Source organism: Pseudoduganella sp. HUAS MS19, assembly GCF_053615455.1.
Genome location: NZ_CM132133.1, coordinates 57226 through 171866 on the forward strand (window position 1 = coordinate 57226; position 114641 = coordinate 171866).

The 114641-nt window shown below is 62.8% G+C and carries 95 protein-coding genes, 2 tRNA genes and 1 pseudogene (2 of these 98 only partly in view); 25 read left to right on the forward strand and 73 right to left on the reverse strand.

Features of this window, described 5'->3' with window-relative positions; all coding sequences use genetic code 11:
- Positions 1-562: pseudogene (locus ACWBU6_RS00265) on the forward strand (helix-turn-helix domain-containing protein); its annotated part reaches 135 nt to the left of the window's first position; the annotation flags it as partial.
- 717 nt (positions 563-1279) lie between these two features.
- Here the strand turns inward: ACWBU6_RS00265 and ACWBU6_RS00270 are convergent.
- The 14 genes from ACWBU6_RS00270 to ACWBU6_RS00335 form a co-directional block, all read right to left on the reverse strand.
- Positions 1280-2365 carry a T6SS immunity protein Tli4 family protein gene (locus tag ACWBU6_RS00270; protein WP_452646898.1) on the reverse strand — a complete coding sequence of 362 codons (1086 nt, stop codon included), beginning with the start codon at positions 2363-2365 and terminating at the stop codon, positions 1280-1282.
- A complete protein-coding gene (locus ACWBU6_RS00275) occupies positions 2362-4050 on the reverse strand; it encodes an esterase/lipase family protein (RefSeq protein ID WP_452646899.1) in 1689 nt (562 codons plus the stop codon). The genes ACWBU6_RS00270 and ACWBU6_RS00275 overlap by 4 nt, the downstream gene beginning before the upstream one ends.
- An 8-nt stretch (positions 4051-4058) precedes the next feature.
- Positions 4059-6776 carry a type VI secretion system Vgr family protein gene (locus tag ACWBU6_RS00280; RefSeq protein WP_452646900.1) on the reverse strand — a complete coding sequence of 906 codons (2718 nt, stop codon included), beginning with the start codon at positions 6774-6776 and terminating at the stop codon, positions 4059-4061.
- A gap of 102 nt (positions 6777-6878) precedes the next feature.
- A complete protein-coding gene (gene tssF, locus ACWBU6_RS00285) occupies positions 6879-8552 on the reverse strand; it encodes a type VI secretion system baseplate subunit TssF (RefSeq protein ID WP_452646901.1) in 1674 nt (557 codons plus the stop codon).
- A 2-nt stretch (positions 8553-8554) separates the two neighbouring features.
- The gene (locus ACWBU6_RS00290) at positions 8555-9310 is read right to left on the reverse strand and encodes a hypothetical protein (protein WP_452646902.1); all 756 of its coding nucleotides are present in this window, start codon (positions 9308-9310) and stop codon (positions 8555-8557) included.
- A 140-nt stretch (positions 9311-9450) separates the two neighbouring features.
- Positions 9451-10716 carry an NAD(P)/FAD-dependent oxidoreductase gene (locus tag ACWBU6_RS00295; protein ID WP_452646903.1) on the reverse strand — a complete coding sequence of 422 codons (1266 nt, stop codon included), beginning with the start codon at positions 10714-10716 and terminating at the stop codon, positions 9451-9453.
- 13 nt (positions 10717-10729) lie between these two features.
- Positions 10730-13630, reverse strand: coding sequence for a ligand-binding sensor domain-containing diguanylate cyclase (locus ACWBU6_RS00300; RefSeq protein WP_452646904.1), 2901 nt, complete (start codon positions 13628-13630; stop codon positions 10730-10732).
- A gap of 2 nt (positions 13631-13632) precedes the next feature.
- Positions 13633-13935, reverse strand: coding sequence for a c-type cytochrome (locus tag ACWBU6_RS00305; RefSeq protein ID WP_452646905.1), 303 nt, complete (start codon positions 13933-13935; stop codon positions 13633-13635).
- Positions 13932-14735 (reverse strand): sulfur oxidation c-type cytochrome SoxA, encoded by an 804-nt coding sequence (gene soxA / locus ACWBU6_RS00310; RefSeq protein WP_452646906.1) that lies wholly within the window; start codon positions 14733-14735, stop codon positions 13932-13934. Before soxA ends, ACWBU6_RS00305 begins: the two co-directional genes overlap by 4 nt.
- Positions 14732-15055, reverse strand: coding sequence for a thiosulfate oxidation carrier complex protein SoxZ (soxZ, locus tag ACWBU6_RS00315; RefSeq protein ID WP_452646907.1), 324 nt, complete (start codon positions 15053-15055; stop codon positions 14732-14734). Before soxZ ends, soxA begins: the two co-directional genes overlap by 4 nt.
- Before the next feature lies 1 nt (position 15056).
- The gene (locus tag ACWBU6_RS00320; RefSeq protein ID WP_452646908.1) at positions 15057-15500 is read right to left on the reverse strand and encodes a SoxY-related AACIE arm protein; all 444 of its coding nucleotides are present in this window, start codon (positions 15498-15500) and stop codon (positions 15057-15059) included.
- Positions 15497-15898 carry a sulfur oxidation c-type cytochrome SoxX gene (soxX, locus tag ACWBU6_RS00325; RefSeq protein ID WP_452646909.1) on the reverse strand — a complete coding sequence of 134 codons (402 nt, stop codon included), beginning with the start codon at positions 15896-15898 and terminating at the stop codon, positions 15497-15499. Before soxX ends, ACWBU6_RS00320 begins: the two co-directional genes overlap by 4 nt.
- Before the next feature lie 61 nt (positions 15899-15959).
- A complete protein-coding gene (locus ACWBU6_RS00330; protein WP_452646910.1) occupies positions 15960-18152 on the reverse strand; it encodes a molybdopterin cofactor-binding domain-containing protein in 2193 nt (730 codons plus the stop codon).
- Positions 18149-18643 carry a (2Fe-2S)-binding protein gene (locus tag ACWBU6_RS00335; RefSeq protein WP_452646911.1) on the reverse strand — a complete coding sequence of 165 codons (495 nt, stop codon included), beginning with the start codon at positions 18641-18643 and terminating at the stop codon, positions 18149-18151. The genes ACWBU6_RS00330 and ACWBU6_RS00335 overlap by 4 nt, the downstream gene beginning before the upstream one ends.
- A 167-nt stretch (positions 18644-18810) precedes the next feature.
- Between ACWBU6_RS00335 and ACWBU6_RS00340 the strand changes: the two genes are divergently transcribed.
- Positions 18811-19413 (forward strand): OmpW/AlkL family protein, encoded by a 603-nt coding sequence (locus ACWBU6_RS00340; RefSeq protein ID WP_452646912.1) that lies wholly within the window; start codon positions 18811-18813, stop codon positions 19411-19413.
- On the opposite strand, the gene ACWBU6_RS00345 is transcribed toward ACWBU6_RS00340, so the two are convergent.
- The 5 genes from ACWBU6_RS00345 to ACWBU6_RS00365 are packed head-to-tail and all read right to left on the reverse strand — an operon-like array spanning position 19410 to position 26132.
- Positions 19410-19880, reverse strand: a complete 471-nt coding sequence (locus ACWBU6_RS00345) for a DUF2244 domain-containing protein (RefSeq protein WP_452646913.1) — start codon at positions 19878-19880, stop codon at positions 19410-19412. The two genes, ACWBU6_RS00340 and ACWBU6_RS00345, sit on opposite strands and share 4 nt — an antisense overlap.
- Positions 19881-19931: 51 nt before the next feature.
- Positions 19932-21155 (reverse strand): hybrid sensor histidine kinase/response regulator, encoded by a 1224-nt coding sequence (locus tag ACWBU6_RS00350; protein ID WP_452646914.1) that lies wholly within the window; start codon positions 21153-21155, stop codon positions 19932-19934.
- Positions 21155-21760, reverse strand: coding sequence for a chemotaxis protein CheB (locus ACWBU6_RS00355; RefSeq protein ID WP_452646915.1), 606 nt, complete (start codon positions 21758-21760; stop codon positions 21155-21157). Before ACWBU6_RS00355 ends, ACWBU6_RS00350 begins: the two co-directional genes overlap by 1 nt.
- Positions 21760-22590 (reverse strand): CheR family methyltransferase, encoded by an 831-nt coding sequence (locus tag ACWBU6_RS00360; RefSeq protein WP_452646916.1) that lies wholly within the window; start codon positions 22588-22590, stop codon positions 21760-21762. The genes ACWBU6_RS00355 and ACWBU6_RS00360 overlap by 1 nt, the downstream gene beginning before the upstream one ends.
- Positions 22590-26132, reverse strand: a complete 3543-nt coding sequence (locus ACWBU6_RS00365) for a response regulator (RefSeq protein ID WP_452646917.1) — start codon at positions 26130-26132, stop codon at positions 22590-22592. Before ACWBU6_RS00365 ends, ACWBU6_RS00360 begins: the two co-directional genes overlap by 1 nt.
- Positions 26133-26246: 114 nt before the next feature.
- Between ACWBU6_RS00365 and ACWBU6_RS00370 the strand changes: the two genes are divergently transcribed.
- Positions 26247-26693 (forward strand): hypothetical protein, encoded by a 447-nt coding sequence (locus ACWBU6_RS00370; RefSeq protein ID WP_452646918.1) that lies wholly within the window; start codon positions 26247-26249, stop codon positions 26691-26693.
- Positions 26694-26695: 2 nt separating this feature from the next.
- Here the strand turns inward: ACWBU6_RS00370 and ACWBU6_RS00375 are convergent, their stop codons facing one another.
- Positions 26696-27697 carry an aldo/keto reductase gene (locus ACWBU6_RS00375; protein WP_452646919.1) on the reverse strand — a complete coding sequence of 334 codons (1002 nt, stop codon included), beginning with the start codon at positions 27695-27697 and terminating at the stop codon, positions 26696-26698.
- A gap of 101 nt (positions 27698-27798) precedes the next feature.
- On the opposite strand from ACWBU6_RS00375, the gene ACWBU6_RS00380 reads away from it, so the two are divergent.
- The gene (locus tag ACWBU6_RS00380) at positions 27799-28692 is read left to right on the forward strand and encodes a LysR family transcriptional regulator (RefSeq protein WP_452646920.1); all 894 of its coding nucleotides are present in this window, start codon (positions 27799-27801) and stop codon (positions 28690-28692) included.
- Between the two features lie 82 nt (positions 28693-28774).
- Here ACWBU6_RS00380 and ACWBU6_RS00385 read toward each other — a convergent pair whose 3' ends face one another.
- The 15 genes from ACWBU6_RS00385 to ssb all read right to left on the reverse strand — a co-directional run bounded on the left by ACWBU6_RS00385 (position 28775) and on the right by ssb (position 51751).
- Complete coding sequence (locus ACWBU6_RS00385) at positions 28775-30136, reverse strand: thioredoxin family protein (protein WP_452646921.1); 1362 nt, start codon at positions 30134-30136, stop codon at positions 28775-28777.
- Between the two features lie 3 nt (positions 30137-30139).
- Entirely contained in the window at positions 30140-30706 is a 567-nt protein-coding gene (gene folE, locus ACWBU6_RS00390) for a GTP cyclohydrolase I FolE (RefSeq protein WP_130316411.1), read from the reverse strand.
- Positions 30707-30755: 49 nt separating this feature from the next.
- Positions 30756-31568 carry an NAD(+) diphosphatase gene (gene nudC / locus ACWBU6_RS00395; protein WP_452646922.1) on the reverse strand — a complete coding sequence of 271 codons (813 nt, stop codon included), beginning with the start codon at positions 31566-31568 and terminating at the stop codon, positions 30756-30758.
- 45 nt (positions 31569-31613) lie between these two features.
- A complete protein-coding gene (locus ACWBU6_RS00400; RefSeq protein WP_452646923.1) occupies positions 31614-32375 on the reverse strand; it encodes a hypothetical protein in 762 nt (253 codons plus the stop codon).
- 67 nt (positions 32376-32442) lie between these two features.
- Positions 32443-33513, reverse strand: a complete 1071-nt coding sequence (locus ACWBU6_RS00405) for a hypothetical protein (protein WP_452646924.1) — start codon at positions 33511-33513, stop codon at positions 32443-32445.
- The gene (locus ACWBU6_RS00410) at positions 33510-36323 is read right to left on the reverse strand and encodes a DUF4132 domain-containing protein (protein ID WP_452646925.1); all 2814 of its coding nucleotides are present in this window, start codon (positions 36321-36323) and stop codon (positions 33510-33512) included. Before ACWBU6_RS00410 ends, ACWBU6_RS00405 begins: the two co-directional genes overlap by 4 nt.
- A gap of 16 nt (positions 36324-36339) precedes the next feature.
- Entirely contained in the window at positions 36340-38391 is a 2052-nt protein-coding gene (locus tag ACWBU6_RS00415) for an SWIM zinc finger family protein (protein WP_452646926.1), read from the reverse strand.
- Entirely contained in the window at positions 38388-39512 is a 1125-nt protein-coding gene (locus tag ACWBU6_RS00420; protein ID WP_452646927.1) for a vWA domain-containing protein, read from the reverse strand. Before ACWBU6_RS00420 ends, ACWBU6_RS00415 begins: the two co-directional genes overlap by 4 nt.
- Positions 39509-41860 carry a DUF5682 family protein gene (locus tag ACWBU6_RS00425; protein ID WP_452646928.1) on the reverse strand — a complete coding sequence of 784 codons (2352 nt, stop codon included), beginning with the start codon at positions 41858-41860 and terminating at the stop codon, positions 39509-39511. The genes ACWBU6_RS00420 and ACWBU6_RS00425 overlap by 4 nt, the downstream gene beginning before the upstream one ends.
- Positions 41857-42966, reverse strand: a complete 1110-nt coding sequence (locus tag ACWBU6_RS00430; RefSeq protein WP_452646929.1) for an ATP-binding protein — start codon at positions 42964-42966, stop codon at positions 41857-41859. Before ACWBU6_RS00430 ends, ACWBU6_RS00425 begins: the two co-directional genes overlap by 4 nt.
- 3 nt (positions 42967-42969) lie before the next feature.
- Entirely contained in the window at positions 42970-46452 is a 3483-nt protein-coding gene (locus ACWBU6_RS00435) for a DUF4132 domain-containing protein (protein WP_452646930.1), read from the reverse strand.
- 4 nt (positions 46453-46456) lie between these two features.
- Entirely contained in the window at positions 46457-50275 is a 3819-nt protein-coding gene (locus ACWBU6_RS00440) for a DUF4132 domain-containing protein (RefSeq protein WP_452646931.1), read from the reverse strand.
- Positions 50276-50530: 255 nt separating this feature from the next.
- Positions 50531-50956, reverse strand: a complete 426-nt coding sequence (locus ACWBU6_RS00445) for a hypothetical protein (RefSeq protein WP_452646932.1) — start codon at positions 50954-50956, stop codon at positions 50531-50533.
- The gene (locus ACWBU6_RS00450; RefSeq protein WP_452646933.1) at positions 50946-51221 is read right to left on the reverse strand and encodes a hypothetical protein; all 276 of its coding nucleotides are present in this window, start codon (positions 51219-51221) and stop codon (positions 50946-50948) included. The genes ACWBU6_RS00445 and ACWBU6_RS00450 overlap by 11 nt, the downstream gene beginning before the upstream one ends.
- 35 nt (positions 51222-51256) lie before the next feature.
- The gene (gene ssb, locus ACWBU6_RS00455; protein WP_452646934.1) at positions 51257-51751 is read right to left on the reverse strand and encodes a single-stranded DNA-binding protein; all 495 of its coding nucleotides are present in this window, start codon (positions 51749-51751) and stop codon (positions 51257-51259) included.
- 128 nt (positions 51752-51879) lie between these two features.
- Between ssb and uvrA the strand changes: the two genes are divergently transcribed.
- Together uvrA and ACWBU6_RS00465 are read left to right on the forward strand one after the other, a co-directional pair.
- Entirely contained in the window at positions 51880-54732 is a 2853-nt protein-coding gene (gene uvrA / locus ACWBU6_RS00460; protein WP_452646935.1) for an excinuclease ABC subunit UvrA, read from the forward strand.
- A complete protein-coding gene (locus ACWBU6_RS00465; RefSeq protein ID WP_452646936.1) occupies positions 54732-55199 on the forward strand; it encodes a YbaK/EbsC family protein in 468 nt (155 codons plus the stop codon). Before uvrA ends, ACWBU6_RS00465 begins: the two co-directional genes overlap by 1 nt.
- Positions 55200-55208: 9 nt before the next feature.
- On the opposite strand, the gene ACWBU6_RS00470 is transcribed toward ACWBU6_RS00465, so the two are convergent.
- The 3 genes from ACWBU6_RS00470 to ACWBU6_RS00480 form a co-directional block, all read right to left on the reverse strand.
- Entirely contained in the window at positions 55209-55949 is a 741-nt protein-coding gene (locus ACWBU6_RS00470) for a PA3715 family protein (RefSeq protein ID WP_452646937.1), read from the reverse strand.
- A 55-nt stretch (positions 55950-56004) separates the two neighbouring features.
- A complete protein-coding gene (locus tag ACWBU6_RS00475; RefSeq protein WP_452646938.1) occupies positions 56005-56610 on the reverse strand; it encodes a DsbA family protein in 606 nt (201 codons plus the stop codon).
- Positions 56611-56812: 202 nt separating this feature from the next.
- Positions 56813-57430, reverse strand: coding sequence for a TetR/AcrR family transcriptional regulator (locus ACWBU6_RS00480; protein WP_452646939.1), 618 nt, complete (start codon positions 57428-57430; stop codon positions 56813-56815).
- A gap of 120 nt (positions 57431-57550) precedes the next feature.
- Here ACWBU6_RS00480 and ACWBU6_RS00485 point away from each other — a divergent pair, with 120 nt between their 5' ends.
- Entirely contained in the window at positions 57551-59725 is a 2175-nt protein-coding gene (locus ACWBU6_RS00485; RefSeq protein ID WP_452646940.1) for a kelch repeat-containing protein, read from the forward strand.
- Between the two features lie 123 nt (positions 59726-59848).
- Entirely contained in the window at positions 59849-62380 is a 2532-nt protein-coding gene (locus ACWBU6_RS00490; protein WP_452646941.1) for a kelch repeat-containing protein, read from the forward strand.
- Here ACWBU6_RS00490 and ACWBU6_RS00495 read toward each other — a convergent pair.
- Positions 62374-62862, reverse strand: coding sequence for a GNAT family N-acetyltransferase (locus ACWBU6_RS00495; RefSeq protein WP_452646942.1), 489 nt, complete (start codon positions 62860-62862; stop codon positions 62374-62376). The genes ACWBU6_RS00490 and ACWBU6_RS00495 overlap by 7 nt on opposite strands.
- Positions 62863-62882: 20 nt before the next feature.
- Positions 62883-63329: a GNAT family N-acetyltransferase gene (locus tag ACWBU6_RS00500; RefSeq protein WP_452646943.1), complete on the reverse strand. Its 447-nt coding sequence runs from the start codon at positions 63327-63329 to the stop codon at positions 62883-62885.
- A gap of 364 nt (positions 63330-63693) precedes the next feature.
- Here ACWBU6_RS00500 and ACWBU6_RS00505 point away from each other — a divergent pair, with 364 nt between their 5' ends.
- On the forward strand, positions 63694-64410 hold the full coding sequence (locus tag ACWBU6_RS00505; protein WP_452646944.1) for a DUF6624 domain-containing protein: 717 nt from the start codon (positions 63694-63696) through the stop codon (positions 64408-64410).
- On the opposite strand, the gene ACWBU6_RS00510 is transcribed toward ACWBU6_RS00505, so the two are convergent.
- The 6 genes from ACWBU6_RS00510 to ACWBU6_RS00535 form a co-directional block, all read right to left on the reverse strand.
- Entirely contained in the window at positions 64411-66216 is a 1806-nt protein-coding gene (locus ACWBU6_RS00510) for a vWA domain-containing protein (protein ID WP_452646945.1), read from the reverse strand.
- A complete protein-coding gene (locus ACWBU6_RS00515) occupies positions 66213-67286 on the reverse strand; it encodes an AAA family ATPase (protein WP_452646946.1) in 1074 nt (357 codons plus the stop codon). The genes ACWBU6_RS00510 and ACWBU6_RS00515 overlap by 4 nt, the downstream gene beginning before the upstream one ends.
- A gap of 4 nt (positions 67287-67290) precedes the next feature.
- Positions 67291-67443, reverse strand: coding sequence for a hypothetical protein (locus tag ACWBU6_RS00520; protein WP_452646947.1), 153 nt, complete (start codon positions 67441-67443; stop codon positions 67291-67293).
- A gap of 3 nt (positions 67444-67446) precedes the next feature.
- Positions 67447-68655, reverse strand: a complete 1209-nt coding sequence (locus ACWBU6_RS00525) for an RtcB family protein (protein ID WP_452646948.1) — start codon at positions 68653-68655, stop codon at positions 67447-67449.
- Between the two features lie 255 nt (positions 68656-68910).
- A complete protein-coding gene (locus ACWBU6_RS00530) occupies positions 68911-69696 on the reverse strand; it encodes a hypothetical protein (RefSeq protein WP_452646949.1) in 786 nt (261 codons plus the stop codon).
- Positions 69697-69704: 8 nt separating this feature from the next.
- Positions 69705-70238, reverse strand: a complete 534-nt coding sequence (locus tag ACWBU6_RS00535) for a hypothetical protein (protein ID WP_452646950.1) — start codon at positions 70236-70238, stop codon at positions 69705-69707.
- Between the two features lie 78 nt (positions 70239-70316).
- Here ACWBU6_RS00535 and ACWBU6_RS00540 point away from each other — a divergent pair, with 78 nt between their 5' ends.
- Positions 70317-70802: a hypothetical protein gene (locus tag ACWBU6_RS00540; RefSeq protein ID WP_452646951.1), complete on the forward strand. Its 486-nt coding sequence runs from the start codon at positions 70317-70319 to the stop codon at positions 70800-70802.
- Between the two features lie 47 nt (positions 70803-70849).
- Here the strand turns inward: ACWBU6_RS00540 and ACWBU6_RS00545 are convergent, their stop codons facing one another.
- Entirely contained in the window at positions 70850-72712 is a 1863-nt protein-coding gene (locus ACWBU6_RS00545; protein ID WP_452646952.1) for a phosphoenolpyruvate carboxykinase (GTP), read from the reverse strand.
- A gap of 346 nt (positions 72713-73058) precedes the next feature.
- Here ACWBU6_RS00545 and ACWBU6_RS00550 point away from each other — a divergent pair, with 346 nt between their 5' ends.
- Entirely contained in the window at positions 73059-74009 is a 951-nt protein-coding gene (locus ACWBU6_RS00550) for a D-2-hydroxyacid dehydrogenase family protein (RefSeq protein WP_452646953.1), read from the forward strand.
- Between the two features lie 51 nt (positions 74010-74060).
- Here ACWBU6_RS00550 and ACWBU6_RS00555 read toward each other — a convergent pair whose 3' ends face one another.
- Positions 74061-74840 (reverse strand): L-asparaginase, encoded by a 780-nt coding sequence (locus tag ACWBU6_RS00555; protein WP_452646954.1) that lies wholly within the window; start codon positions 74838-74840, stop codon positions 74061-74063.
- Between the two features lie 115 nt (positions 74841-74955).
- Between ACWBU6_RS00555 and ACWBU6_RS00560 the strand changes: the two genes are divergently transcribed.
- On the forward strand, positions 74956-75441 hold the full coding sequence (locus tag ACWBU6_RS00560) for an asparaginase domain-containing protein (protein WP_452646955.1): 486 nt from the start codon (positions 74956-74958) through the stop codon (positions 75439-75441).
- Positions 75442-75694: 253 nt separating this feature from the next.
- Here ACWBU6_RS00560 and ACWBU6_RS00565 read toward each other — a convergent pair whose 3' ends face one another.
- From ACWBU6_RS00565 to dinB, 4 genes are all read right to left on the reverse strand, one after another.
- Positions 75695-75859 carry a hypothetical protein gene (locus ACWBU6_RS00565; protein ID WP_452646956.1) on the reverse strand — a complete coding sequence of 55 codons (165 nt, stop codon included), beginning with the start codon at positions 75857-75859 and terminating at the stop codon, positions 75695-75697.
- Between the two features lie 133 nt (positions 75860-75992).
- Complete coding sequence (locus ACWBU6_RS00570) at positions 75993-76889, reverse strand: recombination-associated protein RdgC (RefSeq protein ID WP_452646957.1); 897 nt, start codon at positions 76887-76889, stop codon at positions 75993-75995.
- Between the two features lie 56 nt (positions 76890-76945).
- On the reverse strand, positions 76946-77611 hold the full coding sequence (locus ACWBU6_RS00575; protein ID WP_452646958.1) for a hypothetical protein: 666 nt from the start codon (positions 77609-77611) through the stop codon (positions 76946-76948).
- A gap of 54 nt (positions 77612-77665) precedes the next feature.
- The gene (dinB, locus tag ACWBU6_RS00580; protein WP_452646959.1) at positions 77666-78817 is read right to left on the reverse strand and encodes a DNA polymerase IV; all 1152 of its coding nucleotides are present in this window, start codon (positions 78815-78817) and stop codon (positions 77666-77668) included.
- Positions 78818-78898: 81 nt separating this feature from the next.
- Here dinB and ACWBU6_RS00585 point away from each other — a divergent pair, with 81 nt between their 5' ends.
- Both ACWBU6_RS00585 and ACWBU6_RS00590 read left to right on the forward strand, forming a co-directional pair.
- A complete protein-coding gene (locus ACWBU6_RS00585; RefSeq protein ID WP_452646960.1) occupies positions 78899-79723 on the forward strand; it encodes a substrate-binding periplasmic protein in 825 nt (274 codons plus the stop codon).
- 84 nt (positions 79724-79807) lie between these two features.
- Positions 79808-81736, forward strand: a complete 1929-nt coding sequence (locus tag ACWBU6_RS00590) for a methyl-accepting chemotaxis protein (RefSeq protein ID WP_452646961.1) — start codon at positions 79808-79810, stop codon at positions 81734-81736.
- On the opposite strand, the gene ACWBU6_RS00595 is transcribed toward ACWBU6_RS00590, so the two are convergent.
- Positions 81733-82542, reverse strand: a complete 810-nt coding sequence (locus ACWBU6_RS00595) for a helix-turn-helix domain-containing protein (protein ID WP_452646962.1) — start codon at positions 82540-82542, stop codon at positions 81733-81735. The two genes, ACWBU6_RS00590 and ACWBU6_RS00595, sit on opposite strands and share 4 nt — an antisense overlap.
- A gap of 84 nt (positions 82543-82626) precedes the next feature.
- The gene (locus ACWBU6_RS00600) at positions 82627-82977 is read right to left on the reverse strand and encodes a nuclear transport factor 2 family protein (protein ID WP_452646963.1); all 351 of its coding nucleotides are present in this window, start codon (positions 82975-82977) and stop codon (positions 82627-82629) included.
- A gap of 91 nt (positions 82978-83068) precedes the next feature.
- Between ACWBU6_RS00600 and ACWBU6_RS00605 the strand changes: the two genes are divergently transcribed.
- On the forward strand, positions 83069-83914 hold the full coding sequence (locus ACWBU6_RS00605) for a hypothetical protein (protein WP_452646964.1): 846 nt from the start codon (positions 83069-83071) through the stop codon (positions 83912-83914).
- A gap of 45 nt (positions 83915-83959) precedes the next feature.
- A complete protein-coding gene (locus ACWBU6_RS00610) occupies positions 83960-84577 on the forward strand; it encodes a hypothetical protein (protein ID WP_452646965.1) in 618 nt (205 codons plus the stop codon).
- Here ACWBU6_RS00610 and ACWBU6_RS00615 read toward each other — a convergent pair.
- Both ACWBU6_RS00615 and ACWBU6_RS00620 read right to left on the reverse strand, forming a co-directional pair.
- Positions 84570-85829: a glycerate kinase type-2 family protein gene (locus ACWBU6_RS00615; protein WP_452646966.1), complete on the reverse strand. Its 1260-nt coding sequence runs from the start codon at positions 85827-85829 to the stop codon at positions 84570-84572. The genes ACWBU6_RS00610 and ACWBU6_RS00615 overlap by 8 nt on opposite strands.
- Positions 85826-87097, reverse strand: coding sequence for an MFS transporter (locus ACWBU6_RS00620; RefSeq protein WP_452646967.1), 1272 nt, complete (start codon positions 87095-87097; stop codon positions 85826-85828). The genes ACWBU6_RS00615 and ACWBU6_RS00620 overlap by 4 nt, the downstream gene beginning before the upstream one ends.
- 65 nt (positions 87098-87162) lie before the next feature.
- Here ACWBU6_RS00620 and ACWBU6_RS00625 point away from each other — a divergent pair, with 65 nt between their 5' ends.
- The 3 genes from ACWBU6_RS00625 (at position 87163) to ACWBU6_RS00635 (ending at position 89547) form a co-directional block, all read left to right on the forward strand.
- Positions 87163-89274 carry a S9 family peptidase gene (locus tag ACWBU6_RS00625; RefSeq protein WP_452646968.1) on the forward strand — a complete coding sequence of 704 codons (2112 nt, stop codon included), beginning with the start codon at positions 87163-87165 and terminating at the stop codon, positions 89272-89274.
- 101 nt (positions 89275-89375) lie between these two features.
- Positions 89376-89451: transfer RNA gene (locus ACWBU6_RS00630), tRNA-Val, on the forward strand.
- 19 nt (positions 89452-89470) lie between these two features.
- Positions 89471-89547, forward strand: a tRNA-Asp gene (locus tag ACWBU6_RS00635).
- A 211-nt stretch (positions 89548-89758) separates the two neighbouring features.
- Here the strand turns inward: ACWBU6_RS00635 and ahpF are convergent.
- The gene (ahpF, locus tag ACWBU6_RS00640; RefSeq protein WP_452646969.1) at positions 89759-91339 is read right to left on the reverse strand and encodes an alkyl hydroperoxide reductase subunit F; all 1581 of its coding nucleotides are present in this window, start codon (positions 91337-91339) and stop codon (positions 89759-89761) included.
- 98 nt (positions 91340-91437) lie between these two features.
- On the reverse strand, positions 91438-92001 hold the full coding sequence (ahpC, locus tag ACWBU6_RS00645) for an alkyl hydroperoxide reductase subunit C (RefSeq protein ID WP_057265746.1): 564 nt from the start codon (positions 91999-92001) through the stop codon (positions 91438-91440).
- Positions 92002-92170: 169 nt separating this feature from the next.
- Between ahpC and ACWBU6_RS00650 the strand changes: the two genes are divergently transcribed.
- A complete protein-coding gene (locus tag ACWBU6_RS00650) occupies positions 92171-93052 on the forward strand; it encodes an AAA family ATPase (protein WP_452646970.1) in 882 nt (293 codons plus the stop codon).
- 1 nt (position 93053) lies between these two features.
- Positions 93054-93614: a type I restriction-modification system subunit M N-terminal domain-containing protein gene (locus tag ACWBU6_RS00655; RefSeq protein ID WP_452646971.1), complete on the forward strand. Its 561-nt coding sequence runs from the start codon at positions 93054-93056 to the stop codon at positions 93612-93614.
- 25 nt (positions 93615-93639) lie between these two features.
- On the opposite strand, the gene ACWBU6_RS00660 is transcribed toward ACWBU6_RS00655, so the two are convergent.
- From ACWBU6_RS00660 to ACWBU6_RS00700, 9 genes are all read right to left on the reverse strand, one after another.
- Entirely contained in the window at positions 93640-94005 is a 366-nt protein-coding gene (locus tag ACWBU6_RS00660) for a putative zinc-binding protein (protein WP_452646972.1), read from the reverse strand.
- Positions 93998-94462 (reverse strand): ubiquinone anaerobic biosynthesis accessory factor UbiT, encoded by a 465-nt coding sequence (ubiT, locus tag ACWBU6_RS00665; protein WP_452649637.1) that lies wholly within the window; start codon positions 94460-94462, stop codon positions 93998-94000. The genes ACWBU6_RS00660 and ubiT overlap by 8 nt, the downstream gene beginning before the upstream one ends.
- 8 nt (positions 94463-94470) lie before the next feature.
- Positions 94471-95358 carry a U32 family peptidase gene (locus tag ACWBU6_RS00670; protein WP_452646973.1) on the reverse strand — a complete coding sequence of 296 codons (888 nt, stop codon included), beginning with the start codon at positions 95356-95358 and terminating at the stop codon, positions 94471-94473.
- A 2-nt stretch (positions 95359-95360) separates the two neighbouring features.
- Positions 95361-96359: a ubiquinone anaerobic biosynthesis protein UbiU gene (ubiU, locus tag ACWBU6_RS00675; protein ID WP_452646974.1), complete on the reverse strand. Its 999-nt coding sequence runs from the start codon at positions 96357-96359 to the stop codon at positions 95361-95363.
- A complete protein-coding gene (gene ipdC / locus ACWBU6_RS00680) occupies positions 96356-97990 on the reverse strand; it encodes an indolepyruvate/phenylpyruvate decarboxylase (RefSeq protein ID WP_452646975.1) in 1635 nt (544 codons plus the stop codon). The genes ubiU and ipdC overlap by 4 nt, the downstream gene beginning before the upstream one ends.
- An 81-nt stretch (positions 97991-98071) precedes the next feature.
- Entirely contained in the window at positions 98072-99640 is a 1569-nt protein-coding gene (locus tag ACWBU6_RS00685) for an oleate hydratase (RefSeq protein ID WP_452646976.1), read from the reverse strand.
- An 86-nt stretch (positions 99641-99726) separates the two neighbouring features.
- Positions 99727-101127, reverse strand: a complete 1401-nt coding sequence (locus ACWBU6_RS00690) for an RtcB family protein (protein ID WP_452646977.1) — start codon at positions 101125-101127, stop codon at positions 99727-99729.
- Positions 101128-101228: 101 nt separating this feature from the next.
- The gene (locus ACWBU6_RS00695; protein WP_452646978.1) at positions 101229-104018 is read right to left on the reverse strand and encodes an EAL domain-containing protein; all 2790 of its coding nucleotides are present in this window, start codon (positions 104016-104018) and stop codon (positions 101229-101231) included.
- Positions 104019-104152: 134 nt separating this feature from the next.
- Complete coding sequence (locus ACWBU6_RS00700; protein ID WP_452646979.1) at positions 104153-106387, reverse strand: YgiQ family radical SAM protein; 2235 nt, start codon at positions 106385-106387, stop codon at positions 104153-104155.
- 243 nt (positions 106388-106630) lie between these two features.
- On the opposite strand from ACWBU6_RS00700, the gene ACWBU6_RS00705 reads away from it, so the two are divergent.
- A complete protein-coding gene (locus tag ACWBU6_RS00705) occupies positions 106631-107143 on the forward strand; it encodes a DUF1269 domain-containing protein (RefSeq protein WP_452646980.1) in 513 nt (170 codons plus the stop codon).
- Between the two features lie 172 nt (positions 107144-107315).
- On the opposite strand, the gene ACWBU6_RS00710 is transcribed toward ACWBU6_RS00705, so the two are convergent.
- Positions 107316-107588, reverse strand: coding sequence for a DUF4404 family protein (locus ACWBU6_RS00710; RefSeq protein WP_452646981.1), 273 nt, complete (start codon positions 107586-107588; stop codon positions 107316-107318).
- Positions 107589-107731: 143 nt separating this feature from the next.
- Between ACWBU6_RS00710 and ACWBU6_RS00715 the strand changes: the two genes are divergently transcribed.
- Entirely contained in the window at positions 107732-107959 is a 228-nt protein-coding gene (locus tag ACWBU6_RS00715; RefSeq protein ID WP_452646982.1) for a hypothetical protein, read from the forward strand.
- A gap of 263 nt (positions 107960-108222) precedes the next feature.
- Here the strand turns inward: ACWBU6_RS00715 and ACWBU6_RS00720 are convergent, their stop codons facing one another.
- Positions 108223-110337 carry a M3 family metallopeptidase gene (locus tag ACWBU6_RS00720; RefSeq protein WP_452646983.1) on the reverse strand — a complete coding sequence of 705 codons (2115 nt, stop codon included), beginning with the start codon at positions 110335-110337 and terminating at the stop codon, positions 108223-108225.
- Positions 110338-110467: 130 nt separating this feature from the next.
- On the opposite strand from ACWBU6_RS00720, the gene ACWBU6_RS00725 reads away from it, so the two are divergent.
- Positions 110468-111133, forward strand: a complete 666-nt coding sequence (locus tag ACWBU6_RS00725) for a hypothetical protein (protein WP_452646984.1) — start codon at positions 110468-110470, stop codon at positions 111131-111133.
- On the opposite strand, the gene ACWBU6_RS00730 is transcribed toward ACWBU6_RS00725, so the two are convergent.
- From ACWBU6_RS00730 to ACWBU6_RS00740, 3 genes are read right to left on the reverse strand one after another with little or no spacing between them, the layout of a single operon-like run.
- A complete protein-coding gene (locus tag ACWBU6_RS00730) occupies positions 111108-111311 on the reverse strand; it encodes a SlyX family protein (protein ID WP_452646985.1) in 204 nt (67 codons plus the stop codon). The two genes, ACWBU6_RS00725 and ACWBU6_RS00730, sit on opposite strands and share 26 nt — an antisense overlap.
- A gap of 35 nt (positions 111312-111346) precedes the next feature.
- Positions 111347-111799: a cache domain-containing protein gene (locus ACWBU6_RS00735; RefSeq protein ID WP_452646986.1), complete on the reverse strand. Its 453-nt coding sequence runs from the start codon at positions 111797-111799 to the stop codon at positions 111347-111349.
- 43 nt (positions 111800-111842) lie between these two features.
- The gene (locus ACWBU6_RS00740; protein ID WP_452646987.1) at positions 111843-113915 is read right to left on the reverse strand and encodes a UvrD-helicase domain-containing protein; all 2073 of its coding nucleotides are present in this window, start codon (positions 113913-113915) and stop codon (positions 111843-111845) included.
- A 59-nt stretch (positions 113916-113974) separates the two neighbouring features.
- On the opposite strand from ACWBU6_RS00740, the gene ACWBU6_RS00745 reads away from it, so the two are divergent.
- Positions 113975-114457 (forward strand): SRPBCC family protein, encoded by a 483-nt coding sequence (locus ACWBU6_RS00745; RefSeq protein ID WP_452646988.1) that lies wholly within the window; start codon positions 113975-113977, stop codon positions 114455-114457.
- A 1-nt stretch (position 114458) separates the two neighbouring features.
- Here ACWBU6_RS00745 and ACWBU6_RS00750 read toward each other — a convergent pair whose 3' ends face one another.
- Positions 114459-114641, reverse strand: partial view of a dihydrolipoyl dehydrogenase gene (locus ACWBU6_RS00750; protein ID WP_452646989.1) — the end only. 1257 nt of this gene lie beyond the right edge of the window; only the last 183 of its 1440 coding nucleotides appear in the window; the start codon falls outside the window, past its right edge; its stop codon occupies positions 114459-114461.

Consider the following 114641-nt stretch of genomic DNA (forward strand, 5'->3'; position numbering starts at 1 on the left):
ATGCAGGCAGGTGGTGTCGATGCCTTGATCGACGCCAGTCGGAAGAAGCCGAATCTTAAGAACCGGGTCGATGAAGCTACCGAAAGTGCAGTGATGGCCTTTGCCCTTGAGCAGCCGGCCTATGGCCAGGTTAGAGTTTCCAACGAATTGCGCAAACGTGGCATCTTTATTTCCGGCTCTGGCGTCCGGTCGATCTGGCCTCGAAATGACTTGGAGTCCTTCAAAAAGCGCCTGGCTAACCTGGAACGGCATGTGGCCAAGAGCGGCGATGTATTGACCGAGGCCCAGGTAGCGGCGCTGGAACGAAAGCAGGATGACGATATCGAGCACGGTGAAATCGAAACCGCTCATCCTGGCTACTTGGGTAGCCAAGACACTTTCTACGTCGGTACGATAGATAAAAGGCGTCGGCAGGATCTACCAGCAGACCTTCGTCGATACGTACTCCAAATGGGCCGCAGCCAAGCTATACACGACCAAGACGCCGATCACATCGGCCGATATGCTCAACGACAAAGTCCTGCCGTTCTTCGAAGAGCAAGGCATGGGTGTGATCCGCATCAGCTTTGGCTTGAGCTGGCTTCTTGGTCACAACTTCGTAACCATCCCAGTTGGCGATCTGGGGTGCACCCCACCTAGCGGTTTTAATACGTGCATACCAGTCACCGTGTCCCAGAAGTTTAGCTTCCGCTTCCGCAGACATTAGTTTTGGCTCAAGCGCGTCTGATTCAACTAGCTCGCTCTTCAGATTCATATCGACTGGTAGGTGTACATCCTCGAGTTCTTTTAGCCGAATGCCTAGCGTTACCCTTTCATATTCGGGGACCCCATGGTCCCGCACCAGCGCTCCATCACCCTGGACGCGAAGCTGTGCCCGATCGGATGTTTCGACTTGTTCGCGCCGGCATCTCGAACCAGTTCCGCAACAATCTCGTTCAGTCTCGCTGCTTGAGACGAGAGGCGTTCGATTGGGTATGGAGCGCTAGCCGGCCCATATACAACCCTCGCACTTTCGGGAACATCCAGTAGATATCGACCCATACAGATCGTTCTTCTTTTAGAAAGTAGTGCGTCAACGCGGCTTTGTCTTTCTTCATCCACAGCCGCCCGCCCCTTCAATGGATCCAGAAGCACTAGGCTCCACTAAGCCGAGTGCGAAGAAAGAAGCAGAACAGACTGATATCGAATCCGCGTATCAATCCAATTTCATGGGAGGGCGCCGCACTCATCGAACCTCGTTTTCATTGAATGGCCGCTGGCAACGCTAAAGTATTCTTGCCTACTTTAGATTTGCGTCAAACGGCAGTATTGGCCGTATCGAGCCCAACAGCTTATCCCATAGGTAAAGGGCTTCTTCATCAGTTATACTAGTCTTAGTGGCACTAGCCATATTTCCTTTTACACCAGTATCCAAAGCGATATCAATCGTTGGAAGCATTGCGTTACCAGGCTCTCCATGAGAGAAGAACGCAAACTCATGCGAGTCCATCACGCGGCCGATCATTGGTTTCCTCGCCAAGTACTCATAACCTTCCCATTTTCCAACGTTCCGGAAGCCACGCCGAAACACTCGGACCTGGTTATACCAATCGCCAGCGCCCGAGTCCTTCGTGATCTTTTCTGCATCGGCTATGCGGGCCTCCAAAGAATCTGAGCTAACCTTGCGCTCTTTCTTAATCATCTCTAGAGAGAAGCTAACGTCAGGGTATTGGCGCAAGCGTATACCAAGTGCCACCGCTTCATACATTGGGAAAGCCGGCTCCTTGATAAACGCGCCGTCCAGGCAAATGCCAGAACCGGATGGCAGTTCATCAGTCGCGCGGGATCTGATATTCGAAGCAACCGCATTTATCTGTTCCAACACGCCGCGGTACTCATCACCAGGAGAAGCGGTCTGTTGCACATACAAATCTCCGCCTATCCGTTGAAAGGACTCAATACTATAAAAACTTCCAGATGACTTACTAGCACCGAAAACGATCCATTGGTCCGTTACTACTCCGTTCACAACCTTCCCAAACATCGATCCCGGCTTCAGCAAATTTCCGCGCGCTCGAGACGCGTCGTCAGCTACAAGCTCCGCCTTTCTATCCGCCAAAACCTCGTCCAACCTTCTACCTGCTCCTGGCAACCTCTCAATCAGATAGGGTAACCTTGCAGGTCCATAAATGACATCAGAGTCAACCGGAACGTCAAAAAGGAACCGTCCCAAGCAGACCACCTTGGTAGTCTTGAACAGATTAGTAAGCCTGTTGATTTCTGGTGTCATTGGATCCCCCCGTTGCGCAAAACCCTCGACCGGAATTGCGGCTAACGTTAGTGAAAGCGATGTCATCATGACCCGCCCAGCAAAGATAAGTTTCATCCCTTCCACCACATTTTCTGCGCAATCCTCACCACGCAATACAATGTACTGTCCAATGCCCGTTCGTCCTGATAGCTCGCCTGATGTTCGTACCCAGTTTGACGAAATACTCCCCTTAGGCGCCCTTTCAATAGTTGATGTTCGGCTGATCGAAGCGGAACGGTTTGATCACCTGAGCCACTTGGCGCTCCCAGTGCTATACGTGTCTTTAGCTTTCTACCAACTGATATACGTTCCACTGCAACCAGGGTTCCCTGCGTATCGTCGTCGTCGATAGCTAGTTCATGCCAATTTCTTCCGACGTAATCCCGATGGATCTCCCAAACAACCTTATCGAAAGTCACACGATCTGGATCTGCACCATAGTGAGCAAAGGTACGTGGGTGGTAATAGTCGCCAAGTGTGTCGTGGAGCTCTCGCGCATCATCTAAAAAGGTGCAAGTTCTCGCGAATGTAGCTTCCGGCAGTTCAGCAGGATTCAGCCACTCCTCTCTGATCAGTCCATACCATCGATTGCGCAACTTGTAAATTTCTTCGTAAGGATCGCCGTTCTTCGGAAAGCTATCAAACAGAACTCCGTTCTGTCGAACTTCTAGCCAATTGTTTCCATAAGCCCGGCAGGGTAAGAGTTGAAGGCCACCAGGAGAATTTCCGAGAACCGCAGTCACTTCGCTGCCCTTGTTGCCGACTATCTTTGGCCTTGGGTCAGCCCCACCCAAGTTCTCTTCAAATCCACACCTCATACGCTTATAAGCAGCAGGCGCCCCAATTGCCGGCAAGACCCCGTGAACCACTCCAAGGATTTTGTCGCTCAAATTGCCGATATCTGGATGAGCTAGCGCTCGCGCGACAAGTCCCCCCATTGAATGGGTAAGAATAATTACTTTCTCACATTGAAAACCGGCGCCTTGATAGTCTTCCAGAAGTTTCAGAACTCGCCTACGAATTTGCAAAGCTGACTCGCGGTTTGATCGAAGCCAGTTGTAGCCCATTGCATGTACCGGAAATAGGGTTCCGCTAAGTGAGCTATCAAGTTCTTCCGCTGTCAGCGGCTTTAATCGTGGTTCCGGGTGCGCCTGCCATACATTTGGATCAATGCCGATGATTTGACTCCATCGGTCACGCTGATCAGTTGCGTTGAGCGCACCCTCCAGGCGCTCCAAAACGACCCTATAGCTGGCAAAAAAGACTTCACCCCAGCCTCTACGACGCGCCTTCTCTTCAATGGAGAGGAAATTGCATCCGTGCCTTGGATCATTCACAAGTAGCGGCGAGTCACTAGTGTAACGAAGTGCAACATTATCAATATCTTCAACGTTACTATTGCGCTCATCAGAAGTTTCTCTCGCTGAGCCAGTTGGGTTGTTTTTCGGATCATAGCTGTCGACCTCGGTTGTAGCATGGTCAAGCTGAAGTTGCCTACGCGTAGGTCCGTAAATGGAAAGTGAACCGACTTCTTTTACTTTGTCTGGGCGCCAAACAGCGTTGTTCGCGTTATTTAGCAGGCGCTGTCGCTGGGATGTCACACGCAGATTAGAACCCATTATTCCGGGCAGGAAAACTACCGGGATAACCTTCCTCGGGGGGACCCGTACATGCTGAGGTGATTTATCTTCCGAAGGCGTCGCGAAACCTTTTGCCTTCAGAGTGCCGGACTGCATTTCAGTCAATAAACTGGTGGCCATGTTCTTTCCTAGTCTGTTAATTCGATCTCATATCGGGCGAAAGCTGCCGTTGTCTTGAACCTCTCTGTAAGTCCTTCGCTATCCGTTCTTCCTTCATAGACTTTTCCATCCTCGACGGTTATTCGGTACCGTTGATTCACCAATGGTTTGTCAGAACGTAAGTCAGTCACGAGAACCTGCTGGTCATGCTCAACATCTGTATCGTCGACTTTGAGACTTTGCGGCGTTCCATCCCCTCCCGATAAATGGTCAAACTTTGAAGACTTGATAGTGTGCTTGCCACTACACTGTTGAATGATCTGCCCACCATTGCATTCGATCTGAGTCCCCTGCGCAACGAACTTGATCGCTGGAGCATGCAGTTCGATCTTCTCGTTCGCAATCAGCTTAATCTTCTTGGATGTAGAGATCTCAATGCTTCCGTCCTGCGACTGGATCTTGATGTCCCCACCCGCAGCGATAAGCTTTATTCCGAGTTTGCAAGCGAGAACACTAACTCCTTTCGCAGCACGGGCAAAAAGGTTCCCACCTGCCCCGACATTTGTGTCCTGTCCACTATTCGAATGGATTTCAGTTTGTGAGGCCAGTGCGATTGGCCCAGCCGTTCCATGCAAGATCCCATTGCGCGCTGCGATTGCCACTACAGGTTTTCCACCTGCACCATTCCACCCCTCGACGCACTCAATTAAATCACCCAACAAATCTGCGGCTTCGGCGTCTTCTGATGCCTTGGAAGCGACTTCGGCCAAATGCCGATGCACTCCATGCGCAAGACTTGCGGCGCTAAGGCATGGCTCTCGGTCCAACATTTCACGGCCTTGACCTGAGCAGGATGCGGCAGAAATCAGGACACCAGTCTCGCCTCGAATCGAAGCAGCGAAACTCGTTGTTAACTCCGCGCCTTCGCCGCGTTTCGCGCCTGCCCCTTCGCTCTTTTCGTGCGTGATAAATCCCAGATTCAGCTGCGCTGAAGCGTGATCGCTTGCCAGTTGGGCGCTAATTTGGTTTGGCGTGTCATCGAATCGTAAATGATTCGCCTTGCTGCCACCGACCTCACGGCTTTTCAACCCGGACAAATATCTATTACCGGGCAGACCTCCAGCTTGGCTTAGCGCTGGAGGTTGTGCATCCTGGTTGTAAGTTTGACCAACAATGATCGGCTTATCGGGGTCACCACCCAGAAATGCGACCAACACTTCACTGCCAACCCGGGGCAGGTGTAGGCCTCCACATTGATTTGTGCTGCCGGGCCCATTGCCCGCCCAGCTACTGGCAACGCGCACCCAAGCGGAGTCATAGTCCCTTTCGGCCGCACCTGCCCCTTGCGCGTGCTCGTGGTCTTTCGTTCGCGTGGTTCGAAAGCGAACTTTCACACGGCCCAATTCATCACAGTGCACTTCTTCACCTTCTGGGCCAACGACAATTCCACTTTGCATTGGGACATTTGGTATATCAGCTCGTGCGTCATATGCTGGCACGATGGGAATCCCGCGGCGAACGGCTGTAAAGCAAATCTTTACGCGCGTTTCCGGTAGCTCGCTGTCTGCGCCGGGCACCCATCGACTTCGAAAAAACAGGCGTTCTACCCGCGCAGCGACGTCCTTGGACAGATTGTTCGATACGGCTATTTGCAGTGCGCTGATGACGAACTCACGCTCGCCTTTTGCGTGTGCGTCGATTTCTGGGTGCCCCTCAAGCTCAAAGTACTCGCCAACGCAGAAGTCACGCACACTACCTTCGCCGTGGAAGCACTTTGAATCGAGGTCGTGGCGATTCATGGCCAGCTGGCCAAGCTGGCACAGGTCTTCGTGATCGTCACCCGCATGCGGCGAAAGAACCAGGTAGTCATCCAGTGTGGCGGACATTTCATTGCCGTTCGGTCCCTGGTCGGAGCGGCCATCGACTCTCGCGGTCATGAATTCCGAGTCCTGGGGATTCTTATAGTTCCAGCTAAACCGCGACACACTTCCCGGCTGCAGGGTGCGCACTGCACACCACGAGGTAATAGTGTCTCGCTCTTCGGCCGCATCATCACGGTGATAGCGAACGATGTCAGCGGTATTTGGTGGAAGCGTGTCGGCGTTGTCGAACAAGACCATCGTATGCGATGGCCAGTCGGATTGGTCGGCGCGGAAGTACCAGGCGATACCGCGGCGCTTCAGCAGGCGTCGGATGAAAGCGGCATCCGATTCGTTGTACTGCATGGTGAATTCGCGCTGGGGATAGGCATCGATCCGGAACGATTCATCCATCTCGTAGCGAAAGCAGGTGCCGATAATGGGGTTGGTCTGCAGCCATTCATCCAGGATCACCTGCACTATCTCCACTTCATTCTTGTTGCGGAAAACACGGGTGTTGTTGCGCTTCTCCATGATGGAGAGCGCGTCGCGCAGGAGCAGTTGGTAGCTGGCCAAGCCGCCGTCGCTGTCGCCCGCACGCGCTTCGGTGACGATGCCGCACACGCTGCGCAAGTCGCCGCGATCGGTCACGATGTCGACTGCGACAGGAAGCGCGATCAACTCTTTCAACGGAATGAACGCGTCGAGAGAGACGCACAGGATGCGGTACTCGATGCTGCCGCAGATTGATTCGCTGCCCTGCACGCGCTGTGGTAAGAGAACATCTTCCAGCATTTGCGTCGGGTGGGCCAGGCGCAGGCGCAAAGGACGGTTTTCTGTAACCAGGTCCTTGTCTTGCCGGAAGAAGCTGAGTAGTGCGTTGTCCACTTGAGGCTCCTATCGTCTGGTTGACGCAGGTGCCTATGGTTGCACGCGTAAAATTTGTCGACGTTGATCTTGAGCAAACCAAGGGTGCAACATCCCTCACAATCAGACTATTCCTCGGCATCCGATTTGCGCGTTACCGTGATAGAGCCGACGGCCGTCACCTGCGATAAGGCTTAGCTGAATGAAGCGGTTTCTGCGCGTCTTTGCCGCGATCACATGCTCGAGAATTCCCGCCATGACACTCAGACTTCGGCCGTGCAGCATCTCTTCGTCAATCGTGAGCGAGAACTCTGTTCCGAGCATGTGCACTCTGCCTATGGGAAAATCCATCCAGGCCGATGCTGCCTTATCCGAAAAGTCCTTGAAAGCGTCGCTTGCCGTGAGCTGATGGACCAGTAGAACCGTTCGTATGGACTCCAGCGAAATGTCGTTGGACTGTATTGCTTCGAGCAGCGCTCGCGGCTGGCTAGCTTTTGTGTGCGGCGTAGGCGGAACCAGGAAATGAATAGGGAACCCGCCTGTTCCGACCTCCGTTTTCAAGGCTCGCGCCACTTTGCTTGTTTCACTGTTGGTGCAGGTTATTTCGACCAGTGCCGTTCCATTATCGAGCTTCCCCTGATGTTGACGCTTGTCGATGAAGCTGATTGCGGCGCCCTCCTCTTCTTCCACTTTCCAGAACACTCCGTCCGTATCATGGCACGCTCCATGGAAAGGCAGGAATATTTTGGCTCCCGTGCGGTGCATCAGCGCGACGCTGTCTACGCTATAGATCTCACAGCCGGGACTGGATAGCGTCAGGGGGTAGGACCTCGTCCTTCCGTCCAGGCGGACCTGCAACGCCGGGCCGCGGAAGAGATTAATCAATGGTGTACACGAGAGCTGAAAGTTCTCTGCGCTCGCCTGGCGCAGGGACGTGGCGCTATGCGGCAGGCTCGGAAGCACAACGTGCAGCGTGATGCGACGGCATTGAGGTGGAGCGGATAACAGTTCAATGTCGACGAAGTCGAACTTCTGCGGCAACTGCGAATACTCGCTCAGGATACGTGGAGCTTGTTCACCGATGGTGGCTGGCAGGAGGGATTCGGCTTGCTCGAAACCGACTTTGGCGAAAGGGTTACGCGGCAGAACCTTCCAGCTTCCGTCAACTTCAAGGCAGGTACAAAGACCGTGCAGGAGCAGTGCGTCAACCAGGCAGGCTCGCTGATCGGGATCTCCCGTAATGCAAACGCGAAGCTTGGCCAGGAGCGCCCCGTCGAGCGAAGCGCCGTCAGAGGTGGCTTCTATCGTAACGGATAGCGCCGAAGTGGATTCCGAGGGCAATCTCAATGTGACCGGTGCGTCGATAGTGGAATGGAATTTGACTTGGGAGATGGCGACTGGTGCGATGCAGACTTCGTATGCCGTGGTGAACTTGCAGCTTCCGGAAGACATGATGGTTCCGCGCGGCAGGCGCGTGACAGTGCTGATTCCGTTGTAACCGGCAGCGGAAGTGTCCACCTGGGCGATTCCGCAAGCGGGAATCGGCCGCAGGTAGTGCGGCTGAAGCGTTTGCAGCAGCGCCTTGTGAAAGTCGCTTCGTCCGTCTTCGATCAGTTTTTGGGTCGCGGCGTTGAGCAAGGCCACCGATTGCAGGAGGCGCTCCACTTCCGGGTCGGTGCTGGCGTCAGGTCCCAGCTCCAGGGCAGCGGCCGTATCGGGATGGGCTTCCGCAAAGTCTCTCGTGGCTCGGCGCAGGCGGCCAAGTTCCTGCTCGTAGAAGTACAGGAGCTTGTCCATGCTTAGCTCCCGCTGCGCAGGTTGACTACGATCCTGAGACCCGTTTCGCGTTCAAACCTCCGCAGGCGGAATATCCACAGGTAGGCATGCACCACCAGCCGGGAAAATGCGTGCATGACCATTGGCGTGGTGGCCAGGGCACAGATGGCGAGGCTGCTGCTGGCATGGTCGTAGGCGATGTCACTTGTCAGGATCGGCAGGCCGGTGGCGATTGCGGCGGCCATTGACCAGCCGTCGATGCGGCTTGGTTCTATGGCGTGGCGTCCCACGTGGTTCAAGAGCATGGCAATCGAACTGGTCCTGAGTGTGTCGCCTTTCAACTCCTCCGCGAGCCATACTTCGAAGCGGTGGCCGGTATTCTTGTCGGTTGCGGTGCTCCAGAGCCGCACCATGGCGAGGATGCCTGCGCAGAACGACATGATCGCGATGACTGTCAGCCACGCTCGCGCCGGCATGGCGTAAGCCGTGAGGACGATCACGGGTGCAGCGAACATGCAGAGTGGTACGAGGTAGATGAAGACCAGCGTGATGATGGCGATGTCAATCAGGCGCTCGGGATTGCCACGCTTGGTGGCGATCCGCCACAGGTAGAACACGCCTCCGAGATGGGCGGCAGTCAGGCAGAGTTGCAGGCGTATGCCTAGCGGGTTGAAGCTGATTGGCATCGCAAACAGCGATATCAGCAGAAGGGATGTGCCCCAGACCAGGGCGGATAGGTGCCAGAGGTTGGGGCCTTGCTGCGCGGCGGATTGTGGCATGTGGTCACCATTAGGCAGGGGATAAGCCTGCTAATGGTGGCACTCAAGAGTCCGGCGCTCCTTGAGGTGAGACAAAGGTGCAGTGACCTGCGTTGGGGAAAATGTCCGCTTCCGTTCCTGACCCCGAGGTGGACATTTTTTTAGGATAGTATGTCGTTCCAGATGTTTTGCGCCCAGCTGTCGGCGTAGTGGCCTTCGAGTGCCGAGGGGGCGGGGCTGACGCCGCCGCTGCCGGGGACGACCAGCAGCATTTTCTTTTCGGCGTTGTAGGCGTGCACGCTGGCGACGTGGATCACGTCTTTGTCGCTTACGTAGCTGTAGCAGGTGTTGGTGAGCAGGGGCGATTGTTCGGGCAGGCGGCCATTCAGCAGGTCGACCACGGCGGCGGCGCAGACCTTGGCGTGCTGGTTAGCCATGTGGCCGGATTTGGGCATCAGCGGAGAGACCTGGATCGCGTCGCCGATCACGTGGATGTTTTTCGCTTGCGTGGATTCGAAGGTGATGAAGTCGACTTCGCACCAGCGCTTGTTCATGTTGGCCAGGCCGGTCTGCGCTACTATGGCGCCGGCGCGGTGGGGAGGCACCACGTTCAGCACGTCGGCCTTGACCTTGTCGCCCAGTTCGGAAATCGCGGTGCGGGCGCCTACGTCCACGTCCACCGTCTTGAAGCTGGGGCGGTACTCGATGATGTTGGCGTAGCGTTCCTTCCAGACTTTCTTGAACAGCGGCCCTTTGCTGACCACGTCCTCGTTGGCGTCGAGCAGGAGGACCCTGGATTTCGGCTTGTGCTGGCTGAAGTAGTGGGCCACCTGGCAGACCCGTTCATACGGGCCGGGCGGGCAGCGGTATGGCGCGGGGGGCACGGTCATCACGAACACTCCGCCATCGGGCATGGCTTCGAGCTGGGCGCGCAGGGCTGTCGTTTGCGGGCCGGCTTTCCACGCGTGCAGGATGCGGTCCTGTGCGCCTTCCACGCCCATGCCGGGCAGTTCGCTCCAGAGGAATTCTATGCCGGGGCTGAGGATCAGGCGGTCGTAGCTGAGCACTTCGCCGCTGAGCAGCTTGATCGTGCGCTTCCCGGGATCGATGCTGGAGGCGCTGTCGTGCAGGACTTTTACGCCGTGCTTGCGTTGCAGGTCGTCGTAGCTGCGGGTCAGGTCTTGCAGTTTGCGTGAGCCGCCCAGCACCAGGTTGGAGAGCGGGCAGCTGACGAAGCTGGCGTTCGGTTCGACCAGCGTGACGTCGATGCTGCCATGGCTCCACATGCGCACGTACTTGGCGGCGGTGGTGCCGCCGTAGCCGCCGCCAACGACTACCACGTGGGCCTGGGTGCGGCCGCCTATGCTGGCGCAGCCGGTGCCGGCTGCGAGGATTGCCGCTGCTTGCACAAATGTTCGACGATCCATGGTGCCTCCTCAATCAGGTTTGCATTGTCTCTTCCGCGTAGCTGATACGATCGCGGCCTTCGCGCTTCGACCGGTACAGGGCTTCGTCTGCACGATGCAGCAAGTCGGTGGCCGTTAATTGTTTGTGCGGCTTGAAGGCCGCTACGCCGAAGCTGGCCGTCACTGCCAGGCCGGCGTCGGCGCCGATGTCCATCGGCGCACTGCGGATTGCGTGGTGCAGGGCTTCGATGCGGGCGGCACCGGCCGGCAGTGACAGGCCTGGCAGCAGCACGAGGAATTCTTCGCCGCCGTAGCGGCCAACCGAGTCGTAGGTGCGCACGGTGGCGGTGAGGCGGCGCGCGGCCTCGACCAGGACCGCGTCGCCGGCCAGGTGACCCCAGCTGTCGTTGATGGCCTTGAATTTGTCCAGGTCGAGCAGGACCAGTACGAAGCTCTCGCCTGTGCGCTGGCTCTTGCCGATTTCGCGGTCGAGGATCTCCATCATTGCGCCGCGGTTCCAGGTGCGCGTGAGGGCGTCTTTCAGTGCGCGCACTTTCAGGGCTTCCTGCGCTTCTTCCAGTGCCCGGGTACGTTCCTGCACCATGACTTCCAGCTCTGCTTCGCGGCGCTTGTGGACCAGCAGGCGCATGCGGTGGAACAGCAGGAAGCCAAGCGTTACGCCTGCGGCGCACAGCACGTAGAAGGGGTAGCTGCGCCACCATGGCGGTGCGATGGTGAACGCGAGTTCGGCGGGCTTTGAGCGGGTGCCGCTATCGCTGTCTACTGCCACCGCCTGGAAGCGGTAGTCGCCGGCAGGCAGTGCGGCGTAGCGCATCTCGGGCAGGGCCGATTCGTTCCATTGGTCTTCCATACCGGCCAGGCGGTAGCGGTAGTGCAGTCCCTGGCGGCCTTCAAATTGCAGGCTGGCCAGGCGGAATACCAGCGGTTCCTGCGACCATGGCAGGCGGGAGGCTCCGCCCGCCAGGGGCGTGCTGCCACGCTTGGCTTCTTCGATCACGACGGGTGGCACACTGGGGTCGAACAGCGTTTTAGGATGCAGCAGGTGCGACAGGCCGTTGCTGGTGGTGATCCACATTGAGCCGTCCCGGTCCTCATAGAAGCCTACGCCGTTCAAATCGTTCCATGCCAGGCCGTGCGTCTGGTTCAGCATGCGCCAGCGTTCGCGGTTCCATACCGCCATGCCGGCGCCTGTGGCGACCCAGAGCCAGCCACGGCTGTCTTCGAGCATGGCGTAGACGCTGCGCTCGCGCAGCACCGGCGTTTCGATGCGGGTGGCCTTTGGTTTGTCTTGCCCCTCTATCTTCCACAGTGCGCTGCCGGCAGCCGCCCACAGGCGGCCGTCACGCGAACAGGCGATGCCGTCGAACGTGGCTTTGCCTACCGCTTCGGCCAGGGGCATTACCTTCCATGCCTTGCCGTCGTAGTGCAGCAGGTCGGTCACGCTGGGGAGCCACAGGCGGCCTTGCTGGTCCATGCAGCCGGCGCCGACCGGGTTTTCCCGATGGCGCCCGGCCGTTTCGGGCATCTTTACCAATTGCGGCGCCGTGCCGGCAGGCGCATTGGCCGGCAGGACATAGACGCCTTTCCAGGTTGCGATCCACATCCGGTCATTGCGGTCGGCCAGCACTTGCGTGATGAAGGGCAGCGTGGCGACCAGTTCTGTCTTTCCGCTGTCCGGCAGGTAGCGCATCAGCATGCCGGAGTAGCTGCCAGCCCACAGCCTGCCGCTGCGGTCCAGGTCCATGCTGGCCCATTGCTGGCTCGCCAGTGCCGGCTGCGTGGGCGGCGTAGTGAACCTGTTGGCGCCGGGTGCCATCATGGCGTGCCCGTTTCGGGTTCCGATATGCAGTGTGCCCTGGCGGTCGCGCTGCGCGGAGATGATGACATCGTCCGGCAAGCCTTGCTGCGTGGTCCAGTTTTCCCAGTTGCCATAACCCAGCCAGTGCTGCAGGCCGCGGCCGCGCGTAGCAAGCCAGGTGCCATGGCCGCGGTCGTGCAGGATGGCGGTCACGCCGCCGGCGGCGACCAGGCCATTCTCCTTGCCGTAGCTTTCCCAGCGGCCCTGGCGCCAGCGCAGCAGGCCGGGGTCGGCGTTGGTGAGCACGTTGCCCTGGTCGTCGATGTGCAGTTCACTGCGCAGCATGTGTTTGCGCATCAGTGCTTGCGGGGGTGTCCGGTCTTCGAAGCGGGCGGCGCCTTTGGGTAGAGTGAAGATGCGCAGGGCGCTGCGGGTCCACAGGTTGCCGTCCCTGTCGGTGGCGATGCTGCTCCATTCGTCGCGCGGCAAGCCTTCATTCCCGCCGAGGACGCGTAAGCGGCCTTGGCTGGCCTGGCATAACGATTCCTTGCATGCCATCCAGAGTGTGCCCTTATTGTCGGCGTGGATGCTGCGGACTTCTTGCAACTCCGGGTGGGCCTTCAACGTGGCCTGGTCAAAGTAGTGGCGAATGCTGGTCTTCCCGTCTGTTGCGGCAAGGGCGAGCAGCCTGCCTTCGCTTGCCAGCAGCAGCTCTCCGTTGGGGCCTTCGGCCATGGGCTGGAATGGCCAGACTGGGATCCTCTGTCCTTCCCATAGCACGGGGGCTAGGCGGCCCTGGTCCAGGCGGTACAGGTTTTCGTGGTTGCCGACCCAGAGCGTGCCTGTGCTGCTGCTGTGCAGGGCGGTGACGAAGGGGTCCGTCATGCCTTGCCTGATGCCGTAGCGGCGGAAGTCGGCGCCGTTGTAGCGGAACAGCCCATTCTCCGTGCCGACCCAGAGATAGCCGCTGGCATCCTGGATCAGTGCCGTGACGGAGAGATTGCCGAGGCCTTCATTCTGTCCAAAGTGCTGTAAAGGGATGTGCTGGGGGCTGGCGTCATGCGCCGCCAGCGGCAGTGCGGCAGCCAGCAAGCCTGTGAGCAGGTTGAATCGCATTTCTATTTTTTCTGGGCGGCGAAGTACGCCGCCATGATTTCCAATTGTTCATCAGTGTACCCTTTCGCGAGCTGGGTCATGATAGTGGCGGGGCGTTTGCCGGCCTTGAAATCCTTTAACGCCGCCATGAGCTGGTCTTTGGACTGGCCGGCCAATGGCGGTATTGCGTTGCCCTGCGTGGCGCCGTTGGTGCCGTGGCAGCCGGTGCAGCTTGCGGCCAGGCGGGCGCCTGGCTGGATAGTGTCGGCGGCAATGGCGGCCTGCGCGGCGGAAAGGGCAAGCGTCAGTACGGCGATCGTCTTCATGGTCTTACTCCGGGGGTTTCCAGGGGCATGCCCTGGGCGCGCTGGGCAAGGTAGGCTTCCAGGTCTACCAGGTCGGGCGCGCCGTAGGGCGGGACTTCCGCTCGTACGCCGCTCATGCAATTGCGCAGGCGGCGCTGCAGGCTGCCTGCGCCTTGCCATTCAAGGCGGTAGATCGGGTAGGCGTTGGCGTGGCCTTGGGGGATCGGGGCGCCGGCCAGGCGCTTGCCGGCATTGTGGTCGTGGCATTGGGCGCAGCTCAGGTTCAGTTGGCCGATGCGGGTGGTGAAGAGCTTTTGGCCGCGGGCTGCGGATTGCCTTGTCTGCTCGTCAGTTGCGCGGGCGAGCGGCATTCCGCGGCTTTGCAGGGCGGTGTAGGTCTCGAGGGCAAGCAGGTCGGGGGATTCGGGCTTCAGGGGTTCGGCTTGCTGGGCGGAGGTGCGGCATTGGTTGATCTGGCCGGAGAGGGTGATGACCTTGCCGGCGGCCTTGCTGAAGCGGGGGAATTTTGTGGCGGCGCCACGCATGCTGGTTTTGGCGTCGCCATGGCAGGTGGCGCAGGATTTGCCGTTGCCGCCAACCGGGACGGTGTTCCAGAGGGTTTGGCCGTTGGCGACCCAGAGCATGGCGGGGTTTTGGGTGTCGTCGCGCTGCATTGATTGGGTGGCGAGGGACATGTATTCGGTGCCGGACTTGCGCTCCGAAACCGGTAAACCTGGGTCGGACCCGTAGGGTCTGACCCTGTCTGCGCTGGCTGCGGTGGCGGTGATCAGGGCTAGCAGGAGCGCAAATGCCGGTTTCATGGTTGCACCCGCAGGTGCTTTTGTTCGGTTTGGGTGAAGGCGTTGTCGCCGCTCCAGGTGAATTCCAATGGGCCGCTGCTGGTCGCCTTGATGAAGAAGGCGATGTAGGGGTTGGCGCTCATGGCGGGGTGCAGCTCGGCGCTGATGACCTGTTGGCCGTTGTAACGGCATTCGAACTTGCGGATGATGTCGCGCGGCAGGAGCTTGCCGTCGGGGCCGGGACGGAAGCCGGTTTCCATCGTGTGGGCGATCAGGGCGCGCACTTCGATGATTTCGCCTCGCTTGGCGGTGGCTGGCATGTGGATCAGGGCGCTGGCCATGTCAGATTGCCTCGCCTTCTATGCACGCGGCCAGGGCAACGATGACGTCGACCGTCTGTTGCCACCATTGGCCGTCGCTGGTGCGGGCGATTGCGGTGAGCGTCTGGCTGGTGGCAAGCCGGATGCGGGTGCTGATTTCGGGCTTGCCGGCCAGTGGCGTCAGCTTGAAGCGGATTATGTCGGGCAGCGGGTTCTTCTCGTTGAAGATTGCGATGTCGGTGACGTGGGCTTGTTCCGTCATGGGGCTGTCGACACGCACGGTGATGGGGACTGCATTGCCGTTGTCGATCAGGGTTGCGATGTCGATCTGCACGCGGCCACGCTGCATGCTGGCGTTGCCGGTGTAGGCGGAGATGGCGGCGGCTTGTTCCTGGGGTGTTGCGGCTGCCGGGCGGACCAGGGCCAAGAGCGGCAGCGCGGCGAGTACTTGGCGGCGGGTGGTCATTTGGCTGTCTCCCGCAGCGTAGCGAGGTAGGCAACGACGTCTTCGACTTGCTGTGCGGTGAGGATGGGCTTGCCGCGGTATGCGGGGGCTACGCGCGTCAGGCCGGTGGTTTTGTGGTACGAGGGCATGATGGTGCTGGGGTTCAGGGTGCTGCTGTCTGCTATCCGCTGGCGGAGCTGTGCGGGGGTGTAGCGGGTGCCGACGCCTGCCAAGTCGGGGGCCAGGTTGCCCTGGAAGCGTTCCTCGGGGATGGGGGCCGGATGGCAGAGGAGGCAGAGGCCGAGCTGGCGGTTGGCGACTATTTCGCGGCCGCGTTCCGGGTTGCCTTGCTGGGCTTGGGCGGGGCCGGTTGTCAGGGCTAGTGCCAGCAAAAACCGGCAAACCTGGGTCAGACCCAAGGGTCCGACCCTGTCTGCTCCGGGGGCGCGGGGTGGCGGCATTTTTGGCGCCCTGCCTCGTTTATGCCTTTTTCAGGCTGTGGTTCTTCAACGGGAGGTCGCGGATCCGTTTTCCTGTGGCGGCGAAGATGGCATTCAGGACCGCGGGGGCGGCGACTGCAATCGTCGGTTCCCCTACCCCGCCCCAGAAGCCGCCGCTTGGCATGACGACGGTTTCGACCTTGGGCATTTCGTCCATCTTCAGCACGTTGTAGGTGTCGAAGTTGGTTTGCTCCACGGCGCCGTCCTTGATGGTGATCTCGCCGTATAGCGCTGCGCTCAGGCCGTAGACGAAGCTGCCTTCGACCTGGGCTTCGATCTGCTGCGGGTTCACCGCGTGGCCCGGGTCGGTGGCGGCGACGATGCGGTGGATCTTCAGCTTGCCGTCTTTGCTGACCGACACCTCCGCTACGGCGGCGACGTAGCTGCCAAAGCCCATTGTCTGCGCGATGCCGCGGTAGATGCCTTTCTTCGGTGGCTTGCTCCAGCCGGCTTTCTCGGCTACGGCGTTGAGGACGGCCAGGTGTTTCGGGCTGTCTTTCATCAGCTTGCGGCGCAGGGCCAGCGGGTCCTGTTTCGTGGCGTGGGCGATTTCGTCGAGGAAGCATTCGACGTAGATCGCATTCTGGTTCAGGTTCACGCCGCGCCAGAAGCCAGGCGGCACGGCGGGGTTGCGCATGGCGTGGTCGATCAACAGGTTCGGGATGGTGTAGCCGAACGAGGCTTCAGGGCCGGGCGGGTTCAGTCCCTGGAAGACTGCGGGGTCCTTGCCGTCCTTGATGTTCTGCGGGAATAGCGCGGCGAGGATCGATTGGCCGGCAATGCGCATGTGCAGTGCGGTCAGCTCGCCTTTTGCGTCCAGGCCTGCGGTCAGTTTGCATTGGCTGACCGGGTGGTAGCGGCCATGCTGCATGTCTTCTTCGCGGGTCCAGATCAGTTTGACCGGAATGCCTGGCATTTCCCTGGCGATCTTCACGACCTGGGTCACCCAGTCGTGGGTGGCGCCGCGGCGGCCGAAGCCGCCGCCGAGGTGCAGCTTGGTCACTTCGCATTTGGCCAGCGGCAGGCCGGCAGCTTCGCTGGTGGCGGCCAGGGCGGCTTCGCCGTTCTGGGTCGGGGTCCAGACCTCGCAGCGCTCGGGCGTCCACACGGCGGTGGCGTTCATCACCTCCATCGTGGCGTGGTTCTGGTGCGGGTAGCTGTAGACGGCTTCGATCCTGCGGTGGGCGCTGGCCAGGGCTGCTTTGGCGTCGCCGTTCTTGTTGCCGACGGCGGCTTCCGGTGCATCCAGGCCGGTCTTGATCCAGGCGGCGGTGTCCTTGCTGTTCATGCCGGCGTTGGGGCCCTTGTCCCATTCGATCGGCAGGGCGTCGAGGGCGCTGCGGGCGCGCCACCAGGTATCGGCCACCACGGCCACTGCGCTGTCGCCTACCTGCAGCACTTTCTTCACGCCGGGCTTGCCGGCGACGGCGGCGGCGTCGAAGCTCTTTACCTTGCCGCCGAAGACCGGGCAGTCCTTGATGGCTGCGTTGAGCATGCCGGGCAGCGTAAGGTCCATGCCATAGACCTGCTTGCCGGTGGTCTTGTCGACCGTGTCCAGGCGCGCCATGCGCTTGCCGGCCAGCTTCCAGTCTTTCGGGTCTTTCAGCTTGATGTCGGCGGCTGCGGGCGCCTGCAGCCTGCCGGCAGCGTCGGCGACCTTGCCGTAGGTGAGTGTGCGTCCGCTTGGGGTATGGGTGATCACGCTCCTGGCGGCCACGCATTCGGCGGCGGGCACGCCCCATTGCGCGGCTGCGGCCTGCACCAGCATCATGCGGGCTGCGGCGCCGCCCTTGCGCACGTATTCGTGCGATTCGCGCACGCCGCGGCTGCCACCTGTGGAGAAGCTGCCCCACACGCGGTTGCGCGCAAGCTGGCGGCCGGGCGACGGGTACTCGGTGCTAACCCTGCTCCAGTCGCCGTCCAGTTCTTCCACCACCAGTTGCGCCAGGCCGGTCAGCGTGCCCTGGCCCATTTCGGAACGGGCGATGCGGACCACGATCGTGTCGTCCGGCTTGACGACGACCCAGGCGTTGATTTCGGGCGCATCCGGGGCTGCTGCGGCTGCAGGAGCGGCCTGCTGCGCCTCCGCGAACGGGATGTGAAAGCCGAACATCAGGCCTGCGGTGGCGCCCAGCGAGCGGCCAATGAAGCTGCGGCGGGTGATGGCGCTCATGCATTGCCCCCTTCCACGATGTCCAGGCCTGCGGTCTTCACGTCGCCACCCCTGGCAATCACGTGGATCGCCTTGCGCACGCGGTTATAGGTGCCGCAGCGGCAGATATTGGTCATGGCGGCGTCGATATCGGCGTCGGTCGGGTTCTTCTTCTGTTTCAGCAGCGCGGCAGCGGCCATGATCATGCCGGACTGGCAGAAGCCGCATTGCGGCACGTCCAGCGCGGCCCAGGCTTTTTGCACGGGGTGCTTGCCGTCCGGGCTCAAGCCCTCGATGGTGACGATCTTCTGGGCGGCCGTCACGGTGGAGAGCGGGCGCACGCAGCTGCGCGTCGGTTCGCCGTCAATGTGCACGGTGCAGGCGCCGCATTGCGCCACGCCGCAGCCATACTTGGTGCCGGTCAGTCCCAGCTGTTCGCGGATCACCCACAGCAGCGGGGTATCTTCTTCGGCCTCGAACTCGCGTACCTGGCCATTGACGTGCAATTTCATTCCTGCCTCCTGGGATTAGGTGGGATGTGAATTCGCGAAATATTACTCCCGTTTTAGCTATCTCGTGTTCGTTCGGACAATTTTGACTTAGGTCAAAGATTTTGCTGCGTCGCATCAATAGACTTTCACTTAGTAAATCTCAATGACCGAACGAAAGAGGTAGTGAAATGAAGAAAGCGATTCTGGCAGTTATCCTGGGTGGCGTGGCGCTTGGTGCAATGGCACAGGAAACGCCCTGGCAGGTGCGCGCGCGGGCAGTGCACATCAACACCGCGGACAAGTCCGACCCGATTGCCGGCGTGGCCGCCGCCGACAGCATCGGCGTCAGCAACAAGACCATTCCAGAGGTGGACATCTCCTATTTCTTCACCCCCAACATCGCCGCCGAGCTGGTGCTGACCTATCCGCAAAAGCATGACGTCATCCTGGACGGCGAGAAGATCGGTACCTTCAAGCACCTGCCGCCGACCCTGCTGGCGCAGTACCACTTCACCCCATCCGCGCAATTCAGCCCTTACGTGGGCGTGGGCGTGAACTGGACCACCTTCTCCAAGAACAAGATCCTGGACGGCGCTGCCAGCCTGGAGCATGACAGCTTCGGCCTGGCCCTGCAGGCTGGCGTGGACTACAAGCTGGACAAGAACTGGTCGCTCAACCTGGACATCAAGAAGGTGCAGATCCGCAGCGACGTGATGATTGCCGGCGTGAAAGTCAGCAAGGTGAAGGTCGATCCGGTGCTGCTGGGCGTGGGCGTAGGCTACCGCTTCTAATCGCTGAACAAGCCGCCCTGCACTTCCGCGCGCAGCTCCCGCGCCAGCGCGCGGCGGTGCGGGTCGGTGGCGAAGTAGCCGATGTCGACGGCCACGCCTTTCGACTCAAGGTGGATCAGGTCGCCGTAGTGCGATGGCATCTGCAGGCGCAGGAAATAGAGTTCGAGTTGCGTCACACTCGTTTTGCCGGCGGAGACCTGCTCCACCAGCAGCTTGCCGTTGGCGAGCACGATGTGTTCATAGTCCGTGGCATGGCGGGCGAAGTAGAGGAAGGCGGCGGCCACGGCCGTCATCTCCAGCACGGTGAACAGCAGCACCTGCCACAGGCCGGCCATGACAAAGCCCGTTGCGACCGCAAACGAGAGCAGGCACATCAAGGCATAAGCCATGCCCATCTGCTGGGGCGACAATGAGCAATTGCGCCGCAGAAGCCATTCCCTGCGTTCCCTGAGCAAGTCCCGGTTCATGGGACATTTTATGCACAACTTGCGGGCAAAGGCAAAATGTCCACCTTGGGGTCAGGAACAGATGTGGACATTTTCGATACAAATGTCCACATTCGTTCCTGACCCCAAGGTGGACATTTCGTCGGCGCGGGGCAAGGTGAAGATGAAGGTGGCGCCTTCATTGGGCTTGCTGCGGGCAGTCAGGCTGCCACCATGCGCCTCTGCCAGCTGGCGCGAGATGTAGAGGCCCAGGCCAAGGCCGGCGGGAACGTTGTCCATCTTGCCGCGTTCGAAGGGCTCGAAGATCTTCGGCAGCACTTCTTCGGGAATGCCGACGCCCTGGTCGATCACTTCGATGCGCGCATTCTGGCTGTCGGCGTGCAGGCGTACGTCGACCGGCTTGCCGCCGCCATAGCGCAGCGCATTGTTGATCAGGTTGACGATCACCTGCTCCACGCGGAATTCGTCCCAGCACCCTGCCACGGGCTGCAAGATCGACAGGCGCAGTTCGCTGCGCATGTCGGCGGCGTGGTGCGACAGGTCGCCGACGATGCGCTGCAGGAGCGCTTCCAGGTCGACGCGCGCGGGGCGGATCGAGAGCTTGCCGGCGCGGATGCGCGATACATCGAGCATGTCGTCGATCAGGCGCACCATGGCGTGGATCTGGCGCATGTCGCGCGCCACCATGCGTTCCAGCTGCTCCGGCGCGAAGTGGGCCATGTTGCCGCGCTCGAGCTGCAGCTTGCGCATCTGCGCTTCCAGGTAAAGGGTGTTGAGCGGCGTGCGCAATTCGTGCGCCACCATCGACATGAACTGGTCGCGCATTTCCAGCGCGCGTTCCAGCTCCTGCTGCACTGCGTTCAGCTCGCGTACCGTGGCTTCGCGCTGCTCCACGATCTGCCGCACTTCCTGCTTCTGGCGGAACAGGTCAACGAAGACGTTGACCTTGCTCTTTACCGCGTCCGAATCGAGCGGTTTGTAGAGGAAATCCACCGCGCCCGCCTCATAGCCCTTAAAGGCGTAGTTCAGCTCCTTGCCGGCGGCGCTGACGAAGACGATCGGGATGTGGCGGGTCTTGCCGGTGCCGCGCATCAGCTCCGCCAGTTCGAAGCCGTCCATGCCGGGCATCTGCACGTCCACGATGGCCAGCGCGAATTCGTGTTCCAGCAGCAGGGCGAGCGCTTCTTCGCCGGTGCGGGCCTGGTAGATCACGCGGTCGTCGGCGCGCACCAGGGCGTTCAGGGCGCGCAGGTTTTCCGGCAGGTCGTCTACCAGCAGGACATTGGTCGGTTCCATCAGTGCATCTCCAGCATCAGCAATAGCTGCTTGATTTGTTCCAGCGGCAGCACCAGGTCCGGCGGGCGGACGCGGATCGCCTCCAGCGGCATGACGCCGACATTGGCTTCTTCCGGGTCCTGCACCACCGTCAGGCCATCCGCCCTGCCGATGGCGGCCATGCCTTCCGCGCCGTCTTCATTGGCGCCCGTGAGCAGGATGCCCACCAGGCGGGTTCCGTAAACATCCGCCGCCGTTTCCATCGTAATGTCGATGGCGGGGCGTGCAAAGTGCAGTGGTGCGTCGCAACTGAGCGAAAAACTGCGGTCGTTTTCAAGCAGCAGGTGGTAACCGGCTGGCGCAAAGTACAGGGTACCCGCAATGATGTCTTCCTTGTCGCCCGCTTCGCGCACCGGCAGCTGCACCCTTTGCTGGAACACGTCCACCAGCTGGTTATGCCTACCACTTCTTACATGCAGAACGACGACTATCGGTAAGCGATAACCGCGAGGCAGTGCCGGCAGGATCTGCATCAATGCATTCACACCGCCGGCCGACGCGCCGATGACGACCGCCTCCGTGGTGCGGCCTTCTACAGCCATTTCCAGCGAAGGGACGGTTTGCATTATCTTTTCCTGAACAGGCGATCGCGCTTGGCGAGTACTTCGAACCTTGGGCCGTAGGAGGAGAAGTCGATGCTCTCCTTGGTCCCCAGGCCAAGGAAGCCGCGGTGGCACAGCGACTCGTGGAACAGACCGAGCGCCCTTTCCTGCAGCTTCTTGTTGAAGTAGATCATCACGTTGCGACAGCTGATGAATTGGGTTTCGGCGAACACCGAATCGGTGGCAAGGCTGTGGTCGGCGAATGTCACGTTCTCGCACAGCGAACGGTCGAACAGCGCCGCGTTGTAGGCGGCCGTGTAGTAGTCGGAAAAAGCGCGCTTGCCGCCGGCAGCCTGGTAGTTGGCGGTGTACGTGCGCATATTCTCCAGCGGGAATACGCCTTTCTTGGCTTTTTCCAGCGATTGCGGGTTGATGTCGGTGGCGTAGATGATGCTGCGTTCCAGCAGCCCTTCTTCTTTCAGCAGGATGGCGAGCGAATACACTTCTTCGCCGGTGCTGCAGCCGGCTACCCAGATTTTCAGCGAGGGATAGGTGCCCAGCACCGGCATCACGTGCTCGCGCAAGGCGATGTAATAAGTCGGGTCGCGGAACATTTCCGTGACGGGGATGGTGAGATACTGCAGCAGCTGGCTGAAGGCGCCCGGTTCGTGCAGCACGCGCGATTGCAATTGCGAGATGGTAGCGCAGCCCATTTCGCTCATGGCGTGCAGCACGCGGCGCTTCTGCGAGGCGCCAGTGTAGTCGCGGAAGTCGTAGCTGTAGCGCAGGAAGATCGCTTCCATCAACATGCGCAGCTCGATTTCCACGCTGCTGATCGGGGCGCCGTCGTTCATCACACCGTGTCCATGGCTGGCATCCACACCCGCAGCAGGGAGTACAGGCGGGACAGGTCGATTGGCTTGGCCAGGTAGTCGTTGGCGCCGGCGGCCAGGCATTGCTCCTGGTCGTCCTTCATGGCCTTGGCGGTGATGGCGATTACCGGCAGGCGAGCGAAGCGCGGGTCGGCGCGCAGGCGGCGCGTGGCTTCCAGGCCGTCCATGCCGGGCATCATGATGTCCATCAGCACCAGGTCGATGTCGGGTACCGCATCGAGCTTGTCGAGGGCTTCCCGGCCATTGCGGGCAATTTCCACCAATGCTCCCTTTTGCTCAATGGCGCTGGTGAGGGCGAAGATGTTGCGCACGTCGTCGTCCACCAGCAGGATGCGGCGGCCTTCGAATACGCGGTCGCGGCTGCGCACTGCCCTCAGCATGGTCTGCCGTTCGCTGGAGAGCTGGGACTCGACCTTGTGCAGGAACAGGGTCACTTCGTCCAGCAGGCGCTCCGGCGAGCGGGCGCCCTTGATGATGATGGAGCGCGAGTATTTCGACAGCTCGGCTTCTTCGGCGCGCGTCATGCTACGTCCAGTATAGACAATCACGGGCGGGAAGCTGGCGATCTCCTGCTGCGACATTTGCTGCAGCAGTTCGCTGCCCTGCATGTCGGGCAGCTTCAGGTCCATGATCATGCAGTCGAAGATAGTGGAACGCAGCTGTTCCAGGGCCTCCGCCCCACTGGCAACCGCGGTGATGGCGATGTCTTCGTCTTCGATCAGCCTGACCATGCTTTCGCGCTGGCGCGTGTCGTCTTCCACCAGCAGGATATGCTTGATCTTTTGCGTGAAGCGGCGTTCCAAGCGCTCGAACACGGCCAGCAACTGGTTGCGCTCGGCGGGCTTGCGCACGAAGCCGATGGCGCCGAGGTGCAGGGCCGCTTCGCCGCTGTCGGCGGCGCTGATCACGTGCACGGGAATGTGGCGGGTTTGCGGATTGTCCTTCAGTACCTGCAGCACCGACAGGCCGGAACGGTCCGGCAGGCGGATGTCGAGCATCACGGCTTGCGGCTGGTGTTCTTCAGCCAGTTGCAGGCCTTCTTCGGCAGTGAAGGCGACCAGGGCGCGGTAGTTCGCTTCGTGCGCCAGGTCGTACAGGATGCGGGCGAAGTCGGGGTCGTCCTCAACGATCAGGACCTTGCGCTCCGGCGGCGGGGCGGCGGCGCGGTCGTCGACGAAGGGGCGCAGCGTGGCGCCGGCATCGCCGGCTCCGGTGGGCGCAGCCGACCGGCCTGCCGCTGCCGGCAAGCCGGGCATGGCCTGGGCGGCGCCTGGCTGCGCGCCGGGGCAAGCGTCGGCTTGTGCTTGCGGCGCGGCGGCGGCCGGCGCGATGGACGGCGCCTCGTCCTGCGGTGCTGCGGCGGCCCACTGGGTTGGCAGCAGCAGTGTGAAGGTGCTGCCCTGCCCTTCCACGCTGGACACTTCGACTTCGCCGCCCAGCAGGCGCGCCAGGTCGCGCGAGATCGACAATCCCAAGCCGGTGCCGCCAAAGCGCCTGCTTGGCGTGCCATCGCCCTGCTGGAAGGCGTCGAAGATCGCGCCCTGCTGCTCCGCCCGGACGCCAACGCCGGTATCGATCACCGCAAAGCGCAGCATTCCCGCTTCTCCTGGCGACACGCGCAGGATCACCTTGCCGCGATCGGTAAACTTGACTGCGTTGGACAGCAGGTTCTTGAGGATCTGCTCCAGGCGCTGCCGGTCGGTATAGACCTTCGCCGGCAAGCCGGGCAGGAGATCGATCACGAATTCGAGCTGCTTGTGCTGTGCCAGCGGCGCGAAGGCGGCTTGCAGGTTGTCGATCACGGACTGCAGGACCACATCTTCCGGCGCCAGTTCCAGCTTACCCGCCTCCACCTTGGAGATGTCGAGGATATCGTTGATCAGCGCCAGAAGATCATTGCCCGCGTTGTAGATAGTCTGTGCAAACCGCACCTGCTCCTCATTGAGGTTGCCTTGCGCGTTATCGGCAAGCAGCTTGGCCAGGATCAGGGAACTGTTCAAGGGCGTGCGCAGTTCGTGCGACATATTTGCCAGGAATTGCGACTTGTACTCGCTGGCGCGCTCCAGGTCGCGCGCCCGCGCTTCGACATCGGCCCGCGCCGCGGCCAGGGCCGCGTTGCGCTGGTCCAGCAGTTCCGCCTGGGTCGCCAGCTTTTCGTTGCTCTGCTCCAGCTCCAGCTTCTGCGTTTCCAGGCTGGCCTGCGAGCGCTCCAGCACGCGCGACTGCTCTTCCAGTTCTTCATTGGCAGTGCGCAGTTCCTCCTGCTGCACCTGCAGTTCTTCGTTCAGCGACTGCGTTTCCGCCAGCACCTCAGCCAGGCGCTGGCGCGCCACCGTCGCCTCGATCGCCATGCCGACATTGCCCGCCACCAGCTCGAGGAAATCCAGCTCGCGCCGCCCCACATCGCGCAGGAAGCCCAGTTCCACCACGCCATTGACGCGGCCATCGCTATGCACCGGCAGCAGCACAAGCTGTTGCGGCACGCCATCGCCCAGCGACGACGACACCTTGATATAGCCGGCCGGCAGTTGCGCCAGGTGCATTGCGCGCCTTGTGCGCGCGGCCTGGCCGACCAGGCCCTCGCCGGGCATCAACTGCTGCCCCCTTGCTTCATCTTCATGGTCGAAGCCGTAGGCTGCCGTGCGGTCCAGCGAGCCATCCTGCTTCACCACGTAGAACGAAGCCACCGCCACATCCAGGTGGCGCGCCATGAACTCCAGCAACGTCGACGACAGCAGCGGCAGCGCCATCTGTCCGATGCCCTGCTCGGCGAGCTGGCTCTGGCCCTCGCGCAGCCAGGCCTGGTGCTGCAGCTGGTAGGCGTGCGTGTGCTGCTCCTGCAACGCATCGCGGTAGACGTCCGACAACCGCAGCAGGTCGCGCCGCCCAAGCCACGCCAGCAGGCTGCTCACAGCCAGGCTGACTGCAAGGAAGATCGCCACCGTCCAGAAGCCCACCACGCGCACCGCCTCGCCGCGATTGGCGCGCTGCCGCTCCTCATGCGCGATGAAGGCGCGGAACTGTTCGCGCAGGTCTTCCAGCGCCACCTTGGCGACGCCTGCACGCATCAGGCCGAGGTAGTCGCCCTGCTGGCGGCGGGCTGCGATCATCTGTTCCGCAGCCTGGCGCCATGCCTGATGCTGGGTGTTGATCTGGCGCAGGCGTTCGACCTGGGTAGTGTCGCCCTCCACCAGTTCGCGCAGCGAGGCCGTGGCGGCGTCGAAGCGCGGGCGCGCGGCGATGTAGGGGGTGAGGTAGGCTTCTTCGCCCGTCAGCAGGAAGCCGCGCATGCCGCTTTCCATGTCGACCGCCAGCTTGCGCAGTTCCTGCGCATTGCCGATCGCCCGTTCCGTGGATTCGACATCGCTCCAGGTACTCATCAGGTAGGCAAACAGCACCACGAAAATACCGGCAGCAACAATGCCGCCAAGCAGCGGTATTTTGACGTTGCGGTTCAGGATACGGCGAAAGCCCTGGTCATCGATGGTCGAACTTCTTGGCATGGAAATTGTCGGACTGTCATCGGGAATATCCCAGTGTACCCTTACGGCGGAGCTTGCGCGGCAATCGTGCGCGGGGGCTATAATTGCTTTCAAACCAATCACGCCCTATCGCCCATGCGCAAGATCCTGACTGTCGTGCCGCTGTTCCTGTTGGCTGGCTGCGTTAATGATTCCGCAAGCTTCTATGCGGACGGCACGCGCGAACACACGCTGACCGTGCGGCGGCAGCAGGAGTTCTTCTGGAAGGAAGATGCGCAGTACACACTGATGGCTGCGCGCCTGCCGGAATGCCAGCGTGCGATTCCCCTGGGCGAGATGCCGCTGGAAGACCTGGAGTTTGAACTGTTCGCCAGCGGCGATAACGTCTGGAGCCTGCGCGCCGGGAAGTACGTCTGGCAGGTGGAGACACAGGGCTGCACCCTGGTCTCCGAAGGCGGCAGCACCACCGCCACCGGCACAAAGCTGGGGACCTATGTGGCAGAGGGCAAAAAGACCAGAATGCGTTTCGATGCGGAGGCGGCGCCAGCGCCAGCACCCGCCGCCCCACCGCCCGGCCAATAGGCTTACGCCGCCTTTTCGCTGTCGAGATGGGATAGCTGGTAGTCGTTGTAGCGGCCACCGGCGGCGGCGCCTTGCGGCACGATCAGTTCCAGCGCTTCCAGGTCGGATTGCGGCAGCACCGCATCGAGCGCGCCCAGCGCTTCCTGCAGTCGGGTGCGCGTGCGGGCGCCGACCAGGGGCACGATGTCGGTGCCCTGCGCCATCACCCATGCGATCGCCAGCTGCGCCACGCTGATGCCCCGGGCCTGCGCCACGGCGCGCATGCGCTCCACCAGCTCCAGGTTGTGCTTCAGGTTCTCGCCTTGGAAGCGCGGGCTGTAGAGGCCACGGAAATCCTGCTCTCCTTCCCGCTGCGCATTCCAATGGCCGCTGATCAGGCCGCGCGACAGCACACCATACGCGGTAATGCCTACGCCCAGCTCGCGCGCCGTTTGCAGCAAACCGTTTTCGATACCGCGCGAGATCATCGAATACTCGATCTGCACGTCGGCAATCGGGTGTACGGCATGGGCACGGCGCAAGGTGTCGGCATTCACCTCAGACAGGCCGATGTGGCGCACATGGCCCTTGCGCACCTGTTCCGCGATGGCGCCGACGGTGTCCTCTATCGGTGTGGCGGGGTCGAGACGGGAGGGGCGGTAGATGTCGATATAGTCGGTGCCGAGGCGGCGCAGCGAATAGGCCAGGAAGTTGGCCACGGCCTGCGGGCGCGAATCGTAGCCGGTAAAGCCGCCGTCCGGATCGCGCAGGGCGCCGAACTTCACGCTGAGCTGCACCTCCTCGCGGCGGCGGCCCTGCAGCGCCTCGCCCAGCAGCATTTCATTGTGGCCCATGCCGTAGAAGTCGCCGGTGTCGAGCAGGCTGACGCCGGCGTCCAGCGCGGCGTGGATGGTGGCCACGCTTTCGGCGCGGTCGGCCGGGCCGTACAGGTCGGACATGCCCATCAGGCCCAGGCCGAGCTGGGAGGTATGCGGGCCGGTGCTGCCAAGTTCGCGGGTTTCCATTGTGGTCTCCAAGGTGGGGTTTCGATGGAAGCCATTGTGCTATTATCGAATCCAACAATAAATGCGGCGTTTGCTACATCTTTATTTAGCGATAGATAACAATGGACCAGCTAAAGGCCATGCAGGTCTTCCTGGCGGTGGCTGACAGCAAGAGCTTCACCCAGGCCGCCGAACAGCTCGACCTGCCCCGCCCCAGCGTCACCAATGCCGTGCAGGCCATCGAGCAGCAGCTCGGCGTGCGGCTGCTCCAGCGCACCACGCGCAAGGTGAGCCTGACGGTTGAAGGGCAGCTTTACGTGGAGCGTTGCCGTGCACTGCTCAATGAGCTGGAAGACATCAATGCCCTGTTCCTGTCCGATGGGCGCAAGCCGTCCGGCACGATCCGGGTCGACCTGCCGGAACGCATCGCGCGCCTGAGCGTGATTCCCGCACTGCCGGATTTCTTCGCGCGCTACCCGGAGATCAGGCTTCGCGTCGGGGCCAATGACCGCATGGTGGACCTGGTGGGGGAAGGGATTGATTGCGCGGTGCGGGCGGGGGTGCTGCGGGATTCGACTTTGGTGGCCAGGCCGCTGGGGGCGATGATGCAGCTGAATGTGGCGTCGCCTTCCTACCTTGCCGCGCATGGAACGCCCCGTACCCTGGAGGATTTGCGCGAGCATTGGGCGGTCAATTACTTCTCCAGCCAGACGGGACGCGATTTGCCGTGGGAGTATGTGGTGGATGGGGAGGTGAGGACGCTGCCGGTGCGCAGCCGCGTGTCGGTGGGGAGCTCGGAGGCTTACCTGGGGGCCTGCCTGGCGGGCATCGGCTTGGTGCAGATTCCGCTGCCGGGGATTGAAGCCTTGCTGGAACGGGGGGAGCTGGTGGAAGTGCTGCCTGGTTGGCGGCCGGCGCCGATGCCCGTGTCGATTATCTATTCGCACAACCGGCATTTGTCGCCGCGGGTGCGGGTCTTCGTGGATTGGCTGGCGGAGGTGCTGCGGCTGGGCTGAGGAAAGCGGTAGACCGGTGTCCGACCCTCAGGGTCAGACACCTGGCGTGCTGCGGCCACCGGGGTTTGCCCCTTTCAGCGGTTTAGATGCCGGCGCGAAGGACGTCACCCAACGGCAACCCCGCCGGCAACTTCGGCAACAACTTCTGCGCCTGCGCCAGGTTGCGCTGCCTGAACCCATCCGGCGCATTGGCAAAATCCTGCGCCAGCGCCGCGGCGGCAGCTTCGATCCGCGTGCCATCGCCCGGCGTGGTGTCGATCAGCGCCGACAGGTACGTCGCGCCCCACTGGATCCGCGTCGCCGGCCCCACAGCCGAACGCCACGCCTTCTCGTACCAATCCAGCATGCCCGGCAGGTCCGCCCGGCGCTTGGCCGCTGACGCGAGGCTCAGCTTGAAATAGTACGGCGCATGCGACTCCGTCAGCACCGACTGCAGCAAGGCTTCCGCCTCCGCATGCAGCCCGGCGTCATTCAACGCGCTCACCGCCGTATTGACCAACGTATGGCGGCCATACTTGTCGTCCACCAGCGCCAGCGCCTGCTCCACGCGCGTACGCACAAGCTGCGGCAAGCCTTCCGCCGCATAACCCATGCGCGACATGCGCACCTGCAAGCGCACCGCAGTCAAACGGTCCGGCGCCGACAGCCACATATCCTCAGCCCACACTTGCGCAGCCGCCGCCATGGCAGCGGCCAGTTCGGCATGCCGCGCCGGCGCAGCGCGCACCAGCTGGTGGCCGCTATTGCCGAAAATGTCCATATTGGCGCGCGCCACGCGCGCATCGCCCAGCACCTTCAACAGGAACTCCGGCGACGCAGCATCCGCCACGCGGCCAGCCTGCGCCACCATCGCGTGCAGGCGCAGGCGGATTGCAGCGTCTTCGACCTGGCGCGCTGCAGCCGGCGCTTCACCGGTCACCGCAGCAGCGGCCAGTTGCGACAGGGTGGTCAAGGTCACGCCCAGGTCGCGGCCGTGCAGCAGCACGCCTTCGTCGGTATCCCACGAGTAGTTCGACAACAGGGTCCATTCGGACGGCGACAGGGGGCGCGTGCCATCCAGCGCGGCAGTCATCGATTCGCCCGCGGTATGGCCGGCAAAACGGGCCGCCATCAGGGCCTCGCCAAACAGTTCGCCATCGAGCTCGCACGGCAGGCGCGTGATCTCGCTGCCGTCCGGGCGGTACAACACCATGGTTGGATAGCTGCGCAGCTTCAGGCGCTCCGCCATCGCCTGGGCATTCGGGCTGTCGCCATCGAGCTGCATCGCGACCATGCTTTGCAGCCTGGCCGGAAAGTCTTCGCGGCCGAAGATTTCATACTTGACCCGGTTGCACGGCGGGCACCATACGGCGCCCCAGTACAGGAACAGCGGCCGGCCGGCAGCGCGGCCTGCTTCCAGTGCGGCGTCGAAACCGCCTTCGAACCATTCGATAGCGTTAGCCATGGATCAGGACTCGCGTGCCAGTGCCAGGAATTCGGTGCGCATTGCCAGGTTAGGCTGCAGTTCGCCCAGCATGGCGGAAGTCACGGTTTCTTCGCCGGCGGTGCGGATGCCGCGCGATTCCATGCAAAGGTGGCGGCACTTGACCACCACGCCCACGGCCTTCGGTTCCAGCACGGTCATCAGCGCTTCGGCGATCTGCATGGTCATGCGCTCCTGCACCTGCAGGCGCTTGGAGAACACGTCCACCAGGCGGGTCAGCTTGGACAAACCGACAATCTTGCCATTTGGGACATAGCCTACGGTAGCCTTGCCGAAGAACGGCGCCAGGTGGTGCTCGCAATGGCTGTACACCGGGATGTTCTTCACCACGATCAGTTCGTTGTACTGCTCGGCGCCATCCTCGAAAGCCTTCAGCACTTCCGCCGGATCCTGGCCGTAGCCCGACACCCAGTGCTTCCACGCCTTGTGCACGCGGTGCGGGGTTTCGATCAGGCCTGGGCGGTCCGGGTCTTCGCCCAGGTGCTCCAGCAGGCGGCGCCAGTCGGCTTCGGTGAATACTTCTTTAGTCATGATTGCAAGAACCGTGGAATGTGGAATCTAATCCACCAGTATACAGCGTTCAGGGTCGGTTCGCTGCCAGCAGCTCACTGGCGATGGAAACCGTATGCGTCAATGCCGGCCACTCGTCATCGGGGCCGAACCAGCGCGCATCGCTGATCTCATTGGGGTCGGTGACGATCTCGCCGTCCAGGTATTCGGCGGTGAAGGCGATCATCAGCGAATGCGGGAAAGGCCAGGACTGGCTGCCGAAATACTTCAGGTTGTGCACGCGCAGGCCGACTTCTTCAAACACTTCGCGGTGCACCGCCTCTTCCACCGATTCGCCGGCCTCGAGGAAGCCCGCCAGCGCCGTGTAGCGCTTGTACGGCGAGTTGGCATGCGCCGCCAGCAGCCGCTGGCTGCCTTTCCTGATCAGCACCATCATGGCCGGCGAAATGCGCGGATAGGCGAGGTGGCCGCAGGAGGTGCAGCGCATGGCGCGCTCGCCTGGCGCCAGCAGCATCGGCGAGCCGCACGCGCCGCAGAAGCGGTGGGTGCGCGCCCATTCGGCGATCTGGAAAGCGCGTCCTGCGACGCCGAGCAGGCCATCGTCGACGGCGCCGAACAATGCGCGCAAGCCGACGTAGGCATGGCCTTCCAGCGGCGGCGTGTCATGCGGCGCCTGCGCCACTTGCCAGAAGCGCCCTTCCCAGGTACCGAGCGGCATGGCGCCGGCCAGTTCCAGCCCGGCGGCAAGCAGTTCCGCATGCGGCGGCAGGGCCAGGCTTTCCTCCCGCAGCAGCAGCCGGTCCTTGTGAAAGACCAGGGTCTGGATATGTGCAGCGGGGGCGGATTGGATCAGGGGCAGGAAACCGGCAGGGGTCTGTAGCATGGCGTTCAATATAGTCCTGGCAACAGGCCGATCATACTTGAACTTCTATCGGGGCGAGCGGATGGCTTCGATTACCTGCGCCGCCTTCAGTTTCTTGCCGATCTTGTGGCCGGCCTGCTTGAATTCACGCAAGGCACGGTCGATCTCGGCCTCGCTCGGTTTCAGCGGCGCCAGCGATTTCGCCAGCAGCGGGAGGATCTCCTTGCGCATAAAACGCGGCCCCGAGGCGATGAGCTGCCAGATCAGCAAGCCAAAGCCGGCCACCATGCCGGCCAGGAAGCCCGGCGGGCCGTATTCCGGCGATATGGCGGCGCCGATGGCGGGAACCATGAAGCATAAGCCGATGCCGCCGGCAATTGCCAGCGCAACACCGCCATCCATGCGCGTCGTTGCGAAGTGGTGTTCCACTTTGGGCGACAGCAGGTTGATCGGTGAGAAAACCAGCCCCATTCTTTCTTCCGCCGACAGCAGGTGCGGCGCGGTCTTGACGCGCACTTCAAGCGCCAGGCGCGCTTCCAGGTCCGCATCCAGGCCGGGGTAGGTTTCCCGCTTCAGGCTTTCCAGGGATGCCGAGCTTTTCGAGATGCCGTTGTAGGCCTTCACGTCGGCGTCGCTGAACGCGCCGCAACCGGTGCAGGTGCGCTGGTGCCCGACCAGTTTGCCTTCACCAAAGCTGATGTAATAAACATGGCCGACCGAACCGATACGGGTCATGCGGAAGGCGCGTGGCACCCGGCATACACCGCAGAAGTCGGCCACATATCCCAGTGGACGGCGCGTAATCTTGCGACCCCAGACAATGAACATGATATTTTCTTGTAGGAAATAAATATCAAATCATGAACGGTCGTGTATTTTATGTCAATTAGGACTATTACTTGTGTCGCATATACAGCACCCAGGGCAAGCCAACCAGGACGGCCAGCCACGGGAAGCGGGCAATGATGTTGGCGCAGGCGACAACCAGCAGGCTGAGTGCCGCGATCGCGATGGCGAGGCCGATGCGTTCCGTCCATTTGCCGCCGATGCGAGGCTGCGCCTCGGTGGCCGGGACCAGGACGGCTGGCGCAAGCTGGGCGGGGACCGGGGCCGGTACCGGCTGCAGCGGCGGCGGTGGACTGGCCAGGCGTTCTGCCGAATGCCGCGTGGCCGTGCCTGCGCCGATATTTGCGGCACGTAGCAGGACTTCCCCGACCCAGCCCTCGAGCCGCCTGCCCCAATGCTCGACAGCCGCCGCACCCGCTTCGTCCAGGTGCTGGTAGTAGCTGCTGTCGTTCTTGGGGTGGCTGTCGTTGTCGAATTTTCCCTGCTCCCGGTCCAGCGTCGCCAGCACCCGGTGCGCCAGCGAGTCGGCGCCCGTAGCGACGAACAGCGGCATCGTCGACCATGCTGCGCCCTCCCTGACGTCAACGCAATAGGGTTCGGGGGGCACGGAAGCCGAAGGCACCGGCCTGTCCAGGTCTGCGGCAATCGCGGCGGCCAGCTGCCTCCAGTCCGTGTGCGGCACATCGGGCTGGCCCGGCCGCTCGCCAAGGTAGAGATAGCAATCGATGTCGCCGGCATAATTGGCCGCGTTGGGGATATGCTGGCCGCCGGCATTCCACGCGGCCCGCTCTTCGCCGATAGCCCAGAGCTGGTAGCGGCCAGGGTAGTGGACCGCCACCACCTGGCTGCCGTTCCCCAGGGCCTGCGGCGCCTCCACGGCAAGGGCCGCAGCCGGGTGCAGCGACAGGCCCGTAGCCCCGCCTTGCGCCAGGATGGCCAGCCACTGGGTGAAATCATCCGCCAGCAAGGCATTTCCCGCGCGGTCCCTGAACTGCAGCCGCGCGCCGAGGAAAATCCCGTGCCGGTACCAGTCCTCGAGCGCATTCTCCTTGCGCAGGAACCTGCTGCCATAGCTGACCAGGGCGACCTGGCGCTGCATCGACTCCCGTTCGCGCCTCATCTGGTCCAGTTCATTTGATACAGGTCGCGCTGGATCTCGCTCGCCAGCAGGGGCGACAGGGAACGCCACTGCGCCCCGGCCAGGCCGCAGCGCCTGATCGTATGGATCGCCGCCGGGTCGGCGCGTTCACCTACAAACCATTCGCCTTCCAGGGAGAGGAAGACCGTCTGGCCGCCATCGAGCGTCTTGACGAAGGAATCGATGTTGCCGCCGTCCCCCACTTCGCGCTCCCAGCCGCGGTTTTCCAGGCCCAGCAAAGCGCCGGTGCTGACTTTGCGGTCCTGCCATTCGGGCAGGGTGCTGCCGTCGAGCGTCGGTTCGTCGAGGCGGTAGGTAGCGCGGCCCAGTTGTTCGAAGGGCTGCAGGATTTCATAATCCGCAAACAGCTGTGCAAACGCCAGCGCATCGGCATCGGCCAGTTCGAGGCGGTGCGGGATGCCTATCTTCGCATCCGGCGCCAGTTGCAAGCCACTGTCCTCAACGTCGGCGTAGCACAGGTCTTCAGCGACGCGAAACGGGGCGGCAAGCTTGCCGTTCGCGTCGTAGCTGCCCCAAGCCAGGCGCAGCACCAGGTGACGCAGCAGCGGATGGCGCACCAGCAGGGATTCGAATTCCTCCACCGTCCAGCGGCGCTGGCTGCACATCGCGTCCTCCAGGCGGCAGACCTGGGCACTGGCCACGTTCCTGGCCTGCTTCCTGAGGTCCTTGTAGCGCTGGGACGACGCCTTGGCGATCGCTTCGTCGTCCTTGCTGTTCGGCTTGGGCAGGTCCTTGATCCGCTTGCCGTCGCTGCCGCACACATAGGGCAGCAAATGCTCGTCGAAACGCACGGTGAAGGCGCGCGGCCCGAAGTCGAGCAGCAGGCGGCCATCCCCGTCCAGGCCCAGGTCGGGTACCGTGCGGTCGGCCAGTTGCTCCATGCTGAGGCCACGCTGCTCCGCGAGGTCCTCCATCATTTCTTCCGCACGCTCCCGCAGATCGTTGTAGCGTGTCTGCTCGCTCAGCTGGTGCAGGTACATCAAGGCTACGTCGGAGCCGATCTGCACCAGCATTTCCATCGCATCGTAGGCACGCACGCGGATCTGCGCGGCGCGCCACTGCTTCAATGCGACATTCAGCTGGCGCGCGGTTTCGTCGTTTCCGATCACGCCCTGCATCCAGAAGATCCAGCGCTCCTTGGGCGGTGTATCGCTGTCGCGCCACCATTCGAATAAGGCCTGGCCGAATTTGGCCAGCGATTCCGGCGTCAATGCGTCCCGCAGTGCGAGCAAGCCGCTGAACGGGGCGTCCTGCTTGCACAGCGCCATCATGGTCAGCACGTGCGGCAAGGTGTCGAGCGGCAGCGCCTTGCCGTTCGATTTCAGGTACATGCGTGGAAGCCCGGCGATGTGCAGGCTCTTTGGCGGCGCCGGGAGCTTGTCAGGCAACCACTCGCGCTGCGGTTCGGACAGCATGGCCTGCAGCGCTTCCGCGGCGGCGCTTCCGTAGCGTGCGGCCTGCCCTGCCACAGCCGCCTCGTGGCCGTTACCGGCCAAATGTCGCAGGGCGTTCTGGGCGATGAATCGTTGGGCGGGATCTGCGCCGAATGCTGCAGGGAGCAGTCCCCGCGCCGCAGCGGCCGGATAGGCGAGCAGCCAGTCGCCCGCCTCCTCCTTGAGCCAACGGTTGGCGTAGAAGCCGCTTGCGATGGACATCGCGAGTGCGTCGCATTCGATGCATGCGGCCAGCGCCATCGAATACCGCGATGCCGTCGGGTAGACCCGCAGGAAGGCGGGCAAGCCCGCCGTGCCCAGCCAGGCAAACAAGGCCGCCAGCTTGTAGGCGTGGCGCAGGCTCGCGCCCGGCATCCGGCAGAAGACCTCGCCGGCCAGTTTTCTTGGCAGAACGCGCAGGAAACTTGCGGTGTACCATCCAGAAACAGGCGGCGTCCCGAAGTCATCCTCGCTGACGGTGCCGGCCGCGATAACGCGTCCGATCGCCGCCGGTTCAATACCGACAGCCCACAGCACTTTCCGCGACAAGTCCCAGCTTGCGCCTTCCGGCGGCAAAGCGGTATGCAGGTATTTGAGCTCGTACTGCTCCGGCTCCCTCATTTCCAGGCTTTCGCTGCCGTTCCATTTCGTCCAATCCAGCATGGGCACATCGTGGATCGGCTCCAGCGCCAGCACGGGAACGCGTGAGGGCTCGCGGTGCGCCCAGGGGAGCTCGCGCAGCACCAGCGGGAGCTCCGCCGGTGTGGCTTCTTCCGCGGCATCGGCAACTTCCAGCAAGCGTTCCAGCGTGTTCGCCTGCGCTTCGCTGGCATGCGACCGTAACAGCGGCAGGCAGGCAGGGTCCTGGCCCAGGATCTCCTGGATCAGCAGAGCCGCCGGCTGCTTTTTCGAAGGATTCGCATCGAGCAGCTTGCGCAGCACGACAATCGGCCATTTCTTTGCCTGCTTCAGGACCAGCGGGCGGAACTCGGCGCTGCGGTGCCGCTCGACCACCGCGTCGACCGCTTGCTCGCTGTGGATGTTCAGCAGCGCCGTCTGCACCGCGGGCGGACTGTAATGCTTCGATTCGATCCAGTGCACGAAGAGCGGCAAGGCCTCAGCGCCATGCACGTCGAGCAAGTGGAAGGCTGACGGCACCCAGTTGTCCCTGCCCAGCAGGGCCTTGTGCCGCGCATGATGGTCTTCGAATCCGGCACCGGCCGGGAACAGGCCCGGCTCGTCGACGAAGAGATCAAGCCATTCCTGCATGCCCTTGGTCCACTGGACTTTGCCGTCAGGCGCCGCCAGCAGGGGGTCCGCTTTCGTTTGTCGTGCCATCAAATAACTCCTGGTTTCAAGCCGAACGTGAGACTTCGGCAAGTAAAAGGTATAGCGTTGCCAGTTTTCCCGGCAATGGCTGCTTGTCGGGCGCCTGCATCAGGGCCACTGACTCACGCAGCAATCTGGCTGCGGCGGGGAGCCCGTTGCCCTCCAGGATCGCGGCAAGTTCCGCCGCCTCTTGCAGGGCTCCGGCCGCCTGGTGACGCAGGCCTTGCCGCATCCAGCGGCTGATCAGCGCATTCACCTTGTTGGCCAGTTCCACCAGCGCCGGCGGCTGGTGCAGCAGCGCAGCAGGAGCAAGGTCGCGCGCTGCCGCCGATTCAACATCCGGCACCACGGCGCGCTGTTCGGTCAGGATGGCAAATGGTTCGATGACCGCCAGCCCGGCTTCCAGCATGACTGTTCCCGAAACTGCAAGCGGCGCGCCGAACTCCCCGGACAAGGCGCCTGCCAGTGCATCGATGGCATGCGGTGCGGCCGGGTTGTGGTGTTTCCGCAGGAGCAAACGCTGCCCCGGCTCATCCTCGGCAATGCGCTGGCCGATCTCGATCCAGGCCGAGAGTGTCTGGCGCGCAGCATTCCACTCGCAGTCGCCAACCTGCGCCACCGGCACGATGTGCATGTGCTCAATCGCCTGCAGCGGCCGGGCGAAGTCCGGCACGGCATTCAGCAGGTAGTCGCGCAAGCCTTCCGCTGAAGATTGGCGAAGCGGCGCTGCCAAGTCATCCCATGCCTTGGGCGACAAAGGCAGGACATTGGTCTGGCGCGCACCCGCCGCAATCTCCAACGCACCATTGGCACGGCGTCGCGCGCCGCTGGTGACGACTTGGCTGGCAGCCAGCCTTTCCACCGCCTGGCCAGCAGTCCTGCGCGACCTGACGGCGATGCCCGGTTCCCCGGCCTTCGGCTTGGGCCAGCTGCGCTCGACCACCGTCACCGCAAGGGTATCGGGGTCGGCGAATACCAGCAGCGCGCCTTCCATTTCGTCGTCGGCCCAGAGCTGTGCACCGAGCGACACCAGGCGCAAATGATCCAGCGCCACTTCGCCCTTGACCCCGATGCCGAGCAACTGGTTCACCGGCACTGCCGGCAACTGCCCCGCGGCAGCCTGGCCATCCGCCAGCACCGCGGCGGCCAGGCGCGCATGCAGGGCCGCCAGCGCCGACAGCAGCATCTTCGGATCGAAGCGGCTCGAGCGCGCGTGCTGTGCCAGCATCAGGTCCTTGATGCCGTGCACGGCCTCGCCAATCCAGCACCACCCCAATTGCGCGGCCAATGCCAGGAGTTCTTCGAAGCGCGCCTCCAGTGCCAGCACCGGCTGGCTGGAACCGTCAAGCCAGACCTGCAGCGCCAGGGCATGCGTCCGTTCCAGCAGGGTTGCGGCGGCCGGCGTACCGAGCTGGCGCACAGGCGCAGCCTCACCCCCGGACTGTGCACTGGCCAGGGTCACGCTGGCTTCGGCAAATCCCGGCGACTTCAGCTCCGCCTGCGCAAAAGCCCACACCGCCAGGATGATGTGGGCGCACCCACTGCCTTCCTTGCAATCGCAGCGGGCGTGCGTCAGGCTGCTGCGCGAAAAGAAGCGCACATTGCACATCGGCAGGCCGGCACTCGGAACGGGCGCCGCTTCCTGCCATGCAATGAGCTTGACCACCGGCTGCGCCACCGCCAGCTTCATGGCTTGCGCCAGCGTCGAGGCAGGAATAGTTTCGGCCATCGTGGCTGCGAAATGCGATGGCGACCATGAACCGGCATTGTCAACAGGTCCGCTCTCCTGCTGGCCCTGGGCCTGCGCCTGGTACGCCAGTACCAGCGTCACGCGGTGGCGGCACAAGCCGCTGGCCGGGCAGGTGCAGCTGGCGTCGCGCAGCGTGCTGTTGGGGCCGAGCACCGTGCTATGGCCGTCGGCATAGGCGGCGCGGATCGAGCCGTCCTCCAGCTCCTCGAGCGCCGGCAGCTTGCCTTCGGCGACATCCTTCTGCGCGCGCTTGACGAAGCCCGCGTTGGCCAGGGCGGTCAGCGCCTCGGGCGTCAGCTCCAGCAGGTCGGTCCGGCGAGCGTTCATCCGCGCACCTTCTCGGCCAGCCAGGCTGCCAGTTGTCCGGGCGTCATCGCGCCGACGTGCGCACCTTCGCGCACCAGGCGGGCCGCCATATCGCGGTCGTAGCAGGGATCGGCGTGCGAGTCCAGTGCTGCCAGCCCTAGCACCGTCACGCCGGATTGCACCAGCGCCTTGATGCGGCGTACCAGTTCGTTCTCGGGACCGCCTTCGAAGAAGTCGCTGACCAGCACCACCACCGTGCGCTGCGGATTCTCGACCAGCGACTGCGCATAGCCCACCGCCCTCGCAATATCAGTGCCTCCGCCCAGTTGCACCTTCATCAGCAGCTCAACCGGGTCGGACACGTCCGAGCTCAGGTCGACCACCTCGGTATCGAAGGCCACCAGGCGCGTGCGCATGCCCGGCAGGTTCCACAGGCAGGACGCCATCACTGCGGAATGGATTACCGAGTCGACCATCGATCCGCTCTGGTCGATCAGCAGGCAGATATCCCAGCGTTCGGTGTGGCGCCGCACGCGGCTCATGAAGATCGGCGTCTCCATGAACAGTTTGTTGCGCTGCGGGTCCCACCGGTGCAGGTTGCCTTGCACCGTGCGCTTGAAATCGAAATTGCGCGCCACCTTCAGCATGGAGCGGCGGCGCCGGTCGCGCGCGCCGGAAAACGCCTGCCGCACCTCAGTTGCCAACTTCTCCATGATCTGCCGCACCACCTCTGCCACCAGCCTGCGCGCCGCCGCCAGCACCTCGGGATTCATCAGGTGTTTGGTGTGCAGTACCGCGCGCAGCAGCGATTCCGACGGCTCGATGCGCTCCAGCACCTCCAGGTTGGTGACCACTTCATCGATGCCGTACAGTTCAACCGCGTCGCTCTCCAGGCGTTCGATCACTTCTTTCGGGAACAGCTCATGGATTGTGTTGATCCAGTCCGGCGTGGAAAGCTGCGACGGGCCCAGCCCTGCGCGGCGTTCACCGCGCGCGGCGATGTCGTCATCGCGCCCGTAAAGCCAGTCCAGGGCCATGTCCGCCGAGCGGGCCTCGCCGGACAAGCCACCCAGTGCAGGTGCCGCCGCTTCGCCGAGCAGCAGGCGCCAACGGGTCAGTGAATTGGGAATCTTCAAACTCATGTTGCCAATCCCCAGGAGGCAAGTTTGCTCAGCGCGGCCTGTTCCATAAGCGCCGCCTTGGCCAGTGCTTCCGCGTCGGCGCCAGGGAAGTGCGCGGTCAGCGCCCGCCGCGGCAGATGCCCGGCATGATGCTGGGCGAGCACGGCGTCGGCCAGCATGCCGCGTTCCTGTGGCGGCAGCCAGCCAAAAGCATTGCGCATGGCCGGCAAGGCGAGTACGAAATCGATGTCGTCCATCGACGTTACCATGGCGTCGAGTCCGGCAACGAAATGCGGCTCCTGTACCAGTTCATCGCGCGCCAAGGCCAGCATGCCAGCCAGCGCATCCCCCGCCTGGCCGGGCGGAATTTCCCCAAGCAAGGCCAAGGCCTGTGCGATCGCTTCGCCGCCGACGGCGGAGCGCCCGGCATGCAGGCTGGCCACTCCTCCCAGCGCCGCGCCGCGGCTGACCGGAGCGCAGCGCGGGTCCGCAAGCTTGCGCTTCCATACAGCCAGTGCACGTTCAGGTTCCACCTGCAAAGGCAGCGCGGCATCCCCGGCCAGCGCATCGCGTGCCACCTGGCGCAAGGCGAGGTAGCCCTGGATATGCGCACTGAGTTCGGCCGGCGGCACGGGGCCCATGACTTCCAGCAGCCACAAGGCGCGGTCGTAGGCGGCCGCTATGACGGTGCACAGGATGGGTGCGCCCGCCATGCCGAGCGGCTGCCCATGGCGCAACAGGGAATGCAGCACCGGCAGCGCAGTGCCGAAGGCTTCAAAGCGGGGCTCGCCGCCGACCGCAACTTCGAGTTCTGCCAGGATGCTGCCGCTCATGCTGGCCAGGCCGGCAAAGGCAGCCTTGTTCAGGGCTTCGGCCAGTTGCGTGAAACGGCTTTCGCCATTGGCGCGTCCCGCAGCGCGAAGGCGTTCTTCCAGCTTCATGCGCGCCGCGTCTTCCAGCGTGGCGCCATAGGCAGCAGCTTCGATCAGCGCCGCGCGCTGCTCCAGCGGCGCCCGCAGCGACCATTCTTCGCGCCGCTCGCCGGACAGCGCCAGGCCGGGGCCGGAGCGCCGGTCGATACCAGGAATGTCCAGCAGCAGCAAGCGGTGCAGCACCCGGCTCTTGGCGCGGTCAGCAGAGGCGAACAGGTCGAGCTCCAGGTCGCATGGAAGCTTGATGCCCCGCGCTTCGAGTTCCGTCTCGACCGCCAGCACCAGCGGCGGCTGCGGCGTGCCGGGAGCCAGCTTGCCTGCAACATCGCCCGCCAGCACGTCCATGACTTCGACCAGGACCGGGTCGGTGCCGAAGCGCAGCGGCCCGCGATAGGTCCACGGCAGGGGCGCCTCCAGCGCATCCTTGACCAGCGAGCCAGCCAGCGCATCGAGCCAGTCGCAGCGTGCCGGCACCGCGTGGCCGCGCAGGCGTGCCAGGGCGTCGGCCCGGGCGTGCACGGCAATCAGGTCGGCGGTCGATGCCGCCAGCTTCCTGTTGCGCAGGCGCTGTATCACGCGCTGCAACAATGCGGTGCCGGCGCCCTGCATGCCCTCCTCCCATGCCAGCTGGTAGAAGTAAGGGGAAGGCATTCCCGATGCGTAGCCGGTGAAGGAATCGAGCCGCTTGAAGGTATAGGGAACCAGGTAGGAGCCGTAACGCATCGCCCCGGCAGCGTCGTCCGGCGGCAGCGGCAGCTCGGGCGGCTGAGCGCCGTCCTCGATGCGCCATGCGCGTTGCAGTGCCGGCGCATGGTAGCCGCCGCACACGACCAGCACTGGTCCTTCGCCGCGCGCCATCGCCCAGGCGATCCAGCGCGCCATCATGCGTTCGCGGGCCTGGTTGCCGATGGAACCGGCGTCACCGGCCCGCAGGTGCTCGAAATGGGTGGACAGGCTTTGCTCCAGCAGCTCCAGGGAATCCTGTTGCTCGAACAGCGTGTCCCACAGCGCATCCCGGCTATCGACCGCCATCCTGCTGCGCAGCGCGTCCTCATAGGCTGCGGCGCGTTCAGCCTCCTCTTCATCGCCCACGTCGGCATAGCGATTGAGCACGTCGGCAAACGCGTCGTCCCAGGCCGGCAGGTCGATGAAGCGCACCTGCGCGCCGCTTTCACGTCCGGCGGCCAGCGCCTGCCATTCCGGCGAATGCTCGGCAAACGGCGACCAGGACGCGCGGTGCCCGGCCTCCGAGGACAGGAAACTGTAGATCGCCAGCGGCAGCTTGTGCGGCAGGTACAACTGCTCCAGCTTGTCGTTGAAGTCGGCCGGGCCTTCGATCAGCACGTAGGCCGGCCGCACGCAGCGGATCTTGTGCGCCACCAGCCGCGCGCAAGCGGGGCTGTGATGGCGCACGCCGATGATGACTGGCTCCGTCACGGCAAACGATGCCTTGCCTCGAAATAGGCCTGCCAGTGGACGCCGCTCTTCCGCGCCACCTTCTGCTCGAAGTAGCGGCGCAGCTTGGCGCGGTCGTCGGCATTGTCCTTGACTACGGTGCCGGCAATGCAGTCGACCAGGTCGGCCGGGCTGCCGTCGCGCTGCTCAAGGAACCAGGCGCGCACGCCGACAGCATGGGCGACGTTGACTGCTTCGGCGGTCGACATGACAGCCGTCAGCCGGTCCATGGCGGCATCGCCGGCATGCGCGTGCGCAGCGCCGCGCAGGTCGCGGAAGGTGGTCACCAGCAGTTCCAGCACCGGTGCCGGCAAGCTGCGCGGGATGGCGCTCTTCTCCAGCAGGCGGGCGGAAGCCTCTTTCACCAGCGCCAGCTCATGCTCGAAGTCGAGGATCGGGAATACCGTCTCAAAATCGAAACGGCGCTTGAGCGCCGCGCTCATTTCATTCACGCCGCGATCGCGCGTGTTGGCGGTGGCGATGATATTGAAGCCGTCGCGCGCATATAGCATGCCGTCCTCGCCCGCCAGTTCCGGCACGCTCATGACACGGTCCGACAGCATGCCAAGCAGGCAGTCCTGCACTTCCAGCGGGGCGCGCGTGATTTCTTCGAAGCGCACGACTTGGCCGTCGCGCATGCCCTGGTACAGCGGAGCCGGCACCAGTGCGCGCGGGCTCGGTCCCTCGTTGATCAGCAGGGCGTAGTTCCAGGAATACTTGATCTGGTCCTCGGTGATCGACGCGCCGCCCTGGATGGTCAAGGTCGATTTGCCGCAGATGGCGGTGGCCAGCAGCTCGGACAGCAGCGACTTCGCCGTGCCCGGCTCCCCCACCAGCATCAGGCCGCGGCCGGTGGCCAACGTGACCAGCATGCGCTCGATCGATGCGGCAGGCGCCACGATCTTGCGTTCCACATTCAGCTCGGCGTCGCCCAGGATGAATTTGCGCGCGGCGGTCAGGCTCAGCGCCCAGCCGGGCGGGCGCGGGCCAGTCTCGTTCTCGCGCAGGCGTTGCAGTTCCTGCGCGTGGAGGATTTCGGCTGGCGGGCGCTGCAATGCCGGCGCCGCGGCGTTCTTGTTCTTCGTCATGGTTTATGCCCGTAAGGATTCGATGTCGCGTATCAGCTCACTGATCGTGACGGGGTCCAGTCGCGCTGGCAGCACAACAGAACCGAGCGCTTGTTCCGGGTACTCGTCGACCAGGCCGACGATGATTCCGGGCTCAAACGTGAGCTGGATCTCTTTTCCCCCCGCCACAGGCTTGGAGAAGTAGACCACCATGCCGCCATCCAGCGCCGGACCACGCCGCCACCCCTTGTTGGCCAGGCCCAGCACCCGGCCGGTGGGAACGACTGCGCCTTTCCAGCGTTCGAGGACCGCCGCGGACTGTTCTTCGGCGCACAGCGTATAGGTGTCGCGCCCGAGCTGAACGAACGGTTGCAGCAGTTCGTAATCGGCAAACAGCTGGCCGAATTCCACGGCGTCTTTCGCCGGCAGTTCGAGTGGATGCGGCAGGCCCACCCGGATCTCGCCTTCCGGCAGCAACAGGTCATCATCATTCCACCCCGTGAAGCGGCCCTCTGCGCTCACCCGGAAGCAGGCCAGCAAGCGCTCGCCATCGCCCGCATCGTCGGCCGCCGCGTAGACGCCCCAGACCAGGCGCTGCACCAGGTGCCGCAGCAACGGATGCCCGGCAAGGAACTGGCGGAACTGCGGGAGTTGCCAGCGCCGGCGGTTGCACATTGCCCACTCCAGGCGCATGAGCTGCTGGCTGGCGACGGTGCGGGCATCCTTCTTGAGCAGCTTGTAACGTTCCAGCGCGGACTGGGCCTGCGCTGCATCGTCGTTCTTCTTCGGCTTGGGTAGATCGGAAAGGCGCGCGCCCTCACTGTCTCGCACAAACGGCTTCAGCGCTTCATCGAAACCAACGAGGAACCGGCGCGGCCCGAAGTCCAGTACCATGGTGCCGTCCTGGTCCAAGCCCAGGTCCGGCGCCAACCGGTCTTCCAGTTCCTCGGTCGTCAGGCCGCGCATCTCGGCGATGCAGTCGATCTTTTCAGCCGCCTTGTCTTGCAGCGGCTTGTTTTTCGCCTTCTGTGCAATGCCGTTCAACAGCATCATCGCAACATCGGTGCCGATATTGGCCAGCACGTCAAGCGCGGAGACGGCACGCGCATGCAGGCCCTCGCTCGGCCAGCTGCGGATGTAGGGCGTGAGCTTGCGCGCCGTGCTGTCCGTGCCCAGCCAACCGAGTGCCGACATGGCCCAGGCCTCCTTCGAAGGGCCGCCGGCGTTCAGCCAGGCCATGAAACAATCCCAGGCAAAGTCCGCCAGCGGTTCCGGCGCACAGGCTTGCTTGAGCTGCGTGATGCCCGCATACACGCCATCGGCGGTAGGGAACATCAGCATGGTGCCGATGTGGTCCACCACCTCGCCCGGCAACGCCCGGCCGTCCTTGAGCACTGGCCGGCACCATCCCTCCGTCGCCCAGAAAGCCGGGAGAGCGGGTACCTTGGCCGGCAAACGCGTCAGTGGATCCTCGTCAAGCATTGCGCGCACTGCTTCGGCAACCACTGGGTCTTCGTAGCGTGCCGCGACGTCGAGGATCAGCGCTTCGTGCCCATGGGTACGCAGGATGCGCAAGGCGGCCAGCGCGCAAGTCCGGTCTTCGCCCGCCTTGCCGATCGCAGGCGCGATCAGGCCGCAAAGCGCATGCTCGGGGAAGCGCAACAGCCAGCGGCGGGCGTCGGACTGCACGGACTTCAGTTTGCTCGCTGCGCGCGCCACCGGCAGCGCCAGCCCCACGGAACCAAAACAGCGGGCCAGCGGAACCAGGTCAACCGGGCTGCGTCGTATCATGACCTCGAAGCCGGGCAGCGCCGCCAAGCCGAACTTGACCAGCAAGCCGGAGACGCATTCCGCCTCCACGTCGCCCGCCAGGGCATTCCAGGCTTCGATGCCCATCCCGCGCGGCAACAGCGTCAGCATGTGCGGGTCGATGTCGCGCCCTTTGCCGCCCGGCCGATACAGGTTCCAGGCCGCGACCAGGGCCTTGGCATCGCCAGCCGCGATGGCCTGGTGCGCCAGTTGACGCGCTTCGGTATCCGATGGCGAATTTTCCCGGTCCAGACCGAGCGTGCCGACAAACGCCAGCGGATCCTTGAGCGCACGGTCGTAGTATGGCTCGCGCCAATAGTTCACGCGCCGCCACACTTCGAGGTCGATGCCGTCCCAGCGCTCGACCGGCGCCAGGGGCAAAGGCTGCACGGCCAGCGCAGGCGCGGATTTCTTGCGTGGCTTCAGCCACGGCGGATCGGCCAGGACGCCCGGTAAGTCTTGCGCCGCGGCCTCGGGTGCCGGCGCTTCGCTTCGCTCATGCAGGCGAAGCAGCACCTCGCGCGCGGCAGGGCCGACCCAAGGCAGGACCTGGGACATGTGCCCGCTGTTGGCGCGCACCAGCTTCGCCAGTTCCGCCTGCAGCATGTCGCCGTCCTTGCCGCGCCGCCCGCCCAGTTCGGCGAGGGCTGCGATGCCTGCCAACGGCCATTGCTTCAGCGCAGCCGACAGGTATTTGAGGGCTGTCTTGCGTTCCGCGATCCACCACATCATGTAGTCGGTCATGCCGGCACGCGACGGTGTGGCGCAGTAGACTTCCGCCAGCAGCCTGATGGCCTCCGGCGTGCCAAGCTGGCTCAGGGCGTCCGTCGCCGCGGCGCTGCGCGCGATCAGCTTCAGGACCGGCACCGCTTCCACGCGGCGTTCAAGCAAGGCGGTAGCGGCCAGCATGTCGCTTGCTGACCAACGCCCGTCCTCGGCCAGGTCCTCATCGAGCAAGCCATACAGTTCGGAATCGCTGGCAGTCAGCAACAGCACCGGCAAAGTCGAAGATGCGTGTCCTTTGGCGAGTTCGCGCACCAGCCGGTTGGACACTTCCGGCCGTTCCGGCAATTGCGCGGCGAGGCCGGCCCGGCGCATGGCGGGAACGCCCGGGATCGCGCGTTCGATCTTATCCGCACAGGCCTGCCAGACTGCTTCCGGCGCACACGAAAGCTGGCGCCGCATGGCTACTTCGGCGGGGGAAAGGGGATGGGAATCGCCAAGTTCCCCGGTGACGTTGCGCGTGACGCTGGCTTGCCAGTACCCATACTCGTCCTGTACCAGGTTCACTTGCAGGTTCTGCATTTCGATGAAGGCGTCGACGCAGTACTCCAGGCCTTTGTGCCTGGCGATGACATCGACCATCCGTCCGCCGAGCGGCACCTCGTTGCGCTCCAATACGCCATCGGCCGTTTTGTTCGCCAGCGCCAGCAGGATCGCATGCGACAGCGGCGAACCTTCAACGGCTCCGCAGAGCGCATGCATCCAGGCATCCGAAAAGTCCGGGCGCAGGTCGGCATCCGTGGCGCTGAGCCCAGGCTTTTCGACCTGGCCAAGACGCGTCAGCGTGGCCACGTCGTCCACTTCGGGCACCGGTTTGGGGAAGCGGCGCGACGGCAGGGCCGCCGCCGCCAATCCTTCGGAAATCGAAAGGGGTTCGCCTTGCGCCAACCAGGGTGGTGTAGTCAGGTTCGTCATTGCCTTACGCCCGCAGGGATTCCAGGTCGCGAATCAGTTCGCTGGTGGCGATTGGGTCAAGGGTAGACAGGCTTTCCGCCGAACGGATCCCGCCCCAGGCTGCCGGCGAACCCACCGTGATCACTTGCAGCGTTTGCTCCGGATATTCATCGACCAGGCCGACGATGATGCCCGGATCGAGCGTCAGCTCGATCACCTTGGTGCCGGAGAGCGGCTTCTGGAAATACCAGATGCCGCCGCCGTCCTGCGCCTGGCCGCGCCGCCAGCCCTTGTTCACAAGTCCCAGCACCCGGCCGGTAGGCACCACGGCGCCTTTCCAGCGTTCCAGCCTGGTCCCGGATTGCTCGTCGGCGCCTAGCGTGTAGGTGTCGCGGCCCAGTTGGGCAAACGGTTGCAGTAACTCGTAGTCCGCGAACAGTTGGCCGAACTGCGCAGCGGCTCCCTGCAGCAGCTCGAGCGCGTGCGGCAGGCCGACGCGGATGTCCGCACCTTCCGGGATCGTGAAGACATCATCCTCGCCCGTGGTGAAGCTGCCATCTTCCGACACGCGGAAGCAACTGATCAAATTGCCGTCTTGCACGGCATAGGCACCCCACACCAAGCGCTGCACCAGGTGGCGCACCAGCGGATGCTCGACCAGGAATTGGCGGAAGTGTTCAGGCAGCCAGCGGCGCCGGCTGCACATGGCCCATTCCAGCCGCAGTACCTGCTGGCTGGCGATGGTGCGCGCATCCTTCTTGAGCAGCTTGAAGCGCTCCACCGCGGCCGGCGCCAGCGTCTCATCGTCGGTCTTCTTCGGCTTGGGCAGGTCAGGCAGGCGCCTGCCTTCGCTGTCTCGCACATAAGGCTTCAGCGCTTCGTCGAAGCCAACGCGGAATTGGCGCGGGCCGAAGTCCAGCAGCACGCTGCCGTTGTCGTCCAGCCCGAGGTCGGGTGCCAGGCGGTCTTCCAGTTCCTCGGTGGTCAGTTCACGCGTCTCGGCGATCTTGTCGATCTTTTCGCGCGCCTTGTCCTGCAGTCCTTTGAACTTTACTTTCTGCGCGATACCGTTCAGCAGCATCAGCGCCACGTCGGTGCCGATGTCGGCAAGCACGTCCAGAGCGCTGACGGCGCGCGCGTGCGCCGACTCACCCGGCCAGGTGCGGATGTAGGGCGTGAGCTTGCGCGCCGTATCGTCCGTTCCCAGGAAGCCCAGCGCTGTCATGGCCCAGCCTTCCTTGGAATTGCCGCCCGCACCCAGCCAGGCAGTAAAACAATCCCAGCCGAAGCTGGCGAGGGACTCGGGGGTGCAAGCCTCCTTCAGCTGCGTGATACCGGGATACAGGCCGTCCACGGTCGGGAACATCAGCATGGTGCCGATGTGGTCCAGCGCATCGCCGGGCAGCGCCATGCCGGCACTGGCGCCGCCGGTTTCGTTCAGCACTGGGCGGCGCCAGCTTTGCGGCGCCCAGAAGTCGGGCAGTTTGGGCAGCTTGGCCGGCACCACTTCCAGCGGATCCTCATCAAGCAGCGCACGTACCGCCGTGGTAACGGCCGCATCCCCATAGCGCGCGGCTACGTCGAGCACCAGGGCTTCATGGCCGTGTGCGCGCAGGAGGAACAATGCCGACCGTGCACATGCCTGTTCTTCGCCAGCCTTGCCCAAGGCTGGCGCGATCAGTGCGCAAGCTGCATGCTCCGGGAAGCGCAGCAGCCAGTGGCGCGCCTCATGCTGGACTTTCTTGAGCTTCACCGCGGCGCGCGCCGCCACTTCCGCCAGTTGCACCGAGCCATAGCATTTGGCCAGCGCCAGCACTTCGCTGGGGCGGCGTGTTGCCATGGCCTCGAAACCCGGCAGCGCCGGCAATCCGTACTTGGCGACGAAATAGGCAACACCGGCGCCCTCCACCTCCACTTCCCCGGCCAGCGCATTCCAGGTTTCGATTCCCATTTCTCCCGGAAGGAGCGAAAGAATCTCCAGCGAAATGGTGCGCCAATTGCCAACCTGCCAGTATTGGCGGCAAGCCGCAGCCAGGCCCTTTGCATCGGCGTTCTCGATTGCCTGCACTGCAAGCCTGCGCGCCTCGACGTCCGCCTGCGAAGTATTCCAGCGTAAGCCAAGCTCGGTAGCCAGCGCATCCGCGCTCTTGGCTGCGCGGCTCAACGGTCCCTGATACCAGCTCTCCCCCGCAGCCCACGCCTCGCGGTCGACGCCATCCCATCGCTCGACCGGAGCAAGCGGCAAGGCCTGCAGCGCCAAGGCCGCTGCCGCCTTCCTGCGCGGCCGCAGCCACGGCGGATTTGCCAGCACGCTTGGCAGGTCGGCATGGGCCGCCGCCTCGACCGGCGTGCTGGCCTGGTCGCACAGGCGCTGCAGGAGCTCCCGGGCAGCCGAGCTGACCCACGGCAGGATGCGTGGAATGTGCTCGGCATTTTCATGGACCAGTTTCGTGAGCGCCGGCCGCGTCATTTCGCCCACTTTGCCGCGCAGTTCTCCCAGTTCGGCCAGGCCGGCAATGCCTGCCAGCGGCCACTGTTTGAGCGCGGCCAGCAAACGGGTGGCCGCCGTTTTGAAGTTGATTCCGTACCAGTTGACGGAGTCCGTTTTCAAGGTCGCTGCCTCGACAAGGACCTTGATGGCTTCGGGGGTACCGATCTGCGTCAGAGCCTCGTTGGAAAGGTCATCAAGCGGGATTTCTTTCAGGATGGCGCAAGCATCGATGCCGCGCTCCTGCAGCGCGGTTGCGGCAAGCATTGGCGCGACACGGTGCGTGCTCAGCTTGGCCGGCAATTCCGGATCGTTAGCGGACAGCAGCAGCACTTCCACCGTAGCTTGCGTCACGCGCAAATCGAGTTCGCGCGCCAGCCGGTTGGCCACCTCGGGCCGTTCGGGCAGTTGCGCAGACAACGCAGCCTGTCGTACGGCAGGCATGGTCGCGATTGCGTTCTCGATCTTGTCAGCGCACAGGCGCCATATGGCTTCAGGAGCTGCCGACAGTTGCCGGCGCATGGCCACTTCAACTGGCGAGAGCAGGTAGTAGCCGCCCAGGTCTTCAGTGACGTTGCGGGTAATGATAATCCTTGCCTTATGCCCGATCCCTCCCGAAATGAGCTGCATCCGCTGCATCTCGATGAAGGCATCGACGCAATGTTCCAGTCCCTTCAGCTTGGCGATGGCATCGAGGACCCGTTCCCCGATCGGCGCCTCGTTGCTGCCCTGGAAGTCAATCGATGGATCGCTGGCCATGGACAGCAAAATGGCATCCGACAGCAGCGAACCTTCCGTTCTTTGTGAATGCACGCGCTCCCATGCTTCCTCCAACGCGGGACGCAGCTCGACATCGCTTGCATCGGCGTTCGGTGCCCCGCATGCACTCAGATGGCGGAATACCGCCTGCACGTCGACCTCGGGAATCGGTTTCGGGAATCGGCGCGAAGCCAAGGCTGCCAATGCAATTTTCCTGGGGAGCGCCACCGGCGCGCCGTGCGCCAGCCAGGGAGGCGTAGTTGCCGGGTCGGCGGCGATCTCCGATGGCGCTGCCGGCGGCGTCTCGGCTACCGGAGTAGGCGTTTCCGTCTTGGGCTTGGGTTCCACCGCCGGCTTGGCAGCGGATCTTCCGATCGAGGCGGTGGGCGCCGCCCCTACTTCGACATAGCCCTTGCCAGTCTTCTCGGCAATGAGCTTGTCCATCGCCGCCGTACATTTGGCATCGTCCGCATAGGACTTGGTCTGGCTCTGGCCCTGGGTGCCGATCTTGCCCCAGCGTACGTTCAGATCAGAGCCTTCTTGCTCAACTTCCCAGAATTTGTTCGAGCTGCTGTCAGCGAATTCAAAACGGCGCATCGGAGTTCCATTACTCAAAAGAAATATTATCTTTTTAACTTTATCATAGGGGCAATAGACTGGTAAGCCCGTTTCAGCAGCCCCCTGCTACTGCTTTCAGTCAGGTCCTTATTCTTGGGCAATTCAGGCACCAGTTGCCTGAATCCGGCGCGCTTCAGTTCCATGGATAGCTCAGCAAGGAATTCATCAAGCGTATGTGGAATCGCCGCGTCGCCTACGAAAACCCTGGCCAACGGCGCCTCCCTGCTAAAGTAGTCAGATCATTCCGCCACCCTGGGAATCCTTGGCAACCCGGGCACTCCAGCCCGGATGCTGGCGAATAGTCGTATCCAGCAGCCAGTCGAACCGTTCCAGCGGTGTACCGGCATGGCGGCATTCATCCTGCAACGTTTGCCATGGCGGAGCCGTCAACGGCGTTCTCGCGGAAGAGCAATATGAGATCGAAGATGTCCTTGAAGCGCGGCCGCACCAGGCACTGATGTATTTCCACGCGAGCTGCAGCTCCAGCGGACATACCAGCGGGACAGTGAAGGGAGAGCCGAACTGGGGACGATAGTCGAGTTGGTGCGGCGACGACACCAGTTTCAGACCGAAGCTGACGTCCATGCAGCTGATCCGGCACTCTTCGTCGCCGACCCAGGCCAGGATGTCCGTATTTACGGTCGGGAAGTCATCGTCCATCGACCTGGTAACCGGACTGGGATAGATCGTTGGGTAGCGTTTGCGCAAATCGGAGGACTTCATCGAGTTCGCCCGGACTTCCAATGGTCAACATCGGCTGCAGCGGAGTGTGGCCGCGCGCGAGCTCGATCACCATTGCCTTTCCGCCCAATGAAGTGACGCACTGCTCAAATGCATCCCAGGCCGAGGTGGCAATGGCGGCGACGGTAAGGTGAATTTCGTACATGAACAAAATGGCAAAGAAAAACCCTGACAGCCAAGGCATGTCAGGGTTCCGAATACGCCAGCTAAGTAGCTGAATCAGAAGGGAATATCGTCATCCATATCCGAGAAGTTCGGCGCCGGGCGCGGTGCCGGGCGTGGTGCCGGCGCCGGAGCAGCCTGTGGGCGTGGAGCTGGACGTGCCGGAGGCGCGTCGTAGCCCATGTCGTCGCCGCCACCCATGCCGCCGCCGGAATCGCCACGGCCGCCCAGCATCTGCATGTTTTCAGCAATGATGTCGGTAGCGTACTTCTCGATACCGTCTTTGTCGGTATATTTACGGGTTTGCAGGCGGCCTTCCACGTAAACGGAAGAGCCCTTTTTCAGGTACTGGCCCACGATCTCGGCCAGGCGGCCGAAGAAGGAGATGCGGTGCCATTCGGTCAGTTCTTTTTGCTCGCCGGTATTGCGGTCCTTGCTGCGGTACGAAGTCGCAACTGCAATGTTGGCGATTGCATCACCGCTTGGCATGTAACGGATTTCCGGGTCACGGCCCAGGTTGCCGACGATGATGACTTTGTTAACAGATGCCATGTGTAACTCCCACGGTGAAATTTTGCTAAACGGCGATTATATTTTCTTTTCGCGGCTGCGAGCAGACAATCTTGATCACTGGTATTATATACAGTATTTGCCCTCACTGAGACTGATCTAGCTCAAACATGGAAGAAATCCGCATCCGCGGTGCGCGCACGCACAACCTGAAAAACATCAACCTCGACCTGCCACGCAATAAGCTGATCGTGATCACCGGCCTGTCCGGCTCCGGCAAGTCGTCGCTGGCGTTCGACACCCTGTACGCCGAAGGCCAGCGCCGCTACGTCGAGTCGCTGTCGGCCTACGCGCGCCAGTTCCTGCAACTGATGGAAAAGCCGGATGTGGACATGATCGAAGGCCTGTCGCCGGCGATTTCCATCGAACAGAAGGCCACCTCGCACAACCCGCGTTCCACCGTGGGCACCGTGACCGAGATCCACGACTACCTGCGTCTGCTGTACGCCCGCGTCGGTACCCCCTACTGCATCAACCACCCGGACCATGCGCTGGCCGCGCAGTCGGTGTCGCAGATGGTGGATGCCGTGCTGGCCATGCCCGAAGGCACCAAGCTGATGATCATGGCCCCGGTGGTGGCCAACCGCAAGGGCGAACACGCCGACCTGTTCGAAGCCATGCAGGCGCAGGGCTTCGTGCGCTTCCGCGTGCAGAGCGGCACCCACGACGCCAAGATCTATGAAGTGGACGACCTGCCGAAGCTGAAGAAAACCGAGAAGCACACCATCGACGTGGTCATCGACCGCGTGAAGGTGAATGCCGAGATCAAGCAGCGCCTGGCCGAATCCTTCGAGACTGCGCTGCGCCTGGCCGACGGCCGCGCCGTGGCTTATGAGATGGATACCGGCGCCGAGCATGTGTACTCGAACAAGTTCGCCTGCACCACCTGCGGCTACTCGCTGCAGGAACTGGAGCCGCGCCTTTTCTCATTCAACAACCCGATGGGCGCCTGCCCGGAGTGCGATGGCCTGGGCCATATCGAATTCTTCGACCCGCGCCGCATCGTCGCCTTCCCTAATCTGTCGCTGGCTTCCGGCGCGGTGAAGGGCTGGGACCGCCGCAACCAGTTCTATTACTCGATGCTGGCCGCGCTGGGAGCTTACTACGATTTCGACCTCGACACTCCGTTCGAACAACTGCCAGCGAAGGCGCAGGACGTGGTGCTGCACGGTTCCGGCAAGACGGCCATTCCGTTCACCTACATGAATGAGCGCGGCAAGGCCGTGGTGAAGGAGCACACTTTTGAAGGCATCGTCAACAACCTGCAGCGCCGCTACCGCGAAACCGACTCGATGGCCGTGAAGGAAGAACTGGCGAAGTTCATCAACGAGAAGAAGTGCCCGAGCTGCGAGGGCGCGCGCCTGCGCGTGGAAGCGCGCCACGTGAAGATCGGCACCGGCAAGCAGGAACGCGCGATCTACCAGATCGCCGAGAAGCCGCTGCGCGATACCCTGTCCTTCTTCGAGCAGCTCAAACTGAAGGGCGCCAAGAAGGACATCGCCGACCGTGTGATCAAGGAAATCGTGTCGCGCCTGACCTTCCTGAACAACGTGGGCCTGGACTACCTGTCGCTGGACCGCAGCGCCGACACCCTGTCCGGCGGCGAAGCCCAGCGTATCCGCCTCGCTTCGCAGATCGGCTCCGGCCTGACGGGTGTGATGTACGTGCTGGACGAGCCGTCCATCGGCCTGCACCAGCGCGACAACGACCGCCTGATCGACACCCTGAAGCACCTGCGCGACATCGGCAACTCGGTGCTGGTGGTGGAGCACGATGAAGATGCCATCCGCACTGCCGACTACGTGGTCGACATGGGCAAGGGCGCCGGCGTGCATGGCGGCGATGTGATCGCTGCCGGACCGCTGAAGGACATCCTGAAATCGAAGGAATCGCTGACCGCCCAGTACCTGAGCGGCAAGCTGAAGATCGACGTGCCGAAGAAGCGCGTCAAGTCCGACCCGGCACGCCAACTCACCGTGACCGGCGCCACCGGCAACAACCTGAAGAAGGTCAACCTGTCGCTGCCGGTGGGCTTGCTGACCTGCGTGACCGGCGTTTCCGGTTCCGGCAAATCGACCCTGGTCAATGACACCTTGTACCCGGCCCTGTCGCGCCACCTGTTCGGCTCCCAGACCGAACCGGCGCCGCACGAATCGATCAGCGGCCTGGAACACTTCGACAAGGTGATCTCGGTCGACCAGGCGCCGATCGGCCGCACCCCGCGTTCCAACCCGGCTACCTACACTGGCCTGTTCACGCCGATCCGCGACCTGTTCGCTACCGTGCCAGTCGCGAAAGAGCGCGGCTATTCAGCCGGCCGCTTCTCCTTCAACGTGAAGGGCGGCCGCTGCGAAGCCTGCCAGGGCGACGGCGTGATCAAGGTCGAAATGCACTTCCTGCCGGACGTGTACGTGCCTTGCGACGTCTGCCACGGCAAGCGCTATAACCGCGAAACGCTGGAAGTCCACTACAAGGGCAAGAGCATCACCGAAGTGCTGGACATGACGGTGGAAGACGCGCACGAATTCTTCAAGGCCGTGCCGGTCATTGCGCGCAAGCTGCAAACCCTGCTCGACGTGGGCCTGGGCTACATCAAGCTGGGGCAGAGCGCCACCACCCTGTCGGGCGGCGAGGCGCAGCGCGTCAAGCTGTCGCTGGAACTGTCCAAGCGCGATACCGGCCGTACGCTGTATATCCTGGACGAGCCGACCACCGGCCTGCACTTCCACGATATCGACCTGCTGCTGAAGGTGATCCACCGCCTGCGCGACCACGGCAATACCCTGGTCATCATCGAACACAACCTCGACGTGATCAAGACGGCCGACTGGATCGTCGACCTCGGCCCGGAAGGCGGTGCCGGAGGCGGCCAGATCATCGCCAGCGGCACGCCGGAAGACGTGGCGGCCAACCCGGCCAGCGTGACCGGCAAATACCTCGGCCCACTGCTCAAGAAGAAATAATGAGCCTGCATTCCGTCAAAAGCTTCCTGGCGCAACACGCGCCGGACCTGGAAGTGATCGAACTGGCGGAAAGCACGGCCACCGTGGCCCTGGCTGCGGCTGCGCACGGCGTCGAGCCGGGCCAGATCGCCAAGACGCTTTCCTTGCGCATGAAAGAAGGCATTGTGCTGGTTGTCACGCGCGGCGATGCGCGGCTGGACAACAAGAAGTTCAAGGCCCGTTTCGGCGCAACAGCACGCATGCTGGGCGCGGATGAAGTGGAAGCGCTGACCGGCCACCCTGTCGGCGGCGTCTGCCCCTTCGGGCTGCCGGCGTCGATTCCGGTCTACTGCGATGTTTCATTGCGCGCGTATAAGGAAGTGCTGCCGGCCGGCGGCGCGGTCAATGCCGCCGTGCGCATCTGCCCTGAGCGCATGGCGGCACTCACCGGCGCGCAATGGGTTGATGTCGCTCTGGCGCCCGCCTAGCTGCCTCGCCTACTCCTGCGGCAGGGGATAGCGCTTGCCGTCGTAACGCAGCAACTGGATGGTGGGCTTCACATCCTGCTGGCTGGATTTGCGCGTGATGAGAAGGTCCGCAAATCCCTTGCTGCGCGTGGCAGCAATGCTGATGGTGTACTCGAAACGCTCGATGTCAGGTTCCGGCGCGGGCTCCTCATCGTTTCCTGCCGCCCACTGCATTTCGCCCAGATAGCTCCAGCGCGAAACCGGCATATCGGAAAGGACAGGCCGGATCGCCGAGCCTTCGCGCACGTATAAAGTGCGCATCGGGCCGTAGCCCCCTTCCGCATAACGCGGCGAATGCGTGTTGAAATCGAGGCCGAATGCGCGCAGGCCGGGCTGCAATTGATAGCGTGCCGTATCGATCCGCATGCCGTCGACGTATCGCATGATGGCGTCTTCCCCGGCCGGAGTCCAATAGCTGGCCACTACCCTCTCCCGCGATCGGTCAAGCAGCGCAACCAGCAGCCATTTGCCGTGTTGATTCTCATCATCGTAGACAAAGGCGCCGATGGTATATGGTTCCTTGCCAGGCCATGGTTTGCAGGCGCTGTCAATGGCCGCCCACTCGCTTTCACTGGCCTTGCGCTTTCCGCCCTCCTTCAGGAAAGCAGCAGCCAGTTCAAGCTGCTGTTCGCTGCAGGCCTGGGATTCCGCCAGGGCCGGCAGCGCAATGATGGCCAGTACCGCCGTGCACGCGGCGCGCTTCAGGTTCATGTTTATCCTTGTAACAAAGTGCCTGCAAGGATAGACAATGCGCAGCCGGCTGTCACTAGGCGGCCCGGCGCGCCGCCGCCAGCCAGCGCTCCAGGTGCGGGAAGCGGTCGTAGCCCCAGAACGGCTCGCCGTCCGCCAGTACGAAGGGCACGCCGAACACGCCATTGGCCAGCGCATCCTCATTGCCCTGCTTGAACTGCGCCTTGATTGCCGGGTCTTCCATGCCGGCCAGGAAGGCCGAGCCGTCGATACCCTGGCCCTCGGCGATCCCCAGCAGCACCGCCTTAACCGCGATATCCACGCCATCGGCGTAATAAGCCTGGAAGCAGGTGCGCGCAAACGACACCGCTGCATCGTCGCCATGGTTGGCGCGCACCCACAGCATGGCGCGTCCCGGCGCCATCAGCATCTGCGGGAAGGCGCTCGATGGATTGAAGGGAATCGCCTCCTCCTGCGCCGTACGCTGCATATCGCGCGTCACGTATTTCCATTTGAGGGGCACCACCGGCGAGTGCAGCACGCCTGTCGCCTGGGTCAGCGCCGGCAGCAATACAGGATGCCAGCGCACGGTTGCCCCATTCGCTGCGGCCAGCCATTCGATGCGGCGCGCGGCGAAGTAAGAATAGCCCGAGGCGAAATCGAAGTAGAAGTCGAGGACCATGGCCGCTCCTTAGTAGTTCTCGCCGAAATCGCTATTGTTCTTCGGCAGTCCGCGCAGGATGCCCCAAAAGCTGCTCTGGCTCACGAAGTAGATGCCGACCGGCACCAGCAAAAGTAGGAATCGCATTTTCTCTCTCCAATTTCGCACACCCGTGCGAAGCTTGCTTAAAAAAAGGCCGCAGGCGAACCTGCGGCAACCCAAATCACAAGTCGTTGAAACTCTTGTACGTCGAAATCAGGCGGTTGAAGGCGCGCTGCGCATGGCGCGGCGACTGCTCGTCACGCAGGAAGCGGGCGTCGTGCAACAGGCCCACCACCAGGCTGTAAATCTCGAACACCAGTTGCTCGGGTTCGGTGTCCGGCCGTAGCTGGCCGGCTTCCATCGCCTGCAAGATGGTCTTGCGCAGCGAAGCGCGCCAGGCCAGCGCGCCTTGTGCCAGGCGGTCGCGCACTGCGCTGCCCTGGTAATCGTCAAACTCGAAGGCGCCCGCCGTGTACAGGCAGGAAGTGCGCAGCGCCTCGTCGGCGGCGCGCTGAAACCAGGCCGCCACTTGCGCCTGCAGCCGCGGCAAGCCGCGCGGCAGCGACAGCGACGGCATGAACACTTCCGCCGCGAAGCGGCGGTCGTATTCGTCCAACACCGCGCATTGCAGTTGTTCCAGCGAGCCCACGCGCGAAAACACCCCGCTCTTGCTGATGCCGGTGCGCTTGGCGATCTCGCCCAGCGACAGCTTGCCGATGCCTTCCGCTGCTGCCATTTCCATGGCGGCGTCGAGGATGGTGGCGAAGGTCGCTTCACTTTTTGCGGTCAGGGTGTCCATGGCCAGCACTTTAGCACACCTGTGCGAAATAACAAGCGCAATCTGCTTGGCATTTTGAGTTGACTATTTTGCAAACACGATTAGAGTTGCGGACTGGAAATTTCAACTACTGGAGAAATCATGCAACATCCCCGCCTGCGCCACATTGCCGCAGCCTCGATTCTGGCCTGTGCCAGCATGGCCGTTCAAGCCCAGGTCACGACCGGCGCCATGACTACCCCGCGCATATTCCATCAGGCCAGCACCCTGGCCGATGGCCGGATCCTGGTCACCGGTGGAGCAAGCGGAGCGTCCGCAACCGCGCTTGCGAGTACAGAGCTCTATGATCCATCCACCGGCATCTTCATGCCGATGACCCCGATGCTGGTCGCCAAACGCGAACACGCCACGGTCACGCTGAAGGATGGACGCGTTCTGGCGGCGGGCGGCAAGACCGCCAACAGCACCGTTTCCAGTTTCGCGGAGATCTTCGATCCCGCCACGGGAAAATGGACCGCCACCGCGCAGATGAACACGGCCTACTCGCGCACCATGGCGCGCCTGCTGCCCGACGGCCGCGTCATGGTCGCCGCCGGCGACACAACGGGGCACCATGCCGAGATTTTCGATCCGGCCAAAGGCAGCTTCAGCAAGTCGGGCAATATGGTCGAGACGACCAGCGGTCATGGCCTGGTGGTGCTGGCCGACGGCCGCGTGTTGAAAATGGGTGGCTATACCTGGGACGGCAAGTTCACCCGCAATGCCGAAGTCTGGGATCCCGCCACCAACGAATGGAGCGCCGTGGGACAGATGGCAACGGAACGCCAGGATATCCAGCCGGTGCTGCTGCCCGACGGTAAAGTCCTGGTCGCAGGCGGCCGCAATTCGATGCAGCTCGACACCTCTGAGATCTTCGATCCCGCCACCAATGAATTCAGCCCTGGCACCGTCATGCCGATCGCATTCGCGCCGGACAGCAGTACCGTTCTGGGCAACGGCAATATCGTTTTCACCGACCCGAACGCACGCCATCTGCTGCAATACCAGCCGGCCAGCGGCAACTGGAACATCGCCGGCCCAAAACGTAGCGCTGCGCGTGAAGCCATTGCAACCCGCCTGCCCGACGGCAGCCTGTTGCTGGCGGGCGGCGCAGAGCAGAACGACGCGACCAGCTATGCGGCAGTGCTCGACCAGGCTTGCACCGGGCAGGAACTCACGCTGGAGCTCACCTCCGGAAAGGTACACGCGGACGGCGGTTCGGCCGGCATAGCCGTGCGCGGTGCAACCGGTTGCCGTTTTGAAGCGGCCAACCTGCCAAGCTGGCTGGCGCCGCCTCCGGCAAACACCCTTTACATCACGGAAAAGGGCACGACCGCCGTCGCTCTGACGGCTGGCGCCAATATGAGCGGCACCGAGCGCACCGCTGCCTTCTACCTGGCCAACTGGCGCGTGGAACTGACGCAAGAGGCCTCGACCAGTTGCCCAAGCATGCCATACGTGTCGCCATACAGCATCAAGGTCGGCTATCTGGGCGGTACCGGCACAGCCTATGTAACGGCGCCCGCGACCTGCCACTGGAGCATCGGCAACCTGCCAAGCTTCGCCACCATCACCTCGGCCTCCAGCGGCACGGGTAATGGCGCCTTCACCTGGTCGGTCCCATCCAACAGCCCGAACAGCATGTCGCGCAGCGGCTCCGGCCAGCTCATTGCCCTCGGCCAGTCCAGCAGCTTCACCATTACCCAGGATGGCTCCGCACAGTGCCCGACCGCGCCGGCGATCAGCTTGAGCAGCAGCTCCTTCCCGTCTAGCGGGGGCACGATCACTGTCACCGTCAGCGCCGCTCCAGGCTGCCCTTGGAGCGTCGGCACGCTACCTCCGTTCGTCCGGCTTACCGCAGGCGGCGCAAGCACCGGCAACGGCGTGTTTTCGATCAGCGCCACCGCCAATAGCGGCACATTCCGCGGCGGCAATGGCCAGCTTAACGGACCAGGCTTTTCCACCAGCTTCTACCTGGGGCAGTCGGCAAACCCTTGCGTGAACTGGAGAATCAGCCCGGCTGTCGTGAACGCGCCCGCCGGCGGTGCGACCGGCAGCTTTACCATTACTGCCCCCACAAGCTGCAACTGGCGCCTTGCGGGCTTGCCGGGCTGGCTCACGCTAACCAGCGCCAACAGCGGCAGCGGCAACGGCGCCATCAGCTATTCGATCGCACGAAATATTGGTTCTGCGCGCAGCGCCATGTTCTCCATGATCGGCTCAGGGCCGACTCAGTCCATCAGGGTGAACCAGGAAGGCGTGCCGCCTTCAATCTGATCTCTCCTGCGGCCGGACGATAGCGGCGCCGGCCGCGCGAAATACCAATACTGAATATTTCGTTAGTTTTTTGAATTGACTATTTCACAAACGACGTTACAGTTGTGCACCGGCAATATCGAAATGGAGAATCTCTTGCACCTGCCCCCACTAAGTCATCTTGCAGCCGCTACCCTGCTGGCCTGCGCCACCCTGTCCGCACAGGCCCAGGTCTCGACCGGCAGCATGAGCGCGCCGCGCATGCTGCACAAGGCAAGCGTGCTGCCTGACGGCCGCATCCTGCTGACTGGCGGCACATCCAAGCCCGGCAATCCCATCCATGCCAGCACCGAGATCTACGATCCGGCCACCGCTCAATTCACGCCGGCGGCCCCGATGCTGACCGCGCGCCGGCAGCATGCGGCGGTCACGCTGCAGGATGGACGTATCCTGGTTGCGGGCGGCATGACGCCGGCCAGCACCTTTACCAACACCGCCGAAATCTACGACCCGGCCACCGGCCAGTGGACTGCCACCGGCAATATGAACGTATCGCGTTACGACACCGTGGGATTGCGGCTGTCGGACGGCCGCGTCATGATCACCGACAAGAGGAACGCCAGCGCATACCAGGCGGACATCTATGATCCAGCCACCGGTTTGTTCACCAAGACCGGCAACATGCTGGAACGTCCGAACGACTCCGGACTGGTGCTGCTGCCTGACGGCCGGGTCCTGAAGATGGGCGGTTTTGCCAACAACGGCTACAGCCGCAATGCCGAGCTGTGGGATCCCGCCACCAACCAGTGGACCGCCACCGGCCAGATGAACGAGCAGCGCCAAAACATCCAGCCCGTGGTGCTGGCGGACGGCAAGGTCCTGGTTGCGGGCGGGCGTCGGGAATGGTCGCATAACACTACGGAGCTGTACGATCCGGCCACCGGCGTCTTTACGCCTGCCGCCAACATGCCGACTGCATTCGAGCCTACCAACGTCAGCGTGCTGCCAAGTGGCGATATCGTCTTCACCGCGGACTACAACCGCCAGCTGCTGCGCTACCAGGCAGCCAGCGGGACCTGGAACATGAGCGGCCCGCAGCGCAGCACCGCGCGCGACAGCACCCTGTCGCGCTTACCGGACGGCAATGTGCTGATCGCCGGCGGCGCCGCCCAGAATGACGCGACGACCTACGCCGCGATCTGGGAGCAGGCTTGCGCCGGACAGCTCACCACCGTGCCGGTCCGCACGCAAACCGCAGGCGGCGATGCCGGCACCGTCAGCTTCACAGTGAACGCGGCCCCCGGCTGCCGCTTCGAAGCTGCCAACCTGCCCGACTGGCTCACCCTCGCCGGCACCAACCCGCAGCAAATGCCGGCCAGCGGCAGCGCCACCGTAACGTTCAACACCAGCACCAACCTGAGCGGCGCCTCGCGCAGCGCGTCGTTCCTGCTGGGGAATGAATCGGTCACCGTCACGCAGGTGGCTTCCGCCAACTGCCCATCGGCGCCGGTGGTATCGCCGACCACCACCACTGTCAGCGGCTCCGGCGGCAGCGGCTCCCTCAGCGTTTTCGCAGCCGCCAGCTGCCCGTGGAACGTGGCTTCCATGCCAAGCTTTGTCACCGCCACCGGCGCGACCAGCGGCAGCGGCAACGGCAGCATTCCTTATTCGGTTGCCGCCAACCCGGACACGACTGCCTCGCGCAGCGGCTCCGGCCAAGTGACTTCGATGGGATACGCCACCACGTTCACCTTTACCCAGGATGCGCGCAAGCTTTGCCCAACCGCGCCGGTCATCAGCTTGAGCAACGCATCGTTCACTGCTGCCGGCGGCAGCACGACGGGCACGATTACCGCTGCGCCAACCTGCAAGTGGGCCCTGGCCGTTCCCGTCACCTGGGTCAGCGTCACATCCGGGGCCTCCGGCACCGGCAACGGCAGCTTCAGCCTCAACATCGCGCCGAATACCGGCGCCGATCGCAGCGACTACATGTTGGCGTCCAACCCGGACGCGGTGGGCATGGCAAAACTGAGCCAGACCGGTTCCGCTTGCGCCACCTGGAGCGTGACGCCTGCCAGCACCAACTTCCCGGCTGCCGGCACCAGCGGCAACTTCACCGTGTCGGCGCCGGCCAGCTGCAACTGGAACCTGGCCGGCGTGCCAAGCTGGATGAACATCACCAGTGCCATGAGCGGCACCGGAAACGGCAGCATCACCTACTCGGTAAGCGCCAACTCCGGTACGGCCCGCAATGCCACCGCAACCCTCAGCGGCAGCGGCCTGACCTTGCCATTGAGCCTGAACCAGCAAGGCACCACCCAGCCCACCGTCTGCAGCAAGTCGATCATCAGTGGTGAAACGGTAAGCGGCAACTTGCAGTCGTCGGCCTGCCCGGCGGGCGCGCGCGGCAGCGGCTATTACACCGACCGCTACATCTTCAGCGTGCTGCCGGGCCGCGTAGTGACCATCACCCTGGCTTCGTCGAGCTTTGATGCCTATCTCTACCTGCGCGACGGTTCCGGCAATGTGATCAGCTCCAACGACGACGGCGGTGGCGGCACCAACTCGCGCATCAGCTATACGCTGCCGGCGGGCGCATGGGGCAACTACACCATCGAAGCGACCAGCTACTACTCGGGGCGCTCCGGCGCCTACACCCTGACCTTCACTCAGTAAGGGTCGGGACTCCAGACGGCGTACATCTCGCCGTCTTGCTCTACGCCCGCCTCGATGAAACTGCAGGCGGCGTAGAGTTCTTTCGCCACGGTGTTGTCGGGACGGTAGCTGGTCCAGATACGCTGCACATTCCCATGTTTCTGGATCTCGGCCAGCGCCAGGTCGACCGCGCGCCGGCCATGGCCGCGGCCTTGGAAACGTTTGTCAACCATCAGGTGGTAGATCGCGTAGTCGCCAGGTTCATCCTCGGCGCCGGGCGCGGCGTACATCAGGAAGCCGACCACGCCATCCTTGTCGGCGATGGCGCGGCAATGGTAGTTGGGGTGGAAGCTGGCTTCCGCAATCGCGTACATGGTGGCTGCCGCGTGGTCCTGCTGGTGCTCGTGCAGTTCCAGTTCGGCGATGTCGGCAAAATTCTCCTTGTTGACCACATGCAGGTTGGTCGTGATCCACTTCCTCAGGAAGCGTTGGTATGGCCTCATTCTTGACTCCTTCTTCTTCGTTACAGCTCTAGTACCGCATTCATCTCGCCATCCTCGTCGATCTCCGTTTCGACGAAGCCCATGCTGGCGTATAGATCCCTGGCCCTGGTGTTGTCCGGCTGGTAGCTGATCCAGACCTTGCGCACGCCGCCGCGCGCGCGGATCTCGGTCAGCGCCATTCGCAGCGCACTGCGGCCGTAGCCCTTGCCCTGGTGGAGGACGTCCACCATCAGGCGCCACACGCCGAACTCGCCGGGGAGGCCTTCCAGCGCCATGTCGACGTACATCAGGAAGCCAACCAGCAGGTCGCCGGCGTAGACGGCGCGGGTCTGCATCTCCGGGTAGAAGCTGGCTTGTGCAATCGAGTAGGCGTTGCTGGCAACGTAGTCGCGCTGGTGGTCCAGCAGCCGCAAGTCGGTGATGTCGTCGAAGTTCTGCCGGGTGACAGCTTTGAGTTGGATCTCCATGATTCCTTTCCTCCTTGCGCCGGGGGCCAAAAAACAAAAACCCCGGCAAGTATCCTTACCGGGGTTTTTTGTCGTGGGACGTCCGGCTCGGGGGTGGCAAATCTGCCAGCAGCCCCGAGCGCACGCGCATCAGGGCTATCTGGTGTGCTGAATGCAGTTGATAGCGGAAATACGCATGACTGTCCTTTCTTAATCTGGGTTATGAAAAACTAACGAGCGCTGATTCTGCGCTCTTCACGAATGTAGTGTCAAGAAAAACTTTGTATAAATACTCACCCAGCTTTCTTGTTCAGGACATCGATGCCTGCGCGCCCGCGCAACCATCCGTGCTCCCCAGTTCCGGCAGGTTTGCTACCGTAAGTCCATGATGAGCGTCTACAAGCTTGCGTTAGCGCTGCTGCTGGCGTGCCATGGGCTGGCCAGCGCGGCTGAGCCAAGCCGCATCAGCGTCCAGACGCTGGCGGCAGGCAAGGAAGTCGCGCGTATCATGCTGCCGATCGGCCAGCGGCATACCGTGCAGGTGGAGGCGAACCAGGTGGAGCAGGACCAGCGCGGCACCACCCATGCGCGCGGCAACGTGCGCGTGACCATCCGCACCGGCGGCGCCGCCACCACCATCGTCGGTGATGAGATCATCATCAAGCGCAAGGTGCTCGATACCCGCGAGCTGGCCGCCATCCGCGCACTGGAAGGCATGGGCGCGCCTGGCAAGCGCGATGCGGCACGCGACCGCAAGGAACTGGCGCGGCTGAAGACCATCGTCGCCTCCCACGGCTGGCCGGGCACCCGCTTCGCCGGGCCCGACCTGTCGCTGAATGCCTTTACGGTCCTGATGCGAACGCCCGAGAAGGACCTGGAAGCCCTGCTGCCGGCCCTGCGCGAAGCCCAGGCCCAGAACGACGTGCCGGGTTCGCAGCTGGCGCAGGCCGAGGACCGTCTGCGCGTTGCCAAGGGCCTGCCGCAACGCTACGGCACCCAGCTCGCCAGCGGCAAACCGGTCGTCATCGAAGACGAAAGCGGACTCGATATCCGCCGCAAGATGATGGGGCTGCCGCCCATGCCCGCCACTTCGGGCCAATAGCTATTCCGTGATGTAGAAGACTTCCCCGCGCGGGGTGAACGGCAGGCGGCGCCCGTCGGCCAGGAGGTAGGCGTGGTCCATGCGGGTCTCGAGCCCGTCCTCGCACCAGCCGTCCGTCACGACCAGTACCGGGCCATGCGCCGGCATCTCTCCATTGTGCGCCAGTTCGCGCAGCTGGTCGAAACCCGGCTGCAGCACGGTCCCGCCGCGCCCGCGCAGGGTGAAACGGTCCAGCAGGTTTTCCGGCTCCACCCAGCCGCAGTCGTAGGCCATGGCATCGCAGCACACCAGGCGTACGGCGATGACGTCGCGGGCCATCGCATAGCTGGCGATTGCGCCGAGCGCCTTGCCCAGCATGGCAGGCTCCATCGAGCCCGAAGTATCGAGCAGCACGCCGAAAACCCGGCTCTTGCGCTCTTCCTCGGGAGGCTTGCACAGCATTGGCCGAGGGATATCGGGCGTCGCCCCCTGCCGGCGCGAAGGCCGCGCATAGCTGCGCCGCATTTCAAGCGGTGGAAAGCGTTCGTCGAACCAGTGCGCCAGCCGCGCGTCCCAGGGGATGGGCGGCTGCGCCAGGCTGCGGATTTCTTCCAGCAAGCCGGCCGGCACGGTGCCACGGCGGCCGTCGTACTCCCAGCGGTCCATGCCTTGTGCGAGCGCACGCCGGCAATACTCCTCCGCGTCGGTGAACTGTGCGCCGCTATCCTCGCCCAGCAAGTCGGGCTGTCCGGCGCCGCGCAATGTGGCCAGCTTGCGTGCACGGCGCATGTCGCGTGCCAGGCCGTCGTAGATTTCGTCTGCGGATTGCCCTGCCAGGCCGGCGTCATGCAGCATGCCGATGGCGGGCGGCGAACCAACCTGCATCTCCAGCAGCCAGCTGTTGATGGCGAAATCGCAGGCGACATTCCACAGCACAGGATCGCGTCCACGCCGACGCGAAGCGTGGTTCAAGCCAGCGTGCAGCAATTCGTGGGCTAGCACGAATAGCGTTTCATCGTCGTTCAGGCCTGCCGCAGGGTTGATCCAGATGCGACGGGCGCCGACATCGATGGCGGCGACCCGGATATCGTACTGCTGGCAGATGCGGATATCGTTTTCCAGGTCGAAGCTCGCCGCCAGTGCGCCCAGCAAGGGATAGCGATCCATCAGGCGGCGCCGCGCGCGGTGCTCGCGGCTTTGCGGCCTGGCCGCCTGCCCGACTGGTGCACCGCCGGCGATGGCAAGCGCCCTGCCGACGCCGCGTGCGATGCCGTCTGCCAGCAGTTCGTGCCAGGGGGTGGGCGTCTGGCGCCGCCATGACACCGGCCTTTCGCCGAGCGCCACGAACAGCGATTCACCGCCGGCAATGTCGGCGTGCCACGTCAGCAGCGGCGCCGGACAGCCATCGGTGCAAAAGCGCTGCAGCAAGGTCTCCACGCTGGCATCCGGGCACTCCGGCAAACGCCATTCTTCCGGCAGTTCGCCGAGCTTCAGTTCAGCGCAAAAACGCGATGCGGTCACCAGCGCGGCCACTTCCCACAGGCCAGCGGGCTCACGGCGCCGCACCAGTCCAAGTCCAAGACAGGAAAGGACGATGCCCACGACACGCGCCCATTCCTCCGGCTGCGCGCGCCGTTTCGGGTGCAGCCAAACCGTGCCGCCCGGCGACAGGGCGAGCCAGCCCCTGGCAGGCACCATCTGGTGCGCTGTATCGGCGCGGAACTCGACCTGCGCTGCGACAGCACCCAGCACGGGATGCGCCAGCACCTGGGCAATCCCGGCCTGGCGTGCGGCGGCCGCAGGATCGGGTTTCTTGTCCTTGCTCATGCAGTTTCCTTCTGGCTGCGGCCGGCCAGACGCGGCAGGTCACGCGCCACTTCCACCAGGAACCACGCAGGCAGGCGCCTTCCTTGCGCATCTTCGCCGAGCAGCGATTGTGCGATTTCGACGCTGATGCGGGCCAGGTCGCGCAACATATCCTTGGCACGGATCGACAAGGCATGGTGGGCGCTGCGCACGGCCGATTCTTCTTGCGGCAGCTCTTTCAACAAGTGCGCGCGGAACGATTGCGCGAGGAAGTACAGCACGTCGCGGTCCACCGGCGCGTCCGGCCAGTGCTGGTCTCCTTTGATGATTGCATGCAGGCCGTGCTTGTGCCGCAGCTGCTTGAGGAAGCCCTTGAAGTTGCCGGCATGGTTCGGCGACAGCAAGCCATAGGCCAGGGCATCGACCATATCCTCGCCGGCATCCTCGCCGAACGAATGCAACGCATCGGACAGCATATGCCAGCTGCGCGGCGTAGAAAACGGCTCCTCATGTTTCGGCGGCTCGCTCCACAGATGGTCGGGACGCAACTGGATATACTCCAGCACCCATGGGTGGATACCGCCTTCGCCGCTCGCCCACTCCAGCCACTGGCGATGATCGGAGCGCAAATGGATATGCGTCATGCGGTTCACCAATGCCGACGGCATCGGCTTGACGATGGCCGCATCCCTGGCGCGGTTGCCGGCGCCAATCACGATGGTTCCTTTCGGCAGGTTGTACTCGCCGATGCGCTGGTCCAGGATCAGCGAATAGAACGCCTTCTGGATCTCATGCGACGACGCATTCAGCTCGTCCAGGAACAACACGAACGGCTCATCGCGCACAATGTTCGCCGGCGGGAAAAAGCGCGAGCAGTTGCCGTCGATCTGCGGGATGCCCAGCAGGTCTTCCGGCGCCAGCTGGCTGCCGAGCAGGGAGACGCACTCCATGCCCACAGCCTCCGCGAAGCGGCGCACCAGCGCGCTCTTGCCGATGCCCGGTGGGCCCCACATGAATACCGGGCGCGTAATCGCCACGTGCAGCAGGAAGTCGATCGCCTGCTGCTGGTTCAACATGATTGCCGATTGCATAGTCTCACTCCTCCGGCTGCGCCAGTTGGCGGCGCAATTGCTGCTTCAATGCGCGGCGCGATGTTTGTTCGTCGCGCTGGTGGCTGCCGGCCTTGCGCTGGCGCGCCAGCACGGCCAGCGGGTTGCGCGGCTTCGGTACTTTGATGATTACCTTCATTGCTTATCCTTTCACGCACACGACTTGCTTCAGCGTGTGCACGATTTCGACGAGATCCGACTGGTGCGCCATGACCTGGTCAATGTCTTTGTAGGCAGCGGGGATTTCATCCACCACCCCACCATCCTTGCGGCATTCGATGCCTTGCGTCTGTTCGGCCAGGTCGAAGCGGTTGAACTTGCGTTTTGCTTCGCTGCGGCTCATGCGTCGTCCGGCGCCGTGCGAGCAGGAGCAGAACGATTCCTCGTTGCCCTTGCCGCGCACGATGTAGCTGCGGGCACCCATGCTGCCGGGGATGATTCCCAGTTCACCTTCACGCGCCGAGATGGCGCCCTTGCGGGTGACGTACAGCTTGTGGCCGAAGTGCGATTCCTGCGCCACGTAGTTGTGGTGGCAGTTGATCGCCTCGCCATCGAGCTTGAACGGCGGGACGTGCGGCTCCAGGGCAGCCACGACGCGGCGCATCATTTCGCGCCGGTTCAGCATGGCGTAGTCCTGGGCCCAGTCCACTGCTTCCACATAGTCGTCGAACAGTTCCGAACCTTCGCTGAAGTAGGACAGGTCGCGGTCCGGCAGGTTCACCTTGTGCCGCATCATCTCCTTGCGTGCAGCGGAAATGAAGTAGCGGCCGATGACATTGCCGATGCCGCGCGAGCCCGAATGCAGCATGATCCAGACGCGCTGCGCTTCATCGATGCACAGCTCGATGAAGTGATTGCCGCCGCCCAGGGTGCCCAGCTGGCAGATCCAGGTCTGCGCGAACTTGTGCTGCATCTTCATGATGCCCTTGTGGCGCGCCACGATGCGGTCCAGGCGGTCGTTCAACGGACGGCCGACGCGGGCGTGGGCGGAACCGCGCACCTTGTCGAAGGCGTGCTGCTCAAAGCCGACCGGCACCAGCGTTTCGATCGCGCTGCGCACGCGCGCCAGGTTGTCGGGCAACTGGCTCGCGGTCAGCGTGGTGCGCACGGCATTCATGCCGCAGCCGATGTCGACGCCGACTGCGGCGGGAATGATGGCGCCGCGCGTCGGGATCACGCTGCCGACGGTTGCGCCGATGCCGGCATGGACGTCGGGCATGGCTGCCACGTGCGGGTGCACGATAGGCAGGTTCGAAATATTCAGCAGTTGCTGGATGGCCGAATGATCAATGTCATCCGTATAGATGTGCACAGGCACCAGGCCTTTGTGCAGGCTTTGCTTAATTGGCATAACGTCTTTCGTTATGCCGGGGCTGTAGAAACAAAAACCCCGGCGAGTTTCCTGGCCGGGGTTCGTGTTGGAAGAACGACCGGCTCGGGTGGCTAGATTGCCTGCCCCGAGCGCGCGCGCTGCGGGGCTATCGAAGTTGCTGCGATGTGATAGCCGTACGTGGCATGGTCGTCCTTTCAAAAATTCGGGTTAATAAAAAATCAGTGGACGCGATTCTGCGCCCATTTGATTTTCAGTGTCAAGAAAAATTTTTGATTACCTTGCGCCTTCAACTTTTCCGGCGTAGCTGATCCGGCCTTTTTCAATCTGCCAAGTAAGACCATTCGGCACAGTCACGACGCGCCATTGCTGCCGGCTCCAAAGCTGCCAGAAAACATGTGCTTCCGTCGGCTGCGGATCCAGCAGATGTGACACGACGATAGCTACCGGCGTTTCTGTTGCCTTTTCCTGGTATGAAAGCGTCAAGCAGGATTTGGTGAAGCCTCGGCCTGTGACGATGCGGCCCGCCGGATCGGTATCGACTCGATATGTCCCTCCAAACGGCACTACGTGATTTTCCGTCGTGCCCGGAATCAGAAATACCTGCCACCCCTCAGGTTTAGGCAGTACGACAGAGTTGTAGTTCTGCGCGCATGGACGAAAGTCGTAAGCCATGCCGGTCTCGCGTGCGGCGGCAGCGCGCTCCTCGAACTCGCTCAGCGCTTGCGGAGTTTCGTACTGGGAGATGGTGCCGAGCAGGCGCCCGTCGGGACCAACCGCGGCGCGGTACCATGCAAGCATGCGCTCGCCGTCGTCCTTGCCGTAGTAGGTGACGACAATCGCCCCGCCCTTTTCTTCCGTGATGTAGCCACGCAGCTGCTGGCGCGCCTTTTCGGTGAACAGTGGCGTGACGGCATCGCTAACAACGGCAACAGCATGATCGTGAATGTAAATCTGGAGACCGCGCTTTTCGGCGGATTTCAATGCAGCGTGGTCTGGCTCTTGGGCGTGCGCGGCGACGGAGACGATCACGCCCATTAAAGCGATGTGCAATTTTCTCATGGCTTGGCTCAATTGTCGTGCAGCTGCTTCCATTCAGTCATGTCGCGCGGTGTGAAGTCGTCCTTCGACTTTCGCAAGACCGATTTCTCTTTTCCGACCGTCGCGTATGGTGGGTAGCCATCCTGTTCGATGAATTCACCTTGCAGCCCGCTGGCTTTCAGCTTTCCGGAGAAAGTCAAAATTCTCTTTGCATCCCGGCCCTCGCGTGGGAGGCCTTTGCGATGTTCAGCGCCTCGTGAATACCTTGCCTTGAATGAGATCTTTCCTTCTTTCTCGTTCAAGGCAATATCGTAAAGCTTGGCACCCACTGGCTCCGAGGAGCCAATGGCGATTCCGATGTTTCCGAAAACGGCGTTCCCTTGTTTGTATAGGCTCACTGCGTATCCGGATAATGCATGTGGGTCTTCGCCATCGTCCCATACTTGGTTCGAGTAATGGCCAACCAGTGACAACGGCGCGGTGTCGGCATGGGCCAGTCCAGCCATCCCCAAGAACAGGGCTGCGGCGAACAGAAACGCCGGCGATGTATTTTTTGCCTTCATATTGATGTTGCAGTTTTGATAAAGTTCACCGAAGCTTATTTCGAACCCGGCATCGGGTCAACTATTCAGGAGATAGAAATGATGTGTCGTCGCCTCGCTGTCGCGTTCGTACTTGTTGCGGCATGCGCCAATGCCAGCGCGGGAAGCCTGGCCAAGGCTTATGCCGACAAGGCCAGGAATGTTCATGTCGTTACTGCGTCCGGCAAGGACATCAGGTTGACCACGGATCGCCGCGCGGACGAAGTGCGGCTATCGCCCGATGGTGAATCTGCCGCGTGGCTCGCGCTCTCGTATTTCGCTGCGGATGGCAGAAAGTGGCCCACCGAATTGCATGTCTACCGCAACGGCCGCACGCGCTCCATCAAGTGCGGCGGGATCATCCGCGAGTACTGGTTCTGGAAGGGCGGCACGCATGTCGCCACCGATTGCGGCGGCCTGCATTTCGCCGGGATCGAAACGCTGTATGAGGTGCGCTCGATGAAAGAAGTCGACAGCTTCGACCAGGCGGAGGTGCCGGTCGAGAAGCGCCCGGAATGGTCGACCGCGGAGCGGCAGGCCGAATAAAAAAACGCGTCCCATGGGACGCGCTTTTTTTGCGGAAGCGATAAAGCTTAGCCGTTCAGGCGCTGCTCCAGCTTGGCCATATTGTCCTTCAGCTCTTGCGGCAGGTGGTATGCCAGCTTTTCGAACAGTTCAGCATGCAGCTTCAGTTCCGCGCGCCATGCATCCTTGTCGATCGAAGTGATGGTCTCGAACTCTTCGGCGGTGAATGGCAGGCCGTCCCAGGTGATGTCGCCGTAGCGCGGGGTGGTGCCGAAGATGTTCTCCACGCCGCCGCCGGTGCCTTCAACACGTTCCAGCATCCACTTCAGCACGCGCATATTGTCGCCGAAGCCTGGCCATACGAAGTGGCCGTTTTCGTCCGTGCGGAACCAGTTGACGCAGAAGATCTTAGGCAGGGTGGCGCCTTTGCCTTCCAGGCGCTTGCCCATGTCCAGCCAGTGCTGGAAGTAGTCGCTCATGTTGTAGCCCATGAACGGCAGCATGGCAAACGGGTCGCGGCGCACCACGCCCTGCTGGCCGGCGGCTGCAGCAGTAGTTTCGGAGCCCATGGTCGCAGCCATGTACACACCTTCGATCCAGTTGCGTGCTTCGGTCACCAGAGGAACGGTGGTGGAGCGGCGGCCGCCGAAGATGAAGGCGGAGATTGGCACGCCCGCCGGATCATCCCATGCCGGGTCGATCACAGGGTTCTGGGTAGCGGCCACGGTGAAGCGCGCGTTCGGGTGCGAAGCCTTGGTGCCGGACGCAGGGGTCCAGTCCTTGCCCTGCCAATCGACCAGGTGCGCAGGCGCTTCCTTGGTCAGGCCTTCCCACCAGATATCGCCATCGTCGGTCAGCGCGACGTTGGTGAAGATGGTGTTCTCGTTCAGGCAGGACATGCAGTTCGAGTTGGTCTTGGTGTTGGTGCCAGGAGCCACGCCGAAATAACCCGCTTCCGGGTTGATCGCGTACAGGCGGCCATCCTTGCCCGGCTTGATCCAGGCGATGTCGTCGCCGATGGTGGTGACTTTCCAGCCGTCGAAGGTCTTCGGCGGGATCAGCATTGCGAAGTTGGTCTTGCCGCAAGCCGATGGGAAAGCGGCGGCGACGTAGTGCTTCTTGCCCTCTGGCGACTCGACGCCCAGGATCAGCATGTGTTCTGCCAGCCAGCCCTCGCCGCCGTTCTTGGCGTCGTTATAGCCCATGGTGGAAGCGATGCGCAGAGCAAAGCACTTCTTGCCCAGCAGCGCGTTGCCGCCATAGCCGGAACCATAGGACCAGATTTCACGGGTTTCCGGGAAGTGCACAATGTACTTGGTAGCGTTGCATGGCCATGGCACATCCTTCTCGCCGGCGGCCAGCGGCTTGCCGACGGTGTGGATCGCAGGCACAAACTCGCCATCGGTGCCCAGCACGTCGTACACGGCCTTGCCCATGCGCGTCATGGTGCGCATGTTGACGGCGACGTATGGGGAGTCGGACAGTTCCACGCCGATGTGGGCGATCGGCGAACCCAGTGGGCCCATCGAGAACGGCACCACGTACATGGTGCGGCCAGCCATGCAGCCGTCGAACAGGCCGTTCAGGGTGCCGCGCATTTCCTGCGGGTCCATCCAGTTGTTGGTCGGGCCGGCCGCTTCCTTGGTCTGCGAGCAGATGAAAGTGCGGTCTTCAACGCGGGCGACGTCGGTTGGGTCGGAGCAAGCCAGGTAGGAGTTTGGACGCTTTGCTTCGTTCAGCTTTTTCATGGTGCCGGCGGCAACCATTTCAGCACACAGGCGGTCGTATTCTTCCTGCGAGCCGTCGCACCAGTAGATGCGGGCCGGCTTGGTCAATGCGGCGACTTCCGCCACCCAATTGATCAGTTTTTGCTGTTTGATGTAAGCTGGTGCGTTCATAGTTGCAACGCCTCCCATAACGGGCTGATTCATAGTACCTCCAATGCCAATAAAGAATTCTGTCTTGTCCCGGCACGGCAGGAATCGTCGTCAGCTTTTAGCTTGCGCGGAAGAATTGATACTTCGGCGAGATACGGCGGTTCTGTCGATGCGCCCGATTACTCGAGGGCGCGAGCGCCAGGCGGGGGTGTGCCCGGTCGCTGGAACATATGCTGCTGGAGCCTGGTCGGGCTCCTTGAATTGGGCCGATTGTACACCTGCGATCCCGCGCTTCCGACAAAAATGTAGGAATATTGCCCGACTAATGTAGTAGGCTATTCCAGATATTCACAAACCTGTTATTTCCCTACCATTTTCATCACAAAATCTGCTAACTGACATGAAAATTGCGATTCTCGATGATTACCAGGATGCAAGTCGTGGCCTGGAATGCTTCACGCTCCTGGAAGGCCATGAGGTCAAGGTTTTCAACAATTCCGTGCGCGGCATGGGGCAACTGGTGGCGCGCCTGGCGCCCTTCGAAGCGCTGGTATTGATCCGCGAGCGCACCGCATTCAACCGCGCCTTGCTGGCGAAGTTGCCGAACCTGAAGGTGATTTCGCAGACCGGCAAGGTGAGCGGGCACGTCGACATGGATGCGTGCCGCGAGCTTGGCATCACCGTGCTGGAAGGCGTCGGCTCGCCGACGGCGCCGGCCGAACTGACCTGGGCGCTGGTAATGGCCGCGCGGCGCAAGCTGTTCCAGTACGCCGGCAAGCTGCGCGATGGACAGTGGCAGCAGGTGTCGATCAGCCACGAGCACAATACGCTCGGCCTGGTACTGGCGGGGAGCACGATGGCGATCTGGGGCTACGGCAAGATCGGCAAGCTGGTAGCGGCTTATGCCAAGGCATTTGGCATGCGCGTGGTCGTGTGGGGCAGCGAGTCGAGCCGCGCTGCAGCGGTAGCGGATGGATACGAAGCAGCCGCCTCCCGCGAGGCATTTTTTGCGGAGGCCGATGTGCTGTCGCTGCACTTGCGCCTGGCCGACGGCACGCGCGGCATCGTCACGGCGGAAGACCTGGCGCGTATGAAGCGCGATGCGCTGTTCGTCAATGTCAGCCGCGCCGAGCTGGTTGCGACAGGTGCGCTGGAAGAAGCGTTAAAGTCCGGCCATCCCGGCTATGCAGCGCTGGACGTCTTCGAAACCGAACCGCTGCCGGAAAACTCCCCCCTGCTGCGCATGCCGAACGTGCTGTGCACCCCGCACCTTGGCTACGTCGAGAAAGCCAGCTACGAGCTCTACTTCCGCCACGCCTTCCAGAACCTGGTCAACCACATCAACGGCTGAGCCTGTGTCACACCATGGGGTCACACCCTGAGTGTGACACGAGCTGAAGCACTACACGGCTGTGTCCGTGTCACAGTTGGGGTGTGACCCCAGGGTGTGACACAGGCTGGGCTGTGAGGGCATGGCGTGGACTTTGCTCCAGAGGCCGGCCCAGCCGGGGGGCCAGGTGATGGCGGCGCCGCTATACGCGGAGAGGTTGGCGCGGACGGGCACGACCGGCACCGGCGGCATTTCCGTGAGCGCGGCGCCGTGCGGGCGCTGCATGTCGAGGCTGTACATGTAGCCGGGAAGCAGGGCGTCGCACACCTGGGCGAACCAGTTCGTATGGTCTTCGTCGCGGCCGAGCGCTTGCGCTAACCCTTGCGGGTCGAATCTGGCCAGGGCGTGCACCAGTTCTTCCGTCGTGGCGCCAGGCTGGTCGCCCCAGCCCATCACGGGGTTGAAAATGTAGTCGGCGCCGGAACCGTACCAGCCTTCGCGCCAGGAGCGCTGCATCCAGTCGCGCGGTCCGGTAAACAGGTGCCAGCGCCAGTGCAGCCCGGATGGCTTGGGCCAGGAGTACAGGTATAACTTCTGGTAGCCCGCCTTGTGCAACTCGCGTACCACGGCCATCAGCCTGGCGTGCGGCATGCGGTCGGGCGGGGCGCGGCGGAACAGGATCGCTTCGCCGTCGGCAAACTGCACTTCGTCGGTGGAGAGGTTCAGGTCGAGCGTGCGCGACTCATTGCCAAACCGGGCTGAAATCCAGCCGGTGAGCAAGTTGACAGCCGTGATCACTCCATAGCCGCGGTAGCGGTGGAAAATCACGGTTCCTGGTGCGAGCGCTTTCATGGTCTGGCCGGGCAAAAAACCCAGTGTAGTCAACTGTTCGGCGGAATGCCAGCCGGAAGCGGCAAACGTTTTCGGCTATCATGCACGCCATTCATTGATTTCATTTTAATTCATCATGACCCTGCGCATCATCGCTACCGGCGGCACTTTCGACAAGCACTATAACGAATTGAACGGTACGCTGGCTTTCGCCGACAGCCACCTGCCTGCCGCAATCAAGCGCGCCCGTATCACCACTCCTTGCGAGCTGGAAGTCGTGTCGCTGCTCGATTCGCTGGACATGGTCGACGCTGACCGCCAGCGCGTACTGGCCGCCTGCCAGGCCGCAGCAGAGAAAGCCATCGTGATCGTGCACGGCACCGATACCATGCCGCAAACCGCGGCTGTCCTGGGCCCGGCGATCAAGGACAAGACCATTGTTTTCACCGGCGCCATGATTCCTTACGAGATCGATAACTCGGATGCGTTCTTCAACATGGGGTTTGCCTGCGGCGTGGCGCAAGTGCTGCCGCCTGGCGTCTACGTGGCGATGAATGGCCAGATCTTCGCATGGGATAACGTGCAGAAGAACAAAGCTGCCGGCGTGTTCCAGCCGCTCTGAGTCATCTGAATTTCGCCAGCGTTTGCTGGAAGCGCGTGGCGTCCCGGTAGCCAATTACGCGCGCTTTTTCCTTGCCAGCGCCATCGAACAGGATGATGGCGGGCGGTCCAAAACAGGCCATAGCGTTTCAGCAGGGCCTTGTCTTTTTTCGCTGTTGGCCGTTACCTCGGCCTGCAGCAGCACACTCCCTTCCAGCGCCGCTTTCACAGGTGGCGCTGAAGGTGAACTTCTCCATTTCCTTGCACGCGAGGCATCAGTCGGCGTAGAAGTCGAGCATGACGGGGCGGCCCTGCGCGGCGCCTGCCTGCGCCATTTGCGCCACATGAAACGGCTGTACCAGGAACGCGCTGGGCGCGCTGCTGCAATTGCCGCCGGGTGTCAGTGATGTGCTGGCAGCGCGGGCGCGCCGTAGTGGCATGGCGCCACGGGATGGTATGCCGGGACAGCACCCGCCGCCGGCGGGCTGCTGCCAGGTGTGACCAACGTGCCCGAGGACTTGGCCCCGGGCTATTGTGAGCGCCTGCTGGCGTTCACGCGGGCGTAGCGGGAACTTAAGCTTTCGCTTCGCCGCCGAGGGCGTCGACCACGTCCTGCAGCAGCTTGGCCAGCTCGCCGGTCATCAGCATGAAATCGCCGTCGAAGCGTTCGTCATCGTTGCGGGTGACGGCGTCGTTTTCCTTCATCACGTCCAGCGGCTTGACGCCCTTGATGGCCAGCGCTTCGGTCAGCACGAAGCTGATCTTGCTGTCCCAGGTCATGGCCAGTCGGGTGCACTGCTTGCCGGCAGCGATGTGGCGGCGTACTTCTTCCGGCTCCAGGGTGTGGCGCACGTAGCGCACGGCCGCCTTGCTTTCGCCGGTGGCGCGCAGTTCGGTGTCCATGTCGACGGTGAAGCCGGCCGGCGCTTCGTCATCCTGCAGCCAGGCGGTCATCACGCCAACCGGGGAACGCTGCACGCGCAGGCTTTCGATCGGCATGCGGTCGACGGCTTTGAGCAGCATCTTGATGATGTCGTCGGCCTTGGCCGGGCTGGCGGCATCGACCACCAGCCAGCCATTGACCGGGTCGATCCAGCACCAGGTATTGCTGCGGATGGTGAAGGCGCGCGGCAGCAGTTCATCGTGCACGCGTTCCTTGAGTTCTTTCATGGCTTTCTTGCCAGGAGCAAAGCCTTGCTGCTCTTCCAGCTCGGCGGCGCGCGCCTTGGCAACCTGATTGACCACGGTCGATGGCAACAGCTTCTTCTCGGTGCCCAGTACCATCAGCATCTGTTTGTTGACAACGTGCACCAGGCCGCCGTTCGGGCGCGGCTTGTCCCAGCCCTGGCGCATCAGCTCATTGCTGCTGGCGGGAGAGAAGGACTGCGACTGGAGGGCTTCTTCGAGTTGTTCTGGAGTAAATGCCCAAGGGGCAGGCAGGCGGTAAACCTGGAGATTCTTGAACCACATAAACGTTATCGACCTTGATCAGCTTTTTCCACGGGAACGACATTTTACATGGCTACTCACGGGCAAGTCATGACCTTTGTCTTGTTCCAGTCACGGCGGGGGTCTTGCCCACGGGCGCCGACCAGGTTGGTGTACTCGCAATACTCCTGGTTGCCCTTGCGATAGCGCTTCATCGTCACGCCGTCGCCCAGGTCGGAAGTCTGTTCCAGCACCCAATCCTTGGTCTGCGACCTGGCGATGGCCATGCCGAGCTTGGTGTCCGGCAGGATGATGGTTGCAAACTTGTTCAGGCTCTCCTTGCGGAGCTGGCGGTCCACGCCGGCCGCCAGCCTGCGGTTTTTTTCCAGCAGGGTTTCCGTCGGCGCCGCCGGCTTGGCAAACGGGTCGTCGTTGGCAGTAGCCGGCACGGTGACGGCGTCTGCCACTGGCGTTGCAGTGGCGGAAGCTGCCGGCGCCGCCGCGGTGACGGCCACCGGCGGCGGTGGCGCGCTGCGCCGGGCGGCACGGGCGCCAGCGTTGGGCGCAGCTGGGGCAAGGGCTGCCGCTGGTTGTTTCGGCCGCTCCCTGGGCGCTTGCAGGTAGACCAATTCGCTTTCGCGCTGGACTTCGGCCTGGCGCACATAAGGCGTGCCACGCCAGCACAGGAAAAGTGCAGCATGCATCAGGGCGACTGCTGCCAGCCAGGCGCACCGGGCCGGGCGGAGTTCAGCATTGGCTTGCATAGGTGATCCGGGTTTGCAGCCGGACTCAGCTTGCCGGCTCGCGCCGGAAAGTTATCACAAATTAGCAAAAAGATCACCCTGCGCCGGCTGTGACTTACCTGCTTCTTCCAGCGAGCAGAGCGCCGACATGCGCACGCCGAGCAGGCGCAGCCGGTCGTCCAGCGGCACCCTGCGCAGGCACTCGCCGGCAGCGCGGCGGATGGCGGCCGCATCCGCCGTCGGCGAAGGCAGGGTCAGGTCGCGCGTCACCGTGCGAAAGTCGGCATAGCGCAGCTTGATGCCCACCGTACGGCCGGCGTAGCGCTTGCGCGCCAGGTCGTCCGCCACCTTCTGGCACAGGCGGGTGAAGATTTCGGACAGCTCGGCGCGGTCGCGCTTGACATGCAGGTCGCGCGAAAAGGTGGTTTCGCGGCTGACGCCTTTCGGCTCGCTGCGCGTGGCGACGGCGCGCTCGTCGCGGCCATGGGAAATGCGCTGCAGCCATTCGGCGTAGTTGAGGCCGAAGTGCTCCTGCAGCAGGGCGGGATCGGCTGCCGCCAGTTGGCCGACGGTGTCGATGCCCAGCGCGACCAGCTTCTTCTCGGCCTTGGGGCCGATGCCGTTCACCTTGCGCACCGGCAGCGGCCAGATGCGCGCCGGCACGTCGCCATAGCCGACCACGGTCAGGCCGTTGGGCTTTTCCAGGTCGGAGCAGATCTTGGCCAGCAGCTTGTTGGGGGCGACGCCGATCGAGCACGACAGCCCGGTGGCGGCGCGCACCGCGTCCTTGATGCGCTGGGCCAGTTCGCGGGTTTCGCCTTCCACCTCGCTCAGGTCGATGTAGATTTCGTCAATGCCGCGGTCTTCGATCTGCGGCGCGATGCTGGCCACGGCAGCCTTGAACAGGCGCGAATACTTGCGGTAGGAATCGAAATCCACCGGCAGCAGGATGGCGTCCGGTGCCAGGGCGGCCGCCTTCATGGTGCCCATGGCGGAAAATACCCCCAGCGCCCGCGCCTCATAGGTGGACGTGGTGATCACGCCGCGCCCCACGTAATCGCGCAGGCGGGAGAATTCGCGGCTGCCGTCCGGCAATTCACGCGGCTGGTGGCGCGCGCCGCCGCCGATCACCACGGGCAGGCCGCGCAACTCCGGATAGCGCAACAGCTCCACGGACGCGTAAAAGGCGTCCATGTCGAGGTGGGCAATGCGGCGGGGCCAGTCCATAACAAATAGTCGAGTTCGCTTGTGATACTGTAATTATATACAGCATTTTAAGCAAGGTGCCTGCTGGCTATACTGCTGGGCATGACGATACTGCCCCTGCTGCTCGCTCTTGCCGCCGCCCCGGCGCTTGCCGCCCCCGCCTGCCCGGCTCCCTTGCATGCCGGCGCCAGCGACCTTGGCATGGCATCGTTCCGCGAGGACGAGCGGGTCGGCGGGGCAGCCATTGACGTGCTGCGGGAGCTGGCGCGCCGCACCAACTGTTCGCTCAGTATCAGCTGGTACCCGCGGGCGCGCCTGTGGGCCGAATATGCAAGCGGCCGCATCAACGTGACCGCCAGCTCCGCACGCAGCCCCGAGCGCGACCGCCTAGGCCAGTTCGTGCCCTTTGTCACCACGCGCTTTGACCTGGTGCTGTCGCACCGCGTGGCCGGCAGCTACAAGTCGCTGGCCGACCTGGTTGAACATGGCAGCGCGCGCCTGAACCTGGTGCGCGGCATCCTCTATTCCCCCGCAGTCGAAGCCCAGGTCGAACGGCTGCGCAGGCAGGGGCGGGTCGAAGTGGTCAACGACTTTGATATCGCCTTCCGGAAAATGGCCTCGAAGCGCGCCGAGGCAACACTGGCGCCGCTGACCATTTACTCACGCTACCTGGAAAGCGCCGGCCTGCAGGACCAGGTCGACGTCGTGCCGGTGGCGGAATCGGCGCCTGTGCTGGCCGGCGCCTATTTGTCGCGCAACGGCCTCACACCGGCTGCACGCAAGCTGTTTGCCGCTGCCTTGCTTGGCATGGTGGCCGATGGCAGCGTGGCGCGCATCTATGGCAAGTACGTGGGCGAAACCAATGGCCGTGCCCTGGTGACGGAGCACGGGCGCGCCATCATTTCGGCCTACCAGCAACTGCCCTGACATTGCTGTGGCAATGATCGCCGCGCCGCGTTACCATGCCAGTGCGATCATCGAACAAAAACCACAACTTCTGGCGAGGCTGGCATGAGCTTTTCGAACATGAATATCGGTGTGAAGCTGGCGATCGGATTTGCGCTGGCAATTGCGATCCAGCTTGCAATGTCGCTGACAGGAATCAGCCGCTTGAGCCACAATGCGGGCCTGACCGATCGCCTGATCAGCGACCGCTACCTGAAGGTGCAGCTGACCAACGAAATGCGCAGCTATTCCAACCGTTCGGCCCAGGCCTTGCGCAACGCCATGCTGGCGCCGGACAAGATCAGCAGCGATGCTTTCCTGGCCAGCATGGCGGAGGCGGACAAGGCTGGCGCCGCCGCGGCGGAAAAGCTGCAGAAGATCCTGGTGCTGGAAGAAGCCAAAAAGCTGTTTGCCGAGGAAACACAGGCGTTCGAAGCCTTCCGCGCCAAGCGCGACGAGGTAGTAACGCTGTTCAAGGAAGGTGACCAGGATAGCGCAGTGCAAACGCTGTTCAAGCAGGCCATTCCGCTGCAGAACGCTTACTTCGGCAAACTCGATGCCATCCTCGCGCTGCAAAGCAGGCTGATGACGCAGGATGGCGACGAAGCAACGCGCACCGCATCGAATGCGACGATGCTGATGCTTGGCCTGCTGGTGCTGGCAACGGTGTTGTCGGTCCTGGCGGGCTACCTGATCACCCGCTCGGTGACCCGACCGCTGCTGCAGGCGGTGGCGGTGGCGGAGACCGTGGCGCAGGGCGACCTGACCGCCGACATCGACGCCAGCCGCAAGGATGAAACCGGGCGCCTGCTGAACGCCCTGCAGGACATGGTGGCTTCGCTCAAGCGCACCGTAGGTTCGGTGCGCGCTTCCACCGATACGATCAATACCGCCGCGGCCGAAATCGCGGCGGGCAATCTCGACCTGTCGCGCCGCACCGAGCAGCAGGCAGCCAGCCTGGAGGAAACCGCTTCTTCGATGGAGGAGTTGACTTCGACCGTCCGGCAGAATGCGGACAATGCACGCCAGGCCAACCAGCTGGTGGTATCGGCCGCCAGCCATGCCAGCGAAGGCGGGCAGGTGGTGGGCGAAGTGGTCGATACCATGGGCGCGATCAAGGCCAGTTCCGCGCGCATGGCTGACATCATCAGCGTTATCGATGGGATCGCCTTCCAGACCAATATCCTGGCGTTGAATGCCGCCGTCGAAGCGGCCCGCGCCGGCGAACAGGGGCGCGGTTTCGCGGTGGTGGCGTCGGAAGTGCGCAACCTTGCGCAGCGCAGCGCGGCAGCAGCCAAGGAAATCAAGGAGCTGATCGATGATTCGATCGCCAAGGTTGATGCAGGCGGCGCCCTGGTCGACCGCGCCGGAACGACCATGCAGCAGATCGTCTCTTCCGTGCAGCAGGTGACCGATATCATGAATGAGATAACGTCGGCCAGCCAGGAACAGTCTTCCGGCATCGAGCAAGTGAATATTGCCATCGTGGAGATGGATAATGCCACCCAGCAGAATGCGGCGCTGGTGGAGCAGGCGGCGGCCGCGGCGCGCAGCATGCAGGAGCAGTCGGAGCGGCTGGTCGAGGCTGTGGCGGTGTTCAGGATGGAGGATCCGGCCGCGGGGTACGCGGCTGCGCGCGCGCCGGAAACGCGTGCGTCCGCCGCGCCAGGCGCGCCGGCACGGGCCACCATGCCGGCGTTGAGGGCCGCACGCGGCTCCGCCAGCGCAGCGCGGAGAGTGCCGCCGACAGCGCGCGAGGAGACGGTGCAGGATGTAGCGGAGGAACTTGTGGAGGCACAGGCTGCCGACGCGCAGGACGCTTCGGCCGAGCCGGATGAGGCAACGCGGGCTGCCGGTGCGGCGCGGGCCGGGACGGCACGAAGCGGCGCAGCGCGTGCAGCAGGACGGGCAAGCACTGCGCAAGGCGCTTCGGCCAAGCCGGCAGCGTCGCCGGCGCGCGCAACGCCGCCGGGCGACGACTGGGAAGAGTTTTAAGCCGCCTGCTTGCGGAACCACTCCGCCGTCGCTTGGTCGGCGGGGAAGAACGCTTCCATGCGCAGCTCATGTACTGTCACGTCATGCGGCGTGCCAAGCGTGGCGATCGTGGTGAACAGGTTGAGTTCCACGCCGTGTTTGCGCACCGTAAACGGCAGGAAAGGCAGCGCGCGGCGGTCGAGATTGGCCGTCGTCGACGCAGCCCGGATGCCAGGCATCGCCAGCAACTCTTCCAGCAGCAAGGTCGCTTCGCTGCCCGGCCCGTCGCCCATGGCTTCGCGCTGGATCCATTGCAGCAGGTCGGCGCTGACATCCTCCCAGTTGACAATGTACTTGCGCAAGCCCTCCGGGTCCAGCGTCAGCTTGATGATATTGCCGGTAGTGGGCGGGCCATCGAGCAGCCACTCGATCATGCTGGCGGCCGGGCCATTGCTCATGACCAGGTTCCACAAGCGGTCCACCACCAGCGCGGGGTACGGCGCCTGCTGCTGCAGCATGAAGTCCAGCGCCTGCTTGACTGCCATCATCTCCGGATCGGACAGGCTGCGCTCCTGGTAAGCCGGCGCATAACCGGCCGCCAGCAGCATCACATTGCGCTCACGGAGCGGGATATCGAGGACGATGCCGAGCTTCAGGATCATTTCCCGGCTGGGCTGCGAACGCCCGCTTTCCAGGAAGCTGATGTGCCGCTGCGAAATGCCGCTCTCGGTCGACAGCCGCAATTGGCTGAAACCGCGCTTGCCGCGCCAATAACGCATCGCTGCCGCATAGTCGCTGAAGTATTGCCCTGATGCTGCCGCTCCCATATCGCTCCTATCAAGACAGGATGAAGTCCAACACACCGCTGTTCACGCTTTCCGTGTGGGTGATGAACATAGCATGCGCCCGTGTTACCGTGCAAAATAGTCGATAAAACCGGTGACGCTACCCAGGCGGCCATCTGCCGCGATCACTGCGAAGTCCGTGCCTTTGGCGACCGGTTCGCTGCCAGGCGCGGCCAGCGTCCACGAGAAGCGCAATACGTCGTTGTGGGCCTCCGGGGTGCCCGCCAGTTCGAAACGATGCCCTGGAAAATGGCCTTGGGCACCGGCGATCATCTCATCGATGGCAGCGTGGCCGGCGCCTTGCATCAAGGGGTCCTTGTAGCTGGCTTGCGGGGCGAATGCGGCGGCTACCCGGGCCAGGCGCTGTCCGGCGTCGCGTTCATTCCAGGCGGCGAGGTATTGTTCTACGATTTGCATGGTGTTCTCCTTTCATTGATTGGGTGACCCTATTGTCAACAAATGCGCGCCGTGGGACGATTACCTCCCAGGTAATCGAACAGGATTTCGTATGACGCTCCATCGCGCACTAGCCTTGCTTTCCCTGCTGGCCGCCTGCACTGGCGTGCAGGCAGACTGCCCGGCGGCATTGCCGCTGAAGGGCGTACTCAGTGTCGATAACTGCTATCCGATGCGCGAAGGTTGCGTACCCGCCGCGGAGGCCCTGTACCAATACACCACCGCCATGCCGGATGTGGGCGACGAGGTTCTCAGGATCAGCATGCATGGCAGTCCCTGGCATCTGTACGGCCCCGACTCCCGCATCATGACCATCGAGGACCTGGCCGGGATCGTCAGGCAGCAAGGCAGCAAGATCCGCGAGGTGGTCCTGATGTCGTCATGGAGCGGCGCCGCCCCTGGCAAGAAACACAAATCGTTGGCGCAGCAGCTGTCCAATGCGCTGGGCGCCATGAAGGTGCGCGGGGCCGATGGTTTCCTCTGGTACGACAAGGACGGCAAGGTCACCGTCACGCAGCAGGCATTCACCGTCTTCGCCACGGGACCCTATGCCGTCAAAAAAGAGGAAAAAGTGATGGCGTCGCTCGCCGCAGGCTGGCATGCGCAGTTTGAGGAAGCGTATGCAAAGCAAGGCAACGCCGACGGCTTGCTGCGCGCCGGTGTCGGCCACGAAGCGTTCAGCCTTTGCCCCGAGCGCGCCTGGAAGGCATTTGACGCCGCTGCCGCCCTGGGCAATCAGGTCGCAGCCTATAACGCCGCCGTCCTGAGGCTTGAGCGCGGCGCGCGCGGCGACCGCGAGGCGGCGCTGCAGCTGCTCAGGAAAGCCGCCGCAGCCGGCGACCAGCCGTCTGCCGCCCTGCTTGATCAAACAACATTGCACCGCAACGTGAAGCCGTGAGAGGATTGCCGTTCCAGAAGCAGAAATGAAGAACAGGAGTTCCAGTTGAAATCGATTTTGTTTGCGGCCAGCCTGGCCCTTACGACCGCTGCAGCTGCAGCGCCATCGGCATCGGAGAAGGCGGCCAAGCCTGCCGCTGCCCCGAGCCCTGCAGCCGTGCAGGTCCAGACGCGCGATGTGCCGGTCAACCAGTTCATGCAGGGCCGCCTGCCATTCGTGATTCCATTGAATGTGCCGGTACCGGTGGAATACGGACAGGCCAAGATCAAGAAAATTGGCTACTCTTACTGGATGCGCCCGGCCGATGCCGCGACCGCGACTGCAGAGAACCTGCCGACGCGCAATGGCTATATGTACGGCTCGACCGCGACCGACGTCACTTACGATGCCCGTCACCGCATGTTTTACGGCATCGACGATCCGGGCTCGCTGAACAAGCTGCGTGGCGTGGCGAGCAATGTCCAGGTCAAGCAGTTCAAGGAAGGCAAGAATCCGGCTGTGCTGATTTCCATGGTCAGCGGCACGACCGGCCAGCCGGCTTATTTCATGTACATGGCGACTGGCAGGAAGAACGAGACTTTCTTCCTCTCCTTCCGCGCCCCGGACGGACGTCCCGATATCGGCGATGCCGTGTGGGCCAAACTGGCGGCCAGCATCAAATAAGCAGGATCGCGCGGAAGTCGTTCACATTGGTGCGCGTGGGGCCGGTGACCACCAGGTCGCCCAGGGCAGAGAAGAAGGTGTAGCCGTCGTTGTTGTCAAGCAGGGCTTGTGCGTCAAGGCCTTGCGCGGCTGCGCGCTGCAGCGTATCCGGCCCCAGCACGGCACCGGCATTGTCTTCGGTGCCGTCTATTCCATCCGTATCGCAGGCGATGGCCTGTACGCCCGGCGTGCCTTGCAGCGCAACGGCCAGCGCCAGCAGGTATTCCGCATTGCGTCCGCCACGTCCGGTGCCGCGCACGGTGACGCTGGTTTCCCCGCCTGACAGGATGACACAGGGCGGCCGCAAAGGACTGCCATGCTCGATCACACTCTGCACCAGGGCAGCATGCGAAACGGCCACGGTACGCGCTTCCCCTTCCAGCCGGTCGCTCAGTATGAGCGGGCGCAGGCCTTCGGCGCGAGCGGCATCGGCGGCCGCCTGCAAGGCATGCCGGGCAGACGCGATGACGGCCACGCTGTTGTGTTCCAGGCGAGGGTCGCCGGGCTTGGGCGTTTCCTGCGCCGCGTCTTCCAGCACGGCGCGCACAGAGGGAGCGATTTCGATGCCGTACCGTTGCAGGATGCGCAGCGCGTCCTGCGCGGTAGACGGATCGGCCAGCGTTGGGCCGCTGGCCACCACGGCCGGATCGTCGCCCGGCACGTCCGACAGCACCAGCGTCACGACGCGCGCTGCTCCGCAGGCCAGCGCCAGCCGGCCGCCCTTGATCGCCGACAGGTGCTTGCGCACGATATTGATGTCGCTGATCGGCGCGCCGCTGTGCAGCAGGGCTTTGTTGATGTCGCGTTTCTGCTCCAGCGTAATGCCGGGAGCCGGCAGCGACATCAGCGCCGAGCCGCCGCCCGACATCAGGCACAGCACCATATCGTCCGGTCCCAGGCCGCGCACTGCAGCCAGCATGCGCCGCGCGGCAGCCTGGCTGGCGTCATCCGGCACCGGATGGCCGGCCTCGATCACCTCCACCTGTTTGGTCGGCGCGCCGTGGCCGTAGCGGGTCACCACCACGCCGCTGAGGGGACCTTGCCAGCGCCGCTCAACGCCCAGCGCCATGCGCGCCGAAGCCTTGCCGGCACCGATGACGACGGTGCGGCCTTTGGGCGGCGGCGGCAGATGGGCCGCGATGGTTTCCAGCGGGTCGGCCGCGCGCAGGGCCGCGTTGAACAGTTCGGACAGCAGCTCACGCCCAGTCTTCACAACATTTCTCCTTTGCGGCCAACGCACAGCAGCAGCAGCGCGCCGCCCGCCGCCAGGCTGGCCGCCACCAGCAGCATGCCGTTGGCCGTGCTGTGCGTGGCATCCCTGATCGCGCCCACCAGGTAAGGGCTGACAAAGCCGGCCAGGTTGCCCAGCGAATTGATCATGGCAATGCCCGCCGCTGCCGCAGTGCCGCCCAGCATGGCTGTCGGAATACTCCAGAACACCGGGAAGGTGCTGAGAATGCCGGCCGTTGCCACGCTCAAGGCGGCCAGCGCCAGCACCGGATTGCCGGCATAGAAGGTCGACGCCAGCAGCGCCGCTGCGCCGATGAAAGCTGCCAGCCCGGCGTGCCAGCGCCGTTCGCCGGTGCGGTCGGAATGGCGCGCGACCAGGACCATCGCCACCGCAGCGATGCCGTAAGGGATGGCCGTCAGCAGTCCGATATTGAGCACATCCTGCACGCCACTGTTGCGTATCAATTGCGGCAGCCAGAAGCCGACACCGTACAGGCCCATCACGAGCAGGAAGTACACCAGCGCCAGTATCCACACCCGGCCGCTGCCAAACACATGGCGCAAGCGCCACTGCGCCCGTGGCGCGCCGTCGCTTGCCAGCTCCTGTTTCAGCAGCGCCTTTTCCTCGTCGTCCAACCAGGCCGCATCGTCGATGCCGTCGTCCAGCAGTGCGAGTGTCAATACGCCCAGTGCCACCGCCGGCAATCCCTCCAGCAGGAACAGCCATTGCCAGCCGGCCAAGCCGCCGTAGCCGGCGAACTGCGACATGATCCAGCCCGACAGCGGACCGCCAATGACGCCTGCCACCGCGACGCCGCTCATGAAGATGGCGACAATGCGGGCGCGCCGCTGCGCCGGGTACCAGTAGGTCAGGTACAGGATCACGCCGGGAAAGAAGCCCGCCTCCGCCACGCCCAGCAGGAAGCGCATCACGTAGAAACTGGCCGGGCTGCTGGTGAACATCATGGCAGCCGACAGCAGTCCCCAACTGGCCATGATGCGCGCGATCCAGCGCCTTGCGCCGACGCGCAGCATCAGCAGGTTGGAAGGCACCTCGAACAGAAAGTAGCCAACGAAAAAGATACCGGCGCCCAGCCCGTACACTGTGTCCGAAAACCGCAGGTCCGCCTGCATCTGCAGCTTGGCAAAGCCGACATTCACCCGGTCCAGGTAGGCCACCACGTAGCACAGGAACAGGAAGGGCAGCAGGCGCTTGCCGACGCGTGCATACAGCTTTTCGGTAGTGTTCATTCTTGTTGTATTTCCAACTATGGCACCCTAGAATCATTGCACATTTTCCCCTTGGAGCCGAAGAAGTGAGCAAACGCCTTATCACCAGATTGTTGCTGCCCCTGCTGGCCGCACCAGCTTTTGCTGCGGACCTGCCGCAGCCCCCGATCGCCGAAAAAACACAGTGGATGGAAACCCGTCACGGTGAGCAGGTCACCGACGATTACCGCTGGCTGCAGGAAAAAACCAATCCTGCCGTCATTGAATACCTGAACGCGGAAAATAGCTATACCGCGGCCATGACCGAAAGTATCAAGCCTTTTGCCGATACTTTGTACAAGGAGTTCAAGGACCGCACGCAGCCGGTCGACCTGTCGGTGCCGGCGCGCCGCGGCGACTACTACTATTACACCCGCATCGAAGCGGGCAAGCAGTACCAGCTCAATTGCCGCCGCAAGGCCGCAGCCGACGGCAGCTACAACGCCGCCGCGCCGGAAGAAATCATGCTGGACCAGAACGCCATGGCCGAAGGCTTGAAGTTCTTTGCGCTCGGCATGGTGCTGCCCAGCCCGGACGGCAAGCTGCTGGCCTACACCACCGACAATAACGGCTTCCGCCAGTATGAACTGCATGTGAAGGACCTCGCTACCGGCAAGGTCCTGTCGACCACCATGCCGCGTGCCACCACCATCGCCTGGGCCGCCGACAACAAGACCCTGTTCGTGGTGCAGGAAGACCCCACCACCAAGCGCTCCGACCGCGTGTTCCGGCTGCCGCTGGATGGCCAGCCGGAACAGGTTTTCCACGAGCCGGTCGAGCAATTCGCCCTGCAGGTATCCGCCGGCCCGGACAACAAGCATATCTTCCTCGTGTCCGCTGCGACCGACACCACCGAGGTATTCATGCTGCCGGCCAACCAGCCGAAGGGCAGCTTCAAGTCGGTTCTGGGGCGGACCAAAGGCCACCGCTACTTCGCGAGCCACCGCGACGGCAAGCTGTACATCCGCACCAACAAGGATGCCAAGAACTTCCGCCTGGTGACGGCGCCCCTGGCCAATCCGAAAAAGTGGACCGAGATCGTCCCGCACGACAAGGACACCCTGCTGCAGAACGCCATGCTGTTCAAAGGCTTCCTGGCGCTGCACGAGAAATCGCGTGCGCTGAACCGCACCCGCATCTACGATTTCGCCACCAGGAAGTGGCAGACCGTGAAATTCGACGATGAAGTCTATGTCTCGCTGCCGGGCGGCCAGATGGATTACAACGTGACCAAATACCGCATCAGCTACCAGTCGCCATTGTCGCCGCCGGCCATCATCGACGTCGACATGAAGACCGGCGAACGCACCGTGCTGAAAAAACAGGAGGTGGCGGGCGGCTTCGATTTCAGCCGGTACGAGACCAAACGCCTGTGGGCAACCGCGCGCGATGGTGTGAAGGTGCCGCTGTGGGTGGCCTACAAGAAGGGCGTGAAGCTGGATGGCTCGGCGCCGCTGGTGCTGTACTCCTACGGTTCGTACGGCATTCCGCAGGAAGCGACTTTCTCGCTGGTCCGGCTAAGCATGCTGGAACGTGGCGTGATCTACGCGGCGGCGCATATCCGCGGCGGCAACGACATGGGCGAACAATGGCATGACGACGGCATGCTGATGAAGAAGATGAACACTTTCAATGACTTCATCGACAGCGCCGAGTACCTGGTCAAGGAAAAATGGACTTCGCGCGACCGCCTGGCGATCCAGGGCGGCAGCGCCGGCGGCCTGCTGATGGGGGCCGTGGTGAATATGCGCCCGGACCTGTTCAAGGCCGTGCATGCGGCCGTGCCGTTCGTGGATGTGATGAACACCATGATGGACGCCAGCCTGCCGCTGACCACCGGCGAGTACCTGGAGTGGGGCAATCCGAACGAGAAGGCGGCTTACGACTACATGCGCAGCTATTCCCCGTACGACAACATCTTGTTGAAAGATTATCCGGCCATGCTGGTGACCACCGGCCTGAATGACAGCCAGGTGATGTACTGGGAGCCCGCCAAGTACGTGGCCAAGCTGCGCCGCAACAAGACCGACAGCAACCCGCTGCTGCTGAAAGTGAACATGGGGGCGGGGCATGGCGGCTCGTCCGGCCGCTATAACGCGCTGGGCGAGAAGGCCTTCGAAATGGCCTGGCTGCTGGCGCAAATCGGGGTTTCCAAATAATTTTTGAGGTTTTTCGGAAAAAGGCTTGCGCGGCTTTCAAAATCCATCCTATAATGCGGCCTCTTCTGAACGTTGTGACAAACGTTCGACAGTGAAGGCAGGGGCGTTTAGCTCAGTTGGTAGAGCGGATCCCTTACAAGGATTAGGTCGGGAGTTCGACCCTCTCAACGCCCACCAGTCACACTGATGAAGAATTGGAGCGGTAGTTCAGTTGGTTAGAATACCGGCCTGTCACGCCGGGGGTCGCGGGTTCGAGCCCCGTCCGCTCCGCCAATATTCAGAGAGAAGCCCCGAAGAAATTCGGGGCTTTTTTCATTTCTGCTTTCCAAAAACCGGTAAACAGTGTCTGACCCACGGGTCGGACACTGTCAGATCATCCGCCGGGGTTGGGTTGCGCGCTGTTGATCTTCGACGAAAATCAAAGGCTTAGCGCCGTTCGCACACCTGGGGTCAGACCCTTGGGTCTGACCCGGAATTACCGGTTTTAAGCAGCGATCGCCGCCGGCTCATCATCCGCCGAAGAGCGGATCAAGTAATCGAACGAGCCGAGCGCTGCCTTGGCGCCCTCGCCCACGGCAATCACGATCTGCTTGTACGGCACGGTGGTCACGTCGCCCGCCGCAAACACGCCTGTCTCCGAAGTCTGGCCCTTGGCATCCACTTCGATCTCGCCATGCTTGGACAGGTCGATGGTGCCCTTCAGCCACTCGGTATTCGGCACCAGGCCGATCTGCACGAACACGCCTTCCAGGTCGACACGGTGCGACTGGCCGGTCTCGCGGTCGGTGTAGCTCAGGCCATTGACCTTCTTGCCGTCGCCGTGGATCTCGTTGGTCTGCGCCGACTTGATCACCTTCACATTACGCAGGGTCGTCAGCTTGCGCTGCAGCACCGCATCGGCGCGCAGTTCGGCGCCGAATTCGATCAGGGTCACGTGCTCGACGATGCCTGCCAGGTCGATCGCGGCTTCCACACCGGAGTTGCCGCCGCCGATCACCGCCACGCGCTTGCCCTTGAACAGCGGGCCATCGCAGTGCGGGCAGTAGGCAACACCATGGTTGCGGTATTCCTTCTCGCCCGGCACGTTGATTTCGCGCCAGCGGGCGCCGGTCGAAATGATCACGGACCTGGCCTTCAGCACAGCGCCGCTTTCGGTATGGACTTCCTTGATCTTGCCCGGCACGATTTTCGATGCGCGCTGGGTATTCATGATGTCCACGTCGTATTCCTTGACGTGCTGCTCCAGTGCGACCGCGAATTTCTGACCGTCGGTTTCCTTCACGGAGACGAAGTTCTCGATCGAGAGGGTATCCAGCACCTGGCCGCCAAAGCGGTCGGCGATCACGCCGGTGCGGATGCCTTTGCGCGCCGTGTAGATGGCCGCAGCAGCGCCTGCAGGGCCGCCGCCGACGATCAGCACGTCGAACACGTCTTTCTTGCTCAGTTCAGCCGCAGCGCGGGCCGAGGCGCCGGTATCGAGCTTGGCGAGGATTTCCTCGACGTTGGTGCGGCCCTGGCCGAAGTGCTGGCCATTCAGGTACATCATCGGCACGGCCATCACCTGGCGTTCCTCGACTTCTTGCGGGAACACGCCGCCGTCCACCGCCACCACCTTGATGCGCGGGTTGATCACGGACATGGCGTTGAGCGCCTGCACCACTTCAGGGCAGTTATGGCAGCTCAGCGAGATGAAGGTTTCGAAGACGTAATCGCCGTCCAAGTTACGGATCTGCTCGATGACTTTTTCATCCAGCTTGATCGGGTGGCCGCCCACTTGCAGCAGCGCCAGCACCAGGGAGGTGAACTCGTGGCCCATCGGGATGCCGGCGAAGCTCACGCCGATATCGGTGCCTTTGCGGTTGATGTCGAAGGAAGGCTTGCGGGCCTTGTCGTCGCTGCCTGCCACCACGGTGATCTTGCCGTGGCCGGCGGATACGATGTCCTGCAGCAGGGCCGACATTTCCTGCGATTTGGCGGAGGCGTCCGTGTGCGCCACGATCTCGATTGGGTGTACAACGCGCTCCAGGTAGGAGGAGAGTTGGGCTTTCAGGTCTGCGTCCAGCATGGCTATTCCTTTCTGATTAGTCGCTTGCGGTAGGTACCGCTTCAACGCCTCAAGGCGGCCCCGCAGGGCCGCCGGTTGCCTTCAGCAGTGCTGAATGCTTAGATCTTGCCGACCAGGTCCAGCGATGGCTTCAGGGTCGCTGCGCCTTCGGTCCACTTGGCTGGGCAAACTTCGCCTGGGTGGGAAGCAACGTACTGGGCTGCCTTCACTTTGCGCAGCAGTTCAGCTGCGTCGCGGCCGATACCGTTGTCGTGCACTTCCATCACCTTGATGAAGCCTTCCGGATTGATCACGAAGGTGCCGCGCAGCGCCAGGCCTTCTTCTTCGATCATGACTTCGAAGTTGCGGGACAGGGTGCCGGTCGGGTCGCCGATCAGGGCATACTGCACTTTCTTGATCGCGTCGGAGGTGTCGTGCCATGCCTTGTGAGCGAAGTGGGTGTCGGTCGAGATGCCGTACACGTCCACGCCCAGCTTGGCGAATTCTGCGTGGTGGTCTGCCAGGTCTTCCAGTTCGGTTGGGCACACGAAGGTGAAGTCGGCTGGGTAGAACACGAATACGGACCACTTGCCTTTCAGGGATTCTTCGCTCAGGTCAACGAACTTGCCGTTGTGGTATGCGGTGGCCTTGAATGGTTTTACTTGGGTGTTAATCAGGGACATTGTGGTTTCCTCGTGGGTTTGTGAATCAATGAGACGCCAGTTTAAGGCTTCCCCTGGGATTTGGAAATTTGATTGTTCAAATAGACTCAATAGTCTTTGCCTATTGGAACCGCGAAACGCGATCGTTATTATCGCCGTTTGGCCGTAAAACAGGTTGTCTGACCGTCACGTGCTGGCGGTAGCACGGCGTGCAACTGATAGGCAAGCACATGGCGATGGCAGCGTCACGTTCCGCGAGTTGAGCGAGGGTGAACAGCAATTGCTGACCGTTCTGGGCCTGTTGCGTTTTACCGCTGAAGATGAAAGTCTGTTCCTGCTAGACGAACCGGACACCCATCTGAATCCACGCTGGAGTGTGGATTACATCTCGTACCTGAAGCAATTCATCGCCAGCGGTAAGAGACAGGAGGAAACCAGTCACATCCTGCTAACCACTCATAATCCGTTGGCCATTGCCGAACTGGACCGCGAACAGGTGCAGATTCTGCGCATGACCAAGCAGGATGAACATCGGCGAATTGTAGCTTGTTATCCCGAAATGGCGCCAAGAGGAATGGGCTATGCCGCCATTGTGACCAGTGATATGTTCGGCATATCTTCATCGCTGGATCTGCCGACCCAATTGCTATTGGAAACGCAGCGTGCATTCGCAGCCAAGGAGAGACTGACCGGCGAAGAGCAGCTCGAGTTGGATGGCATCAACGCCCAGTTGGATCGACTTGGCTTCCGTTTCTTCCACCCGGATGACGAGTACTCGCGCTACCTACGGTTGCGCAATGAGCTGCTTGTCCAGAAATTTGAGACGGCACAGCCCACCGAGCTAGCAAAGCTTGCGGTGCAAATGCCTCGGGAGGAGCGTGAGGCGCTGGCCAAACGCCTGTTCGAACTCGTCACACACGATTCGAGCCGCGCCCCCGACTTCAAGGCCGTTGCCGAAAGGCTGCGCCGTGCGATAGATCGTGATTCGCCATACAGCGGTGAAATGCACTTTCTGCTCCGTGGACAACGCAGCGATGCACACCCTTGGATACAAGAACTACTAGAGGTCTGAAATGAATGCAAATACCCTTGTCCAGAAAGTTTGGAATTTCTGCCACACACTGCGCGACGACGGCGTGGGCTACGGCGATTACCTGGAACAGCTCACTTACCTGCTGTTTCTGAAGCTCGCACACGAATACGCCCAAGAACCGTATAACCGCGACACCCACATCCCGAAGGACTATGACTGGGCCAGCCTTACCTCGAAGGTAGGCGAGCCACTAGAGTCGCACTACCTCGCCACGCTGCATAAGCTAAGTCAGGAACCGGGTAAGCATTTCACCTTGAAGACGCGTACACTCAAGCTAGATGATTTGAAGGATTTCATTACTTGCTACAATCCAGAAAACCGCCATGAGCGGGTTGCCACGGATCGCTTCAAATTCTTCAATTACGAGGAACTGATGGCACGTGACAAGGCCAGCCTCGACATCTTCTGGTTGAAAGATGACAGCCTCGATAAACTCGAGGACCTGCCGCCGCCGGATGTGTTGCAGCAGGAAATCATTGAGCATCTGGAAGCTGCATTGGCATCATTCCGCGATGTGGCAATCGGATTGCGGAGCAACTGACTACTACTGAGCCAACTGCCAGATTTCATCGAAAAAGCGACCCCTGCTCTTCCCGCGAACGTTGGCGGTGCTTCAGCAACTCGGTAGCGTGGACGGCCAGGATATCGAGGTCGGCGGGATCGCAGTCGGTGTGCATCTTCTGGTCGGGCGTGACGCCCTGCTTCGCCAAGTATTCGCGGGTGCAGGCCAGCGGGCAGCCGTCAATGGCGATAATGGTGTGGCCTGACCGGGCCAGTTTGATCAACGGGGCGACGACGCCGCCCACGCCGACAATACCGGCCATTTCCGCGGTACCGTCGCGGTCAAGACAGATTGCGACGGCGTTGGCCAGTTGCGCCGCGCTGCTGTAGCCGGAGAACGAATACGCCAGCGGCAGCTTCTTGTCAGCCATGGCGGGCGCCGGGCGGGGCCGGAATCCTCGGCAGCAGCTTGCGCCAGTCGAAGGCGCTGGCGTCCAGGCTGTCCAGCGTGTTCTTGAACAGCAGGCCCAGTTCCGTGTCGCCTTCCAGGATCAGGCGGCGGCTGAAGAACAGGGTGTCCGGGTCTTCCTGGCGGCGCGCCATCAACACCAGGTCGTGCGCGCAGGCGCCGATGGTGAGGTCAGGCTCGCTGCCGTGGCGGGCCATTTCGAAGGCCTTGCCCTGCCAGCTGAAGTCGATCGCCAGGCCGGCATCCTCCACCCTTAATCGCAGCCGGCGGGCAAATAGGGCCTGGCGCACGTCTTCAGGCAATTGCGGCGCCAGGATTCGGTTCAGCCCTTGCACAAACAGCCAGGCCGGTGGCTGTGGCGGCAGGCGGCCCAGCAAACGGCCTATGACAGGCGGGATGCGGAAGGGGGCGGTGTTCATTGCAGTATTCATGCTACGCGCTCCATGCCGGGCTGACCGAACCAGAAGCCATCGCAGCTGCCGCCGGGAGCCAGCGGTTCCAGCATCACGGCGGCATGCGGCGCCTGCCATTCGCCGCGGCGCACCTTGTCGAAGGCCGCCACGACTTCCAGCGTATCGCGCGACTGCGGTGAAATGCGCAGCACATTAATGCCCATGTCGGCCATCTCGGGCATCACGCGCACCAGGTTGCAGCACAGGGCGGACTGGGTCTGGATGCCATTCAGCACCAGGAAGGCTTTCTGTTCTCGGGTGTCCATGATCAGGCCATCGGGATAATCGATGCAGCTGAACTGGCAGTCGTCCTTCGGCAGGTTACGGTTGCGGGCGGTCATGCAGCGGGCGGAGAAGGCCAGCGGCATGCGCCCCCAGGCGAACACTTCGCTTTCCATGCCGGCCGGTTGTGTCTTGAGCAGGGTGCCGATGGCGCTGCGGTCCATTTCCAGCGGCGCCACCCAGCGGCGCGCGCCCTGGCGGGCCAGCACGGCCAGCGTCGGCTCGCTGTAGATATTCAGGTGCGGGCCGGCGATAAAGCCGGCGCCTTCCAGGTTGCGCACAGCACCAAAGTCATTGGCTTCCACCAGGAGGTCGCGGTGCTCGCACAGCTTGCGCATGGTGGTCAGCTCGGCACCCGATTCGATCAGGGCTTGCGTGGACAGCACCACTTCCTTGCCCGCGTCACGCAGCAGGGCGGCGATATCGAGCCAGTCCGGCAGGCGCAGTTCGTGGCGGCGCGAGCATACGACTTCGCCGAGGTAGACAATATCGACCGGGCTTTCCGCTATCTGCTGGTAGAACTCGAACATGGTCAGGCGCGGCCAGTAGTACAGCACCGGGCCCAGGGCTAGTTTCAACATACTCATTTCCATTTGCGGTGATAGGCGCCCAGCGTGTGCTGCTGGCCCTCCGCCACGCGGTCCAGGGCGGCGCTCCAGCTTGGGTGGATGGCGAAGCGGCGCTTGCCATCGCCGCAGGCGTCTATGGCGGAGCGCCAGGCTTGCGTCACCTGGGCCACGTAGGCTGGACTGCGCTGGCGGCCTTCGATCTTGATCGCCTTGACGCCCATCTGCACCAGCTGCGGCAGCAGTTCCATGGTGTTCAGGCTGGCGGGTTCTTCGATGGCGTAGTAGGTTTCGCCTTCGACCTCGAAGCGGCCCTTGCACAGCGTGGGATAGCTGGCGTTCTCGTCCGGCTGGTAACGATCGATCAGCACGCCGTTCAGGCGCGACTCCAGGCCTTTCGGTGTCTGCTGCCAGCGCACGGCCTTGGCGGGCGAGCACACGCCGGCCGTATTGGGCGATTCGCCGGTAGCATAGGACGACAACGCGCAGCGGCCCTCCACCATCACGCACAGGCTGCCGAAGCCGAATACTTCGATCTCGGTCTTCACCTGGCGCAGCAGGTGCTCAACCTGCTGCATCGACAGCACGCGGGGCAGCACGGCGCGCGAGATGCCGAACTGCTCGTGGTAGAAGTTGATGGCCTCGTAGTTGGTGGCGGAGCCCTGGACGGACAGGTGCAGGCGCAGGCCGGGATGCTTGCTGCGGGCATACTCCATCAGGCCTGGGTCGGCCAGGATGATGGTGTCGATGCCGGCGCCGGCGGCACGGTCGACTGCCTCGCGCCAGAGCTGCCAGTTGGCCGCTTGCGGATAGGTGTTCAGCGCCAGCAGTACTTTTCTGCCGCGCTGGTGGGCATAGCGGATGCCTTCTGCGATCGCGGCCTCATCGAAATTCAGGCCGGCGAAGTTGCGTGCATTGGTGGCGTCGCGGAAGCCGAGGTAGACGCTGTCGGCGCCATTGTCGACTGCAGCTTTCAGCGCCGGCAGGCTGCCGGCGGGGCATACGAGTTCGATCATGCTTTGGTTCCCTGCAGGCGGCGTACGCCGTTGACGAAGCGGGCCAGGGTGTCCGATTGGCTGCCGCGCGGCAGCATGACTTCCACCAGCTGGAAGCGGCCGCGCTGCTGTAGGGCGATTTCCAGTGCCGCCAGCAGCTCGGCGCGCGTGGTGACGCGATAGCCGTCCCCGCCCAGCGCCTGGGCCATGTCGGCAAAGCGCCAGTCGCTCAGGTCGCAGAAGGCTGATTGTGGCTGGAAGGCGCGCAGCATCTCCCAGCTGCAGTTGTTGAAGATGACCACGATCGGGTCCAGGCCGTAGCGCTGGCAGTTGCCCAGCTCCCAGCCAGTCATCTGGAAAGCGCCGTCCCCCACCAGTACCAGCGGGCGTTCGCCACCGGCTGCTTGCAAACCGAAGGCGGCAGGCACGCCGTAGCCCATCGTCGCGTAGTATCCGGGCGCCAGCAAATCTGTGTTCTCGATATCGAGCGCGGTGAATAGGCAGTCGCCGATGTCGGAAGCGATGGTCATGCGGCCATGCTTGCGCATCATGTCGTTGATCGCGCTGGCCACGTCGCGCGGAACCAGGGGGTTTTCGTCCGCGGGAAGATCGCAAGGATAGGCGGTGCGTTCGCCGCGCAGGGCAGCATCGGCGCGCAGCGGTTTCGCGCGGGCCAGCAGGCCGTTCACCAGTGCTTCCAGCGGAATATCGTGGTAGGTGTGGTAGCCGAGGGTAACGTCGCCGTCCAGCGCCAGCATGCACTTGCGCAGGTCGATGCGTTCGCGCTGCACACCGAAGTTGGTATCGGACAGGATCACGCCCAGCATCAGCAGGGCGTCCGAGCTCTCCACGGCTTCGGTGACTTCCCGCGCACCGGCGACGCCGAGATAGGTGCCGAGCAACGGTGCTTCCGGCTCGCTGGCCAGCAGGCCGCGGCCCATGAAGCAGGTCACCACCGGCACCTGCAGCCTGGTGGCAAGCTGCGCCACCTTGCTCTCCAGGCCGAACCGGCGGATTTCGATATCGACCATCAGCACCGGGCGCACGGCACGCTCCAGGCGGGCCAGCACTTCTTCCACGCAGGCCGCCAGTGCGTCGGCATCATGGACCGGCGCCGGCAATGCGCGCACCCTTGCACATGGCGCGTGCACCATGTCGCGCGGCAGTTCGATGTAGACCGGCCGCGAATGCGTGATCGCACTGCGCAGCACGCGAGCGATATCTTCCGGCGCGCGCTGCGGGTCGTCCAGCACGCACTGGTCGCAGGTGATCTCGCGGAAAATCGCCATTTGCGAATCCAGGTGCTTGACCTGGTGGTGCAGCAGGAAGCCGTTGCGGCGTTCATTGGTGCCCGGCGCGCCGGAGATCACCACCATCGGCACCTTTTCCGCGTAAGCGCCCGCGACGGCGTTGACCATATTTAGTGCCCCCGCACCATAGGTCACCGCCGCCACGCTTATGCGCCCGTGATAGCGTGCCGCCCCATCGGCTGCAAAGCCTACACCCGGCTCGTGGCTCAGCGTATAGAGGGGCAGGACGCCAGATTTCTCAATTTGCTCGAAAAAGGCAATGACGAAGTCTCCTGGGATACCAAAGACTTCACGCGCGCCGTGATCAGCCAGCGCGTGCAAGAGTGAGTTTGCGAGATTCATAGCCGGCATCTTGCGCGGGCGCGACTGAAAAATCCTTGAGCCAGGTCAAGGATTCCCCAATCGGCACAGCGCTTCACTTTGTCAGGCTGCCTTGACCAGCGCAGCCAGCATCACTTCCAGCGTCTTGTCATGGCGCTTGATCGGCGGGATCCCGCGTTCGATCCCGAGCAGCTGGTAGACCGCCATCTGCGCGGCGCGCACGGAGTATTCAACCGTGAACACCACGTCGTCCGGCACTTCGACGAACTGGCTGACCAGGGCCAGGTTGCGCGAGCCCGGCGGTACGGGCAGCGGACGGTCGCTGTAGTGGCGCGGCATGAACATGCTGGTGATGTAAGGCATGCGGCATGGAATGCAGTTAGCCTGCGCGAAGACCTCCGGTTCGAAGTTCAGGTGCCCTGCCAGTTCGCGCAGGATTTCCTCGCCGCTGCAATCGGCCATCGGCTTGGCGACGAAATTGCCGACACGGTCCGGGTGCAGGGCATAGCCCCAGAAGACCTTGACGTTGGCAGGCTGCCCGGCGAAGTGCGGCTGGTGTGCCAGCACGACTGACATCAGCCAGTTGGAATCCTTGAAAGTCACCAGCCCGCCGGTCCCCGCCACGTTGCCGCTGAACGCCTCCATCTGGTCAAAGAAGGCCGTATCGTGCAACGTGACCGTGAACGATTCCCACCATGACTGCTGGATGTTGCGGTTGAACGCCGCCGGGTTGCCAAGCTCGGGGCGGCCTTCGGCCAGCCGTTCCCACAGCTTCCATCCGCCGCTCTGGTGACGGTCGAGCCGTGGCGGTGCCGAAGTCATGCTGCCGAAGCTGGAAGCGTCGGTCATGGAACCGTTCTGGAAGAACACCAGGTCGTCGGGAGACACTGGCAGCAGTTCGCGCTGGCCGTTGCGTTCGAGCTCGATGGCATGCACCAGCAGTCCTTCGCTGGCATCGGCCAGCTTGATGTCCGTTACGGTGCAGCCGGTCTCGATGCGCACGCCCTGCTGCGCCAGCCAAGCCTGCAAAGGCCGAACCAGCGAATCGTACTGGTTGTACACGGTGCGCTTGACGCCAGCCAGCGTTTCAATGCGCGAAAACTCCTTCATGAAGCGATGCAGGTAGCGCTTGAACTCCACCGCGCTGTGCCACGGCTGGAAGGCGAAGGTCGTAGCCCACATGTACCAGAACGGCGTTTCAAAGAACGCCGGAGAGAGGTGATCGGTGATGGGGGAATTGCCCAGCGCAGCTTCGTCGGCTTCGTGCAGCTTGAGCAGCTCCATCCGGTCACGCAGGCTGAAGCCCATCGACGTCACATCGACCCTGTGGCGATTGCGGTCAACCAGGCGCGCCTGCGAGTGCGATCTGTGCAGCTGGTTAAAGGCAAGTGTTTCGTCCAGCACCGTCTGGCCGGAATGGACCAGCGATGGAATGGATGCGAACAAGTCCCATGTACACTCATAATTGTCGGTAGTCAGCATGCGGCCGCCGCGCAGGCGGTAACCGTCTTTCGCATTGCCCGCTCCATCCAGGCTGCCGCCGGCGACACCGAGCGATTCGTAAATGTGAATCCGCTCACCGCGCATATTCCCATCACGGATCATGAAAGCCGCTGCCGCCAGGTTGCCAATGCCGGCGCCGGCCATATACACCTGTTTTTCTTTTTCCATTTGATTACTCCTTGGTTGGTTCGGGAGTAACTATAGGTTTTCATCGTGCGGCTTGACTTTGACCTGGGTCAAGAACGCCGCAAACGTCAGGCTTTGAACGTGACCCAGGGCCGCAGCCGGGCTGCTGCCCGGATCAAGCCGGCTTCCTCCTGCGCGCTGATCACCGGGCCAATCGGCTTGTAGGCACTCGGCGCTTCTTCGATGCGCCGCTCTTCGCGCAGGGTGATGCATTGCCACGATTGCTCGCCTGGCGCGCCGGTTGGGCGCAGGGCGCGCGTCTCCTGCCTGCGCAGGCGCCGGCCTGCACCGTGGCTGCAAGACCATAACCAGTCGGCATGGCCCAGGCCGCTGGCAAGGAATGAGCTGTCGCCCATGGAACCGGGGATCAGTGCGAACTGGCCATCGTGCGCCGGCGTCGCGCCCTTGCGGTGGATATTCAGGCCTTGCTCGGCCAGGACGACGTTGTGCGGTACATCGACCACCAGCCGCGATGCGGATGCGCCAACGGTGGCTTCCAGGTCCTTCCGGACCAGCTCCGCCAGGACCAGGCGGTTGGCCCAGGCATAACGCGCTGCCACGCCCATCGCTTCGAGATACTCCAGGGCGAGCGGCCCCGAAAGGCCGTACAAGCCGCTTTCAGGATGGCGCACCCCGGCAGGCCACTCGGCGCGGGCACGATCCATCCAGGCCTGGCCTACGAAGAAGCCGAGATCACGCGAGCCGCTGTGAATCATCACAACGACGTCGCCGGCCTTGAGGCCGGCGCGATAGGCGGCATGGCGGTCCAGCACCTCTTCCACCACCTGCAATTCAACGAAGTGATTGCCACCGCCAGGCGTTCCGAGATTGGGGTCCCGGAATACCGCATGGCGCCGGCCGGTGAACGCCTCCGGCGCATGCCTCGCGGCGCCGCCAAAGCTTTGCAGGCCAACGCAATGGGCCAGTTCCTCCTGCAGGCGAACGTGATCCATTTCGCCCCACAGGCCGGCGCGAGGCATCTCCTGCAGGAAGGCTTGAGGACCTTGGTCGAACAGGGCACGGAAGGCTGCCGTACTTGCCGGCACATCGCGGCCGTTATCGAGCAGGCTGCGCGTCAGCCGCTGCACCAGACGATCCTTGTGTGGCTCGAGCTGCTGCAGCGTATGCCCCGTAGTCAGCAAACGCATGCCGCAATTGATGTCGGTGCCGATGGCGGCTGGAATCACGAAATCGCTGCCGGTCGCAACGACGCTCCCCACCGGCGCGATCGAACCGGGATGGAAATCGGGCGTGGCGCACGCCTTGCAAACCCCGCGTTCATCGTCATGACTGCGCACGGAGGCGAATTCAAGCAACTGGCGCACGGCCTTTTCTTCCAGGGGAAGGCTGGCTGGCAGGAGGATCTGCGCCTGGGCCTTCTCGTTGTGGATCTGGTAGACACCATCGCGATAGTTGACGATGATGCCGGAACGGGCAAAGGCCCGTTGAAGTCGAGTGTAATTGTTCATGGCTGCTACGGACGTAATGAGAACCCGCGACGTTCGCGGTAGACGTCCTCTCTTGCAGCAGCGCATTCAAGGAAGGAAAACGGCGCTAGTCTAGCACGGTTTCAGGCGGCAGTGGCTTGCGGCGTTGCCGAGGTGGGGATGGATTGCTGGTGCAGCATGGCGTCGAAGTCGGCGGCGGGGAGCGGACGGGCGAACAGGTAGCCCTGGCCGTAGTCGCAGCCGGCGCCGGCCAGCAGGTCGCGCTGTTCGGTGGTTTCCACGCCTTCGGCGATCACGCTCAGGCCAAGCTTGTGGGCCATCACGATGATTGCGTCCGACAGCGCCATGTCGCTCGAGTCGGGCGCCAGGTTGCGGGTGAAGCTGCGGTCGATTTTCAGGTAGTCGATGTCGAACTTCTTCAGGTAGGACAGCGAGGAATAGCCGGTGCCGAAATCGTCCAGCGCCACCTGGATGCCGGCGTCGCGCAGCTGCAGCAGCTTGTCGGTGACATTGGCATTGGCGTCCAGCAGCAGGCCTTCCGTAATTTCCACCACGATGCCTTCACCGGGTACGCCCAGCTGCTGCAGGTAGGCCAGCCAGTCGGCATAACTGCCGCGCTCGCGCTGGAATTCCAGAGGCGACTGGTTCAGGCTGACCTGGAAGCCGGGGTGCACTTCCTCGCGCCAGCGCTTGACCCACTGCGCGGATTCGCGGAACACCCATTCGCCGATATCGACAATCAGGCCGCTCGCTTCGGCCAGCGGGATGAATTCCAGCGGGCTGACCATGCCGCGTTGCGGGTGCTCCCAGCGGATCAGGGCTTCTGCCTTGTGCACCTTGCCGCTCTGGAGGTGGACGATAGGCTGGAAATACAGTTTGAGCTGGTTGCCTTTCAGGGCGCCGCGCAGGTCGTTGGTGAGGCGCATGCGGTTCAGCGCAGCGACCTGCAGGGCAGGCGTGAAGTAACTGAAGCGGTTGCGGCCCGCGCCCTTCGCTGCATACATGGCCTGGTCGGCGTGCTTCAGCAGGTCTTCCATATTGCCGGCGTCGTCGGGATAAATGGTGATGCCGATCGAGGCCGATACGAAGGCCTGCTCCTGTCCCAGCTGGAACGGCATGCGCAGGCTGTCGATGATGTTCTGGGCAATGTCTTCCACCCGGTCCACCTCCGACAGCTCGGGCAGGATCACGGTGAACTCGTCGCCGCCCAGGCGCGACACCGTATCCGACTGGCGCACGCAGGCGCCGATGCGGCGCGCAGCCTCCACCAGCAGCACGTCGCCCTGATGGTGGCCCAGGGTATCGTTGACTTCCTTGAAGTGGTCAAGGTCGATGAACAGGATGGCGATGCGGGTGCCGTCGCGGCGCGATTTCAGGATGTCGTGCTGCAGGCGGTCGAGGAACATGCGCCGGTTCGGCAGCTGGGTCAGGGTGTCGAAATTGGCTTGCTGCCAGATCAGGGCTTCGGTTTCCTTTTTCTCTGTGATGTCTTCGATCATGCACAGGTGGTGGGGCTGGCTTTCCGTTTCCACGGCATTGATCGAGGCTTCCACCCACACGATGCGGCCGTCGGGACGCATCAGGCGCGTCTCCATCTTGAAGCCGGAAATCTGCTGCGACGCCAGCTGCGCCATTTTTTCCTGCTCGGGCGCCACGTCGTCCGGGTGGCAGATCTCCAGCCAGCGGCTATGGCGCATTTCCTGCGCCGAGCGGCCCGCAATCTCCGCAAAGCGCTGGTTGACGTCGCGGAACTGGCCGCCGCTCGAATCGATCAGGGCAATGCCCATCGGCGCTGCTTCGAACATGGTGCGGAAGCGCTGCTCGCCCTTGCGTATGGTTTCCTCGGCACGCGTGCGTTCGCGCGTGAGCAGCGAGAAGTGGATCACGGCACCCAGCACCAGCAAGCCGGCCGCTACGCCGAGCACGCGATACAGCCAGGTCAGGTCGGAGCCGGGGTCGGCGTTGTACAGGAAGCCGGTCCAGGTCGCCCCTTTCGGCATCATGCCCAGTTCCGTGTAAATGTCGGCGATGTGCTGCCAGCGGTCGGGGTTCATGTAGCCGATTTCCACCAGCACCGGTTGCACCAGGGGCACCATCTGGCGCGCTTCGTACAGCAGGTGCATGCGGTCGTGCTGGCGCGAATATTTGTTGAGGATCAGGTCGACGATTTCTTCCTGGTGGCTCATCGCATACTGCCAGCCGCGCATGCTGGCGGCGCGGAAAGCGCGTACGCGCTCCGGGTGGTTCTTGATTTCCGCTTCGCTGGTGAACAGGTTGTCGCCGTAGAAGTCGATGCCGGCGGCGCGCGGACTGTAGATGTCGTAGGGGAAGCCGAGGCGGTCAAGGTAATCCGGCTCATTGCTGACGAAGATGGACATGGCGTCGACCTTGCCCTTCACCAGGTCGTCCGGATTGAAGCTGTGCTCGACGCGCACGAGCTGGTTGGTGGCAATGCCTTCCTTGCGCAGGTAGGCCATGATCTCGTCGGCCTGGGTCAGCTCATCGGTCAGGGAACCGATCATCACGCGCTTGCCGATGATGCTGCGGATATCCGGCGCCGGGCCGGTCTGGCGCATCGCCAGCGCATACGGGGAATGCTGGAAAACCACTGCCAGCACGACCAGCGGCTTGCCGGACAGGCGCGCCAGCAGCAGGCTGCTGCTGCCAACACCGTACTGGGCGCGGCCATCGAGCACGGCACGTTCCGGCTCGTTGCCGTCGCTGCCTTCCAGCAGTTGCACATCGAGCCCGGCATCGCGGTAGTAACCCTTTTCCAGCGCAGCGTAATAGCCGGCGAACTGGAACTGGTGGCTGTGCTTGAGCTGCAGCGTGACGCGTTCCTGCGCCTGGACCCAGGGCGCAGGTGCCGACAGCAACAGAAATATGAACAGGCCAGCCAGGAATTGGGGCACGTTTTCGTCCGGATACAGAGTTGGCAGAGTCTACAAGCCGATTGTATCCGCTTCATCGCAGCTGGCGCGCCGAAGTGTGGCTTTCCTGCTGCAAAATCCTATGGAATTGCAGCAGGCGATAGCACGTTAGCGTTTTACTTACGGCCCGGGCGGCCGCCCGTCTTGGCCGGGGCGGGCTTTGCTTTGACTTTGATGGTGTCGAGGATGGATGGACGGGCCTTGGTTTCCACCGTGGCGCGCGCCGTCATCGAGCCGGTCAAGGCGTTCGGCTTGCCGCCGCGGCCGATGTGGGCCGGCGGCGGCAGGCCGGCGCCGCGCTTCTGCTGGCCCGGGGCCAGGGTCGGCATGGCGCGCTTGCCTTGCGATGGCTTGAAATGCTCTTCGCCGACGCGGTATGGCGGGATCAGGTGGCGTTCGCCATCGCCGATCAAGTCGCCGCGGCCCATGCGGCGCAAGGTCTCGCGCAGGATCGGCCAGTTTTTCGGATCGTAGTAGCGTAGGAAGGCCTTGTGCGCCTGGCGCTGCTTGAGCGTGCGCGGCGTTTCCACGGTTTCCGAGGTGTCGGTGACCTTGTGCAGCGGGTTCTTGCGCGAGTGGTACATGGCGCTGGCCATGGCCATCGGGGTCGGCATGAAGGTCTGCACCTGGTCCAGGCGGAAATTGTTCTTCTTCAGCCACAGGGCCAGGTTCAGCATGTCCTCGTCCGTCGTGCCCGGGTGGGCCGCGATGAAGTATGGGATCAGGTACTGCTTCTTGCCCGCTTCCAGCGAGTACTTCTCGAACATCGCCTTGAATTCGTCGTAGGCGCCGATGCCCGGCTTCATCATCTTGCTCAGCACATTGGTTTCGGTGTGCTCGGGCGCGATCTTCAGCAGGCCGCCCACGTGGTGGGTCACCAGCTCTTTCACGTATTCCGGCGAACGCACAGCCAGGTCGTAGCGCAGGCCGGACTGGATCAGGATCTTCTTCACGCCCTTGATCTCGCGCGCCTTGCGGTACAGCTGGATCAGTTTGCTGTGGTCGGTGCCCAGGTTGACGCAGATCGACGGGTAGACGCAGGACAGGCGGCGGCAGGTTTCCTCGATCGACTTGTCCTTGCAGGACAGGCGGTACATATTGGCGGTCGGGCCGCCCAGGTCGGAGATGATGCCGGTGAAGCCCTTGGTCTTGTCGCGGATATGCTCGATCTCGCGCAGGATGGACGGCTCGGAACGGCTCTGGATGATGCGGCCTTCGTGCTCGGTGATCGAGCAGAAGGTGCAGCCGCCGAAGCAGCCGCGCATGATATTGACCGAGAAGCGGATCATTTCCCAGGCCGGAATATTGGCATTGCCGTAGCTTGGGTGCGGGGCGCGCGAGTACTCCATGTCGTACACGCCGTCCATTTCATCCATGGCCAGCGGCAGCGGCGGCGGATTCATCCACACGTCGCGGTCGCCGTGCTGCTGCACCAGCGCGCGCGCATTGCCCGGGTTGGATTCGAGGTGGAACACGCGCGAGGCGTGGGCGTACATCACCGGGTCTTCCTTCACCACCTCATAGGATGGCAGGCGCACCACGGTCTTGTTGTGCTTTTCCTTGGCGGCGGCCAAGCGCTCTTCGCGCGTCATGATGATGACCGGCTTGACCACCGGTTCCGGCGCGGCGTTCTCGGTGGCGCATTCCTTCTTGTCCTCCTTCGCCATGGCGTAAGGATCGGGATGCGGGTCGACGCGGCCCGGCACGTCGACGCGGTTCGAGTTGTGCACCGCCCATTCGCCGGACGGCAGCCAGCCGTGCGGCACCAGGAAGGCGGTGCCGCGCAGGTCTTTGATCTCCTTGATCTTTTCGCCCATGTCCAGGCGGCGGGTCAGGTCGACCAGGGCCCGTTCGGCGTTGCCGAAGATCAGCAGGTCGGCCTTGGACTCGGTCAGCACCGACTTGCGCACCTTGTCCGACCAGTAGTCGTAGTGAGCGATGCGCCGCAGCGAGGCTTCGATGGAGCCGATCACGATCGGCGTGCCGGGGAAGGCTTCGCGCGCCTTTTGCGCGTACACGGTCACGGCGCGGTCAGGGCGCTTGTTGGGCTCGGCGTTCGGGGTGTAGGCATCGTCGGAGCGGATCTTGCGGTCGGCAGTGTAGCGGTTGACCATCGAGTCCATATTGCCGGCGGTGATACCGTAGTACAGGCGCGGCTTGCCCAGCACGCGGAACGATTCCACGTTGTGCCAGTCCGGCTGGGCGATGATGCCCACGCGGTAGCCTTGCGATTCCAGCAGGCGGCCGACCAGGGCCATGCCGAAGCTCGGGTGGTCGATATAGGCGTCGCCGGTCACCAGGATGACGTCGCACTGGTCCCAGCCCAGGGCGTCCATTTCGGCGCGGGACATGGGAAGGAAAGGCGCAGCGGAAGCACGCGCAGACCGCTTGGCGACGGCCGCGAAAAGATTGGTTGGGGGATTCATCCCGGCATTGTACCGGAAATCGCCTGTTTTCGCCCACTGCCGCGCACAAAAAACCTTTAGATTTCAGTAACTTGTGACGTTCCAGCAAGGCGTTTCGGGCAAATACACATTGAACATCGTGCCATTTTTGCTATAACGGGTATACAACGTCTTCCATGGAGTGTAATCATGCGACGCAGACTGTACTACATGCTTCCCAATGTCAAAGCCGCCCGCGCAGAACTGGACGAACTGCTGCTGGCACGCATCGAAGAACGGCATATCCACTTCATGGCAAAAGAGGGCACCCTGCCCGATGACATGCCAGATTGCAATTTCCTGCTCAAAACGGACCTGATCCACGGCGCCAAGCTGGGGATCGCCATTGGCGGGATCGTGGGGCTGTGTGCCGGCATCTTCCTGGTCGTTTTCCCACCTGAAGGGCTGACCCTGCGCACCATGACCATCCTGCTGGTCACGCTGGGCGGTGCACTGTTCGGCGGTTGGGCCAGCGGCATGAATGCGGCGGCCGTCCCCAACAAGAAGCTGGAACAGTTTTCAGAGCGTATTGAACAAGGTCAGGTTTTGATGATGGTAGACGTGCCAGTGCGGCGCATGAAGGAGATCGAGGAAATGATCGCCAAACGTCATCCTGACTTCAACTTTGGCGGTGAAGAACCGCCCATGCTGGCCTTCCCATAAGGCTAGCCTCCCGGGGGCCGGCCGGACAGCCGGTAAAACCCCGGGTTCCATACCGGAGGCGGGCTGCGGCCCGCCTTCTTTTTGCTCAGTTTGATCTGTTTGATCAGTTGGTGCCCGGGCCGGATACGCAACACGCTGCGCGTGGCGCGTCTCCGGCGCTGGCATCAATTCGTTAAATTCCCATATTCCCCAGGATGCGCGTAAGTTCGCGCAAAGTTGGCTCCAATGCCGGGTGTTTGGCGGCAAATTTGGCGGTGATTTCTTGCGTGCGTTCGGCCAGGCCGTAGGTGGAGGTGCCGCCTTCGGGCTCCGGCGGCTGGTCGAGGATCAGCTTGATGTCGCCATCGAGCTGGCGCAACAGGCTTTGCAATTCCTCATCGACCGGGCCGTGGTGGGCCAGCGTGGCGTGCAATTGGCGCAGAGTCTCCTTCAGCTTGGTGTCCATGATCCCTTTCCCCGGTGAAGTGGCTACCCCTCTTTATACACCCATCCGCCGCGACCAGCTACGGATGTGCTCAATTTCGGGCCGGCCCGAGGGGAACGCAGGAAAGCTTGGTGCGCTTGCGGGGCTTGCTGCTGGAACAGGGCATGCCAGCGTTCCATCGCGGCATCATCGAGGCCGGCGCCGCGCAAGAGGGCAGTCCAGCCGGCTCTATCGATGCCGGCCGTGGCTGCTTCGCCAGCGCGCAGCGGGGCCGCCGTCCCGAGCACGCGCAGCAGCAGCGCCTGTTGTTCGCGCGCGCGTGCAGCAGGCGCACCAGGGCGACCGTGATGGTGGCGTGGTACTTGTTTGCCGCGCCGAGATGGCTGGCGTAGGCGCGAAGGGTGGCGCAGGTGTGCGCGATCACCTCGTCGAGCGGATAGCGGGAGAGGTAGAGGCACGCCAGCCTTAATGGCCGGCGTGGCTGAAGTGCCGCGGAGGGAGCGTGCAGCCTTCGAGGCCGCGCAAGAAGTCTGGATCGTCCATGGCTCAAGCTTAAAGCTCTCTACCATGGACGGCTCAACTTTATCCGGTGGCGTCATGGCCCAACGCGCAACACGCCGCGCGTGGCGCATGCCGGGACTGACCCGGGCTGACTTTAGTTGGCTTTCAGGCCGCGGCGTTCCAGCAACGGATCGATCTTGGCATCGCGGCCGCGGAACTCGCGGTACATCTGCATCGCGTCCATCGTGCCGCCCTTGGACAGCAGGGCCTTGCGGAAGTGATCGCCGTTCTTGCGCGACATGCCGCCGTTCTCGGTGAACCATTCGACCGTGTCAGCGTCCAGCTTTTCCGACCACAGGTAACCGTAGTAGCCCGCCGAGTAGCCGCCCGCGAACACGTGCGAGAAGTAGGTGGTGCGGTAGCGCGGCGGCACCGGTGCGAAGTCGATGCCCGCATCCTTCAGCACGGACGACTCGAAGCCCAGCACGTCAGTCGGGATCTTGTCGGCGGGCAACTGGTGCCAGCGCTGGTCCAGGATCGAAGCTGCCAGGTATTCGGTGGTGCGGAAGCCTTCGTTGAACTTGGCGGAAGCCTGCACCTTGTCCAGCAGTTCCTTCGGCATTGGCGCGCCGGTCTGGTAATGCTTGGCGTAGTTGTTCAGGATTTCCGGCCAGGTCATCCACATTTCATTGACCTGCGATGGGAACTCCACGAAATCGCGCGGCACGCGGGTGCCTGCAAAGCGCGGATACTTCACATCGGAGAACATGCCATGCAGCGCGTGGCCGAATTCGTGGAACAGGGTGCGCGCTTCGTCGTAGGTCAGCAGGGTCGGTTCGCCGGCAGCCGGCTTGGGAATGTTCAGGTGGTTGGCGACCACCGGCTTGGTGCCCATCAGCTTGGACTGCGACACGTAGGCATTCATCCATGCGCCGCCGCGCTTGTTGCTGCGCGCGTAGAAGTCGCCCAGGAAGATCGCCAGCTGCTTGCCGTCCGCATCGAACACGTCGAACACGCGCACGTCTTGCTGGTACACCGGCAGGTCCTTGCGCTCCTTGAAGGTGATGCCGTACACCTTGGTCGCTGCAAAGAATACGCCGTTCTGCAGCACGTTATCCAGTTCGAAGTAAGGCTTGAGCTGGTTCTGGTCGAAGGCGTAGCGCGCCTGGCGTACCTTGTCGGTGTAGAAAGCCCAGTCCTGCGCCGCGTTGGTGAAGCCGCCCTTTTCCGCATCGATCACGGCCTGGATATCGGCCGCTTCCTTGCGTGCGTTATTCACGGCCGGCTTGGACAGTTCGCCCAGCAGCTTGTTGACGGCATCGGTGTCGTGCGCAGTCTGGTCTTCCAGCTGGTAGGCGGCGTGCGAGGAATAGCCCAGCAAAGCAGCGCGTTCGGCGCGCAGCTTGGCGATCTTCAGCACGACTTCACGGTTGTCGAATTCGCCGCCATGGCTGCCGCGTGCCAGCGAAGTGGCCAGCAGGCGTTCGCGGGTAGTGCGGTTGGTCAGTACTTCCAGGGGGGCCTGGCCGGTGGTATTGGCGATGGCGATCAGGAACTTGCCATCCTTGCCCTTGGCCTTGGCGGCTGCAGCGGCGGCGTCAATCGCCTTCTCTGACATGCCGGCCAGTTCTTCACGGGTGTCGACCACCAGCGCGGAGGCGTTGGCTTCCTTCAGCACGTTCTGGCTGAAGGTGGTGGAGAGGGCGGCCAGTTGCGAGTTGTAAGCTTTCAGCTTTTCCTTGTCGGCAGCGGACAGCTTGGCGCCGGCGCGCACGAAGTCGGTGTGGTAGCGTTCCAGCAGGCGCTTCGACTCAGGATCCAGCTTCAACTTGTCGCGCTTGTCGTACAGGGCCTTGATGCGGGCGTACAGCTTTTCGTTCAGGCGGATCGCGTCGCTGTGGGCGGACAGCTTCGGCGCCAGTTCGCGGTTCAGCGCCTCGAAAGCGTCATTGGTGTTGGCGCCGGACAGGTTGCCAAACACGGAGCTCACGCGGTCCAGCAGGCGGCCGGAACGCTCCATCGCCACGATGGTGTTGTCGAAAGTCGGTGCGGCCTTGTTACTGGCGATCTTCGCGATTTCCGCAGCCTGCTGCTTCATGCCCTCTTCATAGGCAGGACCGTAGTCCTCGTTCTTGATCTTGTCAAAAGCCGGATAGTTCAGCGGCAGCGTGGATTCGGCTGCGAAGGGATTGGACGCCGGCAGGGCGGCATTTGCGATACCGGCAACAGCCAGGCTGGCGGCGATAACCAGCAGTTTCGGACGGAACATTCTCTCTCCTGTTTGTAATGTTTCGAGGCGCACGATAATAACAATCTTGCCGGGCAAAGTCATGTTGCGCTGCGTTGCGATTGCTGTCATTGTTGATCACTCACGGCAGACAACCATCTGGGAGAGCGTTATGAAAGTAATTGCTTACCTTGCGTTTGCAGTTTGCAGCATCGCTCCACTATCGGCTGGCGCCGGCGTGATCGACTTCGAAGACCTGCCGCACCTGGCCTATCTTGAACTTTCGTCGCAGTCTTCACGTGGCTACCTGGTCACCCACGGGGGCGGCGTCGTCGACCCGTTTGCATATGTCGTAGGCCCCACTGGAGAAGACGCCTTGAATTATTCGGGCAACGGCAGCCGCCGCCTGGTGGCTTTCAATACGTCCACCATTACCCTGAGCCGCCCAAGCGGCGCTGCCTTCGATTTGCTGCAATTCGACGGGGGCGAGAGCTGGCTGGCCATGCCGCATGTGTGGGCGCGCCAGATCCAGGTGCTCGGCCAACTGGAGGCGGGCGGCAGCGTCGCACAAGTTTTCACGCTGGACTTGATCAAGAGCCTGCATGACGGCTTGCAGCCATTCATCCTCAGCGACGCTTTCCGCAACCTGGTGTCGGTCACGTTCTCCGGGCTGGGCGCCACCGGCGGCGGACCCGAGTTCTCGCTGGATAACCTGGTAGTCGAGCAGGAGGCGGTGCCGCTCGAAGCACCGCCTGCCTTGTGGCTGGCGGGCGCCGGGCTGGCTGCGATGACGCTTGCCCGGCGGCGCAGGATCAATAGTGCGGCGGCCGCTCGTTGAGCGGGGTCTGGTCGGCCAGTGTGGAGGTGCGCACGCGCTCGGCAAGCGCGCGCACCAGGTCTTCCAGCATATCGATCTGCTTTTGCTGCTCGTAGACACGCTGGTTCAGCGACTCCACCAGGTCCTCCTGGTGCACCAGTTTAAGTTCAATATTGACAAAACGATCTTCGCTGCTCACTGCCTGCTCCTGCCAAGGGAAAAGCAAGCATTCTACTATTTCAGGTACACCCCGCCGCAGAGGATAAGGTCTTCTTCCGGCACGCAGTACATGGTTTTCGGCTCGATCTTGCCGGTGACGGGGTTGTTGAATTTATAGTCCTGCCAGAAAGGCATTTTTTTCTTTGCCATGTCGACGCGCTCTTTCACAAAAGCCTTGCCGTCGACGTCCTTCAATTCCATCAGGTTCTTGCCGATCATCTTGGCGTTGGCGCCGTGCGCGCGTACCACGCCGTCGGTGCCGTAGACCACCAGGTATAAATCGCGGTCGACAAACTGGCCGTCCTTCTTGTCGATTTCTGCGAAGGTCTTTTCGCGGCCGTTCGATTTCAGGTAGCCCAGGGCCTTCTTTACCATTGCCTCGGCTTCAGGCTTGGTTACCACATCCGCAGCGCTCACCAACGGCGCTGCGCCCGCCAGGGCGGCGAGCAGGCAAATGCGAATAAACATGGGAGCCTCCCATCTAAAGGAAGAGCACCCATGCTAGCACCAATCACGCCGGATTAATGTCGCGTGGAGCCGACAGCAATTCCTTCATGCGCGCCAGGCGTTCGCGCGGCGACAGCACTTCCGACTCTGTCGGCGGGGCGGTGCCGACATCGAGCGCCATCTCCGCGATGAAGCGCGAGATGTCGCACTGCACATGCTCGCCGCCACGCTTGCGCTTTTTGCACCAGGTGAGCTGCAGGGTGCGCTGCGCACGCGTGATCCCCACGTACATCAGGCGCCGTTCTTCCTCGATGCGCTGGGCCAGCAGCTCCACCGGCGCGTCCGGATCGCCCTTGTGCGGCAGGATGCCTTCTTCCACGCCGACCAGGAACACGTGCGGGTACTCCAGCCCCTTGGACGCGTGCAGCGTCGACATGCGGATCGCATCCGGTTCTTCGTCCTTACCATCGAGCATGGACATTAGGGCCACCATCTGCGTCAGCTCCAGCACGTTTTTTTCTTCGCCGTCGCGATCCTTGCCGCCGCGGCCGCGGTCCTTCAGCCAGTTGACGAAGTCCATCACGTTGGCCCACTTGCCCTGCGCCGCGCGCTCCTCGAAGGAGTCGTACAGATAGTGCTCGTAGTGCATGCCTTCCATCAGGTCGTCCAGCACCTGCGCCGCGTTGTCTCCGCTGCCCGAAGGGCCGGGACGCGTGGCGCGCGACTCCAGCTCGAGAATGAAGTTGCAGAAGTCCTGCAGCGGCCGCAGTTGGCGCTCGTTCAGCACCGCCTCGATGCCGCCCTTGAACACGGCTTCGAACAGCGAGCATTGCCATTTGCCCGAGAAGGAACCCAGCGCCTCCAGCGTCGATTGTCCGATGCCGCGCCGAGGCGTGGTCGCAGCGCGGATGAAGGCCGGATCGTCGTCCGGGTTGGCCATCAGGCGCAGATAGGCCATGATGTCCTTGATCTCCGCCTTGTCGAAGAAACTCTGGCCGCCGGAAATCGTGTACGGTATGCGCTGCGTGCGCAAGGCCTGTTCGATCACACGCGCCTGGTGGTTGCCGCGATACAGGATGGCGTAATCGGCCCATTTGTTCTTGCGCTCGAAGTGGTCGGCCGAGATCATGATCGCCACCTGCTCCGCTTCCTGTTCCTCGTTCGGCATCGAGTGCACCTTGATCGGCTCGCCGATACCCAGTTCGGACCACAGCGATTTCTCGAACAGCTTGGGATTGTTCTGGATTACCGCGTTGGCCGCCTGCAGGATGCGGGTAGTGGAGCGGTAGTTCTGTTCCAGCTTGATCAGGCGCAGGTCGGGGAAGTCGACCTGCAGCAGCGCCAGGTTTTCCATGGTTGCGCCGCGCCAGCCGTAGATTGCCTGGTCGTCGTCGCCCACGGCGGTAAACATCGGCTTCTTGCCCAGGCCCGTGACCATCAGCTTCACCAGCTCATACTGGCAGGTATTGGTGTCCTGGTATTCGTCGATCATCAGGTAGCGCAGGCGGCGCTGCCACTTGTCGCGCACCGTGTCGTGGTTGCGGAACAGTTCGACCGGCAGGCGGATCAGGTCGTCGAAATCCACCGCCTGGTAGGCTGCCAGCGTGGCGATGTAGCTGCCGTAGATGCGCGCCGATTGCGCCTCATCCTCGGTCTGGGCCTGTTTCAGCGCTTCTTCCGGCGTCACCAGGCCGTTCTTCCATAGCGAGATGTCGTTCTGGATGCTGCGGATCAGGTTCTTGTCGGTGGTGATGGCCAGATCCTGGACCAGCGAGTAGCAATCGTCGCTGTCCATGATTGAAAAACGGTCTTTCAGCCCCAGATGGTTGCATTCCTGGCGCAGGATGCGCACGCCGAGGGAGTGGAAGGTACAGACGGTCAGCAGCTTGGCCTGGCGCGGCTGCTTGAGCATCTTGCCGACCCGCTCCTGCATTTCCAGCGCCGCCTTGTTGGTAAAGGTGAGCGCGGCGATCGTGCGCGGGTCATAGCCGCGATCCTCGATCATATGGGTAATTTTCTGCGTAATGACGCGCGTCTTGCCCGAGCCGGCCCCCGCCAGTACAAGGGCAGGGCCGTCGAGATAGAGCACGGCTTCGCTCTGGGGCCCGTTAAGGCCGAACTGGGGTGCATTGGACATCCCGGCATTGTACAGAATATAGTGGTATCAAACCTCCGGAAAAAGCAGGCAGATGTGTTATGAAATTTGAACATTTAATAGAAGTGAACGACCTCCTCAACCCGCTGATGGACACCATCACCCACCAGCAGTTGTGGCGCGGCCTGGTGCTGCGCGCGGAGTCGCCCAAGCTGTTCGTTCCCCACCTGGACGAGGCGGAGATCTCGGCCCGCACCGAGTCGGGCTTCAGCCGCCGCCTGCGGTATGGCGATGTGGTCATCGAAGACGACGTGGTGCTGCACGAACCCTATGTGGTGCGCTACAACGTGCCGGCGCAGAAGGACATCAGCGCCTCCAGCCTGACGATGACGATCGAGATGCCGCAACCGGAACGCCTGTACGTGCGCTTCCAGTACGACGACGGCCACGACGCGGCGACCGATGCCGCCAACGCCATGTACGACGACTTCCGCCGCTCCGCTTACCAGGAGTCTGACCTCGACACCATTCGCGTGCTGCGCGAACTGGCCAGCCAGGGCCGCCTGGATTCGAGCCTGAACTGAGCTAACAGCCGGGCGTGCAATCGTTCGGCACCGGCTTGGGCGGCGGCGGCTTTTGCAGCTCCGCCGCCAGGCTGCGCAAGGCTGTGCGCAAGCCTTCTTCCACTACCGGGTGGTAGAAGGGCATGTCCAGCATCTGCGGCACAGTCAGCCTGGCTTGGTGCGCCCAGGCCAGCAGGTGGCCGAT

Bases quoted from the DNA above. Each gene is read 5' to 3' on its own strand.
- ACWBU6_RS00270 (WP_452646898.1), bottom strand. From the start codon at position 2,365: ATGAAACTTATCTTTGCTGGGCGGGTCATGATGACATCGCTTTCACTA.
- ACWBU6_RS00275 (WP_452646899.1), bottom strand. From the start codon at position 4,050: ATGGCCACCAGTTTATTGACTGAAATGCAGTCCGGCACTCTGAAGGCA.
- tssF (WP_452646901.1), bottom strand. From the start codon at position 8,552: ATGGACAAGCTCCTGTACTTCTACGAGCAGGAACTTGGCCGCCTGCGC.
- ACWBU6_RS00290 (WP_452646902.1), bottom strand. From the start codon at position 9,310: ATGCCACAATCCGCCGCGCAGCAAGGCCCCAACCTCTGGCACCTATCC.
- ACWBU6_RS00295 (WP_452646903.1), bottom strand. From the start codon at position 10,716: ATGGATCGTCGAACATTTGTGCAAGCAGCGGCAATCCTCGCAGCCGGC.
- ACWBU6_RS00300 (WP_452646904.1), bottom strand. From the start codon at position 13,630: ATGCGATTCAACCTGCTCACAGGCTTGCTGGCTGCCGCACTGCCGCTG.
- ACWBU6_RS00305 (WP_452646905.1), bottom strand. From the start codon at position 13,935: ATGAAGACGATCGCCGTACTGACGCTTGCCCTTTCCGCCGCGCAGGCC.
- soxA (WP_452646906.1), bottom strand. From the start codon at position 14,735: ATGAAACCGGCATTTGCGCTCCTGCTAGCCCTGATCACCGCCACCGCA.
- soxZ (WP_452646907.1), bottom strand. From the start codon at position 15,055: ATGGCCAGCGCCCTGATCCACATGCCAGCCACCGCCAAGCGAGGCGAA.
- ACWBU6_RS00320 (WP_452646908.1), bottom strand. From the start codon at position 15,500: ATGACCACCCGCCGCCAAGTACTCGCCGCGCTGCCGCTCTTGGCCCTG.
- ACWBU6_RS00330 (WP_452646910.1), bottom strand. From the start codon at position 18,152: ATGAGCGCCATCACCCGCCGCAGCTTCATTGGCCGCTCGCTGGGCGCC.
- ACWBU6_RS00335 (WP_452646911.1), bottom strand. From the start codon at position 18,643: ATGAAATTGCACGTCAATGGCCAGGTACGCGAGTTCGAGGCCGAAGAA.
- ACWBU6_RS00340 (WP_452646912.1), top strand. From the start codon at position 18,811: ATGAAGAAAGCGATTCTGGCAGTTATCCTGGGTGGCGTGGCGCTTGGT.
- ACWBU6_RS00345 (WP_452646913.1), bottom strand. From the start codon at position 19,880: ATGAACCGGGACTTGCTCAGGGAACGCAGGGAATGGCTTCTGCGGCGC.
- ACWBU6_RS00350 (WP_452646914.1), bottom strand. From the start codon at position 21,155: ATGGAACCGACCAATGTCCTGCTGGTAGACGACCTGCCGGAAAACCTG.
- ACWBU6_RS00355 (WP_452646915.1), bottom strand. From the start codon at position 21,760: ATGCAAACCGTCCCTTCGCTGGAAATGGCTGTAGAAGGCCGCACCACG.
- ACWBU6_RS00360 (WP_452646916.1), bottom strand. From the start codon at position 22,590: ATGAACGACGGCGCCCCGATCAGCAGCGTGGAAATCGAGCTGCGCATG.
- ACWBU6_RS00365 (WP_452646917.1), bottom strand. From the start codon at position 26,132: ATGCCAAGAAGTTCGACCATCGATGACCAGGGCTTTCGCCGTATCCTG.
- ACWBU6_RS00370 (WP_452646918.1), top strand. From the start codon at position 26,247: ATGCGCAAGATCCTGACTGTCGTGCCGCTGTTCCTGTTGGCTGGCTGC.
- ACWBU6_RS00375 (WP_452646919.1), bottom strand. From the start codon at position 27,697: ATGGAAACCCGCGAACTTGGCAGCACCGGCCCGCATACCTCCCAGCTC.
- ACWBU6_RS00380 (WP_452646920.1), top strand. From the start codon at position 27,799: ATGGACCAGCTAAAGGCCATGCAGGTCTTCCTGGCGGTGGCTGACAGC.
- ACWBU6_RS00385 (WP_452646921.1), bottom strand. From the start codon at position 30,136: ATGGCTAACGCTATCGAATGGTTCGAAGGCGGTTTCGACGCCGCACTG.
- folE (WP_130316411.1), bottom strand. From the start codon at position 30,706: ATGACTAAAGAAGTATTCACCGAAGCCGACTGGCGCCGCCTGCTGGAG.
- nudC (WP_452646922.1), bottom strand. From the start codon at position 31,568: ATGCTACAGACCCCTGCCGGTTTCCTGCCCCTGATCCAATCCGCCCCC.
- ACWBU6_RS00400 (WP_452646923.1), bottom strand. From the start codon at position 32,375: ATGTTCATTGTCTGGGGTCGCAAGATTACGCGCCGTCCACTGGGATAT.
- ACWBU6_RS00405 (WP_452646924.1), bottom strand. From the start codon at position 33,513: ATGAGGCGCGAACGGGAGTCGATGCAGCGCCAGGTCGCCCTGGTCAGC.
- ACWBU6_RS00410 (WP_452646925.1), bottom strand. From the start codon at position 36,323: ATGGCACGACAAACGAAAGCGGACCCCCTGCTGGCGGCGCCTGACGGC.
- ACWBU6_RS00415 (WP_452646926.1), bottom strand. From the start codon at position 38,391: ATGAACGCTCGCCGGACCGACCTGCTGGAGCTGACGCCCGAGGCGCTG.
- ACWBU6_RS00420 (WP_452646927.1), bottom strand. From the start codon at position 39,512: ATGAGTTTGAAGATTCCCAATTCACTGACCCGTTGGCGCCTGCTGCTC.
- ACWBU6_RS00430 (WP_452646929.1), bottom strand. From the start codon at position 42,966: ATGACGAAGAACAAGAACGCCGCGGCGCCGGCATTGCAGCGCCCGCCA.
- ACWBU6_RS00435 (WP_452646930.1), bottom strand. From the start codon at position 46,452: ATGACGAACCTGACTACACCACCCTGGTTGGCGCAAGGCGAACCCCTT.
- ACWBU6_RS00440 (WP_452646931.1), bottom strand. From the start codon at position 50,275: ATGCGCCGTTTTGAATTCGCTGACAGCAGCTCGAACAAATTCTGGGAA.
- ACWBU6_RS00445 (WP_452646932.1), bottom strand. From the start codon at position 50,956: ATGGACGATGACTTCCCGACCGTAAATACGGACATCCTGGCCTGGGTC.
- ACWBU6_RS00450 (WP_452646933.1), bottom strand. From the start codon at position 51,221: ATGCCTTGGCTGTCAGGGTTTTTCTTTGCCATTTTGTTCATGTACGAA.
- ssb (WP_452646934.1), bottom strand. From the start codon at position 51,751: ATGGCATCTGTTAACAAAGTCATCATCGTCGGCAACCTGGGCCGTGAC.
- uvrA (WP_452646935.1), top strand. From the start codon at position 51,880: ATGGAAGAAATCCGCATCCGCGGTGCGCGCACGCACAACCTGAAAAAC.
- ACWBU6_RS00465 (WP_452646936.1), top strand. From the start codon at position 54,732: ATGAGCCTGCATTCCGTCAAAAGCTTCCTGGCGCAACACGCGCCGGAC.
- ACWBU6_RS00470 (WP_452646937.1), bottom strand. From the start codon at position 55,949: ATGAACCTGAAGCGCGCCGCGTGCACGGCGGTACTGGCCATCATTGCG.
- ACWBU6_RS00475 (WP_452646938.1), bottom strand. From the start codon at position 56,610: ATGGTCCTCGACTTCTACTTCGATTTCGCCTCGGGCTATTCTTACTTC.
- ACWBU6_RS00480 (WP_452646939.1), bottom strand. From the start codon at position 57,430: ATGGACACCCTGACCGCAAAAAGTGAAGCGACCTTCGCCACCATCCTC.
- ACWBU6_RS00485 (WP_452646940.1), top strand. From the start codon at position 57,551: ATGCAACATCCCCGCCTGCGCCACATTGCCGCAGCCTCGATTCTGGCC.
- ACWBU6_RS00490 (WP_452646941.1), top strand. From the start codon at position 59,849: ATGGAGAATCTCTTGCACCTGCCCCCACTAAGTCATCTTGCAGCCGCT.
- ACWBU6_RS00495 (WP_452646942.1), bottom strand. From the start codon at position 62,862: ATGAGGCCATACCAACGCTTCCTGAGGAAGTGGATCACGACCAACCTG.
- ACWBU6_RS00500 (WP_452646943.1), bottom strand. From the start codon at position 63,329: ATGGAGATCCAACTCAAAGCTGTCACCCGGCAGAACTTCGACGACATC.
- ACWBU6_RS00505 (WP_452646944.1), top strand. From the start codon at position 63,694: ATGATGAGCGTCTACAAGCTTGCGTTAGCGCTGCTGCTGGCGTGCCAT.
- ACWBU6_RS00510 (WP_452646945.1), bottom strand. From the start codon at position 66,216: ATGAGCAAGGACAAGAAACCCGATCCTGCGGCCGCCGCACGCCAGGCC.
- ACWBU6_RS00515 (WP_452646946.1), bottom strand. From the start codon at position 67,286: ATGCAATCGGCAATCATGTTGAACCAGCAGCAGGCGATCGACTTCCTG.
- ACWBU6_RS00520 (WP_452646947.1), bottom strand. From the start codon at position 67,443: ATGAAGGTAATCATCAAAGTACCGAAGCCGCGCAACCCGCTGGCCGTG.
- ACWBU6_RS00525 (WP_452646948.1), bottom strand. From the start codon at position 68,655: ATGCCAATTAAGCAAAGCCTGCACAAAGGCCTGGTGCCTGTGCACATC.
- ACWBU6_RS00530 (WP_452646949.1), bottom strand. From the start codon at position 69,696: ATGAGAAAATTGCACATCGCTTTAATGGGCGTGATCGTCTCCGTCGCC.
- ACWBU6_RS00535 (WP_452646950.1), bottom strand. From the start codon at position 70,238: ATGAAGGCAAAAAATACATCGCCGGCGTTTCTGTTCGCCGCAGCCCTG.
- ACWBU6_RS00540 (WP_452646951.1), top strand. From the start codon at position 70,317: ATGATGTGTCGTCGCCTCGCTGTCGCGTTCGTACTTGTTGCGGCATGC.
- ACWBU6_RS00545 (WP_452646952.1), bottom strand. From the start codon at position 72,712: ATGAATCAGCCCGTTATGGGAGGCGTTGCAACTATGAACGCACCAGCT.
- ACWBU6_RS00550 (WP_452646953.1), top strand. From the start codon at position 73,059: ATGAAAATTGCGATTCTCGATGATTACCAGGATGCAAGTCGTGGCCTG.
- ACWBU6_RS00555 (WP_452646954.1), bottom strand. From the start codon at position 74,840: ATGAAAGCGCTCGCACCAGGAACCGTGATTTTCCACCGCTACCGCGGC.
- ACWBU6_RS00560 (WP_452646955.1), top strand. From the start codon at position 74,956: ATGACCCTGCGCATCATCGCTACCGGCGGCACTTTCGACAAGCACTAT.
- ACWBU6_RS00565 (WP_452646956.1), bottom strand. From the start codon at position 75,859: ATGCCACTACGGCGCGCCCGCGCTGCCAGCACATCACTGACACCCGGC.
- ACWBU6_RS00570 (WP_452646957.1), bottom strand. From the start codon at position 76,889: ATGTGGTTCAAGAATCTCCAGGTTTACCGCCTGCCTGCCCCTTGGGCA.
- ACWBU6_RS00575 (WP_452646958.1), bottom strand. From the start codon at position 77,611: ATGCAAGCCAATGCTGAACTCCGCCCGGCCCGGTGCGCCTGGCTGGCA.
- dinB (WP_452646959.1), bottom strand. From the start codon at position 78,817: ATGGACTGGCCCCGCCGCATTGCCCACCTCGACATGGACGCCTTTTAC.
- ACWBU6_RS00585 (WP_452646960.1), top strand. From the start codon at position 78,899: ATGACGATACTGCCCCTGCTGCTCGCTCTTGCCGCCGCCCCGGCGCTT.
- ACWBU6_RS00590 (WP_452646961.1), top strand. From the start codon at position 79,808: ATGAGCTTTTCGAACATGAATATCGGTGTGAAGCTGGCGATCGGATTT.
- ACWBU6_RS00595 (WP_452646962.1), bottom strand. From the start codon at position 82,542: ATGGGAGCGGCAGCATCAGGGCAATACTTCAGCGACTATGCGGCAGCG.
- ACWBU6_RS00600 (WP_452646963.1), bottom strand. From the start codon at position 82,977: ATGCAAATCGTAGAACAATACCTCGCCGCCTGGAATGAACGCGACGCC.
- ACWBU6_RS00605 (WP_452646964.1), top strand. From the start codon at position 83,069: ATGACGCTCCATCGCGCACTAGCCTTGCTTTCCCTGCTGGCCGCCTGC.
- ACWBU6_RS00620 (WP_452646967.1), bottom strand. From the start codon at position 87,097: ATGAACACTACCGAAAAGCTGTATGCACGCGTCGGCAAGCGCCTGCTG.
- ahpF (WP_452646969.1), bottom strand. From the start codon at position 91,339: ATGCTGGACGCAGACCTGAAAGCCCAACTCTCCTCCTACCTGGAGCGC.
- ahpC (WP_057265746.1), bottom strand. From the start codon at position 92,001: ATGTCCCTGATTAACACCCAAGTAAAACCATTCAAGGCCACCGCATAC.
- ACWBU6_RS00655 (WP_452646971.1), top strand. From the start codon at position 93,054: ATGAATGCAAATACCCTTGTCCAGAAAGTTTGGAATTTCTGCCACACA.
- ACWBU6_RS00660 (WP_452646972.1), bottom strand. From the start codon at position 94,005: ATGGCTGACAAGAAGCTGCCGCTGGCGTATTCGTTCTCCGGCTACAGC.
- ubiT (WP_452649637.1), bottom strand. From the start codon at position 94,462: ATGAACACCGCCCCCTTCCGCATCCCGCCTGTCATAGGCCGTTTGCTG.
- ACWBU6_RS00670 (WP_452646973.1), bottom strand. From the start codon at position 95,358: ATGTTGAAACTAGCCCTGGGCCCGGTGCTGTACTACTGGCCGCGCCTG.
- ubiU (WP_452646974.1), bottom strand. From the start codon at position 96,359: ATGATCGAACTCGTATGCCCCGCCGGCAGCCTGCCGGCGCTGAAAGCT.
- ipdC (WP_452646975.1), bottom strand. From the start codon at position 97,990: ATGAATCTCGCAAACTCACTCTTGCACGCGCTGGCTGATCACGGCGCG.
- ACWBU6_RS00685 (WP_452646976.1), bottom strand. From the start codon at position 99,640: ATGGAAAAAGAAAAACAGGTGTATATGGCCGGCGCCGGCATTGGCAAC.
- ACWBU6_RS00690 (WP_452646977.1), bottom strand. From the start codon at position 101,127: ATGAACAATTACACTCGACTTCAACGGGCCTTTGCCCGTTCCGGCATC.
- ACWBU6_RS00700 (WP_452646979.1), bottom strand. From the start codon at position 106,387: ATGTCCCGCGCCGAAATGGACGCCCTGGGCTGGGACCAGTGCGACGTC.
- ACWBU6_RS00705 (WP_452646980.1), top strand. From the start codon at position 106,631: ATGCGACGCAGACTGTACTACATGCTTCCCAATGTCAAAGCCGCCCGC.
- ACWBU6_RS00710 (WP_452646981.1), bottom strand. From the start codon at position 107,588: ATGGACACCAAGCTGAAGGAGACTCTGCGCCAATTGCACGCCACGCTG.
- ACWBU6_RS00715 (WP_452646982.1), top strand. From the start codon at position 107,732: ATGCCAGCGTTCCATCGCGGCATCATCGAGGCCGGCGCCGCGCAAGAG.
- ACWBU6_RS00720 (WP_452646983.1), bottom strand. From the start codon at position 110,337: ATGTTCCGTCCGAAACTGCTGGTTATCGCCGCCAGCCTGGCTGTTGCC.
- ACWBU6_RS00725 (WP_452646984.1), top strand. From the start codon at position 110,468: ATGAAAGTAATTGCTTACCTTGCGTTTGCAGTTTGCAGCATCGCTCCA.
- ACWBU6_RS00735 (WP_452646986.1), bottom strand. From the start codon at position 111,799: ATGTTTATTCGCATTTGCCTGCTCGCCGCCCTGGCGGGCGCAGCGCCG.
- ACWBU6_RS00740 (WP_452646987.1), bottom strand. From the start codon at position 113,915: ATGTCCAATGCACCCCAGTTCGGCCTTAACGGGCCCCAGAGCGAAGCC.
- ACWBU6_RS00745 (WP_452646988.1), top strand. From the start codon at position 113,975: ATGAAATTTGAACATTTAATAGAAGTGAACGACCTCCTCAACCCGCTG.